Origin of the sequence: Hymenobacter lapidiphilus, assembly GCF_003417065.2 — a bacterium.
In the GTDB taxonomy this organism is placed as follows: Bacteria; Bacteroidota; Bacteroidia; order Cytophagales; family Hymenobacteraceae; genus Hymenobacter.
Map to the genome: position 1 here is coordinate 1 of NZ_QVLT01000009.1, position 112,158 is coordinate 112,158.

General features: G+C 61.3%; 103 protein-coding genes and 1 pseudogene (1 of these 104 only partly in view). 36 read left to right on the top strand and 68 right to left on the bottom strand.

The genetic code is table 11. The annotated features are described in order from the left end of the window. From D0N36_RS20340 to D0N36_RS07090, 5 genes and pseudogenes are all read right to left on the bottom strand, one after another. Window positions 1-159 (bottom strand): annotated as a pseudogene (locus D0N36_RS20340) (hypothetical protein); the annotation flags it as partial. A gap of 91 nt (window positions 160-250) precedes the next feature. Then, window positions 251-853, bottom strand: a complete 603-nt coding sequence (locus tag D0N36_RS07080) for a class I SAM-dependent DNA methyltransferase (RefSeq protein ID WP_116940706.1) — start codon at window positions 851-853, stop codon at window positions 251-253. Between the two features lie 23 nt (window positions 854-876). Further along, window positions 877-1,482 (bottom strand): PIG-L deacetylase family protein, encoded by a 606-nt coding sequence (locus D0N36_RS07085; protein WP_262895306.1) that lies wholly within the window; start codon window positions 1,480-1,482, stop codon window positions 877-879. Beyond that, window positions 1,365-1,646 carry a PIG-L family deacetylase gene (locus tag D0N36_RS19925; protein WP_262895303.1) on the bottom strand — a complete coding sequence of 94 codons (282 nt, stop codon included), beginning with the start codon at window positions 1,644-1,646 and terminating at the stop codon, window positions 1,365-1,367. The genes D0N36_RS07085 and D0N36_RS19925 overlap by 118 nt, the downstream gene beginning before the upstream one ends. Then, the gene (locus tag D0N36_RS07090) at window positions 1,639-2,808 is read right to left on the bottom strand and encodes an acyl-CoA dehydrogenase family protein (RefSeq protein WP_116940707.1); all 1,170 of its coding nucleotides are present in this window, start codon (window positions 2,806-2,808) and stop codon (window positions 1,639-1,641) included. The genes D0N36_RS19925 and D0N36_RS07090 overlap by 8 nt, the downstream gene beginning before the upstream one ends. A gap of 187 nt (window positions 2,809-2,995) precedes the next feature. Between D0N36_RS07090 and purH the strand changes: the two genes are divergently transcribed. The 6 genes from purH (at window position 2,996) to rodA (ending at window position 10,984) form a co-directional block, all read left to right on the top strand. After that, a complete protein-coding gene (purH, locus tag D0N36_RS07095; RefSeq protein ID WP_116940708.1) occupies window positions 2,996-4,528 on the top strand; it encodes a bifunctional phosphoribosylaminoimidazolecarboxamide formyltransferase/IMP cyclohydrolase in 1,533 nt (510 codons plus the stop codon). 171 nt (window positions 4,529-4,699) lie between these two features. Further along, window positions 4,700-5,725, top strand: a complete 1,026-nt coding sequence (locus D0N36_RS07100) for a rod shape-determining protein (protein WP_116940709.1) — start codon at window positions 4,700-4,702, stop codon at window positions 5,723-5,725. 147 nt (window positions 5,726-5,872) lie between these two features. Further along, window positions 5,873-6,796 carry a rod shape-determining protein MreC gene (mreC, locus tag D0N36_RS07105; RefSeq protein ID WP_116940710.1) on the top strand — a complete coding sequence of 308 codons (924 nt, stop codon included), beginning with the start codon at window positions 5,873-5,875 and terminating at the stop codon, window positions 6,794-6,796. Next, window positions 6,793-7,329, top strand: a complete 537-nt coding sequence (locus tag D0N36_RS07110) for a hypothetical protein (protein WP_116940711.1) — start codon at window positions 6,793-6,795, stop codon at window positions 7,327-7,329. The genes mreC and D0N36_RS07110 overlap by 4 nt, the downstream gene beginning before the upstream one ends. Before the next feature lie 304 nt (window positions 7,330-7,633). Continuing rightward, window positions 7,634-9,478 (top strand): penicillin-binding protein 2, encoded by a 1,845-nt coding sequence (mrdA, locus tag D0N36_RS07115; RefSeq protein ID WP_116940712.1) that lies wholly within the window; start codon window positions 7,634-7,636, stop codon window positions 9,476-9,478. Between the two features lie 207 nt (window positions 9,479-9,685). Next, the gene (gene rodA / locus D0N36_RS07120) at window positions 9,686-10,984 is read left to right on the top strand and encodes a rod shape-determining protein RodA (protein WP_116940713.1); all 1,299 of its coding nucleotides are present in this window, start codon (window positions 9,686-9,688) and stop codon (window positions 10,982-10,984) included. A 200-nt stretch (window positions 10,985-11,184) separates the two neighbouring features. Here rodA and D0N36_RS07125 read toward each other — a convergent pair whose 3' ends face one another. Both D0N36_RS07125 and D0N36_RS07130 read right to left on the bottom strand, forming a co-directional pair. Further along, window positions 11,185-12,087 carry a hypothetical protein gene (locus tag D0N36_RS07125; protein WP_116940714.1) on the bottom strand — a complete coding sequence of 301 codons (903 nt, stop codon included), beginning with the start codon at window positions 12,085-12,087 and terminating at the stop codon, window positions 11,185-11,187. A gap of 56 nt (window positions 12,088-12,143) precedes the next feature. After that, a complete protein-coding gene (locus D0N36_RS07130; protein WP_116940715.1) occupies window positions 12,144-13,268 on the bottom strand; it encodes a hypothetical protein in 1,125 nt (374 codons plus the stop codon). Between the two features lie 34 nt (window positions 13,269-13,302). Here D0N36_RS07130 and D0N36_RS07135 point away from each other — a divergent pair, with 34 nt between their 5' ends. The 4 genes from D0N36_RS07135 to recO all read left to right on the top strand — a co-directional run bounded on the left by D0N36_RS07135 (window position 13,303) and on the right by recO (window position 17,550). Then, window positions 13,303-13,632: a 2Fe-2S iron-sulfur cluster-binding protein gene (locus D0N36_RS07135; RefSeq protein ID WP_116940829.1), complete on the top strand. Its 330-nt coding sequence runs from the start codon at window positions 13,303-13,305 to the stop codon at window positions 13,630-13,632. Between the two features lie 105 nt (window positions 13,633-13,737). Then, on the top strand, window positions 13,738-14,340 hold the full coding sequence (locus D0N36_RS07140) for a thymidine kinase (protein WP_116940716.1): 603 nt from the start codon (window positions 13,738-13,740) through the stop codon (window positions 14,338-14,340). A 70-nt stretch (window positions 14,341-14,410) separates the two neighbouring features. Continuing rightward, a complete protein-coding gene (gene porZ / locus D0N36_RS07145) occupies window positions 14,411-16,786 on the top strand; it encodes a type IX secretion system anionic LPS delivery protein PorZ (protein WP_116940717.1) in 2,376 nt (791 codons plus the stop codon). A gap of 47 nt (window positions 16,787-16,833) precedes the next feature. Then, complete coding sequence (gene recO / locus D0N36_RS07150) at window positions 16,834-17,550, top strand: DNA repair protein RecO (protein ID WP_116940718.1); 717 nt, start codon at window positions 16,834-16,836, stop codon at window positions 17,548-17,550. A 183-nt stretch (window positions 17,551-17,733) separates the two neighbouring features. Here the strand turns inward: recO and D0N36_RS07155 are convergent, their stop codons facing one another. From D0N36_RS07155 to D0N36_RS07185, 7 genes are all read right to left on the bottom strand, one after another. Then, window positions 17,734-18,711 (bottom strand): FKBP-type peptidyl-prolyl cis-trans isomerase, encoded by a 978-nt coding sequence (locus tag D0N36_RS07155; protein ID WP_242478827.1) that lies wholly within the window; start codon window positions 18,709-18,711, stop codon window positions 17,734-17,736. 134 nt (window positions 18,712-18,845) lie between these two features. After that, window positions 18,846-19,304, bottom strand: coding sequence for an FKBP-type peptidyl-prolyl cis-trans isomerase (locus D0N36_RS07160; protein WP_116940720.1), 459 nt, complete (start codon window positions 19,302-19,304; stop codon window positions 18,846-18,848). 11 nt (window positions 19,305-19,315) lie between these two features. Next, complete coding sequence (locus D0N36_RS07165; RefSeq protein WP_190242559.1) at window positions 19,316-19,855, bottom strand: FKBP-type peptidyl-prolyl cis-trans isomerase; 540 nt, start codon at window positions 19,853-19,855, stop codon at window positions 19,316-19,318. Between the two features lie 48 nt (window positions 19,856-19,903). Next, window positions 19,904-20,395 carry an FKBP-type peptidyl-prolyl cis-trans isomerase gene (locus D0N36_RS07170; protein ID WP_116940722.1) on the bottom strand — a complete coding sequence of 164 codons (492 nt, stop codon included), beginning with the start codon at window positions 20,393-20,395 and terminating at the stop codon, window positions 19,904-19,906. A 28-nt stretch (window positions 20,396-20,423) separates the two neighbouring features. Next, complete coding sequence (locus D0N36_RS07175; protein ID WP_116940723.1) at window positions 20,424-20,954, bottom strand: FKBP-type peptidyl-prolyl cis-trans isomerase; 531 nt, start codon at window positions 20,952-20,954, stop codon at window positions 20,424-20,426. Window positions 20,955-21,061: 107 nt separating this feature from the next. Beyond that, complete coding sequence (locus tag D0N36_RS07180) at window positions 21,062-22,120, bottom strand: FKBP-type peptidyl-prolyl cis-trans isomerase (RefSeq protein WP_116940724.1); 1,059 nt, start codon at window positions 22,118-22,120, stop codon at window positions 21,062-21,064. Between the two features lie 53 nt (window positions 22,121-22,173). Continuing rightward, the gene (locus tag D0N36_RS07185) at window positions 22,174-23,217 is read right to left on the bottom strand and encodes a DHH family phosphoesterase (protein ID WP_116940725.1); all 1,044 of its coding nucleotides are present in this window, start codon (window positions 23,215-23,217) and stop codon (window positions 22,174-22,176) included. A 346-nt stretch (window positions 23,218-23,563) separates the two neighbouring features. On the opposite strand from D0N36_RS07185, the gene D0N36_RS07190 reads away from it, so the two are divergent. Further along, entirely contained in the window at window positions 23,564-23,968 is a 405-nt protein-coding gene (locus tag D0N36_RS07190; protein WP_116940726.1) for a nucleoside-diphosphate kinase, read from the top strand. 147 nt (window positions 23,969-24,115) lie between these two features. Here the strand turns inward: D0N36_RS07190 and D0N36_RS07195 are convergent, their stop codons facing one another. From D0N36_RS07195 to D0N36_RS07205, 3 genes are all read right to left on the bottom strand, one after another. Then, window positions 24,116-25,405: a nucleoside permease gene (locus D0N36_RS07195; protein WP_116940727.1), complete on the bottom strand. Its 1,290-nt coding sequence runs from the start codon at window positions 25,403-25,405 to the stop codon at window positions 24,116-24,118. A 300-nt stretch (window positions 25,406-25,705) separates the two neighbouring features. Beyond that, window positions 25,706-26,776 (bottom strand): response regulator, encoded by a 1,071-nt coding sequence (locus D0N36_RS07200; protein WP_116940728.1) that lies wholly within the window; start codon window positions 26,774-26,776, stop codon window positions 25,706-25,708. Then, a complete protein-coding gene (locus D0N36_RS07205) occupies window positions 26,754-28,373 on the bottom strand; it encodes a sensor histidine kinase (RefSeq protein ID WP_116940729.1) in 1,620 nt (539 codons plus the stop codon). The genes D0N36_RS07200 and D0N36_RS07205 overlap by 23 nt, the downstream gene beginning before the upstream one ends. Window positions 28,374-28,604: 231 nt before the next feature. Between D0N36_RS07205 and D0N36_RS07210 the strand changes: the two genes are divergently transcribed. Beyond that, window positions 28,605-28,916, top strand: a complete 312-nt coding sequence (locus tag D0N36_RS07210) for a thioredoxin (RefSeq protein WP_190242560.1) — start codon at window positions 28,605-28,607, stop codon at window positions 28,914-28,916. 135 nt (window positions 28,917-29,051) lie between these two features. Here the strand turns inward: D0N36_RS07210 and D0N36_RS07215 are convergent, their stop codons facing one another. The 3 genes from D0N36_RS07215 to D0N36_RS07225 form a co-directional block, all read right to left on the bottom strand. Then, the gene (locus D0N36_RS07215) at window positions 29,052-29,360 is read right to left on the bottom strand and encodes a cupin domain-containing protein (RefSeq protein ID WP_116940730.1); all 309 of its coding nucleotides are present in this window, start codon (window positions 29,358-29,360) and stop codon (window positions 29,052-29,054) included. A 16-nt stretch (window positions 29,361-29,376) separates the two neighbouring features. Next, entirely contained in the window at window positions 29,377-29,772 is a 396-nt protein-coding gene (locus tag D0N36_RS07220; RefSeq protein WP_116940830.1) for a group III truncated hemoglobin, read from the bottom strand. A 64-nt stretch (window positions 29,773-29,836) separates the two neighbouring features. Then, window positions 29,837-30,310 carry a hypothetical protein gene (locus D0N36_RS07225; protein WP_199798317.1) on the bottom strand — a complete coding sequence of 158 codons (474 nt, stop codon included), beginning with the start codon at window positions 30,308-30,310 and terminating at the stop codon, window positions 29,837-29,839. Window positions 30,311-30,670: 360 nt separating this feature from the next. Here D0N36_RS07225 and D0N36_RS07230 point away from each other — a divergent pair, with 360 nt between their 5' ends. The 3 genes from D0N36_RS07230 (at window position 30,671) to ccoS (D0N36_RS07235) (ending at window position 33,377) form a co-directional block, all read left to right on the top strand. Then, a complete protein-coding gene (locus D0N36_RS07230; protein WP_242478828.1) occupies window positions 30,671-32,275 on the top strand; it encodes a heavy metal translocating P-type ATPase in 1,605 nt (534 codons plus the stop codon). A 50-nt stretch (window positions 32,276-32,325) separates the two neighbouring features. Further along, window positions 32,326-33,123: an HAD family hydrolase gene (locus tag D0N36_RS19545; protein ID WP_242478835.1), complete on the top strand. Its 798-nt coding sequence runs from the start codon at window positions 32,326-32,328 to the stop codon at window positions 33,121-33,123. A 98-nt stretch (window positions 33,124-33,221) separates the two neighbouring features. Then, window positions 33,222-33,377, top strand: coding sequence for a cbb3-type cytochrome oxidase assembly protein CcoS (gene ccoS / locus D0N36_RS07235; RefSeq protein ID WP_116940732.1), 156 nt, complete (start codon window positions 33,222-33,224; stop codon window positions 33,375-33,377). 381 nt (window positions 33,378-33,758) lie between these two features. Here the strand turns inward: ccoS (D0N36_RS07235) and D0N36_RS07240 are convergent, their stop codons facing one another. The 4 genes from D0N36_RS07240 to D0N36_RS07255 all read right to left on the bottom strand — a co-directional run bounded on the left by D0N36_RS07240 (window position 33,759) and on the right by D0N36_RS07255 (window position 40,573). Beyond that, window positions 33,759-37,481 (bottom strand): ABC transporter permease/M1 family aminopeptidase, encoded by a 3,723-nt coding sequence (locus D0N36_RS07240; protein ID WP_116940733.1) that lies wholly within the window; start codon window positions 37,479-37,481, stop codon window positions 33,759-33,761. A 68-nt stretch (window positions 37,482-37,549) separates the two neighbouring features. Beyond that, window positions 37,550-38,452, bottom strand: a complete 903-nt coding sequence (locus D0N36_RS07245; protein ID WP_116940734.1) for an ABC transporter ATP-binding protein — start codon at window positions 38,450-38,452, stop codon at window positions 37,550-37,552. A gap of 634 nt (window positions 38,453-39,086) precedes the next feature. Further along, window positions 39,087-40,358, bottom strand: a complete 1,272-nt coding sequence (locus D0N36_RS07250; protein ID WP_190242561.1) for a serine hydrolase — start codon at window positions 40,356-40,358, stop codon at window positions 39,087-39,089. Window positions 40,359-40,363: 5 nt separating this feature from the next. Continuing rightward, window positions 40,364-40,573: a hypothetical protein gene (locus tag D0N36_RS07255; RefSeq protein WP_116940736.1), complete on the bottom strand. Its 210-nt coding sequence runs from the start codon at window positions 40,571-40,573 to the stop codon at window positions 40,364-40,366. Between the two features lie 355 nt (window positions 40,574-40,928). On the opposite strand from D0N36_RS07255, the gene D0N36_RS07260 reads away from it, so the two are divergent. Continuing rightward, entirely contained in the window at window positions 40,929-41,294 is a 366-nt protein-coding gene (locus tag D0N36_RS07260) for a hypothetical protein (RefSeq protein ID WP_190242562.1), read from the top strand. 93 nt (window positions 41,295-41,387) lie between these two features. Here the strand turns inward: D0N36_RS07260 and D0N36_RS07265 are convergent, their stop codons facing one another. Together D0N36_RS07265 and D0N36_RS07270 are read right to left on the bottom strand one after the other, a co-directional pair. Further along, window positions 41,388-41,810 (bottom strand): response regulator, encoded by a 423-nt coding sequence (locus D0N36_RS07265; RefSeq protein ID WP_116940737.1) that lies wholly within the window; start codon window positions 41,808-41,810, stop codon window positions 41,388-41,390. Between the two features lie 249 nt (window positions 41,811-42,059). Beyond that, window positions 42,060-44,570 carry a PAS domain-containing sensor histidine kinase gene (locus tag D0N36_RS07270; protein WP_116940738.1) on the bottom strand — a complete coding sequence of 837 codons (2,511 nt, stop codon included), beginning with the start codon at window positions 44,568-44,570 and terminating at the stop codon, window positions 42,060-42,062. 792 nt (window positions 44,571-45,362) lie between these two features. Here D0N36_RS07270 and D0N36_RS07275 point away from each other — a divergent pair. From D0N36_RS07275 to D0N36_RS07335, 13 genes are all read left to right on the top strand, one after another. Further along, complete coding sequence (locus D0N36_RS07275) at window positions 45,363-46,577, top strand: PAS domain-containing protein (protein ID WP_116940739.1); 1,215 nt, start codon at window positions 45,363-45,365, stop codon at window positions 46,575-46,577. Between the two features lie 50 nt (window positions 46,578-46,627). Continuing rightward, window positions 46,628-46,990, top strand: coding sequence for a hypothetical protein (locus D0N36_RS07280; RefSeq protein ID WP_116940740.1), 363 nt, complete (start codon window positions 46,628-46,630; stop codon window positions 46,988-46,990). A 200-nt stretch (window positions 46,991-47,190) separates the two neighbouring features. Then, entirely contained in the window at window positions 47,191-47,631 is a 441-nt protein-coding gene (locus D0N36_RS07285) for an HAD family hydrolase (protein ID WP_242478829.1), read from the top strand. A gap of 98 nt (window positions 47,632-47,729) precedes the next feature. After that, window positions 47,730-47,900, top strand: coding sequence for a cbb3-type cytochrome oxidase assembly protein CcoS (gene ccoS / locus D0N36_RS07290; protein WP_116940741.1), 171 nt, complete (start codon window positions 47,730-47,732; stop codon window positions 47,898-47,900). Between the two features lie 91 nt (window positions 47,901-47,991). After that, a complete protein-coding gene (gene ccoN, locus D0N36_RS07295; protein WP_242478830.1) occupies window positions 47,992-50,211 on the top strand; it encodes a cytochrome-c oxidase, cbb3-type subunit I in 2,220 nt (739 codons plus the stop codon). Window positions 50,212-50,342: 131 nt separating this feature from the next. Further along, window positions 50,343-50,564 carry a hypothetical protein gene (locus D0N36_RS07300; RefSeq protein WP_116940742.1) on the top strand — a complete coding sequence of 74 codons (222 nt, stop codon included), beginning with the start codon at window positions 50,343-50,345 and terminating at the stop codon, window positions 50,562-50,564. After that, entirely contained in the window at window positions 50,558-51,478 is a 921-nt protein-coding gene (locus tag D0N36_RS07305; protein ID WP_116940743.1) for a cbb3-type cytochrome c oxidase N-terminal domain-containing protein, read from the top strand. The genes D0N36_RS07300 and D0N36_RS07305 overlap by 7 nt, the downstream gene beginning before the upstream one ends. 178 nt (window positions 51,479-51,656) lie before the next feature. After that, the gene (gene ccoG / locus D0N36_RS07310) at window positions 51,657-53,075 is read left to right on the top strand and encodes a cytochrome c oxidase accessory protein CcoG (RefSeq protein WP_116940744.1); all 1,419 of its coding nucleotides are present in this window, start codon (window positions 51,657-51,659) and stop codon (window positions 53,073-53,075) included. Between the two features lie 252 nt (window positions 53,076-53,327). Then, window positions 53,328-53,795, top strand: coding sequence for a FixH family protein (locus tag D0N36_RS07315; RefSeq protein ID WP_116940745.1), 468 nt, complete (start codon window positions 53,328-53,330; stop codon window positions 53,793-53,795). A gap of 167 nt (window positions 53,796-53,962) precedes the next feature. Then, window positions 53,963-54,730: a sulfite exporter TauE/SafE family protein gene (locus tag D0N36_RS07320; RefSeq protein ID WP_242478831.1), complete on the top strand. Its 768-nt coding sequence runs from the start codon at window positions 53,963-53,965 to the stop codon at window positions 54,728-54,730. Between the two features lie 139 nt (window positions 54,731-54,869). Further along, entirely contained in the window at window positions 54,870-55,796 is a 927-nt protein-coding gene (locus D0N36_RS07325) for a universal stress protein (protein WP_116940747.1), read from the top strand. 62 nt (window positions 55,797-55,858) lie between these two features. Further along, window positions 55,859-56,785 (top strand): oxygen-dependent coproporphyrinogen oxidase, encoded by a 927-nt coding sequence (gene hemF / locus D0N36_RS07330; protein ID WP_116940748.1) that lies wholly within the window; start codon window positions 55,859-55,861, stop codon window positions 56,783-56,785. A gap of 115 nt (window positions 56,786-56,900) precedes the next feature. Further along, the gene (locus D0N36_RS07335) at window positions 56,901-57,590 is read left to right on the top strand and encodes a hypothetical protein (RefSeq protein WP_116940749.1); all 690 of its coding nucleotides are present in this window, start codon (window positions 56,901-56,903) and stop codon (window positions 57,588-57,590) included. Window positions 57,591-57,805: 215 nt separating this feature from the next. Here the strand turns inward: D0N36_RS07335 and D0N36_RS07340 are convergent, their stop codons facing one another. The 11 genes from D0N36_RS07340 to D0N36_RS07390 all read right to left on the bottom strand — a co-directional run bounded on the left by D0N36_RS07340 (window position 57,806) and on the right by D0N36_RS07390 (window position 73,320). Then, the gene (locus tag D0N36_RS07340; RefSeq protein WP_116940750.1) at window positions 57,806-60,229 is read right to left on the bottom strand and encodes a TonB-dependent receptor; all 2,424 of its coding nucleotides are present in this window, start codon (window positions 60,227-60,229) and stop codon (window positions 57,806-57,808) included. Window positions 60,230-60,332: 103 nt separating this feature from the next. Continuing rightward, window positions 60,333-61,709, bottom strand: coding sequence for an HTTM domain-containing protein (locus D0N36_RS07345; RefSeq protein WP_116940751.1), 1,377 nt, complete (start codon window positions 61,707-61,709; stop codon window positions 60,333-60,335). Window positions 61,710-61,883: 174 nt separating this feature from the next. After that, complete coding sequence (locus D0N36_RS07350; protein WP_116940752.1) at window positions 61,884-63,002, bottom strand: imelysin family protein; 1,119 nt, start codon at window positions 63,000-63,002, stop codon at window positions 61,884-61,886. Window positions 63,003-63,098: 96 nt separating this feature from the next. Continuing rightward, window positions 63,099-64,208, bottom strand: a complete 1,110-nt coding sequence (locus D0N36_RS07355; RefSeq protein WP_116940753.1) for a DUF4856 domain-containing protein — start codon at window positions 64,206-64,208, stop codon at window positions 63,099-63,101. A 372-nt stretch (window positions 64,209-64,580) separates the two neighbouring features. Beyond that, window positions 64,581-65,690, bottom strand: coding sequence for an alkene reductase (locus D0N36_RS07360; protein WP_116940754.1), 1,110 nt, complete (start codon window positions 65,688-65,690; stop codon window positions 64,581-64,583). A 222-nt stretch (window positions 65,691-65,912) separates the two neighbouring features. Then, window positions 65,913-66,518, bottom strand: a complete 606-nt coding sequence (locus D0N36_RS07365; RefSeq protein WP_116940755.1) for a superoxide dismutase — start codon at window positions 66,516-66,518, stop codon at window positions 65,913-65,915. Between the two features lie 166 nt (window positions 66,519-66,684). Then, on the bottom strand, window positions 66,685-67,131 hold the full coding sequence (locus D0N36_RS07370; protein ID WP_116940756.1) for a nucleoside deaminase: 447 nt from the start codon (window positions 67,129-67,131) through the stop codon (window positions 66,685-66,687). 108 nt (window positions 67,132-67,239) lie between these two features. Then, the gene (locus tag D0N36_RS07375) at window positions 67,240-67,809 is read right to left on the bottom strand and encodes a hypothetical protein (protein WP_116940757.1); all 570 of its coding nucleotides are present in this window, start codon (window positions 67,807-67,809) and stop codon (window positions 67,240-67,242) included. A 123-nt stretch (window positions 67,810-67,932) separates the two neighbouring features. After that, complete coding sequence (locus D0N36_RS07380) at window positions 67,933-68,394, bottom strand: hypothetical protein (protein WP_116940758.1); 462 nt, start codon at window positions 68,392-68,394, stop codon at window positions 67,933-67,935. Between the two features lie 230 nt (window positions 68,395-68,624). Continuing rightward, window positions 68,625-72,251, bottom strand: a complete 3,627-nt coding sequence (locus D0N36_RS07385) for an ABC transporter permease/M1 family aminopeptidase (protein WP_116940759.1) — start codon at window positions 72,249-72,251, stop codon at window positions 68,625-68,627. A gap of 175 nt (window positions 72,252-72,426) precedes the next feature. Then, window positions 72,427-73,320: an ABC transporter ATP-binding protein gene (locus D0N36_RS07390; protein WP_116940760.1), complete on the bottom strand. Its 894-nt coding sequence runs from the start codon at window positions 73,318-73,320 to the stop codon at window positions 72,427-72,429. 219 nt (window positions 73,321-73,539) lie between these two features. On the opposite strand from D0N36_RS07390, the gene aspS reads away from it, so the two are divergent. Further along, a complete protein-coding gene (gene aspS, locus D0N36_RS07395) occupies window positions 73,540-75,303 on the top strand; it encodes an aspartate--tRNA ligase (RefSeq protein ID WP_116940761.1) in 1,764 nt (587 codons plus the stop codon). A gap of 196 nt (window positions 75,304-75,499) precedes the next feature. On the opposite strand, the gene D0N36_RS07400 is transcribed toward aspS, so the two are convergent. The 5 genes from D0N36_RS07400 to nuoK all read right to left on the bottom strand — a co-directional run bounded on the left by D0N36_RS07400 (window position 75,500) and on the right by nuoK (window position 82,590). Next, the gene (locus D0N36_RS07400) at window positions 75,500-76,606 is read right to left on the bottom strand and encodes a S41 family peptidase (protein ID WP_190242563.1); all 1,107 of its coding nucleotides are present in this window, start codon (window positions 76,604-76,606) and stop codon (window positions 75,500-75,502) included. Between the two features lie 140 nt (window positions 76,607-76,746). Then, entirely contained in the window at window positions 76,747-78,159 is a 1,413-nt protein-coding gene (locus D0N36_RS07405; RefSeq protein WP_116940763.1) for an NADH-quinone oxidoreductase subunit N, read from the bottom strand. 147 nt (window positions 78,160-78,306) lie between these two features. Continuing rightward, complete coding sequence (locus D0N36_RS07410) at window positions 78,307-79,794, bottom strand: complex I subunit 4 family protein (RefSeq protein ID WP_116940764.1); 1,488 nt, start codon at window positions 79,792-79,794, stop codon at window positions 78,307-78,309. A 379-nt stretch (window positions 79,795-80,173) separates the two neighbouring features. Next, the gene (gene nuoL, locus D0N36_RS07415; RefSeq protein WP_116940766.1) at window positions 80,174-82,129 is read right to left on the bottom strand and encodes an NADH-quinone oxidoreductase subunit L; all 1,956 of its coding nucleotides are present in this window, start codon (window positions 82,127-82,129) and stop codon (window positions 80,174-80,176) included. A 128-nt stretch (window positions 82,130-82,257) separates the two neighbouring features. Further along, window positions 82,258-82,590, bottom strand: a complete 333-nt coding sequence (gene nuoK / locus D0N36_RS07420; RefSeq protein ID WP_116940767.1) for an NADH-quinone oxidoreductase subunit NuoK — start codon at window positions 82,588-82,590, stop codon at window positions 82,258-82,260. 274 nt (window positions 82,591-82,864) lie between these two features. Here nuoK and D0N36_RS07425 point away from each other — a divergent pair, with 274 nt between their 5' ends. After that, window positions 82,865-83,326 (top strand): MaoC family dehydratase, encoded by a 462-nt coding sequence (locus D0N36_RS07425; protein ID WP_116940768.1) that lies wholly within the window; start codon window positions 82,865-82,867, stop codon window positions 83,324-83,326. 88 nt (window positions 83,327-83,414) lie between these two features. Here D0N36_RS07425 and D0N36_RS07430 read toward each other — a convergent pair whose 3' ends face one another. The 14 genes from D0N36_RS07430 to D0N36_RS07495 form a co-directional block, all read right to left on the bottom strand. Beyond that, window positions 83,415-83,927 (bottom strand): NADH-quinone oxidoreductase subunit J family protein, encoded by a 513-nt coding sequence (locus tag D0N36_RS07430; protein ID WP_116940769.1) that lies wholly within the window; start codon window positions 83,925-83,927, stop codon window positions 83,415-83,417. Between the two features lie 95 nt (window positions 83,928-84,022). Further along, window positions 84,023-84,586 (bottom strand): NuoI/complex I 23 kDa subunit family protein, encoded by a 564-nt coding sequence (locus D0N36_RS07435; protein WP_116940770.1) that lies wholly within the window; start codon window positions 84,584-84,586, stop codon window positions 84,023-84,025. Between the two features lie 60 nt (window positions 84,587-84,646). Continuing rightward, window positions 84,647-85,726 carry an NADH-quinone oxidoreductase subunit NuoH gene (gene nuoH / locus D0N36_RS07440; RefSeq protein WP_116940771.1) on the bottom strand — a complete coding sequence of 360 codons (1,080 nt, stop codon included), beginning with the start codon at window positions 85,724-85,726 and terminating at the stop codon, window positions 84,647-84,649. Window positions 85,727-85,813: 87 nt separating this feature from the next. Beyond that, window positions 85,814-86,815: a 2Fe-2S iron-sulfur cluster-binding protein gene (locus tag D0N36_RS07445; protein WP_116940772.1), complete on the bottom strand. Its 1,002-nt coding sequence runs from the start codon at window positions 86,813-86,815 to the stop codon at window positions 85,814-85,816. A gap of 120 nt (window positions 86,816-86,935) precedes the next feature. After that, complete coding sequence (nuoF, locus tag D0N36_RS07450; RefSeq protein WP_116940773.1) at window positions 86,936-88,276, bottom strand: NADH-quinone oxidoreductase subunit NuoF; 1,341 nt, start codon at window positions 88,274-88,276, stop codon at window positions 86,936-86,938. 13 nt (window positions 88,277-88,289) lie between these two features. Next, window positions 88,290-88,646, bottom strand: coding sequence for a hypothetical protein (locus D0N36_RS07455; RefSeq protein ID WP_116940774.1), 357 nt, complete (start codon window positions 88,644-88,646; stop codon window positions 88,290-88,292). A 12-nt stretch (window positions 88,647-88,658) separates the two neighbouring features. After that, entirely contained in the window at window positions 88,659-89,228 is a 570-nt protein-coding gene (locus D0N36_RS07460) for an NADH-quinone oxidoreductase subunit NuoE family protein (protein ID WP_116940775.1), read from the bottom strand. Window positions 89,229-89,247: 19 nt separating this feature from the next. Beyond that, the gene (locus D0N36_RS07465; RefSeq protein ID WP_116940776.1) at window positions 89,248-90,516 is read right to left on the bottom strand and encodes an NADH dehydrogenase (quinone) subunit D; all 1,269 of its coding nucleotides are present in this window, start codon (window positions 90,514-90,516) and stop codon (window positions 89,248-89,250) included. Between the two features lie 104 nt (window positions 90,517-90,620). Continuing rightward, window positions 90,621-91,184 (bottom strand): NADH-quinone oxidoreductase subunit C, encoded by a 564-nt coding sequence (locus D0N36_RS07470; protein WP_190242564.1) that lies wholly within the window; start codon window positions 91,182-91,184, stop codon window positions 90,621-90,623. A 94-nt stretch (window positions 91,185-91,278) separates the two neighbouring features. Next, complete coding sequence (locus tag D0N36_RS07475; RefSeq protein WP_116940777.1) at window positions 91,279-91,833, bottom strand: NADH-quinone oxidoreductase subunit B; 555 nt, start codon at window positions 91,831-91,833, stop codon at window positions 91,279-91,281. Between the two features lie 76 nt (window positions 91,834-91,909). Continuing rightward, a complete protein-coding gene (locus D0N36_RS07480) occupies window positions 91,910-92,302 on the bottom strand; it encodes an NADH-quinone oxidoreductase subunit A (RefSeq protein ID WP_116940778.1) in 393 nt (130 codons plus the stop codon). A gap of 226 nt (window positions 92,303-92,528) precedes the next feature. After that, entirely contained in the window at window positions 92,529-94,193 is a 1,665-nt protein-coding gene (pruA, locus tag D0N36_RS07485; protein ID WP_116940779.1) for an L-glutamate gamma-semialdehyde dehydrogenase, read from the bottom strand. 175 nt (window positions 94,194-94,368) lie between these two features. Then, entirely contained in the window at window positions 94,369-95,046 is a 678-nt protein-coding gene (locus tag D0N36_RS07490) for an SOS response-associated peptidase (protein ID WP_116940780.1), read from the bottom strand. Window positions 95,047-95,171: 125 nt separating this feature from the next. After that, the gene (locus tag D0N36_RS07495) at window positions 95,172-95,720 is read right to left on the bottom strand and encodes a nucleoside/nucleotide kinase family protein (RefSeq protein ID WP_116940781.1); all 549 of its coding nucleotides are present in this window, start codon (window positions 95,718-95,720) and stop codon (window positions 95,172-95,174) included. Window positions 95,721-95,804: 84 nt separating this feature from the next. Here D0N36_RS07495 and D0N36_RS07500 point away from each other — a divergent pair, with 84 nt between their 5' ends. Next, window positions 95,805-96,515, top strand: a complete 711-nt coding sequence (locus tag D0N36_RS07500) for an SIMPL domain-containing protein (protein WP_116940782.1) — start codon at window positions 95,805-95,807, stop codon at window positions 96,513-96,515. 3 nt (window positions 96,516-96,518) lie between these two features. Here the strand turns inward: D0N36_RS07500 and D0N36_RS07505 are convergent, their stop codons facing one another. The 4 genes from D0N36_RS07505 to D0N36_RS07520 all read right to left on the bottom strand — a co-directional run bounded on the left by D0N36_RS07505 (window position 96,519) and on the right by D0N36_RS07520 (window position 98,728). Then, the gene (locus tag D0N36_RS07505) at window positions 96,519-97,217 is read right to left on the bottom strand and encodes a YjjG family noncanonical pyrimidine nucleotidase (RefSeq protein WP_116940783.1); all 699 of its coding nucleotides are present in this window, start codon (window positions 97,215-97,217) and stop codon (window positions 96,519-96,521) included. 18 nt (window positions 97,218-97,235) lie between these two features. Further along, window positions 97,236-97,913 (bottom strand): hypothetical protein, encoded by a 678-nt coding sequence (locus D0N36_RS07510; RefSeq protein ID WP_116940784.1) that lies wholly within the window; start codon window positions 97,911-97,913, stop codon window positions 97,236-97,238. 1 nt (window position 97,914) lies between these two features. Next, on the bottom strand, window positions 97,915-98,241 hold the full coding sequence (locus D0N36_RS07515) for a (2Fe-2S) ferredoxin domain-containing protein (protein WP_116940785.1): 327 nt from the start codon (window positions 98,239-98,241) through the stop codon (window positions 97,915-97,917). Between the two features lie 100 nt (window positions 98,242-98,341). After that, the gene (locus tag D0N36_RS07520; RefSeq protein ID WP_116940833.1) at window positions 98,342-98,728 is read right to left on the bottom strand and encodes an ArsR/SmtB family transcription factor; all 387 of its coding nucleotides are present in this window, start codon (window positions 98,726-98,728) and stop codon (window positions 98,342-98,344) included. A 127-nt stretch (window positions 98,729-98,855) separates the two neighbouring features. Here D0N36_RS07520 and D0N36_RS07525 point away from each other — a divergent pair, with 127 nt between their 5' ends. Together D0N36_RS07525 and D0N36_RS07530 are read left to right on the top strand one after the other, a co-directional pair. Next, window positions 98,856-99,536: a carboxypeptidase-like regulatory domain-containing protein gene (locus D0N36_RS07525; RefSeq protein WP_190242565.1), complete on the top strand. Its 681-nt coding sequence runs from the start codon at window positions 98,856-98,858 to the stop codon at window positions 99,534-99,536. Window positions 99,537-99,773: 237 nt separating this feature from the next. Next, window positions 99,774-101,156, top strand: a complete 1,383-nt coding sequence (locus tag D0N36_RS07530) for an NAD(P)/FAD-dependent oxidoreductase (protein WP_116940787.1) — start codon at window positions 99,774-99,776, stop codon at window positions 101,154-101,156. A gap of 72 nt (window positions 101,157-101,228) precedes the next feature. On the opposite strand, the gene D0N36_RS07535 is transcribed toward D0N36_RS07530, so the two are convergent. From D0N36_RS07535 to D0N36_RS07570, 8 genes are all read right to left on the bottom strand, one after another. After that, window positions 101,229-101,567 carry a beta/alpha barrel domain-containing protein gene (locus D0N36_RS07535; RefSeq protein ID WP_190242566.1) on the bottom strand — a complete coding sequence of 113 codons (339 nt, stop codon included), beginning with the start codon at window positions 101,565-101,567 and terminating at the stop codon, window positions 101,229-101,231. Continuing rightward, window positions 101,510-101,878 (bottom strand): beta/alpha barrel domain-containing protein, encoded by a 369-nt coding sequence (locus D0N36_RS07540; protein ID WP_147320782.1) that lies wholly within the window; start codon window positions 101,876-101,878, stop codon window positions 101,510-101,512. The genes D0N36_RS07535 and D0N36_RS07540 overlap by 58 nt, the downstream gene beginning before the upstream one ends. A gap of 99 nt (window positions 101,879-101,977) precedes the next feature. Next, a complete protein-coding gene (locus D0N36_RS07545) occupies window positions 101,978-102,352 on the bottom strand; it encodes a PH domain-containing protein (RefSeq protein WP_116940790.1) in 375 nt (124 codons plus the stop codon). An 86-nt stretch (window positions 102,353-102,438) separates the two neighbouring features. Then, a complete protein-coding gene (locus tag D0N36_RS20250; protein WP_116940791.1) occupies window positions 102,439-102,732 on the bottom strand; it encodes a DUF5615 family PIN-like protein in 294 nt (97 codons plus the stop codon). Further along, window positions 102,732-102,968, bottom strand: a complete 237-nt coding sequence (locus tag D0N36_RS07555) for a DUF433 domain-containing protein (protein WP_116940792.1) — start codon at window positions 102,966-102,968, stop codon at window positions 102,732-102,734. Before D0N36_RS07555 ends, D0N36_RS20250 begins: the two co-directional genes overlap by 1 nt. 94 nt (window positions 102,969-103,062) lie before the next feature. After that, a complete protein-coding gene (locus D0N36_RS07560; RefSeq protein ID WP_116940793.1) occupies window positions 103,063-105,426 on the bottom strand; it encodes a M1 family metallopeptidase in 2,364 nt (787 codons plus the stop codon). A gap of 187 nt (window positions 105,427-105,613) precedes the next feature. Beyond that, the gene (locus D0N36_RS07565; protein ID WP_116940834.1) at window positions 105,614-106,222 is read right to left on the bottom strand and encodes a HupE/UreJ family protein; all 609 of its coding nucleotides are present in this window, start codon (window positions 106,220-106,222) and stop codon (window positions 105,614-105,616) included. 126 nt (window positions 106,223-106,348) lie between these two features. Then, window positions 106,349-110,746 carry a T9SS type A sorting domain-containing protein gene (locus D0N36_RS07570; protein ID WP_190242568.1) on the bottom strand — a complete coding sequence of 1,466 codons (4,398 nt, stop codon included), beginning with the start codon at window positions 110,744-110,746 and terminating at the stop codon, window positions 106,349-106,351. 577 nt (window positions 110,747-111,323) lie between these two features. Between D0N36_RS07570 and D0N36_RS07575 the strand changes: the two genes are divergently transcribed. Both D0N36_RS07575 and D0N36_RS07580 read left to right on the top strand, forming a co-directional pair. Then, window positions 111,324-111,866 (top strand): hypothetical protein, encoded by a 543-nt coding sequence (locus tag D0N36_RS07575; protein WP_116940795.1) that lies wholly within the window; start codon window positions 111,324-111,326, stop codon window positions 111,864-111,866. Window positions 111,867-111,869: 3 nt separating this feature from the next. Beyond that, window positions 111,870-112,158, top strand: partial view of a hypothetical protein gene (locus tag D0N36_RS07580; protein ID WP_147320784.1) — the 5' portion only. The gene runs 287 nt beyond the window's last position; the window shows 289 of its 576 coding nt (coding positions 1-289); the start codon lies at window positions 111,870-111,872; the stop codon falls past the right edge of the window.

The window sequence follows — 112,158 nt, forward strand, 5'->3', positions numbered from 1 at the left end:
GCGGTTGAAACCTTGGCGGTCGGCCCGCACGTCGGCGTAGGTGAGCTGCACGTTGGCCTTAAGTTGCGGATAATACACGTTTATCCAGTGCGGCTGGGCCAGATACGACGAGTCGCGCAGAATTTTGAAATCGTTGGGGACTATTTTAACGATTAGCACGCGAGATTCTTCGTCCTTGCTCTAAGCGCAACATGCTCTGAATGACGTTCCTTCCACTAACCACTAACCACTAACCACTAACCACTAACCACTACCGCCGCTCCAGCACGTCGAGGCGGTATTTCTCGTGGCGCTGGCCGTGCAGATGTCGTAGGGGGCCATTGGGAGTAGCTTTTCCGAGGAAGAATTCGTGTACGGCGTCGCCGGTGAGCGGGTAGTCGTGTACGGGGGGCGTCCAGTGTACCAGCACGAGCTGGCCGCTGGCTGGTAGCGCCGCCACTATCTGGTCGGCGGCGCGGGCCAGGTCAGGCGGGCTCCAGTAGTAACCTACTTCTGACACCAGAATCAGGTCGAACTGACCTGCGGGGAATTCGGTGGGTACGCGCAGCTGCCGCAGCTCTACCTGCGGCAGGTCGGCGCAACGCTGGCGGGCCTGCTGCAGGGCGGCCTTGGCCACATCAACGGCCAGCAGGTAGCCGCAACGCGGGGCCAGCCGGGCCGTGAGAATGCCTAATGAGCAGCCGATTTCGAAGGCCCGGGTGTAGTGCTCGCGTGGTAGGGCGGCCAGCGTGGCAGCGTACTTTTCCTGCTCGTAGGGGCTGGTGGCGAAGTCCCAGGGGTCCTGATTGGCTTCGTACACCTTGTCGAAATAGTCGGGCGGCAGCGTGTGGGGTTGGTTGGGGTTCGGCTCCATATAGAAAAGGAATCGGCTGAGGGTTAGGTGAGCGGCGCGGGTTTTCCGGCGTTGGCCTCCAGATACACTTCGGTGGGGCTCGCGAAGTGGGCCAGCATGGTGGGGGCCAGCGTGAAGCCGGTGGGGTCGTCGTCGATGCAGGAGCCGGGCAGCTGCGAGGCGTGGGCGGCAATGGCCCGCTGCTTCTCGGCCAGCACCGAACTGATATCGAGCTGCCAGCTGCTTAACTCGCCGGGCCGGGGCAGGTCGGCGGGGGCGGCCCGCTCCCAGGCCCAGACGAGGTATTCGAGCAGGCGCGGCGGGTGGGGCAGCTGCGCCAGCGCAGGCCGCACCAGCAGGCTGGTGGCGCGGTGGTCGGGGTGGGGGTCGCGGCGCCAGGGGCACAGTACGGTGGCCGGCTGCTTTTCCTGGAAGAACTCCACCAGCCGGGCCACGGCCGCCTGGCCGGCCGGTTCATCGGGGCCGGGCACCTGGCCGTCGGGCAGGCGTAGCGGCCGCAGATGGTCGGGGTTCAGGCCCAGCCGGGCCAAAGCCAGCCGTAGCTCGGTTTCGCGCAGGGCCAGGCGGGCGGCGCCGGAAACTTGGCGGAGTTGGGGTGCGACATCGTGCCGTCGCTCATCAGCACGCACCACACGGGCACGTTGGCGCGGGCCAATAGCGCCAGCAGCCCGCCGCAGCCCAGGCTTTCGTCGTCAGGATGAGGGGCAATTACTACGGTTGGCCCCAGCGTGGCGGCGTAGGCGGCCGGTTGCAATGGCAGGGCGGTCGAGTTGAAGGCGGGCAGCTCAGTCATGCCAGAGGCGGTGGGCCGGGCGGGGGTGGGCCAGGGCGTAGCGGCCGGCGTCGGCCAGGGCGGCATCGGGGGCGGGCTGACGCAGGTAGTGGGTCAGGTCGCGGTGCAGGCGCTCGAAAGGCTCGGGCCGCAGCAGGCCCCGGGCCCCTACGCACCGCTCGGCCAGCGGCAGTACCCGCAGGCAGATGTCCTCGATGGCCGAGCGCACCAGGTTGGCGTGGGCTACCACCGTTTCGGCGTCGGGGCCGGGGCGGGCGGCCAGCTCGGCGGCGGCGTGCAGCCAGTGCTGGCCGCTGGCTATTAGAATACTCAGCTGGCCCAGGCGCTGGCGCTGGTAGGGGTCGTCGGTGCGGCCGAGGGCGCGCAGAAAGCGGCGGGTTTCATCGAAAATGGCCTCGGCCCCGCCCAGCTGCACGGCCGCAAACCGAATGGCGCCGCCGCTGAACCAGGGCTGCTGGTAATAGTCGCCGGGCGCGCCCAGCAGCTGTTCAGGTTCCACTTCGAGCCCCGTAAAATCGACCCGGAAGCTGGCCGAAGCCCGCATACCCAGCGGCCGCCAGAACCGGGCGTCGTATTCGGGTACCTGGGTGTCGGCGGGCAGCACCAGCATCTGCCAGCCGCCGTCGGGCAGGGCGGCCGTGAGCAGCGGGCGGGTGAGGTGCCCGGCGCCCGAGCCGAAGGTCTTGCTGCCGCTGAGCCGGAAGCGGCCGTCAGGCAGCGGCTCCAGCTTCACTCCATCGTGGGCCTCGGTATTCCAGACGCCGAACAGGTGGCCCGCCCGGGCGTCGGCGGCCCAGTGCTGCACCTGCGCCGGCCGCCCGAAGCGCCCGATGAGCTGCAAGGCATTGGTGTGGCCCTCGTACACCCGGCCCACCGCTAGGTTGCCCCGCCCAATGTGGCGCAGGGTGCTGAGCAGCTCGTAGGTGTGGGCCGGTTCGTTGAGGCCGCTGCCGCCCAGCGCGGCGGGCAGCGGGGCCGTCAGCAGCCCGGCTTCGCGCAGCCAGTTGAATTCCTGGGTTGGGAAGCCGCCCTCAACGTCGGAGTGGGCGGCCTGGGCGAACAAGCGCGGAGCAAGGGCAGCGGCCTCAGCGGCGGCCAGGGCCGGAGTAGCCGCGGGCGCAGCAGCCGTGGTGGAGGCGGGTGGGCTAATCAGTTCGGGCATAAAAAACAGGGACCGGATAACAACTATTTCTTCTACGCACGGCGGCCCGCTTCGGCTGCCACGGTTGAGCTGCGGAAGTTAGCTAGGCGCCGCAGCCGGGCTGGTTTAACAATTCGGTAACAAAGGGCCGCGCGCAGGTGCCTACCTTCGCGGAGCATTTCACTAACCCATTCAGCCCCCTTCCGCCATGTCGCAGCCCATTCGTTCCGCCCTCATTTCGGTGTATTACAAAGACCGCCTCGGCCCACTTGTGGAGCTGCTGAGCCAGCACGGCGTAACGATGTACTCGACCGGCGGCACCCAGCAGTTTATTGAGGAGCAGGGCGCGGCGGTAACGGCCGTAGAAACGCTGACCGGCTTTCCGGCCGTGTTTGGCGGGCGCGTGAAAACGCTGCACCCCACCGTGTTCGGCGGCATTCTGCACCGTCGCCACGAGGCCAGCGACCTGGCCGAAGCCGCGCAGCACGGGATTCCGCCCATCGATCTGGTGGTGGTGGACCTGTACCCTTTCGAGGAAACCGTGGCTTCGGGCGCAGCCGAGGCTGATGTGATTGAGAAGATTGACATTGGTGGCATCTCGCTGCTGCGGGCGGCGGCCAAGAACTACCGCGACGTGCTCGTGGTGAGTAGCCGCGACCAGTACGCGGCGGTAACCGAGCTGCTGGTCCAAAAGAACTGCGCCACCGACCTAGAGGACCGCAAGCAGTATGCGGCCGTCGCCTTCGCCACCACCGCCCACTACGACACCGAAATCGGGCGCTATTTCACAGGAAGCGAAAGCCCGGCTTCCGCAGAAAAAACGGATAGCTCAAACCAAACGCCCCTGCGCTACGGTGAGAACCCCCATCAGGCGGGTACTTTCCACGGCGACCTGAGCGCGCTGTTCGATCAGCTCCACGGCAAGCAGCTCAGCTACAACAACCTCGTGGATGTAGATGCGGCCGTGCTGCTCATGCGCGAGTTCGAGGCGGCCGGCCCCGCCGCCTGCGCCATTCTCAAGCACACCAACGCCTGCGGCGTGGCCCAGGCCGATACGCTGCACCAAGCCTACCTCAACGCCCTGAGCTGCGACCCGGTATCGGCTTTCGGCGGCGTAATTATCGTGAACAAGCCGGTGGACGCGGCCACGGCCGAAGAGCTGAACAAGCTGTTTTTCGAGGTGCTGATTGCGCCCGAGTTCGAGGCCGAGTCGCTGCCGCTGTTGCAGAGCAAGAAAAACCGGATTCTGCTGCGCCAGAAGCCCGTGCAGTTTCCCGCCAAGCAAGTCAAGACGCTGCTCAACGGCACCATTGAGCAGGATTTCGACCAAGCCATCGAAGGCGCGGCCGAGTTCAAAACCGTAACCGAATCGGCGCCGACTTCCGACGAAGTGGCGGCCCTGGAATTCGCCCTCAAAATCTGCAAGCACACCAAGAGCAACACCATTGTGCTGGCCCGCGCCGGCCAGCTGCTGGCCTCGGGCGTAGGCCAGACCTCGCGGGTGGATGCCCTGCGCCAGGCCATCGAGAAGGCCGGTTCCTTTGGGTTTGATCTGAACGGGGCCGTCATGGCCTCCGACGCCTTCTTCCCCTTCCCCGACTGCGTGGAAATTGCCGGTGCGGCCGGCATCCGGGCCGTGGTGCAGCCCGGCGGCTCCATTAAAGACCAGGACAGCATTGCCGCCTGCAACCAACTGGGCATGGCCATGGTGCTCACGGGCGTACGCCACTTCAAGCACTAGTAAAGGAGTACGGAATAAAAAAAAGGAAGCAGCGCAGGCTAGGGCATGCCGGATGACGTTTGTCGGGCAGGCCCTGGCCTGTGATGCTTCATCCCCATAAATTACTCCGTACTTTTGCCCCCACTTTTGACGGGCGCAAGCGCCCCGTTCTCATTTACTTGCCGTAACTCAATGGGTTTCTTTAATTTCTTTACCAGCGACATTGCCATCGACCTGGGCACGGCCAATACGCTCATCATTCACAACGATGTTATCGTGGTGGACGAGCCGAGCATCATCGCCAAAGACCGCACGACCAATAAAGTAATTGCCGTGGGCCGGCAGGCGCAGCAGATGCACGAGAAGACCCACGACAACATTAAAACTATCCGGCCCCTGAAAGACGGCGTTATTGCCGACTTCCACGCCGCCGAGGAGATGATTAAGGGGATGATCAAGATGATTGACACCCGCAACCGGCTGTTTCAACCCTCGCACCGCATGGTCATCTGCATCCCGTCGGGCATTACGGAGGTGGAGAAGCGGGCCGTGCGCGACTCGGCCGAGCACGCCGGGGCCAAGGAGGTCTGGATGATTCAGGAGCCCATGGCCGCTGCCATCGGTATCGGCATTGACGTGGAGCAGCCCGTGGGCTCGATGATTATCGACATTGGGGGTGGCAGCACCGAAATTGCGGTTATTGCCCTCTCGGGCATCGTGTGCGACCAGAGCATCAAAACGGCCGGCGACGTGTTCAATCAGGATATTCTCGACTATATGCGCCGCCAGCACAACCTGCTGATTGGCGAGCGGAGTGCCGAGCGCATCAAAATTGAGGTAGGCGCGGCCCTGACGGAGCTAGACGTAACGCCGCCCGATTACGAGGTGCGTGGCCGCGACCTGATGACGGGCATCCCGAAGGTTATCAAGGTAACATCGTCGGAAATTGCTATTGCCCTCGACAAGTCGGTGGCTAAAATTGAGGAAGCCGTGCTCAAGGCCCTCGAAATCAGCCCGCCCGAGCTGTCGGCCGATATCTACGAAAACGGCATTCACCTAACCGGCGGCGGCGCCCTACTGCGCGGCCTCGACAAGCGCCTGGCCGTGAAAACCAAGCTGCCCATTCATATTGCCGAAGACCCGCTGCGCGCCGTGGTGCGCGGCACCGGCAAGGCCATCAAGGATATCCAGGCCTTCCGGGGCGTACTGCTGACCTAGAAGCCAGTAGTGAGAAGCTAGGAGCTAGAATCGAACGTCATTTAGAGCCTGCTGTGCTCTAAATGACGTTCTTTTTAAGTTCTCGGTTACTGGCCTCAAAGGTCTATCTGCTTCTGATTTCTAGCTTCTAACTCCTAGCTTTTCCGAATGAATAACCTGTTCGCCTTTCTGTTTCGCTACCGGGGTTTCCTGGTATTTGCGCTGCTGGAAGTGCTGAGCCTGTTTCTACTGGTGCGCAATAGCACGTACCAGCGCGCGGCGTTTTTCAACTCGGCCAACACCTATGTGGGGCAGGTGCTGGGCTGGCGCAACCAGGTGCAGGATTATTTCCGGCTGGCGGATGTGAACCAGGAGCTGCTGCGCGAAAACGCCCGGCTACGCCAGCAGTTCTACCCGCCCGACCTGGGCGGACGCACCCCCGACTCGCTGCCCGTACGCCAGGATAGCACCACCCGCGCCCGGTTGGCCATCCTGGGCCGCCCCGACTCGCTGCTGCTGGGGCTGCGCGCCCTGGCCACCCGCGACCCCGACTACCCGCTTATTCCGGCCCGGGTAGTGAGCAGCACTCAGCGCCTCGTAGATAACTACCTCACCCTGAACGTGGGCCGCGCCGATGGCGTGCGCGATGGCATGGGCGTCGTATCGGCGCAGGGTATCGTGGGTCGGGTAAAGGTGTTTTCGGAACACTATGCCACCATTACATCGGTGCTGCACTCGCAGAGCCGCACCTCGGCCCGCATCCAGCGCGACGGTACCATTGGCACCGTGCGCTGGCTCGGCGACGACCCCGCGCATGTGCTGCTCGACAACATTCCGCGCCAGAACAAGCTCGTGCGCGGCGACACGGTGGTAACCTCGGGCTACAACGCGGTGTACCCCGAGGGCGTGCTGGTGGGCACCGTCGATTCGTTTGTGAAGGAGCCCGACAAGAACTTCTGGACGGTGCGCGTGCGGCTGGCCACCGATTTCTCGCGCCTCACCTACGTGTATTTAGTTACGAGCCGGCCCCAGGCCGAGCGCGACACGCTGGAGCAGCGCGCCGGCATCAAACCCGAAACCAAGCGGCCATGAGCGGAGGATTTTTCAGCGTTCTGTGGCAGGCAGTGCGGGGCGTGTTCTACCTGGCCCTGTACGTGCTGCTGATCAGCGGCACCGACTTCGTGCTCTTTAACCTGGCCTGGTGCTTTATCTACCTGGGCTTTCTGCTGTTTCTACCGCTGGCCACGCCGCTGGTGGTGCAGCTGGTGCTGGGTTTTGTGGTGGGCCTCTCGCTCGATATGGTGTTCGACACCGGCGGGGTGCACGCCGCCGCCGCCGTGCTACTCATGTACCTGCGGCCCTGGGTGTTGCGCCTGCTCACGCCCCGCGACGGCTACGACGCCCAGGACTCGGTCAACATCCACCAGATGGGCTGGCAGTGGATGGTGGTGTACCTGGTGCTGCTCACGGCCATTCACCACGCGGCTTTCTTTCTGCTGGAGCTGGGCTCGTTCCGTTTTGTGGGCCTCACGCTGGCTAAAATCGCACTCAGCACGCTCTACACGGCGCTGGCGCTGCTCATCATTCAGCTGGTGTTCTACCCCACCAAGCGCCGGAAGCGGTAGGGTAGAGGTAGGTTACGTGGGGTTGATGGAGGGGAAGAAAGAAGTGAGAACGGTGTCATGCTGAGCGAAGGCGCAGCCGCAGTCGAAGCATCTCTACCGCAGTTACTAATCCTGACGACTGCACAACGAAGCGGTAGAGATGCTTCGGCTTCGTTGCACTCCGCTCAGCATGACGTGCTTGTTTCCCGTCCTTCCGCGCGTCAACTCTCCATCTCACCTTGCCCGCACCTTTTCCGCACGGTCAGGGTTATCTTTGTCTTCCGACCGCTCGCTCGGGGCGGAAACCCTTTCAGACTCTTCTGCTTTGCAATACCTCGAAGGCCGCAAATACGTCGTCCAGGCGATTTTCCTGGCCGTCGCGCTGGTTTTTGCGACGCGCCTGTTCTACATCCAGGTCCTGGACGGCAGCTACAAGCTGGCCGCCGACCGCAACACGCTCCAGCGCATCGTGCAGCCCCCTTACCGGGGCCTGATTTACGACCGTAAGGGCCAGATTCTGGTCCAGAATACGCCCGTGTACGATCTGATGGTAGTGCCGCGCGAGCTAAAAGAGCTCGATACGCTACGTTTCAGCCAGCTGCTGCAGCTGCCGCTGGAAGAAGTGCGCGAAGGACTGCAGCAGGCCCGCAAGTTCAGCCGGGTGAAGGCTTCGCCGCTGGTGCAGAACCTGAGCACCCAGGAGCTGGCCGCCATCCAGGACAACCTGATTGACTTTCCCGGTTTCAGTGTGAAGGCCCGCATGGCCCGTTCTTACAACACCCACACGATGGCCCACGCGCTGGGCTACGTGGGCTCGATTACGCCCAAGCTGCTCGAACGGCCCCAGTATGCCAAGTACCAGCCGGGCGAGTTTCTGGGCATCACGGGCTTGGAGTCGTTTTATGAAAAGCAGCTGATGGGCCGGCGCGGCGTGCAGTACCGCATGGTGAACGTGCGCGGCATCGAGAAGGGCGCTTTCCGCGACGGCGAGTACGACACACTTTCGGTAGCCGGCCAGGACCTGCACCTGAGCATGGACTCGGAGCTGCAAGCGTACACCGAAAAGCTGATGGCCGGCAAGCGGGGTTCGGTAGTGGCCCTCGACCCCAAGACGGGCGAGATTCTGGCCTTCGTGTCGGCCCCGATGTTCGACCCCGAAATGTTGTCGGGCAAGGGCATGGGCAACCGCTACATGGAGCTGCTCAACAACCCCGAGCAGCCGCTGTTCAACCGCCCCCTCATGGCCACCTACCCGCCGGGCTCCACCTTTAAGCTGGTGAACGAGCTAGTGGCGTTGCAGGCCGGGGTGGTAACGCCCAATACGCCTTTCGCGTGTAACTTCAAGCTGGTGCGCTGCACCCACCGCCACGAGTACCCCAGCAACGTGGGCATTGCCATCAAGCAGAGCTGCAACCCGTATTTCTACCAGGTAATGCGCGCTACCGTGCTGCGCGGGCGCTCCAGCAACCGTTTCGAAGATGCCCGCCTGGGCCTGGGCGAGTGGCGGCGCAAGGTGATGCAGTTCGGGTTGGGCGAGAAGCTGGGCGTGGATATGGGACAGGAAAAGAAGGGTCTGATTCCGTCGCCCGAGTTCTACGACAAGCGCAACGGCTACCACCGCTGGACTTTTCGCACAGTGTACTCGCTAAGCATTGGGCAGGGCGAAATCGGTATTACGGGCCTGCAGATGGCCAACGTGATGGCCACCATTGCCAACCGCGGCTGGTACTACACGCCCCATTTCGTGCGCGGCATCGGCAGCGGCGGGCCGCTGCCCGAATACCAGGTAAAGCACACGGTGGGGGTTGAGTCGCGGCACTTCGACGCCATTGTGCCGGGTATGGTCAGCGTGGTGGACGGCAATGGCGGTACCGGCAACAACGCCAGTCTGGCCGATGTGGGCATTTCGGTGGCTGGCAAAACCGGTACCGTGCAAAACCCCCACGGCGACGACCACGCCACTTTCGCCGCCTTTGCCCCGGCTCAGGACCCCAAAATTGCCATCGTCGTGTTCATCGAAAATGCCGGTTTTGGTGGCAGCTCGGCTGCGCCGCTGGCCGCCCTCGTCATGGAAAAATACCTGCGCGGCAAAGTAGCCCCCTGGCGCCACCGCTGGGAAGAGTGGCTGCCCGGTCCCGCCGACCGCTTCATCAAGCACCGGAATTACTGATGGAGCTGCTTGAAGGTCAGAAGAACGTCATGCTTTATCTGGCGTCCGCTTGTCGAAGCATCTCTACCGCTTCGTTGAATTACTACTGCAACAAGCGGTAGAGATGCTCCGGCAAGCGGACGCCAGTAAAGCATGACGTTCTTCTGACCTTCAAGCAGCTCTATCAGCTTGGGAAATGATTTCTAACTTTTAACTCTCAATTCTTAATTGAATTCCCTCCCTGCCCGCTACAACCGCAGCATCGACTGGGTCACGGTTCTGCTCTACCTGCTGATGGTGGGCGTAGGCTGGCTGAACGTGTATGCGGCCAGCTACTCGCCCGACGCACCCGACAACGCGCTGGGCTCCATGAGCTTTGCCCAACTCATGGACTTCAACTGGTTCAAGCAGATTGTGTGGATTGGTACAGCCCTGGTGCTGATTGTGGTGCTGCTCGTTATCGACCCCAAGGCCTACGACACGCTGGCCTATGGCCTCTATGGGCTGATGATTCTGCTGCTGATCGTCACGCCATTTATTGCCCGGCCCATTGCCGGCTCGCGTTCGTGGCTGGAACTGGGGCCGGTGCGCCTGCAGCCCGCCGAATTTGCCAAGTTTATCACGGCCCTGGCGGTATCGCGCTACCTGGCCGGCATCAACCTGCGCCAGCAAAGCTTCCGCGACCAGCTGGTGCTGGCCGGCCTCACGCTGCTGCCGCCCGTGCTCATTATCGCGGCCAACGAAACGGGCCAGGCGCTGGTATTTGCGGCCTTCCTGCTCGCTTACTTTCGCGAGGGAATGTCGCCCATTATCCTGCTGATTCTGGCCGCCGGAGCCGTTATCCTGATTCTGGCGCTGCTTGTGCCCAAGCTGTGGCTGATAATCGGTTTCACGGTGCTGCTACTGATAGTGCTGGCGGCCAACTGGCGGGCGCTGCGCCACTACATACCTATTTCGTTAAGCGTATGGGCGGTGGTTATCGGCATGGTGTTCGGGGTCGATTTCTTCTTCAACAACGTGTTGCAGGACCACCAGCGCAAGCGCATCGAAATCCTGATAAACCCCTCGGCCGACCCCTTGGGCGTGGGCTGGAACGTTACGCAGTCGAAAATTGCCATTGGCTCGGGCGGGCTGGCTGGCAAGGGCTTCCTGCAGGGCACCCAAACCAAGTTCGATTTCGTGCCCGAGCAGAGCACCGACTTCATTTTCTGCACCGTGGGCGAGGAGTGGGGCTGGCTGGGCTCGATAGTGACAATCGGGCTGTTTATGGGCCTGCTGGGCCGCATCGGCTACGTGGCCGAGCGGCAGAAATCGGTGTTCGGGCGCACCTACGGCTACTGCGTGGCCAGCATCATCTTCTTCCACTTCTGCATCAACATCGGCATGACCATCGGGCTGGCCCCGGTGGTGGGCATCCCGCTGCCGTTCTTCAGCTACGGCGGCTCCTCGCTGTGGTCGTTCACCACGCTACTGTTTATTCTGCTCGCCATTGATGCCGCCCGCAAGCAGGATTTAGAGCGGTATTAGGGAAGATTGAAGCAGTAAGCTTACCAGTTTGGAGATGCGCTCAGCTCATACACTCGTATGAGCTGCCTGGTTTGGTCTCAACCAATCAAACATGGTCTCCCGGCTAATTATCAGCGAAAATGCCACCGCAAAAACCGGGGCGGCCAGGTAGCCCATGCGGCCCAGGTCGCCGGAAAGCAGCATGTGGGCGGCCACGATAACTAGCAGCCAAGCCCGGCCGGGCCCACGGCGGGCAGCCAGTTTTGACGAGCCGCCCGGCTGCGCAAACCAACTAGCAGCGCGAGGCTGAAGAAGCCGAAGATGCTGAAGATTTCGCCCGCCCCCTTCACTGAAAACAGCCGCTGCAGCGAATACGTGATGTTTTCGAGGTGGCCCAGCGCATTGCTGACGCTGGCTTCCGGCGGCGTGCCGGCCTGCTGGTCGATCCAGAGGCGCAGGGCCAGCCAGGCGGCCCCACCCAAAGCCAGCCACGCCAGCTGCCAGGGCCAGCGCAGCGCGTGGCGGCCGTACCACAGCAGCCAAGGCACTAGCATAAGGCCCGATTCTTTGGCGGGCAGCGCCAACAGTAGTACGGCCACTACTACCCCAGCCGAGTTGGCCCGCACGGCGTAAAACGCCAGCGCAAACACTAACAGGTACAGACTGTCAACGAGGGGTAGGCCGGCCGTGTATACCGTCCAGCGGCTCGTGAAAACGGCCGCCAGGGCCAGCGCGGCCGCCAGCGGTGAGGCCCCACTAAGCTGGCAGGTACGGAACATCACCAGCCCCGCACCCGCCAGCAACAGGCAGTTCACTACGTAAAAAGCCAACCGCAACGGCCAGTCGGAGCCGGGGCGCTCGGGCCAGATGCGGGCATATATCTGCTCGATGGGCCAGGCTAAGGCGGCGGCCACGGCTGGCACCAGTACCCGGTAGCGCCGCGTCAGGCTCACGCCCGCAAACTCGCCCCGGGCCACGCTCAGGTAGCTGCGCGTGTCGAGCGAGTGCGAGAAGTCGTAGTGCCGGTACATGGGGTAAGCCGGCCCCGCCACCAGGCCCAGGCCCAGCAGGTACACCAGCAGCCAGTGGGGCCAGCGCAGAGACGGAACAGCGGGGTGGGGCATGGCAACGAACGGGACGAATGTAACGAGCCCCCGAAGCTGGAGCTGCCTCCGGGAAATCAGGTGCTGAACTTGCGGTCAATCAGGCGCAGCAGCTTGTTCACGTGCTCATCCTTGCGCACCCAATGCAGCTCGGCGGCCAGGTTGTCGGTTACATAGCGCTTGGCCGCGTCGGCATCTGGCAACGCATCGAGGTGCTGAATGGCGGCGTGGTAGCGCATGTTTTCGCCCCCAAACAGCTCGTTGATAAAGCTGAACCGCTGATTAATGGAAATAGCCTCGCGCAACGACTCGACATTCGGCGCCTTGTCGCCCAGCGTGGCGGCGCGGTCGGGCCGCAGGGTTTCGCTCAGCGAGGGCGTGCCCGACCGCTCGGCCTTCAGCTTGGCGTGCAGCGGGACCGTGGCAACCTCCGCTTCGGCTGTGGCCGGCTCTTTGGCCGCCGGCATTGTTGCGGCCGGCGCCGTTGGGGCCGCCGCAACGGCCACCGGCGCGGGAGTTGGGGCAGGAGCGGCAGCTGGCTGAACCGGCACTGCGACGGGCGGCGGGGAAACTTCGCGCAGCTCGTCTTCGGTGAGTGGCAGTAGCTCGTTGAACTGCGCTACCAGCGGCGCAATAGGCTCCAGCTGATCAGGGTTGCTCTCCAGATGCTGGCGAAAGTGGCTGATGAGGTAGTCGCGGGGTTGCTCCTGGCCGGCCGGCAGCGCGTCGATGAAACGCTCGAACAGGGTTTTGTTGATGTTGAGGTAGCGCAGGCCTTCGCGCAGCTGTTCGGGCGTGCGGGGGCCGGCTTCGGCGGGCAGCAGCTTGGTGGCGAGCGTATCGGCCGGGCTGAGGGCACCGGCCAGCGTGTCGGCCACGGCCTGGGCCAGCAGGGGCTCGTAGGTGGGCCGGCTGAGGCGGATGCGCCGCGAAAGCACGTTCATGAACTGAGTGAGGGCCTGGCGCACGTCGGCATCCTCGAAATCGAAATACGCGCTGCGTAGCTGGGCCATTTCGGCCGTCCACTTGCCCAGCAGCTCCTGCACTACAAACAGGTTTACCTGCCGGACAGGAGTGAAACTGAGTACCGCCGGGCCATCGAGCGTGGCCGTGGGGCGGGCCCCGAAATGTTGGTCGCAGAGCCGGGCTGCCAGCAGCCGGCCGTATTGTTCACGCTGAGCGTGGCTATATTTGGTATTCATTGAGAGCCTGGTTCAGCGGGCAATTTACAGAAAGATGCCCACTCTGATTGTTGAAAACCTGGCCGGCGTAGCCATTCCGGTGCCTGCCGGGGCCACGCTGCTGGCCGCCATCCAAGCGGCCGGCCACGACTGGCAGCATGCCTGCGGGGCGCGGGGCCGCTGCGTTACGTGCCGGCTGCGGGTGTGCGCCGGGGCCGAACTGCTTACCGAGCCCACTGCCCCCGAGCTGCGCTACCGCGCTGCCGGCCGCCTCCGGCCCGATGAACGCCTGGCCTGCCAGACCCGCCTGCCCGCCGGCCGGGTAAGTGGCCGCGTGCCCCGCGCCACCCAGCTCCCGCACATCGTGTATTCGCTGCCGGAGTAACCAAGAAAACGCGCAAGCTCCATTATCATTGTAAGCCGGGCGAAGCAACGACAATAGTACCTTTGCCGCTCACCCTTCATTCACCGACTCCCTCATTTGCCGCCTGTGTTTATTGAACCCCGCGTTGGTACGCGTCCTGGTGGCAGCAGCGCCCGCCGGGGCTGGATTGAAGTTGTCTGCGGCTCCATGTTTTCGGGTAAAACCGAGGAGCTTATACGGCGGCTGAAACGGGCCGAAATTGCCCGGCAGCGGGTGGAAATCTTCAAGCCCGCCCTCGATACCCGCTACCACGCCGAAGATGTGGTGTCGCACAACCAGAACAGCATCCGCAGCACGCCCGTGCCGGTGGCCCAGGAAATCCTGCTGCTGGCCACCAGCTGCGACGTGGTGGGCATCGACGAGGCCCAGTTTTTCGACGAGTCGCTGGTAGAGGTGTGCGTGCAGCTGGCCAATGGCGGTACCCGGGTTATTGTGGCCGGCCTCGATATGGACTTCCAGGGCCAGCCCTTCGGCCCCATGCCCGCCCTGATGGCCGTGGCTGAGTTCGTGACCAAGGTGCACGCCATTTGCGTGCGCTGCGGCGAGCTGGCTTCCTACTCGTTTCGCGTAACGGCCGCCGAAGACAAAATTCTGCTCGGCGAAACCGATGCCTACGAAGCCCGCTGCCGCGTTTGCTTCCAGGAAGGGCTGCGGCAAAAGGTGAAATAAGGAACGGCACTAAAGCCCGGCCGGGGGCGTTAACTTGCGTCTGTTCGCCTAGTTCTTTACCGCCCGCTACATGAGCCTACTCTTACGCCTGCGCGCTGCGCTGCTGTTGCTTTTCCTGCTGCTGGCTTTACTGCCGGCCGGTACGGCCCGGGCCCAGTCGGTGGCCGCCGGCTACGGCGAGTGGCAGCTGCACCTGCCCAACAACCGCGCCCTGGCGCTGGCCGAGGCCGACGACCGGGTGTATGTGGCCGCCCAGGATGCTTTCTTCTACCTCGACAAGAAGCTGGGCACCACCCGCCTGCTTTCGCGGCGCGATGGCCTGAGCGACGTGGGCGTGAGCACACTGGCCTACGACTCGGTGGGCCAGCAGCTGCTGGTGGTGTACCAGAACGCCAACCTCGACCTGCTGCGCCTGCAGGACGGGAAAATCAGCAACCTCAACGACATTTTCCGCAAGGACATCAACGGTGGCAAAACCGTTTATCAGGTGCAGATTACCGGGCGGCGGGCCTATCTGTCGGCCAGTTTTGGCATTGTAGTTCTCGACCTCGACAAGCGCGAAATCCGGGATTCGTACACCAACATCGGGCCTGGTGGCACGGTGGTGCAGGTGTACGCCACGGCCGTGGCCAACGGTACGCTGTTCGCCGCTACCTCCAACGGGCTGATGCGCAGCAGCCTGGCCGGCAACCCGCTCGACTACCGCACCTGGACCACCGACCTGCCCGCCCGCCCCGGCGACCCTTACCGCACGTTGGCCGTGCAGCAGGGCCGGGTGGTAGCCGGTATCAATGGCGACCGGCTGTACGCTTACACCGGCCCCGGCAGCTGGCAACCCCTGGCTGGCTCGCCCGTAGGCGTCAGCTTCCGGCAGCTAACGGCCTCGGCGGCCGGGCTGCTGATAACCGAGCAGGCGCAGGTATCGGTGCTGAACGTGGCTACCGGTACCCGGCGCCCAACGTTGCGGCCGGCGCTGTTGCGCAACCCGCAGGCCAGCCTGCGCAGCCGGGACGGGAATTTTTACGTGGCCGATTTTGAGAACGGGCTGCTGCGCATTGCCCCCGATGGCCAGCAGGCCGAGCAGTTTCTGATTAATGCGCCCGCCGGGGCCCAGGCCTTCAGCGTGCTGGCCGATGCCCGCACCAACACCGTGGACATCTTCACGGGCGGCTACACCGACCGGTATGTGCAGCGCGGGTTCTTTCGGGGCTTCTACGAGTTTCAGCAGGGGCAATGGACCAACATTACGCCCGCTACCCTGCCCAACCCGGCGCAGTACCCCAACCCCCAGGACCTGACCCGGGGAACCCGCACCGCCGACGGGACGCTGTATGTAGGCAGCTACGGCAACGGCCTGCTGGAGTGGAAGGGCCCGGGCGAGTTCCGGCTTTTCAACCCCACCACCAACCTGCCCAACCCTTTGCGCAGCGCTGTAGCCAATCCTGCATTCACCCGCGTAACCGACGTTGCGGCTGACGCCGAAAACCGCGTGTGGGTGGTGAACCGCCACCAAATAGCCGGGCAGTCGGGCCTGTTCGTGTTCGACCCGGTGGCCAGCAGCTGGCGCATTATCGACTACTTCGCGGGCAGTGAAAACCTCGACCGCATTGCCCTCGACGACGCCGGCGCGGCGTGGGTTTCGCGCGCCCGGGCCCCCAACAGTGGCCTGGGTATGGTGGTCCACAACCCCGAAACCCGCGAAACCCGCTACTACATCCAGGCCGTGGGCCGGGAAAGCACTGTGCGCGACATTAACGACGTGTACGACGTAGTGAAGGACCGCGTGGGCGACATCTGGGTGGGGACCAACAAGGGCCCGGCCTTCTTTCCCAACCCCGGTGGCGCCTTCGACCCTCAGCAAACCGTTGGTTTTCAGCTGCCTTATGTGGATAAAGGCGGGAAAGATGAGGTGGGCTTTGCGACGCTGGACAACCAAAAGATAAACGGCATTGCCATCGACGGAGCCAACCGCAAGTGGTTTGCCACCGAAAGTGGCCTGTGGCTGTTTACGGCCGATGCCAACGAGGTGCTGCTGCACTTCACCACCGATAACAGCCCCTTGCCTTCCAACAACATCGTGGATGTGGCCGTGAACGACAAAACCGGCGAGGTATTCGTCGTGACGGATGCGGGCGTGGTTAGCTACCGCGGCGACGCTACTATCACCGAAGGCAAGCCCAGCTGCGCCAGCGTGTTTCCGAATCCCGTGCGGCCCGATTACGCCGGGCCAATAGGTATTTCGGGCCTGGCCAACAACGCCAGCGTTAAAATAACCGATGTAGCGGGCCGGCTCGTATTCCAGACCCGCGCCAACGGCGGCACCGTAAGCTGGAACCTGACCGATTACAATGGCCAGCGCGTGCGTTCGGGCGTGTACCTGGTGCTCACCTCCGACGCCGACGGTAAGAACGGCTGCGTAAGCAAGATTGCCGTGGTGAGCAAGTAGGAGCCCGAAGACCCCACTTTTTATAGCTCATCACTCAACACGAAGCAATGCTTATCAAAACCCGCGGTATTGTTCTCAGCCATATTCGCTACCGCGAAACCAGCATTATTGCCCGCGTGTATACCGAGCGGCTGGGCCTGCAGAGCTACCTTGTGAACGGAGTGCGCAAGGCCAAGCCACCCGGCCGCATTGCCCTGTTTCAGCCCCTCACGCTGCTGGAGCTAGTGGCCTACACATCGCGCAACGGTGGCCTCACGCGCCTCTCGGAGTTTCGTTGCGCCGAGCCCTTCCGTACGCTACCCTACGATGTGCGCAAGAGCAGCATTGCCCTGCTGCTGTCGGAGGTGGTGAGCCGGGTGCTGCTGGAGGAGGAGGAGAATGAGCCCATGTTTACGTTCCTGCACGATTCGGTGCTGGCCTTCGACCGGCAGGAAACGGGCTTTGAGAACTTCGCGCTGGTGTTTCTGCTGCAGCTCAGCCACTACTTGGGCTTCGGCGCCGAAACAGGTGAAGAAATTACCACTCAGGTAGCCTTCGCCACCGATGCCGCGGCGGGCACCAACCGTGGCCCCACGGCCCTGCGCCGCGAGTTCGACCAGCACCTTGACGAGCTGATCCGCACCCCGGCTACGGTTAGTATCCCCAACGGCCGCGTCCGGCGCGAGTTGCTGGGCGTGCTCATCCGCTACTACCAGCTCCACGTCGAGCGCCTCGGCGACATCCGTTCCTTGGCCGTGCTATCGGAAGTGCTGGCAGAGTTGTAGAACGGGAGAGGTGAGAAGCGAGAAAAGGAACGTCATTCTGAGCGAAGCCGAAGAATCTCTACCGCTTCGTTGTAGCAATTCAACGAAGCGGTAGAGATTCTTCGGCTCCGCTCAGAATGACGTTCGTATTTTCCCTAATCCCTAATCCCTAATCCCTAATCCCTAATCCCTAATCCCTAATCTCTACTTCACATCCACCAGCTCCACATCAAAGAGCAGGACGCTGTTGGCGGGGATGGACTCGCCGGGGCTGCGGGGGCCGTAGGCCAGAGCCGAGGGGATGAGCAGGGTGGCTTTGGCTCCTTTGGAAAGCTGGGCCAGGCCTTCATCCCAGCCCGGAATAACACGACCGGCGCCCAGCGGAAACTCGATGGGCTTGTTGCCGTGGTTGGCCGAGGCATCGAACTCCTGGCCGCTCAGCAGCTGGCCCCGGTAAAGCACCGAAACCGTTTGGCCGGGCTGGGCTACCGGGCCGCTGCCGGGGCGGGTAACCACGTAGTACACGCCGCGGGGCGTTTTTTTGGGCTGTAGCTGGCGCTCTTTGGCATAGGCCAGAATGAGCGCTTCGTCGCGGCGGGCCTGCTCGGCAGCCTTTACAGTGGCCGTTTCCTGCTGGCGGGTTTCCTCCTGCCGCATCTGCGCCTCCACTTCGGCCGGCGTCTGCACGCTTACGGCCTTGGCGAATACCAGCATAGTGGGGCCGGCCCGGCGGATGAAGCCGGGCACGGGCTGCCGGAACGACTTGCTGAACACCGTGTCGATGTTGAGACGGAACACGCCCGAGTCGCCGGGCTGGAGCAGTGCCAGCGCCTGCTCGACGCTGCCGCCCTGGTTGGGCCTCAGGGTGTCGAGCGGTACCCGCACGGGCTGGCTCTCGTTCTGGCGGCGCGAGTGCATGAGCACCGAATCTTTGGCGGTGCGGAATTGCAGATGCAGGCTCAGGATGCGGCCTACGCGGCCGGCGTAGGTGGGGTCGCCGGTGGTAGGTAGCGCGGGCCGCAGCACGTAACGGCCCTTTTCGAGCCGGTAAATGCGGTACTCCAGGCCCGATTTCAGCCGGTTGAATGGCACCGGCTTCCCCTGAAACGACACCAGCCCCGCCGCTGCCAGCAGCAACGCACTCACCGACCCCAACACGCGCATCCGGACAGAATAAGGCATACAAACAGATGCTTTTAGAAACGTGAACAAAAATAGCACACGTCTGCAAACAAGAAAAAAAACGGTCATTCCGCCCAAGCAGAACGACCGTCGTACCGTTTCTCACTTAACCTTCAGCACTTCCAACTCGAAAATCAGGTCGGCGTTGGGCGGGATGAGGTAGCGGCGGTTGTTATCGTCGTCGGGGTCGGGCAGGCCTTTGGCGCCATAGGCCAACCGGGCGGTATCCAGACGCGCGCCCGGCTACCCGCGGGCAGCAGCAGCAGCGCCTCATCAAACCCTTTGATAACCTCTTTCTCGCCCGCCCGCACCTTCAGCGGGCCGCCCTGCTGCACCGAGGTATCGAAAATGTGCCCGTCGGCGGCCAGAAAACCGGTATAGTGGACGGTAACCCGACTGCCCATTTTTGGCGTTGGGCCGGCCCCCGGTTGCCGAAGAGCGTAACGCAGCCCCGACGACGTGGTTAGGGCCCGGTTCTCCAGGCTGTCGGCGGGGGGTAAGGGCGCGGCAGTGGTGAGGGTCCGCTGGGCGTGGCCAGCCAGGGGCCAGCCACCCAGCAGTAGTAAAATTGCCCACGTCAGCCCTTGCCGCATCGCTCAGTTGGTTATTCTACGCTCAGGATTTCCAGATCGAACAACAGCGGCGTTCTGGCAGGAATAGGCCCCGATGCTTCCAACCCGTACCCCAGATAGGAGGGAATGAGCACTAGTTTCCGGTCGCCCTGGCGCATTTCGAGCGTCGCCTGATCCCAGCCTTTTATCACGCCGCCGGCCCCGTTGCGGAAGCTAAAGCAGCCGCAGTCGGTGCGGTTCGTGCTGGACGCGTCGAATACCTGCGACTCGTTGCGCTTGTTGATAAACCGGCCCACGTAGTTGACCGTCACTTTCTGGCCGGCCTTGATTAGCGGGTTGGCTGCCGGCCCGTCGGTGAGGGGCACCAGATAAATGCCCGAATCGAGCCGGCGGTAGGTGGTGATGGCGTTGCGGGTCAGGTAAGCCTGAATGGTGTCGTCGTCGGCCTTCTTCTGGGCCTCAATTACCTTGGGGTCAATCTGGAAGGGGTTCGTCGGCTGCTTGCAGCCCCCCATGAGCGAGCCTCCCACCAGCAGGGCAAGCAGCGACAGAAACAGGGTCAGTTTTTTCATTATCATACAGCAAAAGAGGAAAAGCCACCGCCTGTAAGGCTGGCCGGCTTACTTGATGTTAACCACCTCCACATCGAAGCGCAGCACCGAGTTGGGCGGAATAGAGCCCGTTGCGGAACCCTTGTAGGCCAGACCCGATGGAATAAGGAGGATAGCCTGGGTGCCCTTGTTGAACTTTTGGAAAGCCCGGTCCCAACCAGGAATTACCTGACCCGCGCCCAGCACAAACGGAAAACCGATAGTGGACTCCTTGGTCTGGTCGAACACGTTGCCATCGAGCGTAGAGCCTTTATACTTGACGATAATCGTTTTGCCCTTAGCGGGTAAACCGCCCGTGCCGGCCTTGGTAATGAACACGAACATGGTGGTGTCGCGCACGAAGCCCGTCAGGTTGTTGGCCTGGATATAGTCGGTAATCAGCTGCTCATCGCGCGCGGCGAAATCGGTGGCAGGCTCAGAGTCTTCTCCCTTTTTGCAGGCCCCAAACGCAAAAAGCAAAGTCAGCAGGAAAAAGGGGAGCAGCGAATGCCGGAAGTTCATAGCAAGCAAAAAGCGTAGTGAGAAAATATTATTGAGCCCGTAGCAGCTCTACATCGAAGCGCAGCACCGCGTGGGCCGGAATCGGGCCCGTAGCGCGGGCGCCGTAGGCCAGGTCGGAGGGAATGAGCAGGATGGCTTTGCTGCCGGGGCGCAGGCCGATGAAGCCCTCGTCCCAGCCCTGAATAACCTGGCCCCGGCCCACCGTAAAGGTAAGCGGCTCGTTGTTGCGGTTGCTCGTCGAGTCGAAAACCCGGCCATCGAGCGTGAGGCCGGTATACAGCGCCGTCAGCTGCTGGCCGGCAACGGCCGGGTTGCCGGTGCCGGGCTGCGTAACGGCCACGTACAGGCCCGAACCCTGCCGCACGAAGCCCGTCAGGTTGTTGGCCTTGATGTAGTCGGTAATCAGCTGCTCGTCGCGCGTGGCGTAATCGGTGTTATCAGTAGGATCGGACTGGCAGCCGGCCAGCAGCAGCGGCAGCAGAATCAGCAGCAGCGCCAGGGAGCGGCGGCTGCGCTGGCCAGTGCGGTGCACGGCAGAACAGAGGGAAGAAAATAACATCAGCAGGAAGAAAAAACGTGAAAACCCCTACGGGCAGGATACAAAAACCCCCGGCCGGGTTGCACCACAGAGCCGGGGGCTTATGCTAAACGAGCAGGTGCCCTGTATTATTTGCCCTGCTGCTGGCGCTGCATGGCTTCAATCTGACGACGGATTTCGGCCTCATCCATCTGCGGACCGGCAGCCGGCTGCGCGGGAGCGTTCTTGATGTCGACCAGCTCTACGTCGAAGCGCAGGATGGCATCGGCCGGAATGTCGGCACCGGCGCCGCGCTGCCCGTAGGCCAGCGACGAAGGCACCAGCAGCACGCCCTTCGACCCCTTCGGAAACTGGGCAATGCCCGCGTCCCAGCCCGGAATCACCTGGCCCTGGCCGATGGCAAAGTCAAACGGCTTGTTGCCTACTTTCTCCGACGAGTCGAATACTTTGCCGTTTTCCAGCAACGAGCCTTTGTAGAGCACCGATACAATCTGGCCGGCTTTCGGCTTGGGGCCCGGGCCAGCCGTGGTGATGGCGTAATACACGCCCGAGGCGTCTTTCTGAACGGTGAGGTTGTTTTTCTTGGCGTAGGCCTGCAGCGCTACATCATCTTTCTTGAGCTGCTCTTCGGCGTGGGCGGCCATTTTGGCCTGCTGCTCTACCTGCATTTTCTGCACGTCGGCCTGGGCTTCGGCCTGGGCCTGCACCTTGTCTACCTTCACGTACATGGTCATGGTTTTGCCGGCCTTGCTCATGAACGGCGGCACCGGCTGGCGGAACGACTTGGCGAAAATGGTGTCCACGTTGAAGCGGAACACGGCCGAGTCGCCGGGCTGAAGCAGGCTGATGGCTTCTTCGAGGCCGCCGCGCTGGGCCGCGCGTACGGTATCGAGCGGTACACGAACCGGGAAGCCCATCTGCTGCTTGCGCGAGTTGAACAGAACCGAGTCCTTGCCCGTGCGGTATTCCACATGCAGGGCCATTATTTTGCCGATGCGCTCCTTGTACGTCGCGTCGCCGTCCTTGCTCACGTCCTTGTCTTCGTACTTGCCGGCCGCGGTACTCTTGAAAATCTTGTACTCAATTCCCGAAGGCGTCTTGCTGAAATCCCCGCTTTTGTTGCAGGAAGCGAGGCTCAGGATGCCGGCCGCCAGGGCCAAGCTCAGAAAGGTGCGTTGAAAAAACATGAAGGGGTTTGAGAGGAGTGAAGATGCAAAAACAGCGGCGAAGTTACGGCGAATTACGCCACCGGGGCCGGGCTGGCAAGCGGCGCGCCCAGCAGCTCCACCTGGTAGTCGGGCAGCAGCTCCAGGAAACGGTCGAGGGTAGCGGGCAGCGGCACGTGGCTGATGCCACCAGCGGCGTTGTGGTGGCCTCCGCCATTGAAGTGGCGGCGCGAAAACTCACTGGCCGAGAAGTCGCCCACCGAGCGGAAGGAGATTTTTACGGCCTGGGTGCGGTCGATGAAAATAGCCGCAAACACGATGCCCTCGATGCTGAGCGCAAAGTTTACCAACCCCTCAGTGTCGCCGGTTTTGGAGTGGTACTGGCGCAGCTCGGCCGCCGTAATGGCAATGTAAGCCGTGTTGAACTCGCGCAGCACCGTGAGCTTGTCCTTCAGCACGAAGCCCAGAAAGCGCAGCCGCTCCTCCGAGTGCGAGTCGTAGATGCGGCGGTGCACCTCAGAGGGATTGATACCGGCGCCGAGCAGCTCGGCAATAATCAGGTGCACGTTGCGCGAGGTGCTGGAATGACGGAACGAGCCCGTATCGGTCATGATGCCCGCGTACAGACACTCGCCAATGCCGGCATCTATCAGGTCCTGGTCGCCCAGGTCGCGGATAATCTCGAACACCAGCTCGGCCGTCGCGGCGGCTTTGGGGTTCGAAAATTCAATCTGGGCGAAGTGCTCGGGCTGCTGGTGGTGGTCGATGAGCACCTTCGTGCCGGGCGCATCGCGCACGTACTCGCCCAGCTCGTTGATGCGGCTCAGGCAGGAAAAATCGAGGCAGAACAGCACCTCGGCCTGGTTAACCAACTCCCGGACCTTGGCGTCGTTGCGGCGCGGGTCGTACACCACTACGTCGTCGTTGCCGGGCATCCAGGCCAGAAAATCAGGATAGTCGGAGGGGGTTACCACCGTAACGTGGTGGCCTTTCTTGCGCAGGTAGCCCGCCAGGCCCAGCGACGAGCCCAGCGCATCGGCGTCGGGCTTGTGGTGGGTGGTAATAAACACCTGCCGGGGCTGGGCCAGCAATTCCTTTAACTCAGCAATTTGCGACATTTCCTACGGGGCAGGTAACTGAAAGTGGGCGGATTAGCCCGAATGCAAAGGCGGCAAAATTCGGAAATATTCCGCTCTTCAACAAAAGCCCTCCTTAAAAGGTGCGCAAAGGTAGTGAGAGGAGAAGTGAGAAGGGAGTATAGAGAAGTGAGATGAACGTCATTCTGAGCGAAGCCGGAGGCGAAGTCGAAGAATCTCTACCGAAATGCTAGTCCTGTCAGTTTCAAGGAAGCGGTAGAGATTCTTCGGCTTCGCTCAGAATGACGTTCATCTCACTTCTAAATCAAAAACTGCTACTTTTGTGCCCGCAAATTTGCATTGTCTTTCAACTAACCAAACCCGCCTTATGGCTACCAACCGCACCTTCACCATGATCAAGCCTGACGCCGTGCAGGACAACCACATTGGTGGTATCCTCGGCATGATTGAGGCGGCCGGCTTCCGCATCGTGGAGCTTCAGAAAGTGCAGCTGACTCCCGAGCGGGCCGGCCAGTTCTACGAAGTACACAAGGAGCGTCCCTTCTACCAGGACCTCGTAAAATACATGTCGTCGGGTCCTATCGTAGCCGCCATCCTCGAAAAGGACAACGCCGTGGCCGATTTCCGCACGCTGATTGGTGCTACCAACCCCGCTAATGCCGAAGACGGTACCATCCGGAAGAAGTACGCCAAGAGCATCGAAGCCAACGCCGTTCATGGCTCCGACTCCGACGAAAACGCTCAGCTAGAGGGCGAGTTCTACTTCGCTTAATCACTAATTTAGTTGATTTCTCACTGATTGCGCCGATGTATTTCGGGTCTGTTTTCAGCCTTAAATCACATAAAAAGCGCGCTGACATGCGCCAGGCGGGCTTTTTATGTGATTGGTTTTCAGTGCGAGGCCAACAGCCCAAAAGCGCTAGGCCTGCTCAATCGTCAGTAGCGGCTCCACGTCCTCTACGTGCTCCTCTACCAGATTGGGGTTGTGCTTGTGCTTGAACAGGAACACGAACAGCACGGCAATAACCAGCGCGTAGGCCGCGAACGACAGCCAGATGTTGTGCCAGTCCTTTACGCCGTTGGCGTCGGTGAAGTAGCGCTCGATCACGATGCCGCTGACGGAGCTGCCCAGCACCGCGCCGAAGCCGTTGGTCATCATCATGAACAGGCCCTGGGCGCTGGCCCGGATGGACGGTGTCGTCTGCGTTTCGACGTACAGCGAGCCGGAGATGTTGAAGAAGTCGAAGGCCATGCCGTACACGATGCACGAGAGGATAATCATCCAGAGGCCCGTACCCGGGTCGCCGTAGGCAAACAGGCCGAAGCGCAGCACCCAGGCAATCATGCTGAAAAACATCACCTGCTTGATGCCGAAGCGCCGTAAAAAGAAGGGAATGGCCAGAATAAAGAGCGTTTCCGAAATCTGGGAAATTGACATGATGATGGCCGGGTACTTCACGGCCAGCGTGTCTTTGAACGCCGGGTTCTGGTCGAAATCGTGCAGGAAAGTATCACCGTAGGCGTTGGTGAGCTGCAGGGCCGCACCCAGCAGCAGCGCGAACATAAAGAAGACGAGCATTTTGGAGTCGCGCAGCAGAGCAAACGACTTGAGACCCAGCGCATCGACTATTGAGCGGCCCGGCATGTTCTTGGAAAGCGGCGGGCACTTGGGCAGCGTGAACGAGTAGAAGCCCAGCAGGAAAGCCGCGCCGGCCGCCACGTAGAACTGGCTGGCCGACTTCTCGAAGCCCAGCAGACTCACCGTCCACATGGCCACAATGAAGCCAATGGTGCCCCACACCCGGATAGGCGGGTAGTCCTTCACCACATCGAGGCCCTCGCGCTTGAGCACCGAGTACGACACGGCAATGGACAGCGCCAGCGTGGGCATATAGAAAATCATGTTCAGCAGAATCACCCAGAAAAACGTGCTGGGGTCGGTTACGAGCGGCACGGTGCACAGCACCACGGCGCCCAGCAGGTGCAGCACGCCGTAGAGCTTTTCGGCGTTGATGTACTTATCGGCCACGATGCCCATGAGCGAGGGCATGAAGATGGACGCAATGCCCATGGTCGAGAAGATGGCCCCGAACTCCGAGCCCGACCACTCCTTGGTCTGGAACCAGTACGCTCCGATGGTAATCAGCCACGAGCCCCAGATAAAAAACTGAAGGAAACTCAGAATAATGAGACGCAGCTTGGTACTCATGCAGAGGGCAGGTTGGTGGGTGGGAGGGGGCGCCGCCGAAGTTGTAAAAAGACGTCGTCCGGCTGCGTGGGCTAGGTTGGCCCGGGTTTAGCCTTCAAATATAAGTAAAGTTGCCAGTGGTTGGCAGGGAATATCGAGTAGTTGGCTAAAAAGAACGTCATTCAGAGCGCAGCGAAGAATCTCGCGTGAACTCGTCAGGATTCCTGCAACGTCAGCGCGCGAGATTCTTCGCTTCGCTCTGAATGACGTTCTTTCCCTAATCCCTAATCCCTAATCCCTAATCCCTAATCCCTAACTACCCTACCAATTGGCCCGGCGCAGCCGCTCGGGCTGCAGCACCCGGATGTCGCGGTTGGTGAGCTCGATGCTGCCATCCTGGCGCAGTTCGCTCAGAATGCGGCTCAGCGACTCGGGGGCGGTGCCGATGAGAGAGGCCATATCCTCGCGGGAGAGCTGAATCAGGGGCTCGGCCTCGGGTTGGGTGGCGGTTTGCTGCTCGTGCAGCCGCAGCAGCGTGTCGGCCACGCGCTTGCGCAGCGAGTTGTAAGCCATAGCGAGCAGCAGTTGCTCCTGCTCGCGCACCCGGCCGGCCAGCAGCCGCACAAACTGCCGGCCCACTTTGGGGTTGCGCAAAAGCAGCTGGGTGAAATCGGTGGCCGGAATGTAGCGCAGCACCGTGTCTTCGAGCGTCAGGGCCGAGTCGTGGTGGGCGGTGTGTTCGAGCAGGGGCTGGTAGCCGAAAAAGTCGCCGGGACCGTAGAGGCCGGTAATCAGCTCCTTGCCGGCGGCGGTGGTTTTGGTGGTTTTCACCCGGCCCGCTTCCACGAAATACAGGCGGCTGGCTTCGTCGCCTTCGGCATAAATAATCTGCTTGCGGGGTAGCTCGTGGGTGCGGCGGTCGGCGGCCAGGCTTTCGAGCGAATCGAGCTGGCCCACAGCCTGGGCGTCGTGCAGAAAGGCATCAAGGCCGGCGGGTGTGGCCTCGTACTCGGGCCGTAGCTGCTTGAAGCGGGCCAGCCGGCCGGCCACGGCATTCAGCAGCTCGTTGCTGTCGAAGGGCTTGGTCAGGTAGTCATCGGCGCCCAGCTCCATACCCTTGCGCAGATCCTGGCGCTCGGTTTTGGCCGTGAGGAAGATGAACGGAATACCGCGCAGCCCGGGGTTCTGGTTGAAGATGTGCAGCACCCCGTAGCCGTCGAGCACAGGCATCATAATGTCGCAGATAACCAGGTCGGGGCGGGTGGCCAGGGCCTGCTCCACGCCCAGCTTGCCGTTGGCCGCCGTGAGTACCGCGTAGCCGGCCAGCTCCAGCAGCTCGGCCGTGTTCTCGCGGATAAAATCGTGGTCTTCAATCAGCAGAATGACTTTCATAGGGGATGATTAGCGTAACGGTGGTGCCCCGCCCGAGCTGGCTCTGCAAGTCGATGGTGCCGCTCATCAGCTCGGCGTAGCGGCCCACAATGTAGAGGCCCAGGCCGGTGCCGGGTAGGTTGCTGACGCTGCGGGCCCGGAAAAACCGCTCGAACAGGTGCTGCTGGTCTTCTTCAGAAATGCCCACGCCCTCGTCTTCGATGCGCAGCGTAAGCCAGCCGTCAACGCAGCCCGCGTGCAGGCGCACCACAGTTTCCTCGCTCGAGTACTTAAGCGCGTTGGAGAGTAGGTTGACCAGGATTTTGCGCAGCAGCGAGGTGTCGAGCCAGATGTCGTGGGGGCAGGCGCTCAGGTCGGGCTCAATGCGCTGGCCGGGCTTGTGCAGGCCCTGCACATCGAGAATGGTGTTTTGCACGAGCGTGGGCAGGTGCAGGCGGGCGGCGCGGGCCACCACCCGGCCCTCCTCAATGCGGCCCACCGACAGGAACTCCTCCAGAATATCGTTGAGGTGATTAACCGACTGGCGGATGCGCTCGATGTGGCGCAAACGCTTGGGCTGCTGCTCGGCCGCCGGATACTGCTCGATAAGCGCGGCCGAAGTAAGCACAGCCGTAAGCGGGGTGCGAAACTCGTGCGAGGCCATGCTCACGAAGCGCGACTTCAGCTCGCCCAATTCCTGCTCGGCAGCCAGGGCCTTAGCCAGCTCGTCTTTGCGCTGCTCCAGCTGCTCCAGCGTGCTCAGCAGGGCGTGGGTGCGGTCGGCTACTTTCTGCTCCAGGTCGGCGTTGAGGCGCTCCACGCTCAGGCGCTCGGCCACCAGGGCCTGCCGGGCCTGGCGCTTTTCGGTGGTGTCGAGGATGTAGGAGACTACGTGCAGCTCGTTTTCCAGGTGAAAATAGCTCAGGCTGACTTCTACCGGAAACACCGAGCCGTCGGCGCGCTGGCCTTCCAGGTCGCCGCGGTGGGCGCTCATCGAGCGCACCTGCGGATTGGCGTTGAAGGATTCGCGCAGCTTCTGGTGGTTGCGGCCGGGCGCCGAGGGCACCAGCGTATCAATACTGGTGCCCAGCAGCCCCTCGGTAGGGTAGCCGAACTGCTGGTGGGCCATGTGGTTGGCCGATATAATGGTGCCGGCCCGGTTGCAGACAATAATGCCAATGGTGGCGTGCGACACCACGGCCTCGAAGCGGCCGTGGATCTGGACCAGGGCCTGCTCGGCGCGTTGCAGGCGCAGGCCGTCGGCCATTGGGCAGCCGCCCGTGGGCAAGGGCTGCAGCCGCAGCAGCAGCGGCGCGGTCGGGTCGTTGGGCGCTAAGGGCAGCAGCGTGAGGCGGGCCATAAAGCCGGCGGCTCCGGCGCGGCCAAGCTGCACCGTAGCCTCGGCAGATCCGTTGCTGCGGGCCTCAGTAAACAGCGCGGGCCACTCGGGCGGCAGGGGCGAGTCGGGCAGGGCCAGCAGCTCGGCTTCGGAGCTGTAGCCCAGCAGCTGCACACCGGCCTGGTTTACGCGCAGCAGCCGGCCGGTAACCGGGTCGGCCAACCCCGCAAAGTCGGGGGTTTGGGTGAGCAGCAGGTCGGCCAGGGCGTTAGAGAACATGGAGCAGGCATATTGAGGCGGGCCGCGCAGTTCCGGCTGTGCCGGAGCGGAGGAGCCGGATGGCCACGGCAGGTGCCTTTGATTACAAAGGGCGGCGGGTGAAGGTCGGCAAAAAAATACGGCGGCGGCGAGCTTTTCTGAGGAAGGTCAAGCGGTGGGCTGACAAACCTCATGGAGTATCAGGGAGGGCATCCGGTACTTTTACAACTCCTACGTTATCCGTTTTGGCTTATGTCAGTTGTTGCTACCCCTACTGCGCTGGTGCCCGAGGCCACCGTGCTGCTGGTGCTGCTGCCCCCGGCAGTGGCGGGCCAGGCGCCGGCGCTGAGCGCGGGGGCGCTGCGGGCCCTGCAGGCGCGCCTGGGGCCGGCCGTGCGGGTGCTGAAGGTAGATGAGGCCAGCCACCCGACCGTGGTGCGCAGCTTCAGCGGGCAGCCGGCTGCCTTGCCGGCCTGCGTGCTGGTGCGCCAGGGCGTGGAGCTGTGGCGCCAGCCCGGCCTGCCCCAGGCCGATGCCATCGAGGCCCGGCTGCGGATTGAATAGTTCGGCTGCCAGTGGTTAGCAGGAACGTCATTCAGAGTGAAGCGAAGAATCTGGCGGGCAATGGTAACCTGGCTGTTGGCTACTTATTGCACGCGAGATTCTTCGCTTCGCTCTGAATGACGTTCCTACTGATGACTACCGATATATCAGGACCTGAGCGGCCTCAGGGCAGTGCAGGCTATGCACGGCCCCGGCCGGAAAGATGACGTAGTCGCCGGCGATGTAGTGACGGGCTTGGTCGAGGACGGTGATGTCGAGTTCCCCGCTGAGTACGACCACGAACACCTCGTGCGGGGCGTGGTGCGGCGCCATGCCCTGGCCGGGGCCGAAGTGCTTGTGAATAATGTTGTGGCCTTCGCGACGCAGCAGTACGTGGGTAGTGGCGTCGGACGGGGAGGGGTGGGCGTGGTGGCCCGCCAGCAGGCTGCCGGTGGTAGCTTCCATGGAGAAAGGGAATGGGTTAAAGAATCGAAAGAGGTTTATTCACGACCCGCATCCGGGTTTCGAAAACGTGAGCGATGCTGCCGGCGCGGAGCTTGGCCTCCTGGGCCACCGGGCCGGCAAACAGCGAATCGACGGTGCGGCAGAATAGGTGCAGCCACTGCTGGAAATGGCCGCTGCCGATGGGCAGCGGAATGTGCTTGGCGAAGGGCTGGCCCTGGTAGCGGCTGGTGTGCAGCAGCAGGCCGCTCCAGAAATCGTACATGCGCGGCAGGTGAGCGGCCCAGTTCACATGGGCCACATCGTTGAAGACGGGCCCGAGCAGCGGGTCGGCATTCACGCGGTCGTAAAAACTATCCACCAGGGCCTTGATGTCGGCTTCGGTCTGGATATCGGGTAGGGCGTTGGAGGACATGAGCAGGGAATAGTTGGGGAGCAGGCGCAACGCAAAATTCGGCGCTGCAGGTTGCGGGAAGGAGCTAGGCGTGCCGGAGGGGCCAGGCCTCAGCCGGCCGGCTTAGCAACACGAAAGCCCGGTTGGCGGTGCCCAGCAGCAACAGCAGCTTGAACACTTCGGCTCCGATATAGACATAGTGCAGGTTGCTGGCGGGCGGCGTTTTACCGGCCAGTATGGCCAGCGCCCGCACATCGAGGGCCGGCAGCAGCCACAGCGTCTGGGCGGCCAGCACGGCCACCAGCAAACCCAGCGGCAGGGCCAGGTTCTGCGGCACCGCCAGCCGAAAGGCGCCCACCACGGCCAGCACCGCCAGCCCGATTTCTACCTTGTTGAGGGCCTGAAACACCAGCCGGCCGATGCCCAGCCCCAGCGGAATGGTAATACCCGGCGCGGTGAACTTCAGCGGCGCCTCCAGAAAGGAAATACCCGCCACCAGTCCCGCCCAAAACAACAGCGCCGCCACCAGCATAAACGACCAGGAATGACGAGAAAACATCTTTTTAGTGGGTTAATGATTAGTGGTTGGTCGCGGGAGACCGTCATGCTGAGCTTGCCGAAGCATCTCTACCAATTCCTTGCAATGGCAATGGGTTGGCTAGCGGTAGAGATGCTTCGACTTTGCTCAGCATGACGTTCTTTCCCCTTGTGTCAACTAAACAAAGGTGCCAGCCGGACGCTGCGGGCGCACTGACGCAAATCAAGCGTTGGCATGAGGTTGATCATCGAACGGGGGGTGGGGGAGGGCGAGCTTTGTGGAAAGCGGATGACGGGTAATTTTACATGCCTGCCGTCGCGTGGTTGGTGTTTCGACCAATAGAAACTAAGCACTACCCACTAAGTACTAAGCTCCAACCAGATGTCTGCCGTTCTCGAAGAAGCTACCGCCACCGAAGCTGCCTGCACCCACTGCGGCGACGCCTGCCCGACCGAGCCATTGGAGCTGGCGGGTCGGCCCTTCTGCTGCGCGGGCTGCCGCACGGTGTACGAGCTGCTGGCGGCCAACAACCTCTGCACCTACTACAACCTCGACGAGCGCCCGGGCCTCAAAATCAAGGAAGTAGAGCTGCCCGGCCGCTTCGATTACCTCGAATCCGAAACCGTGCAGGCCCAGCTGTTAAGCTTCCGCTCGGAGCAGCGCGCCCGTATTACGCTGAGCGTACCCCAGATGCACTGTACCTCCTGTATCTGGCTGCTGGAGCATCTAACCAAGCTGAATCCCGGCATAGCTGAGGCGCGGGTGCAGTTCCTGCGCAAGGAAATCACCATCACCTACCTCACCGCCCAAACCGGGCTCAAGGACGTGGTGGCCCTGCTGGCTTCAGTCGGCTACGAGCCCCAGATTACGCTGGCCGAACTGGGCGCCCAGCCCCACCGCGCCAGCCGCACGCTCTACTACCAGCTCGGGCTGGCGGCCTTCGCCTTCGGAAACGTCATGCTGCTGGCGCTGCCCGACTACTTCTCGTTCGTCGAGGATTTGCAGGCCGGGTTCGGGGGCTTTTTCGGGCTGCTGAGTCTGGCGCTGGCGCTGCCGGTGCTGCTGTATAGTGCCCGCGACTTCTTCCGCTCGGCCTGGCAGGGGCTGCGCCAGCGCTACATCAACCTCGATTTTCCCATTAGTCTGGGCCTTGTGTCCCTATTTGGGGTGAGTGCCTACGAGGCGCTATCGGGCAAGGGGCCGGGCTATTTCGACTCGTTTACCGGGTTGGTGTTCTTCATGCTGATTGGCCGTTGGGTGCAGCAGCACACCTACGACGCGCTGCGCTTCGACCGGGACTTTACCTCCTACTTCCCTGTGGCCGTAACCCGGCTCACCCCCGAGGGCGACAAGTCCATTTCGGTGCGGGAGCTGCAGGTGGGCCACCGGATTCGGGTGCGCCACCAGGAGGTAGTGCCGGCCGACGCGGTGCTGCTGCGCGGCGACGGGCAGATTGACTATTCCTTCGTGTCGGGCGAGAGCACGCCGGTGGCGCGGGCTTCGGGTGAGCTGGTGTACGCCGGCGGCCGGCAGCTGGGCGAGGTCGTGGAGCTGGAAGTGGTGCGTGAAGTCAGCCAGGGCTACCTGACCCAGCTGTGGAACAACCCCGCTTTCGCCAAGGAAAGCAACCACCTGGGCCTGGAAACCTACGCCAACCGGGTGGGCCGCTACTTCGTGGCCGTTACGTTGGCGCTGGCGCTGGGCACGCTGCTCTACTGGGGCCCGCGCGACCAGGCCATGATGTGGCGGGCCTTTACCTCGGTGCTGATTATTGCCTGCCCCTGCGCGCTCTCGCTGGCCACCCCGTTTGCCATGGGCGCGGCCGTGCGGGTGCTGGGCCGTCACAAGTTCTACCTGAAAAACTCGGCCGTAATTGAAACCCTGGCCCGCGCCGACACGCTGGTGTTCGACAAAACCGGCACGCTCACCGACCCCCACCAGGCGGCGGTGCAGTACCACGCCGCTCCCTCACAGCGGCCGAACTGAACCTGCTCACAACCGCCGCCGCCCAATCAACTCATCCGCTGAGCCAACGGCTGGCCCGCGAGGCGGCTGGCCCGGCGCTGCCGTTGCGCCACTGCCACGAAACCCCCGGCCAGGGCCTCGAAGCCACTGCCGAAACGGGCGCTACGGTGCGTCTGGGAGCCGCTGGTTTCACCAACCAACCCACGCCAGCCGCTGAAAAATCCGCCCTCACCGCCACCCTGCCCAACGCCCCTGACGCACCGGAAACCCGGGTTTACGTGGCGTTTGATGGCGAGCCGGCGGGCTACTACACCTTCCCCAACGTGTATCGCCCCGACCTGCCAGCGGTGCTGGCCGGCCTGGGCAGTCATTACCGCCTGGCGGTGTTGTCGGGAGATACGGACGCCGAGCAGGACCGCCTGCGTGCGATGCTGGGCCCCGATGCCGCGCTGCACTTCGGCCAGTCGCCGGCCGATAAGCTGGCCTACATTGCCGCCGAGCGCGCCAAAGGCCATACCGTGGTGATGGTGGGCGACGGGCTGAACGACGCCGGAGCCCTGCGCGCCGCCGATGCGGGCCTGGCCCTCACCGACACGCTCACCAACTTCTCGCCCGCCTGCGACGCCCTCCTCGACGCGGCGGAGTTCGGCCGGCTGGCCACGTTCATGCGCTTTTCGCGGGCCTGCCTGCGGGTGGTGCTGGCCACGTTCGTGCTGTCCTTCTGCTACAACGCCTTCGGGCTGGCGTTGGCGGTGCAGGGCCTGTTCACGCCCATCGTTTCCGCTATCCTCATGCCCATCAGTTCGCTGAGCGTGATGCTTGTGGCCACCGTGCTGGTGCGCCGCTCGGCTAAGAACGTACAGCTCTGAGCTACAAGAACGATGTATGGGGCGGGGCTTGTCCCCACACCCTACACCGTTCTCACAAACCACTTTGCGATTAGCATAGCTCAAAAAAAACCACCACCATGACCATTATCTTCCTGCTTATCGGTATCAGCCTGCTGGTGGCGCTGTTCTTCCTGGCGGCCTTTCTGTGGTCGGTGCGCTCGGGCCAGTATGACGATACCTACACGCCTTCCGTGCGGATGCTGTTTGATGAGGAGGAGCCACCGCTGGGGTAGTTATCCAAGTAGGCCCTGCATTGCGCCTCACCTCCTCATCCTCTCTCCGAAAAAGGCGAAGGGGAACTGGCATTTAGCCTTTTATCTAGCTGTATAGTATCAGCGTGAGATTGGTCGAGTCCTGAGTAAAGTTAGCGGGGTTTTTCCACCATTGGGCACACATAAATTCATGTGGCGTGAGGCCGCGTGAGGTTTTGAGCCTTTTGGCGGGGTTGTAGGCCAGCAAAAAGATCTGCAGGTGCCCGTTGAGGTCTTGCGTCGTCTGATATTAGAAGCGCTGGAGGGTGGCTTCTTTAAGCGTGCGATTTATGCGCTCGACCTGGCCGTTGGTCCCTCGCTTCCACCATTTTTTCCAAGTAATTACCCGTTCGAAAGCACGCGTTAAAACTCCTTGACGTTGTCATCAAGCCGTCGGTCAATAATCATGTTATAGGGGTCGACGGCTACGGAGGCTGGTTTTTTAGTTACCACGAAGCTCAACTTGTTGTCGCCTGGGCGCAGGCGGCGCTTTACCAGCAGCAGCGGGGCCACGGGCTTTTTGTCCTTGCCTAGCTCGGGGAAGATGGCCACTGGCAGCGCGTCGCGCGATTGGTCGGCGGGGCGCTGGTTGCCGAGGCTATCGGCGTAGAACTTGGCCGATTTCACCGTGAAGTCGACCTGGTACCGGCCGTTGGGCAGCTTCTTGCTGGTGGCAGCCGTCACGCGGTTATCAAACAGCGTGATGCGCTCAAACTGGTCGGTGATGTAGGGCTGGAGCGAGTCGGGCGCGGCCCGGCGCAGGTAGCCGATGAATTCGGGCGAGTTGGTGTAGGGCGGCGGCTGATAGGCCACGGCGGCCACGTATTTTTTCAGTGCGGCGTTGAGGACTGACTCGCCCATGTAATCCTGCAGCGCATACATCACCACCGAGCCCTTGCGGTAGTGAATGTACTGCTGGTTTTCGACCAGCGCCAGCGGCACTTCCTTCTTCTGCTCAAAAGCGCGGCCTTGCAGGTAGCGGTTCATATCAAGCTTCAAAAAGCGCTGCATCGCCGAAGGGCCGTTGTGGTGGCGGAGCACCATCAGGGCCGTGTATTCGGCCAGGGCCTCCGACATGAGCGTGCTGCCCTGCACCGCGCCGCCCACTACCTGGTGGCCCCACCACTGGTGGGCTACCTCGTGGGCCGTCACGTAGTAGGGCATGTTCAGGTCTTCCGGGTCGTTGTCGTCCACGTCGGCCACGAAGCCAATGGCCTCGGAGAACGGAATGGTGTTGGCGAAGCTCTGGGCAAAAGAATTGTACTGCGGGAATTCCAGGATGCGTACCTGCCGGTGCTGGTAGGGCGAAAAGTTCTTGGAGCAGTACGCCAGCGCGTCCCTGGCACCCTCAGCCATGCGCTTGAGGTTGTACTCGTGGCCCGGTTGGTAGTAGATTACGATTGGGATACTGCGGCGGCCTGCGGTATCCACCCACTCGGATTTGTACTGCTGGTAGCGGGCCGAGAGGAAGGTGTAGAAGTTTTTCATGGGCCGGTCCATCACGTAGGTGAAGTAGCGGCGGCCGTCCTTCACCCACTCCTTTTGGAGGTAGCCGGGGGCCACGGCGGTCTGGTCGGCTTCGGTGCTGACGGTGGTCTGGAAGCGTATCCAGTCGGCATCGGTGCCGATGTAGGTATTCTGGCGGGCCTTGAGGTCGTCGACCTTGGCCATGCGGGGCTTGGGTTTCAGGCCGTAGTTTTTGCGGTCCTGGTCGCCGCTTATTTCGGCTTCGTCGCGATAGCCCAGGCCGGGCAGGTAGCCGTTGTTGATGAAGGTGCCGTTGTACACGATGTCCGTGTTGGAGCCCGCGTTCGGGAAGCCGCGCTCCTGATAAAACAAGTCCATGCTGAGGGCCAGCGAGTCGCCGGGCGCCAGGGGCCGGATCAGGCGGTAGATGCGGAAGCCAAAGGTGGTATCGTTCAGGGCCAGCGTGGCCTGGCCGGGCGCGCCCAGCGCGAGGCTGCGCACGCGCGGGTTCCGCTCGATGGGCAGGCTCACAATCACCGAATCCAGAGGCTGCTGGCGTTTGTTCACCAGCATAAACTCGCCCCGGAACCGCACGGCGCGGGTGCTGGGGAAAATCTCCGTGTTCAGGTTCACCGCCGTGATGCGGGGCTGGGGCACGTCTTTGTAGCGGCGGTATTGCTGCTCGTAGGCCAGCTGCTGCTTTTCGCCGGCCTTGGGGCTGAGGTACTTGTTCAGCACGTTGGTGTTATAGAAAATATAGGCCCCGGCGCCCAGGCTCACGAGCAGGCCCAGCGCCAGCGTGGCGCTGCTGCCGGTGCTCCAGCGGCGGCGGGCTTCGCGCAGGCGGCCGGTGGTGTCAGTGCCGCGCACCCAGAGCAGCGTGGCGGCCAGCACCAGTAGCAGGGCCACGCCCACCCACAGCAGCTTGGTCCACCAGAAGGCGGGCAAAAAGTGGCCGTAGCCGTTCATGGCCGAGTACGGGCCCGGCGAGATGCCCCCGCCGAAATCGAACAAGCGGTGGCCCAGGCCGATTTGCGGCCGGAACTGGTCGGCCAGGTAGTACACTACGATGACGGCAAAGCCCAGGTACTTGTTGTTCACCACCACCTGCGTCACCATCGCCAGTACGCAGAGCAGCAGCAGGTAAGGCAGCTGGTAGAGAAACAGCGCCTGCACGTACAGGCCGATTTCGTAGTTGAAATAGCCTTTGAAAGTCTGAATAATGAGGCCGCACACCATAACCACGGCCATGAGCACCACCTGCACCAGCCAGAGCGCGGCCAGCTTGCTCAGAAACGGCACCCAGTTGGGGATGGGCACGGCATCGGCAATCTGGGCCACGCCGGCCTGCCGCTCGCGCCAGACAAGCTCGCCGCTGTAGAAGATGATGATGGCGAACAGGAACAGAAAAAATGGCCCGCTGGCGATGGTCAGGTACTGGTTGGTAACCGGAAACGTGGGGGTGTCGAACGTTTTGCCGGCTTGGGAGGCGGTGGCCAGCAGCACGATAACGCCCGCGCCCGCAATGGCCGCGAAGTAGCGGCTGCGTACAATGCCGCGAAACTCCAGCTTCGTCAGGCTCCACCACTGGCTCAGGCTGAGGCCCCGGGAAAACACCTGCGTCACGCGGGGCAGCAGGCGCAGCCCGCCGGCTACTCCCTGGCCGCGTAACCCCACCCCCAGCCCCTCCCCGGCGGGGAGGGGAGCCAGATTAGAATCGTTGAACGCACCCCTCCCCATCGGGGAGGGGCCGGGGGTGGGGTTGCGCACCTTTTTCGACACCTTTTCCGAAGCCAGGGCCGAAAACCTGAACCGCGCGTAGCAAAACGCCAGCAGCGCCAGCCCGAAGCTCAGCCACACCGCGCGGTTGAGCAGCAGGTAACTGGACATGGGCACCAGCAGCGTGTTCTTTTCCGGCGCCGTGAGGTAGCGCGTGGTGAAGTTCAGGGCCGCGATACCAAAGGCATCCAGGGCCGCCACCAGGTGCTCGTTTTTGAGGTCGCGGATGTAGGCATTGGCCACCAGGTAGCCCACCAGCAGGAGTACGGCCCCAATGTAGGTGCTCAGGATGTTGCGCGTGAGCGTGGCCGTGGTGAAGAAAATGGCGCCCGTAAACAGCAGGTTGGGCAGCACCAGCGTGAGGTAGGGCCAGATATAAGTACCCAGCGGCGTGCTGGCCAGAAATCGGTCGTGCTCCATCCAGGGCATGATGCCCGCCAACCCGGCACCCAGGCCCAGTCCGGTGAATACGAGCACCGCAATCAGATACGACCCCAGAAAGCGCCCGCCCAGGTAACCGAACTTGCTAATGGGCGTGGTGTAGAACAACGGGTGAGTGCGGTATTCAAAGTCGCGGTACACGGGGTTGCCCATGAGCGAGGAGGCGATGATGACGCCGAACACGCTCAGCACCGTGATGGTGATGGCCACCGAAAACGGGGAGTTGATTTTTACCGCCTGCCCGTCGCCGCCGATGGTCACATCGGTGCCCGGCCCAAAGCCGCCGCCCGCCGCCGTGACCAGCAGAAACGCGAGGATAAATAAAATGGCAAAGTAAATCCAGGTAGCCGGCCGCTTCAGCCGGTATTTCAGTTCGAAGAGCAGTATAGGAAGGAACATGGTTTCGAGTAAAAATTATGAATTAAAAATTAAAAATGAGGTGGACGCAAGCCGCCCAGCGAAGCTCATTAGGCCATGACGGGGCCATTTTTAATTCTCGATTCATAATTTTTAATCTCCGAAAAATATACGTCCTCCAAATCCGGATTTACGGCCTCAAAGCCACTGTCCGGCGCGGAATCGGCCATGACGTGCACCACGGTTTTGCCCGCGAACAGGCGTGAGCTGATCACCTGCTGCGCGGCTTGCAGGGCCGGCAGCTCGGCCTTTTCAATCAGCTTGCGCCAGATTTTCCCTTTCAGGCTGTTCATCACCGAAAGCGGGTCGCCGGTGAGCAGCACTTCGCCTTTGTTGATGATGGCCATGTGGCGGCACAGGTCCGATACGTCGCTGACAATGTGCGTACTGAGGATGACCACCAGGTTCTCCCCAATCTCCGAAAGCAGGTTGTGGAAGCGGTTGCGTTCCTGCGGGTCGAGGCCGGCGGTGGGCTCGTCCACGATGATGAGTTTGGGGTTGCCGAGCAGGGCCTGAGCGATGCCGAAGCGCTGCTTCATGCCGCCGGAGTAGCCGCCCACGTGCTTTTTGCGCACGTCGTAGAGGTTGGTCTGGTGCAGCAGGGCGGCCACCATCTCCTTGCGCTCCTTGCCGTTGGCAATGCCCTTGAGGGTGGCGAAATGGTCGAGCAGCTCCTCGGCGCTCACGCTGGGGTACACGCCAAATTCCTGGGGCAGGTAGCCCAGCACGCGGCGCACGGCTTCTTTGTTGTGCAGCACGTCGATATCGTCGAGCGTGATGGAGCCAGTGTCGGCGTCCTGCAGCGTGGCGATGGTGCGCATCAGGCTGGATTTGCCCGCCCCGTTGGGCCCGAGCAGGCCAAACATGCCGTTGGGAATTTCCAGGCTCACGTTTTTGAGCGCCTGCGTGCCGTTGGGGTAGGCTTTGGAGAGGTTGGTAATGGAAAGGGCCATGTCAACAGAGAAAAAGGCGTTTAATAAAGACGAGATGTAACTGAATCGGAGAATAGCCGCGGGCATTACAAGCCAGTATCCGGGCCTGTGATGCAAAACCTCAACAGGCAGTTGCTTGGAACCGAAAATCCGCTGGTTATTAGTTCTTTCGGTATTTCGTCCCGGCGGCTTCAAGGGTAATGCCCCAGCCCCGGGCCCACGCTTCACCCGGGCTTTGGTGGCAAAGCATGCCGGCCCGTGCAGCAGATTTTCCCAGACCAGAAGTCGCCGTGCAGGGGTTTTTTGCCGTTTTCTTAAACCGAATGATGGCATCAGCGACAAAGGGTGTCTTCGGCCCGCTACCCCAATAGGTCCGGTAGTGCCCCCTTTTCTACCGAACTCCGTCCATCGTACCGGGTAGTGCGCGTCCACCAACGCTATCCAGGTTTGCCAGTCTGAGCGGCAGGCTTCTAAAACATAGATGTCGCGCAACAACCCATCTATGCAATAGACGCCTTGGCGCCCTGGCTCCATTTCACAGCAGTGACATTGGTTAAAAGTTGGGTCCAGCAGTCAATTGAGCGTTGGGGTGGTTTTTCCGTCAGACCACCAGCCCCAGCGCCTCCAGTGCCTCCAGTGCCTCCAGTGCTCCGGCTCACGGCTGCTGGAGGTACTCCGTTGCCGTGCGGTTCTGGGGGTTCAGCTGCAGGGCACGTGTGTAGTGCCGGGAGGCCAGCTTCCGGTTACCCAGCGCGGCGTAAGTTTCGGCCAGGCTGTCGTAGGTATTGGCGCTGGTAGGGTAGAGGCGCACATTGAGCTGAAATACGGACAGCGCGTCGGTCAGCTGGCCCTGCTCGATCAGCGAGTAGCCCCAGGCATTGATGGCATCTTCGGGTAGGGCATAGACCGGGTCGCGGCGGCGAGCCTTCTTCACTTCCTCCTCCAAGTGCGAAAAGCCCCGCTGGCGCACGGTGCGGTGCAGCGCGCGCAGGGTGGGCGGCAAGCCGAAGCCGTCAGCCACCCGCATGTCAGGCAGGTAACAGGCGGCCAGCGCGTCCACGAACCGCTCCGGGTTGGCGCCCTGCAAGTTGGTCAGCACTACGATGGCCAGCTCGTCCTGGGGGTAAAGAAATACGGCAGAGCGGCCGCCGCCCACAGGCGCCACGGCCGGGTGTTCGGGCCGCGAAACGGTGGGCCAGCCCAAGGCATAGCCGGTAAGCTTGCCGCCGAAGCCGCGCTGCGAGCCGTCGGTGAGAAGTCCGGGCGTCCAGAGCGTCAGAAGACTCTGAGGCTGCAGCAGCTTGCCTTGCTGCAGGGCAACCAACCAGTTGGCTATTTCCTTCGCCGTGGAACTCATGCCTGCAGCCGGGCGCAGGGAGGGCGGAAACACTTCGAACAGGTTGCGCAGCTGCGGGCTCCGGTGCCGCTGCCCGTCCACGTACTGGGTGTAGGTGTAGCCGCGGGCGCCGCGGGTCAGCACGTCGTGGGCGTCACCGATGCTGGTACGGGACATGCCCACCACCTCAAGCTGCCGCTGCTGGATAAACTGGGCAAAGGGCTGGCTGCTGAGCTTGTCGATGAGGCGACCCAGTAGCAGGTAGTTGGTTTGGTTGTAAGCGAATTGCTGACCGGCCGGGAAGTCCAGCGGTTGGGTTTGCACCTGGGTCCAGGCGGCTTTTTCATTATTTTCTGTTACCAGAGCGTCCTCGGGCAGGATGTCAGGCAGGCCGGAGGTGTGGGTGAGCAGCTGCCGAACGGTGACCGGGTGCCAGGTAGCGGGCAGTTCGGGCAGGTAGCGCCCAACTGGCGCAGTCAGGTCGAGCTGGCCGGCTTCTACCAATTGCATTGCGGCCACGCCCACGAAAGCCTTGGTAATGGAGTTAAGAAAAAAGGGGGTTTGCGTGGTTACCGGCACCGAATCCTGCACGTTGGCTAAGCCATAGTTGCCCAGCTTAATAAGCTGCCATGGCGCACTACGGCTAGCTGCACCCCCGGAATGCGCAGCTGCCGCATAGCCCGTTGCACCAGTAGATCGACGCTATCGGGAGCGGATTGGGCCTGAGTAGCCGAGCTGATGCCGAGTAGGAGCAGCAGCGCTGCGCCCGTAGTGCGCAGCCGGAAGAGATATCGGGACTTTTTCATAGGGAGTAAAGAGAGCAAACAAGGAAGAATACAGGGCCCCGCCTAAACTCGCAGCAGCTAAGCATAGCGAATAGCAAATTGGGATGCCCAAATTTACATATAGATCCTTGTTATGCAAGGTAGTGTTAAAAAACAATTTCCTTCCTGTATAATACATTCCATTCGGGGCTCACGTGCCCTTTTTTAGGTAAACTTTTAACCCAGCCCTACTGAGGTGGTCTCGCTGTATTGTCCCACAGAGTGCTGGAGTATTTGCCGGGCTGTAATCGCGCTGCTGGCCGCCGAGCTCGACCTTCTCCTTATCAAACCAACCATCGCCAAGCAGGGCGGGGCCCTCGGCCGGGCATCATAGGCAATGGCCGGCGCACGTCCTTTACCTGCCCCCGATTGCCACGGCGCCTTTACCCAGCTCATCGAGGGCAAGCTGATTCGCTACCGCTGCCATACCGGCCATGCCTACACCATCAGCGCGCTGCTGAGCGAAGTTACCGGGTCGGTCGAAAGCATGCTCTACCAGCTCATGCGGGGGCTGGAAGAAATCAAAAGGCGACTCCACAACCTGGGGATGCACTTTATGGCCCAGCAGCAGCTCGAAGTGACCGAGCTGTTTTTCCAAAAAACCGACCAGACTGGCCAGCAGGCCCGCGTAGTCCACGAATCTATCCTGCAGCAGGAAGCCCTCAGCGGCAACCCGCAATTTGAGCACAAGAAACTGAGCTAAATTGCTGATTTATATAACATTAATTGGCGTAACCAGAGCAGTCAAGTTCATCTGGCGCCCACGTTGCCGAACCATGACGCTTCCTGCACGCGCTTAGCCTACTAAAAACTGGCGCTGATAATGCAGCTTAAGAATGAGGTCAACCTTGTCTCTGGTGAGGGGCTTGCTCACGAGCCCGGCAATGGGTAGCGCTTCGATGCGGCCCAGGTCGTGCGAGCTCATCGACGCGGTGTGCATTACGATGACCACGGCCTGCTTTTGGGCCAGGGGCAGCTGCTGGTAGGCTTCCACGAACGCCATGCCGTCCATGCCGGGCATCTTCACGTCGAGCAGCACCAGTACGGGGCTGCTGGGGTTAGCGTTGGCGCTCAACTCCTTGAGGGCCGCAAAAGCCTGTTCGCCGTCATTGGCCGACAGGTACTGGTCGGCCACACCGAGTTCTTTCAGCAGGCGTTCGTTGAGGTGGTTGGTAGCCGGATCGTCGTCGACTAGCAAAACGCTGGATAGTTTTATCATGTTACAGAGGAGCTTTCAATCAGCAACAAAACCAGGGCTCCGAAAGATTTCGGGCTGCCCGTTGGCTCACAAAAATACGATGTAAGCAGCAGAAACCGGCTGCTAAAACGCGGTAGGCAACGTTATGCTAAGCAGGCCAGCTGCTGTTATTCGTAAAAGTCCGGGGCTAGCGGGGTGTTTTTGGTGAAGGCTAGGCCAACGGCTTTGCGTCGGAAAGCACGATAGGACATAAGCAGAACTAAGAAAGGGTTACGGCTGAATCGGGTCGGAGCCGGGCAGCGTGATGGTAAAGGTGGTGCCTACGCCGGGCTGACTCTGCACGGCAATGGTGCCGCCGGCATTTTCCACGATTTTCTTGACGGTGTACAAGCCGAGGCCCGACCCCTCGACGTGGGTGTGCATGCGCTCGAAGAGCCCAAACAGCCGGCCTTGCTGCGATGCACTCAGGCCCAGGCCGTTATCGGCCACTTCGAGCACGATAATGGCCCCCAGAGTGCGGCAGCGTACGTTTACTTCCGGCTCACGGGCCGGGTCGCGGTACTTGAGGGCGTTGCTGAGCAGGTTATAGACGATGCTGCGCAGATTGCGCGGGGCAAACGTGAGGCGGGGGCAGCCGGCCACATCTACCAGCAGTTGCGGGGTGCCAGTGCTCAGCAAGGGGCCCAGGTCCAGCCGCACGTCCTCCACCAGGGCGGCCAGGTCCACTACTTCGGCGGGCTGCTCGGGCGCGGCCTGCTCCCGAATCACATCGGTGAGCTGGTCCAGGGTCCGGCTGAAACGGGCCAGCGCCCCCTGTATAAGGTCGAGCAGGGGCCGCACGTCCGGATTGGTGCGCACGGCGGGGGGTAATTGTTCTTGCAGGGCCACGAGCAGGCCGTCGAGGTTGTCCACGGGGCCGCGCAAATCGTGCGCGGCGGTGTAGGCGAAGGCGTCGAGGTCGGCATTGGCGCGGCTCAGCTGCTGGTTGGCGGCCGTCAGCTCCTGGGCCAGCTCCTGGGCCTGCCGGGCGTTGGCCAGGGCCAGTTGCCGGGCCCGTACCGGCTCGGTTACCTCGTTGGCAAACACGCGCACCCCGTCCACGGCCCCATGCTCGTCGCGGCGGGCCTGGTAGGAGAACGTCCAGTAGATTTCTTCCAGCGGGCCGTTTTCGTGGCGGGCCATCATCAATGGCATTTCCTGGGCTACATAAGGCTCCCCGGTGTCATAAACCTGCGCGAACAGGTCAGGAATGACCGTGCCCACCAGCTCGGGCAGGGCCTCGAGCAAGGGCTTGCCCACCAGCTCGCGGCCGGGGAAGATTTGCTGGTAGGCCGGGTTCACCAGCTGGAACACCAGGTCGGGCCCGTCGAGGATAACGATGGGGGCCGGGGCCTGCATAAACAGGTCCTCCAGCTGCTGCTGCTGCTGCTCGCGGGCCTGGCGGGCCAGTACCTGCGCGGTTACGTCGTAGGCAAACACGGAAACGCCTGCCGTGCGCCCGCTTTCCTTGTAAGCCTGGTAGGTGAAGGTGAAATAGGCTGTTTGCGGGGCCCCATTGCCGGGGGCGGCCCCCACGAACGGCACGGCGTAGTCCACGCCGGTACTGCCCTGGCTGTACACGTGGTCGAGCCGGCCAATAAAACCCGAGGCCACCAGCTCCGGGGCCACCTCGTTGAGGAGGCGGCCCACCAAATCGGGACCGGGAAACAGCCGCTCGAAGGCCGGGTTGCAGTACTCGATGCGGTGGTTGGGCTCGCGCAACAGCGCAATCAGGGCCGGGGTTTGCTCGAATACCTGGTAGAATGCCTCGCGGGCCTGCACCTGGCGGCGGGCGGCGGCCAGCACTTCGGCCTGGGCGGCCACCGCGGTGCGGGTACGCTCGGCCACGCGGGTTTCCAGCTCCTGGTTGAGCTGCTCCAGCTGCTGGCGGGCGCGCACCTGCTCGCTCACATCATAGGCAAACACCAGCACCCCGGCCACGGCCCCTGCCGCGTCGCGGGTGGCCTGGTAGGTAAAATTGTAGTAAGAGGGTTCGAGCTGGCCCGTATTGGTGCGGTCCAGCTCGGCCCGCACTTCCTGGCCATGGTAGGTTTCGCCGGTGCGGTATACCGTGTCGAGCCAGTCGAAAAAGGACTGGTCGGCCAGCTCGGGAGCGGCCTCGCGGTAGGGCCGGCCCACCAGTTCGCGCCCGCCGAAGGCCTGGCGAAAAGCGTCGTTGGCCAGCTCGATGACGTGGTCGGGGCCCGAGAGCCGGGCAATGAGGCCGGGCGCTTCTTCGAACACGGCCAGCAGCCGTAGCCGCTGGCGCAGCGCCTCGGCCAGGGCATCGGCCTCGCCGGCCTGACTGGCCCGCAGGGCCTCCTGTGTAGCGCGGTGGCCCTCGGCTTCCGCATCGGGCAGGCTCACCACCAGCTGGGCCCCGCTACGGCGGGCCGCCAAGGGGCCGTATGTTTCGGAGCCTTCGGCCGCGGTGTTGGCCTGGGCCTGGCCAGCCATGCCGGCTTCAAACACCCGCTGGCAAAACGCTACCATACCGGCCGCCTGGGCCTCGGGCAAGTGGGTGCGCACGGTGCCACCGGGCCGCGCCGGTAGCGCCAGCTGGCGCTGGGCCGCGGCGTTCAGGTAGTCGAGGGCGAAATCAAGGAGCTGGTCGTTTGGCCCGAAAACGGGGCGGCAGAGCAGCAGGGGCTTGGGCGAAAGGTCGAGCCCGGCGCACACCATTTCGGCGTCGGCCAATAGTACGAGTGGGTTCCCCGCGACGGGGAGAGAAGGAAAATCCATAGGGCGCGCCAAAAGCGCGAAAGAAAACGGGGCCGGGAAAGCAGCGGCCGCATCTGCGGGCGGGATAAAAATCCGACGGCCGCGCGGGGGCGGTGGAAGGGCCTCCAGAGTAGGAAGCAGGCCGGGCGGACGTCCACGCGGAACCCGGTGCCAGGCTATACGGCGCAGCTTGCGCAACAACCGGAATCGGGTAAACTGGCGCGCCACCGACCCCGCGGCTGGGCCACCGGGAGCTACCCGGCCGGGCTGCTTCCGACCCCGGCACTCCCCGGACCATTAGGCAGCAGGTCTTCCGCGCAGGTTCATTCCGGCTTGTCGGGTCCTCTCAGAGAATGGAAAACATAGCACACCAAGGAATTGAACCGAAAAATCGTCGCTCAAGCCGACTACGCAACGCGAGTGAGGAGAAAGTAACGCCAACCGGCTTTAGCTGGTACTCGTCGACCCGGTTGTGGGGAAGCGGCTGGTTCCTGAATAAGAAAACGCTCAGCAGAAAACGTCAAGCAGACGAGTGCGGAGTATATTTACCCCAATACTGCGTAATCATCCGCGCAGTACAGCAGCTTTTGCACCCCCCGGCCTGGCGTTTCGGTTGTTTACTGATTCCGGAAGTCTTTTACCTACCCGGACTTTACCACGGCTTCATTCCTGCCCGCCAGTTTTACGTCCACAATTCCCCCCCATGGCTAATTCCCCTGCTTCCATCGACTACCAGGCCCTGTTTCACGCCCTGCCCGGCGCGCACCTGCTGCTGACCCCCGATGGTACCATCTTGATAACTCCGACCAGCATGTGGCCATCTCGCTGCTGCCTCGCGAGCAGGCAGTGGGGCGCTACATTTTTGACGCCTACCCCGGCGACCCCCAAAGCCAAGCCGGTCTGCTGGCCTCGCACGAGGCGGTGCGGCGCACCCTGCGGGCCCACGTAATGCCGCTGCTACGCTACGACATTGCGCGGCCCATCGCGCTGGGCGGGGGCACCGAGGAGCGGTACTGGCAGATTACCCACCACCCCCAGCTCGACGCCCGCGGCGAGTTGCGCTATATCCTGCAAACGTCGGAAGACGTGACCGAAGCCACGCTGGCCGCCCGGCACGCCACCGACGTGCAGCGCACCCTCGATGAGGCGACTGAGCGCAACCGCTTTATACTCGAAAGCCTGCCCGTGCTGGTCTGGACTACCCGGCCCGATGGCGAAGCCGAATTCTTTAACGCCCGCTGGACCGACCTCACCGGCCGCTCCCTAGCCGACACCCTGGGCTGGGGCTGGGTGGAAGACCTGCACCCCGACGACGTGGCCCCCACCACCGCCCGCTGGGAGGCCGCCCGCCAACAGGGCACCTCCTACCAGGCCGAGTACCGCATGCGGCGGCGTGATGGCAGCTACCGCTGGCACCTAGCCACGGGCGTACCGCGCCTCGGCCCCGACGGCCAGATTCAGATGTGGGTGGGCTGCAACACCGACATTCACGAGCAACGCCAGATGGTGCAGGAACTGCTGGAAGCCAATGAGCAGCAGGCCTTGCTTTCGGACCAGGCCTACGAGCAGTACCAGCGGGCCCAGCAGCAGCGCCAGCTCCTGCTGGACCTGTTTGCCGGTGCCCCGGCCATGATTAGCGTGGTGCGCGGCCCCGAACACCGCTACGAGTTTGCCAATACCCGCTTCCGGGAGCTGGTGGGCCAGCACGAGATTGTAGGTAAAACCGTGGCCGAGGTGTTTCCCGAAGTCGTAAGCCAAGGCATTGTGGCCCTGCTCGACGGCGTGTTTCGCACCGGTGAGCCCGTGGTGGGCGAGGAGCTGCTGGTGCAGCTGGCCGGTCCCGAAGGCCAGGAGCTGCACGACCGCTACTTTAATTTCTATTATCAGCGCTTCGAAGAAAACGGCCAGCCAGCCGGCATCACGGCCTACGCCTACGACGTGAGCGAGCTGGTGCGCACCCGCCAAGCCCTGGAGCAACTCCGCAGCCGGACGCCGGACGCTCCCGCCGATAGTGGCTTGGCTTCTTAAGCAAGGCCTGTCTTTGCTTCCCTATCTACCCGCCTTTTGTAGTTTCCGGCATGCCTCTCTCTTCTTTCGACTTTCAACAGGCCCGCGTCAGGCAGGTGCTCTTTAAGTCGCGGCTACGCTCGGTGCTCTACGGGGTGCGCGAAGCCGATCCGGCCCTGTTTGCCTACGCCGAAAACCCGCTGGGTCAGTGGATTCAGACGGTTTTAAAGCCCGAACTGGGTAATCAGCCCGCCGTGTATGAGCTGGAAAACACCCTGCAGCAAATGCTGGGTACCAGCTTCGAGCTGGCCAACCGCTACCAGCGCGGCCTCATCGAGGAGGCCCGCGCCGGCCTCGACCAAATTAACATCTTCGCCGACCAGATTGAAAACCAGTTGCTTTCGCTGGAAAGCGGCCTGAAGCCCAAACTGTAGCGGCTGTTTAAACGAAGGCACCACGCAAACTCAATAGGACCTTATGCGCTCGGGTTGTTTTTGAGCCCCGCAGGGGCGGCATGTGTATGTAGTGCTTACGCAGAACAACCGTAGCGCAAAGCGCCAGCTTCGCGGCCCATTGAACGATGCGGCGCTAACTGCGCATAACGGCCGCGAAGCCGGCGCTTCGCCTGCGGGCGATGCTGGGCCCCGATGCCGCGCTGCACTTCGGCCAGTCGCCGGCCGATAAGCTGGCCTACATTGCCGCCGAGCGCGCCAAAGGCCACACCGTGGTGATGGTGGGCGACGGGCTGAACGACGCCGGCGCCCTGCGCGCCGCCGATGCGGGCCTGGCCCTCACCGACACGCTCACCAACTTCTCGCCCGCCTGCGACGCCCTCCTCGACGCGGCGGAGTTCGGCCGGCTGGCCACGTTCATGCGCTTTTCGCGGGCCTGCCTGCGGGTGGTGCTGGTCACGTTCGCGCTGTCCTTCTGCTACAACGCCTTCGGGCTGGCGTTGGCGGTGCAGGGCCTGTTTACGCCCATCGTCTCCGCCATCCTCATGCCCATCAGTTCGCTGAGCGTGATGCTCGTGGCCACCGTGCTGGTGCGCCGCGCGGCTAAGAACGTGCAGCTCTGAGCTACAAGAACGATGTAGGGGGCGGGGCTTGTCCCCGCACCCTACATCGTTCTCACAAACCACTCTGCGATTAGCATAGCTCAAAAAACCCTTCTGCCATGACCATTATCTTCCTGCTTATCGGTATCAGCCTGCTGGTGGCGCTGTTCTTCCTGGCGGCCTTTCTGTGGTCGGTGCGCTCGGGCCAGTACGACGATACCTACACGCCTTCCGTGCGGATGCTGTTCGATGAGGATGAGGTGCAACGCAGGGCCGGCAGCCCTACCTGACGCAAATCAAGCGGGCGGCTAACCGGCGTCATGCTACGCGGGGGGGCACTGGGGGACCTTTGGGACATTCTCCAATTAGTCACATCCCCACATGCAAGCCGCAACTCCGCTACCGCCGGCCGCGCCCGACTCCGTCTTGGTTCATCCCGAACCGGTGCGGGCCGTGGACACCTTCTTTTACGATAACCGGATTGTCCGCGACTTTGGCGTGGCCACGGTATTCTGGGGCGTCGCCGGCATGATAGTCGGCATTCTGGCCGCGTTTCAGCTGGCCCTGCCCGAAGCCAACCTGGGCAACGCTTACACCACCTTCGGGCGCATCCGGCCGCTGCACACCAACGCCGTGATTTTCGCCTTCGTGGGCAACGGTATTTTCATGGGCGTTTACTACTCGCTGCAACGTCTGTGCAAGACGCCGATGTACTCGAAGGCGCTCAGTAAAATCCACTTCTGGGGCTGGCAGCTCGTCATCCTGAGCGCGCTCATCTCGCTGCCGATGGGCTTCACTACCAGCAAGGAATACGCCGAGTTGGAGTGGCCCATCGACATCCTGATTACCATCATCTGGGTGGTGTTCGGCTGGAACATGTTCGGCACGATTGCCAAGCGGCGCGAGCGGCACCTGTACGTGGGCATCTGGTTCTACATCGCCACGTTTATAACGGTCGCGGTGCTGCACTTGGTCAACTCGGCGGCTTTGCCCGTGAGCTTCATGAAGAGCTACTCGGCCTACGCCGGGGTGCAGGATGCGCTGGTGCAGTGGTGGTACGGCCACAACGCCGTGGCCTTCTTCCTGACCACGCCCTACCTGGGCCTGATGTACTACTTCCTGCCCAAGGCCGCCGGCCGGCCGGTGTACTCGTACCGGCTGTCGATTATTCACTTTTGGTCGCTGATTTTCATTTACATCTGGGCTGGACCGCACCACTTGCTCTACACCTCGCTGCCCGACTGGGCCCAAAGCCTGGGCGTGGCCTTCTCCATCATGCTGATTGCGCCCAGCTGGGGCGGTATGATTAACGGTTTGCTGACGCTGCGCGGCGCCTGGGACAAAGTGCGCGAGGAGCCGGTGCTCAAGTTTTTGGTGGTGGCTATTACGGCCTACGGTATGGCCACTTTCGAGGGCCCGATGCTGAGCCTCAAGAACGTAAACGCTATTGCCCACTTTACCGACTGGATTGTAGCGCACGTGCACGTGGGGGCTTTGGGCTGGAACGGCTTCCTTACGTTTGCCATGCTTTACTGGCTGTGGCCGCGCCTCTACCGCACGCCGCTCTACTCGAAGAAGCTGGCCAACGCCCACTTCCTGATTGGCACGCTGGGCATCCTGTTCTATGCCATTCCGATGTACTGGGCCGGCTTTACCCAGGGCCTGATGTGGAAGCAGTTCAACGCCGAGGGGATGCTGCAGTACCCCAACTTCCTCGAAACGGTACTGCAGATTGTGCCCATGTACTACCTGCGCGGTATTGGCGGCATCATGTACCTGAGCGGCGTTTTCCTAATGGTGTATAACCTGTGGAAAACCGCCAAAGCCGGCAAGCTGCTGGCCGAGGAGAAGGCCACGGCCGCCCCACTGCTACCCGCCAGCGAAGACCCCCACGCCAACGAAGGCCACTGGCACCGCTGGATTGAACGTCGCCCCTTCCAGCTGGCCATCTGGGCCACCGTGGCTATTGCCATCGGCGGTGCCGTGGAGATGGTTCCGACCTTCCTCATCAAGAGCAACGTGCCCACTATTGCGGCCGTGCAGCCGTACTCGGCGCTGGAGTTGCAGGGCCGCGACCTCTACATCAAGGAAGGCTGCTCGAACTGCCACACCCAGATGGTGCGCCCGCTCCGCTCTGAAACCGAGCGCTACGGCGAGTACAGCAAGGCGGGCGAATTCGTGTACGACCGGCCCTTCCTGTGGGGCAGCAAGCGCACCGGGCCCGACCTGCACCGCCTCGGCGGCAAGTACCCGCACTCGTGGCACTACAACCACATGCTCGACCCCACCAGCATGTCGCCCGGCTCCATTATGCCGCCCTACCCGTGGCTGTTCGACAACGAAATCGACTACTCGACGCTGGCCACCAAAATCCGGGTGTTGCAGCAGCTGGGCACGCCTTACCGCGCCGGCTACGACAAGGATGCCGAAGCTGATGCCCGCCGCCAGGCCGATGGCATTGCGGCCGACCTGAAGAAGGAAGACATCGACGTGAAATCGGACCGGGAGATTGTGGCCCTGATTGCCTACCTGCAGCGCCTCGGCACCGATATCAAGGTGAAGCCGGCTGCCGAAACTGCCGCCGCCACCGCCGCCCAGTAGGCCGGCCAAGTGAACAGCCGGGGTCTTCAATCCCCCGGGCCTAACGCCCTTTGGACGCCCGGACCCCGGCCTACCGCTTGCCTTTTGCTACTGCTTTTTCTTCGTCCTCCAGACTTTAATACCCCTTCGTTATGCACAAAGAAGTGTTGCGTTCGATTGCCGGCATCGAGATATATCCGCTCATCTCGTTCGGCATATTCTTCCTGTTTTTCCTTGGCTTGCTAGTGTACGTATTCGTGGCCAACCGCCAGCACCTGCACGATATGAGCGCGCTACCCCTGCTCCCCGACGCGGCCGAGGCAGCCTCCGAGGACGCTGATTCTGACCCTCTTTTCGACTCCAAGCCATGGTAGCCCGCCCGCTTGCCGCCGCTATTCGGGCTCGCCGTGCCCTGCTGCTGGCTGCCGGACTCCTCGCCCCGGTCCTGGCAGCCGTTGCCCAGGACGCCGCCGCGCTGGAAGCCGCCGCCGCTACGGCCGCCGCCCCCGATATGGGTGCCCAGCTGTTTATGTTCTGGTTTCTCACAGCCACGCTGGGGCTGGTATTACTGGTGTTCGGCCTGCTCTTCGTGCTGCTGGTTGTCAAGATGAAGCCCCAGCTGCGGGCCCTCTACCACCTGCCCACGGTGCACGACACCTGGAGCGGTAAGGTGCTGGGCCTGCTCGTGGGGGATGCCACGCTGGTAACCGGCCGCAACAAGGACGAGCTGATGGGCCACGACTACGACGGCATCACCGAGTTCGACAACGACCTGCCGCCGTGGTGGAAGTATGGCTTCTACTTCACCATCGTGTTTGCCGTGGGCTACATGGTGTTCTACCACGTCACCTACACCGGCGACCTGCAGGCGGCCGAGTACGAAACCGAAATGCAGCAAGCCGCCCTGCTGGTGTCGGCCGATGACGATGACCCCAACAAGGCGACCACCTACGCGGTCCTCACTGCGGGCCCCGATCTGGATGCTGGTAAAGCCCTGTTTGCCACCAACTGCGCGGCCTGCCACGGCAACGAAGGCGAGGGCAAAGTCGGCCCCAACCTCACCGACGACTACTGGCTGCACGGCGGCGAAATCAACCAGGTGTACAAAACCATCAAGTTTGGCATCACCAGCAAAGGCATGGTGGCCTGGAAAGGCAAGCTCTCGGCCAAGCAGATGCTCCAGGTTTCCTCCTACGTCGAGTCGATACGCGGTACCAACCCGGCCAACCCCAAAGAGCCCCAGGGCGAGAAGGAAGCTCCATCGGGCCAACCTATTGCCGCTAAATAGAAACCAGAAGAACTGTCATGCTGAGCGTAGTCGAAGCATCTCTACCGCAAGGCTAAACCTGATGCAAGAGGTAGTTTGACAACGAAGCAGTAGAGATGCTTCGACTACGCTCCGCTGCGCTCAGCATGACAGTCGGTTTGCTTACGAGCCTCCGCTTGCCCCTTATCCACAAACACCCATGTCCACTGCCCCCTACCAGCCCGACGACTCGTTCCGCGACACCATCTCGACGGTGGATGCCGAGGGCAAGCGCGTGTGGCTGTATCCCAAGAAACCCAGCGGCCGCCTTTATGAGGCCCGTAAGTGGATTAGCTACGGGCTGCTGGTGCTGCTGTTTGCCGGCCCCTGGCTGCGCATCAAGGGTTTACCGGTACTGATGATGAATTTCCCGGACCGGAAGTTCATCATCTTCGGCCAAATTTTCTGGCCCCAGGATTTCTTCATTCTCCTGATTGCGGCCCTCGCCTTCACCCTGTTTATCTACCTGTTCACCATCGTGTACGGCAGGGTATTCTGCGGCTGGGTGTGCCCCCAGACCATCTTTATGGAGATGGTGTTCCGGCGCATCGAGTACTGGATTGAAGGCGACGCGCCCCAGCAAAAGGCGTTGGACCGGCGCGAGCTGGACTGGGACAAGCTCTGGCGCAAAACGGCCAAGCACACCATCTTCCTGCTGCTGTCTTTCCTGATTGCCAACACCTTTCTGGCCTACATCATCGGCACCGAGGCGCTCATCAAAATTGTAACCGACCCGCTGACGGCCCACCTGGGCGGCCTATCGTCAATGGTGCTGTTCACCGGCGTTTTCTATGCGGTGTTTGCCCGCTTCCGCGAGCAGGTGTGCACCATTGCCTGCCCCTACGGCCGTCTGCAGGGCGTATTGCTCGATAAGGATAGCCTCGTGGTGGCTTACGACTACCAGCGCGGCGAGCCCCGCGAGAAGCTGCGCAAAAACCAGGACCGCACCGCCGGCGACTGTATCGACTGCCACCAGTGCGTGCAGGTTTGCCCCACCGGCATCGACATCCGCAATGGCGCCCAGCAGCTCGAGTGCACCAACTGCACGGCCTGCATCGACGCCTGCAACAACATCATGGAGCTGGTGAACCTGCCACCCAACCTCATCCGGCACGCCTCGGAAAACGACATTGCCCGCGGCACCAAGTTCCGCCTCACGGGCCGCATGAAGGCGCTTTCGGGCGCGCTGGGCGTGCTGATACTTGCGCTGGTCCTGCTGCTGACGTCGCGCTCCAACGTGGCGGCCACGGTGCTGCGCACGCCGGGTCAGCTCTACCAGAAAACGGAGCAGGGCACCATCCGCAACCTCTACAACATCTCCGTCATCAACAAAACCAACCAGCCCTACCCAATTTCGCTGCGGGTGCTGGAGCCGGCCGGCGGCACGCTCACGGTAGTGGGCGCCCCCGAAAGCGGCCTGCGCCTGCCCGCCCAGGGCCTCACCGAAAGCGTGTTCTTCGTCGAGCTGCCCCGCACGGCCCTACACGAAACCAACCAGACCCTGCGCATCGGCATCTACAGCGGCAACGAGCTCATCGCCGAAACCAGCACCAAGTTCCTGGGCCCGGTGATGCGTTGATAGGGGAGAGGGTGCTGAGGTGAGAAGGCAAAAGAACGTGTCATGCTGAGCGAAGCGGAGCGTAGTCGAAGCATCTCTACCGCAACACTGACCCTGCCGCCTAATTGCCATGGCAACGAAGCGGTAGAGATGCTTCGACTCCGCCTCCGGCTTCGCTCAGCATGACACGGTTCTTTTTCCACTACATATTCCTTCTTCCACTTCCTCTATCTCACTATCCCCGTGTCCCGCAACCCCACTTCCCCCGGTCTCATGTCTCAGCAGAAATCCTCCCGCTGGCCTTACTATATCATTGCCACCTATGTGCTGTTTGCCAGTTACATCGGCTACATGGTGCAGCAAGCCATGCGCACCAGCGTGGATTTGGTGAGTGCCGACTACTACCAGCAGGAGCTGCGCCACGGCCAGCGCATGGTAGCGGTAGCCCGCACCAACGCCCTGCCCACGCCGATACAGGTGGAGCTGAATCCGGCCACCCGCCGCCTTACGCTGGAACTGCCCGCCGCCCTACGCGGCCAAACCGTGAAGGGGACGTTGCACTTCTTCCGCCCCTCCAACCAGGAACTCGATTTTACGCTGCCCTTTCAGCCCACCGGCGAGCCGGCCACCCAGCAGCTCAACACCAGCCGCTTGGCGCCCGGTCTCTGGCGCCTCCGCGTCGACTTCACCGCCAACAACCAGACCTATTTCCTGGAGGAAGAGCTGTCGATTGAGCAGTAGGGCTATTTGGCCGAAAGGACTGTCATGCCTCATCTGGCGTCCGCGAAGCCGGAGGCGGAGTCGAAGCATCTCTACCGCTCCGTTGTGATAGTGAGCAGACGACGGGGTTAGCACTGCAGTAAAAATGCTTCGACTGCGGCTACGCCTTCGCGGACGCCAGATGAGGCATGACACGTTCCTTCTATTTCCTTGCCCCTAACCTTATCACTCACTACATGCTCTGGGCCGGTTTTTTATTCGGGTTGATTGGTAGCTTCCATTGCGTAGGCATGTGCGGAGCCATTGCGCTGGCGCTGCCCGGCGCGGGGCAGCCGCGCGGACGTTACGTGCTGGGACGGGTGCTCTACAACCTGGGCCGGGTGACTACTTACGCCACACTCGGGGCGGTGGCCGGCGGGCTGGGGCAGGGGCTGCAGCTGGCCGGCTGGCAGCAAAGCCTGTCGCTACTGTCGGGTCTGCTGATTCTGGTGCTGGTAGTAACGCCCGAGCGGTACCTGGGTCGCGCCGCCGGGGCCTTGGGCCTGGCACCGGTTCTGGCGAAGGTGAAAAACCAGCTGGCCTATTTCTACCAGCGGCCCACGCTCGGCGCGCTCTACACTACCGGCCTGCTCAACGGTCTGCTGCCCTGCGGCCTGGTGTATCTGGCGCTGGCCGGGGCCCTGAGCGCGCCCGGCATGGCGGGCGGGGCGGCTTACATGGCCCTGTTCGGGCTGGGCACGCTGCCGCTGATGGTGGCCCTCTCGCTCACCGGCCAACTCGTGCCGCTGGTGTGGCGCGGACGGCTGCGGCGGGCCGTGCCGGTGCTGGCGCTGGGCCTAGCCGCACTGTTCATCGTGCGCGGCCTGGGGCTGGGCATCCCGTACCTGAGCCCACAACTGCCCGCCGCCACCGCCACCGCCGAACGGCCCGCCACCACCGTCACACTCTGCCACTGAGCAGCTGCAGCGGCTTCAAGCAGCATTCGGCGCATCGAACGTCTATTCAAAAGCAGACGCATACAAGCCAAGCTGCAAGGCTTCGTCAATCAGAACAAAGGCTAATAGCTAACAGCTCAAACCCAACTTCCTCCCGCCCATGAAAACCCTGCTCGTTTCCCTTGACCATACTGCCGCCACCGAGCACACCCTCGCTTACGCCAATAAGCTGGCCATCCGCTGGCCGGCCGAAATCGTGCTGCTCTACTGCCACCCCGCGCCCGCCGAGCCGCTGACTGCCGCCGCCACGGCTGCTGTGCTGGCTACCGAGGAGCAGCGCCTGCGCAGCCTGGTCGAGCGCCTGCGCTACCAGCAGCTCACCCGTCAAAGCGGCCGCCGCATCCGCTACGCCTACCGCGTGCTCAGCGGCTGCCTCCACGACCACGTGCGCGCCGAAGCCGACCGCTGCGGGGCCGATATGCTGGTTGTGGGCCTCGAACACGTGGATTGCGGCCGCGAAGAAGCGCCCGGCAACCACGCCGCCGCCATCCGCGAGCTGGTCGATTGCCCGATGCTGATTGTGCCGCCGGGCCGCCGCTCGTTGCCTAAGCGGCTGGTGTTCTCCGCTGATTTTAGCACGCTGCCGTTGGCCGTGCTGCCCCGCGCTTCGGCCCTGGCCGAGGCCTTCCCGGCCCCGCTGGAGTTGGTGCAGTTCTACGCCCCCCAGGACCGCAGCCGCCGCCGCGCCCTGCAGCTGGCGATGGGCCGCGCTGCCGCCCAACTGACCTGGCCCGTAGTAGTTCGCCACCTGCTCGAAGACGATGCCCCGCTGGAAGGCACTGGCGACTTCTGCGCCCGCACTCAAGCCCAGTTGCTGCTCATCGCGCCCACCAGTCAGGCTAAGCTCCTGCGCTATTTTGATGCCTGCTACGTGGCCACCCGGGCCTACCACACCTGCATCCCGGTGCTGGTGCTGCCCGCTGCCGCCCCGGCCACGGCCGTCACCTGCTGCGACAAGTGTACCGAGCGCCTCGCCCAAACGCCCCGCACCCTGGCCTCGGACGCTAAACTGGTTGCTGGGCTGTAGAGAGGCAAAGAATTGCGTTTCTACGCCGGTCAAAATACCTTATCACCCAAACCGAGTACGCTATGGCAACCGTCACCACTTCCGCCCAAGACCTGATTCCGGCCCGCACTACGGTGGAAAGCTGGATGCGCGAATTCCAGAACTGGCTTTGTCGGCAGCTGGAAACGGCCGATGGCGGTGCCACTTTCCGGCAGGATGCCTGGGAGCACGAAGGTGGTGGGGGCGGCCTGACCCGCGTTATCGGCCACGGCGACGTGCTGGAGAAGGGCGGAGTGAACTTCTCGGCCGTGTCGGGCCGCATGAGCGAGGCGGCCGCCCGGCAGCTGCTTATGCCCGACTCCGCCTACTTCGCCACCGGCGTGAGCGTGGTGCAGCACCCGCGCAGCCCGCTGGTGCCCATCTCGCACATGAACGTGCGCTACTTCGAGGCCGGTAACGGCGAAGCCTGGTTCGGCGGTGGGCTCGATTTGACCCCGATTTATGTGGATGAAGCCCAGGCCCGCTGGTTTCACGAGCAAATCAAAAGCAGCTGCGACCGGCACGACGCCAGCTACTACCCGCGCTTCAAGCAGTGGGCCGACGAGTACTTCTACCTGCCCCACCGCCAGGAAACCCGCGGCGTGGGCGGCATCTTCTTCGACCGCCTCACCGTAGGCCGCGACGGCTCATTTGAGGAGCTATTCGCTTTCGTGCAGGACGTGGGCGAGGTGTACGGCCGCACCTACGCCGAGTTGATGCGCCGCAACCGCGACCAGCCCCACACCGAAGCTCAGGAACAGTGGCAGCTGGTGCGCCGCGGCCGCTACGCCGAGTTCAACCTGGCCATCGACCGGGGCACCAGGTTTGGCCTCGAAACCGGCGGCCGCACCGAAAGCATCCTCATGAGCCTGCCGCCCCAGTGCGAGTGGTACTACGATTTTCACCCCGAGCCTGGTTCGCCCGAAGCCGCTACCCAACAGTGGTTGCGCAAGGATGTGGAGTGGGTGTGAATTAGTTTTTAGTGCTTCGTTGATAGTGCTTAGCGCTGTTGAAAAAAAACGTGTCATGCTCAGCATGATGCGTTTCCCCTTCGCAATTCCTTCCCTGATTTCTTAATCTCTACCTATGCGCTTTCCTCTGCTACTCCCGGCCCTGGCCGCCCTTGTGCTGGCCGCTTGCGGCGACGTGAAAAACCCCAACGGCATGCCCGATGAGCCCCGCGCCTCGGGCCAGCCACAAGTGCTGACGTCCGACGTGCCCGACCCCGACCCGGCTACCGTGGGGACCGAAAAAGCGGTGATGCCCGCCGACACCAGCGTGGCCGGGGCCTGGGTGATTCTGGAAGGCAGCCTGCGCGGCCACGATGCGGAAACCTTCAACCAGCTCATCGACCCCGAATATGGCCTCTGGCTGCTGGAGCAAGTCGATGGTAAGCCTCAGATTACCCGCGTGGCCGACGTGAAGAACCTGCTCACCCAAAAGGAGCAGCCGCTGTTCAGCCTCGATAAAAAGCTGATGGACTGCCCCACGCCCCAGGTAGTGGAGCGCCTGCCCGAGCCAAGTTGCCCGGCCGGTACCTTCGCCCAAAAAGGCTGCTTCAATGGCCCGTCCACTCAGTTTCGGGCCCAAGATTTCTGGCAGACCGCCACTCTTCGCCAAGCCACCCGCAACCAAGCCCAGGCCGCGGTGGGCCGTTGCGTCCGCGGCGTACTCCAAACCACCACTGGCTACCAGTTCCACTTCTCTAAGTCAGCTGGGGCCGGCGGCCGCTGGCGCATCGTCTTCATCGACCTGCGCGGCCCCTGCCCGAAGTAAGGCGGTTAAAAGCCTGTCATCTTGAACGAAGCGAAGGACTTTGCCCCGCTAAAACGAGTCGTTGTTACGGCCGTTCTTGCGGGACGAGGCCCTTCGCTTTTTGCAAACGGTGTAGGGTGCGGGGCTTGCCCCCGCCCGCTGTTGCACGATTCAGACCCGGACCGTCCAACGGCGGGCGGGGGCAAGCCCCGCACCCTACACTGTTCTGCTGATCCCTAGAACTGCGCCTGTAGCGTCACGTAAAAGCTGCGGGCGTCGGCGGGGATGATGCCGGGGCCGGGGTAGGCGGTGGCGCGGCGGGTGAAGTAGCGGTTGTCGGTGAGGTTGTTGAGGCCGGCTTCGAGCTTGAGGAATTTGTACTCGTAGCTGCCCGAGAGGTCCATAATCCAGTAGGCCGGGATTTCGCCGAACACGGCCGAGGGCTCGCGCAGGCTGTTGGTGGCATCGGTGAACTGGCGGCTGGTGTAGGCGTACTGGTAAGCCAGTTTCAGCGGGCCCCGGCGGAATGCAATGCCGGTTTTGGCGATGAGCGAGGGGGCCAGCTCCACTTTTTTGTCGCGGAACAGGGCGTTATCAATGTTGTAGCGGGCATCCACCAGCGTCAGGTTGGAAAATACGCTCAGGCCGGTGCGGGCGTTTTCACCCTGGAGCAGGCGCAGAATGTCGGCTTCCACGAAGGTTTCGAGGCCAAGGTTGCGCGAGGGGCCGATGTTGGTGCGCAGCAGGTAGTTCTGAAAGCGCACTGTGTCCTTCTCGGGCTGCAGGCCGATGCGGTTGTTGTAGGCCAGGTAAAACAGGCTGGCATCGTAGGTGAACACGCCTGGCCGGCCGCCGCGCAAACCCAGGTCGGCGCTGTAGCCCCGCTCGTCGCGCAGGTTCTGATCCACCCGAATGCCGGGGTTCACCACCCGCATATCGTTGAAGTTGATGGCCCGGTAGTTCTGCGAGAAGTTGGCGTACACCTCCACTTGCTCGGTGGGCTTGAAGCTGGCCCCCAGACCGCCCAGCAGCAGGCCGCGGGTGGTCTGGCGCCGCTCGGCAAACTTCTCTTCCGAGAGGAAATTACCGGCCTGGTCGTACTCTTCCTTGGCAAACGTGCCCCGGGCACGGGTCTGAATCCACTCGTAGCGCAGGCCGGGTGTGAGGCTGAGGCGGGGCGTAAGGTTGAAGATGTTCTCGACGAACACCGCCGCGTTGCGGCTCGGGTATTTGTAGGCGGCCTGGGTGATGCTGGCGTTCTGCTCGGCCGGATAAAACGTGAAATCGGCATTGGCGGCGCGGGAGCCGGGGCCCTGGCGCTGGTCGGTGAAGCCATGGTAGTACCGGCCGCCCACCAGCAGCGTCGAGAAGGAGCCGGCCAGCGCGTAGCGGTGCAGCAGCCGCAGCTCGGAGCCTACGTTGCGGAATTCGTCGCGGATGAGCAGCCGGGGCGAGTTCAGGTCGTCGGGCCGGTCGATGCGGCTGAGGTTACCCAGGGCCGTGCGGTCGGCCAGCAGCCCGAAGGTGCGCCAGTTAAGGCGGGTGGCGTCGGAGAAACGGTAGTCGGCGGTGGCAGCCATCAGGTTCCAATTGACGCGGAACCAGTTGCGGGAGCGGCTGCTCTGGCGGGCATCCTGGTCAAACTGGGTGTCGGTGAGGCCACCGGGCTGCTGGGCCAGGTAGTACATGCGGGTATAGTCGAGGCCGATTTTAAGCCGCTCGGTGGCCGCATGTTGCACGCTGGCGTAGGCCGTGTGCACATCGAAGCCCGAGTTGGGCCGCCATCCGTCGCCGCGCTTGTACTGGTAGTAGGCGTAGTAGTTGGTGCGCCCCAACTGGCCGCCTACGCTATTAAACGAATCAAAAAAGCCGAATGATCCGCCGGTCTGCCGGGTCGTGAACTGGATTTTCTTATCGGTGGGCCCGCGGCGAAGCACAAAGTTGAGCATGCCACCGAACTGGGTACCGTACTGCAGCGAGGCCGCCCCACGTACCACCTCAATGCGGTCCAGCGCCTCAATCGGGGGCGTGTAGTAGCTTTCGGGGTAGCCCAGCGCGTCGGCCGAAATATCGTAGCCGTTCTGGCGGGTGTTGAAGTTGGCGGTGCGGTTGGGGCTCAGCCCGCGCCCGCCAATACCGAGCTGAATGCCCGCCCCGTCGCTTTCCCAGATGTTGAGCCCGGCCACCTTGGCAAACACCTGCCGGGCGTTGTTGGTGGCCAGGTTGGCCGTCACGTTCTTCAGCTCAATTACCTCCGTTTTTTTGGCCTCATAAATAGCGGTGCCCTCCACCGCGTTCAGCCGCCGGATACCGAAGCCCTGTTCGCGTTGACCCTCCACGTTCACCTCGCTCAGCTTCACATCCGAAGGCGCAAGGGAGAAATCCAGCGTGGCGTCGGCCGTCAGCTCCACGGGTTTGGTGAGGGAGGTGAACTGCTCGGCAAAGGCCGTGAGGGCGTACGTGCCGGCTGGCAGGTCTGCAAATCGGTAGCGCCCCTGCGCGTCGGTGCGCGTGAGCTGGCCCGAGTTGGTAAGCAGCACTTCCGCCTGCGCCACCGGCCGGCCCGTGCGCGCGTCCGTTACCCGGCCGCCCAGCGTCAGGTTCTGGCTGAGGGCGGGCAGGGTGAAAAGCAGCAGAATCAGAAGCAGCAAGCGGGACATTGGGCGGAGGTGAGGTGAATCGGGGTGCAAAAGTACGCTTATACTGAGCGAGATACTACGGTAGGGGCGGGGCTAAGTCCCGCCCCTACAAGCGCAGCCGGCCTCACTCATTCACCGCCTCAATCGGTTCCAGTGGTAAAATCCACGGCTTCGCTCCGAAGCCTTCCTGTTGTTGGGCCAGGTTCAGTTTTGGGTTGATGAGCAGACGGGAGCTGCGGCCGTTGAGCGTTACGTACGCCTCGGCCCGTACCTGCGGGTTGGGGATGCCGCGGCGGCGGTAATCGTCGCGCAGGATGTGGGCGAACTGCAGGAGCATATCGGGTTGGGTAGAAACCTGCTTTTCCTGCGTTACGGTGAGGTAGTCGCGGTTGCGGATTTCGGTTTCGTGGCCCGTGCGCGGGTCAAGCACGTAGAAAAACGCCGTGCCGCTTTTCTCCATCAGCATCACCCGCCACGAGAAGCGGTAGCCCTGCTCGCTCCAGAACAAGTCGCCCGGATACAGCACGAACCGCCACGGCAGCAGCGCCTGCACCAGCAGCCACAGCCCCAGCGCCACCACCAGCCCCCGCGGCGCGGCCGAAGCCGCAAAATGTGCCGGAGCCGGTTCCGGCGTTGCGGCCGGCCGGCCCAGCAGGCGGCGGGCCCAGCCCAGCAGCTTCTCGTGGAAGGAAGCCGGAAAAAACAGCAGCGTGCTCACCATCATAATGTAGGGGAACATGCCAATCTGGAAGAGCACCGCCGTGAGCACATGGAAGACCACCACCGTGGCGTAGGCCCAGTAACGGGTGCGCCGCGCGCTCAGAAAGAACGGAATCGTGAGGTCGTAAAATGCCCCGAACCAGCTGAACGCGTAGGCTACCCAAAGCTGGTCGAACAGCCCGCCGATGAGTGGCAAATCGGTGTGGGCGGGCAGCCACAGGCGCAGCGGCATGGCCTCAAAAAGCCAGTCGGGGTTCAGCTTAGCCACGCCGGCAAAAAAGTACACCATGCCCAGCTGGGTGCGCAGCAGCAGCCCCGCCCACTGCGGCACCGTGGCCCGCCACCGGCCCGGCTGCCAGCGCGCATCGAGCGAAAACTGCGCGTTGGCCGGCACCCAAATCAGCAAAAAAGCCACTACCGACACGAAGTAGTAGTGGTTCAGGTAGTTGCTTTTATCCAGCAGCTCGACGTAGGTAAACGTCAGGAAAAACAGCACGGCCGACCAGCGGTACCACGCGCCCAGCATAATGCCCAGCGCCCCCAGCGCCATCAGCCCAAACACCACGTGCATGCCCACGGCCCCGGCCGGCTGCACCCACTCAAACCCGTAATACGGGAAGAAAACCTTGGGCGCAACGTACAGCTCGTTTATCCAGCCCTTAACCGCAAACCGCACAATACTGGCCAGCATCATGCCCCCAAACAGCACCCGAAACACCACCAGCGGCGCCGCCGAAACCGGCCGCATCAACCAGGAAGTGGAGAATTTTTGGGTGGGCATGGGGAACGATGAGAGGTAAAGCGGCTTAAAGAACGTGTCATGCTGAGCGAAGCAGAGCGTAGTCGAAGCATCTTTACCGCAGTGGTAAACCCAATAGCAGGAATAGCACTGCGGTAGAGATGCTTCGACTACGCTCTGCTTCGCTCAGCATGACGCGTCATTGGGGCGCCTCAATTAGTCGCCGTCGTTGTCGGTGTAGGTGATGGATACGCCCAGGGCCGATGGCATGTCGGTTTTGGTGAGCACGATGAGCTTCTGGAACTCGTCGTAGACCTTGTTGACGCTGGCCGGCTGGGTGGCTACGGCCTGGGTGAGCGGGCCGGGTACCGCGTCGATGGCGGCCAGCACGGCATCAAACTGCTGGCTGATGGCGTCGGCCAGCGGCTTGCCGTTGTATTGGGCCTTCACGTGGGTGAGGTAATCGTCGAGGCCGGGGCCATTGGTGGTGCCGGTCTGGCCCAAGAACAGCGCCTTCTGGGCCTGCACGTTGCGCTTGAGCAGCTCCAGCGAAAGGTTGCCGTAGGGCGACTCGGCCTTGGTTGGCTGGGCCGTGCCGGCCGTGAAGCGGCCCGACGGAACGCCTACCTTGAAGCGCTTGGTTACATCGATATCGGCGTTGAGCTGGTTGACCAGGTTGGCCACCGCGCTGCCCACGGCCGTGCCGGTCGACTGCTGGAAGGTTTTGGTGTAGCCGCCGGCCAGCCACTTGTTGTAAGCCGTTTCGGTGCGCTGCTTGATTTCGGCCGCCACGGCTTTGGCATAAGTCCCACGAGCTGTCGAAGCCGTGAATTTCGCCACTACCGCTGCGGGCGTCGCGCCTTCATACAGTAAGTAGTCGAGGGCCGGGAAGCCCTTGGCCGGCAGGTTGGCCGTCGTGCCCAAATCGTAGGAGCCGGCCCCGATGTTGGCTTCAATCTGGGTGGTCGAAGTGGGGTAGATATTGAGGTTGGAACGCAGCATCTGCTCTTCGGCCGGGCCGAACTCGTAGGAGCTCATGGCCTGCCAGGCCAGATTGGCCTCGCGCAACTCGGCGCGGGCCGTTTGCAGGGTAGCCGCCGACGGGCTGGCGGCAAAGGCCGAAACGGCCGCGCTCAACTGGCCTGATTCAGTGCTCAATTCCCGCAAGCCGGGCACAATCAGCTGGTCGGAGTAGTTGGCGAGCATAGCGGCCCGGTCGAACGAGTCGGCGGGGGCGGCATTTTCCGACTTGCTGTCGGAGCCGCAGGAAGCCAGCAGGGCCAAGCTAAGGGTAGCGGCCGTCAGGCGCAGCGTTTTCAGGTTAGGTAGCAGCATCGAAGAAAAGAGAAAAAGCAAGGGGCAGCCCCGCTCCGGGTAAGGAAAAAGGGCTGCCGGATGCAGGTAACAGGACCGGCGGGTGCCGGGTTCAACTTATATGCTGCCTTTGATGGCATCGAGGCCGTAGGCGGAGCTGAGCAGGTTGAGGGCGTCGTTGATGTCGGTGCCGGTGGTGGCGTAGAAGTTGTCGCCGAGCTTGGCCATTACCTGGGTGTAGGTGGCGTCGCTGATTTTGCGGTCCTTCTTGTAGCGCAGCCCCATCACGAAGCCCCGGGCCTCGGAGAGGTAGTGGCTCTTGAGGGCCTGGTCGGCCACTACGCCCTTGGCGGCGTTCAGCTCATGAATGGCAGACGAGGCGACCAGCGTTTCCCAGCTGGTGCGTAGCGTAGCGGCAGCTTCGGTTTTGCCGGCCATGTCGTTGTTCGAAATGGCGGCCCGGCCTTTCAGCAAAGCATCCATCATGGTCTTATTTGATTTCAGCGCCGGGTTAACCTGGTTGCTGTAGTTCGCCCAATACTTGAGGCCCGTCACGTTGGTCGGGAAATCAACCGGGGCACCAAAGTAGCCGAAGGCCTCGTCCCAGTGGTGCTCCATGGCCGTGCCCTCGCCGGGCTTCACAGTTTTGTTGTCCACGGCGTTGCCAATCTTTTCCTCCGATAGGTAGATATCCACGGTCTGGTAGTAGAACACGGCACCCATCAGGCCTTTCTGAATCAGCTGGCCCAGCTCCACGCCCTTGGCATTCACGAGGTACTTCTTGGTGCCATCGGTGGAGGTGAGGATGCCGGCGGTGCCGTTGATAGCGGGCAGTTTGCCGCTGAGGCTGGCCGTGGCTACATCCTTCAGGTAGCCGTCGTACTCGGCCTGCACGGTGCTCAGCGTCTTGTCGCGCAGCTGCTTGCCAGCTGTGTTTAGCTCGGTCGCCGCGAAGGGGTTGTTGGTGTTAGCGTACATGTTCTGCAGCTTCTGCGCGTCCAGCACCGCACCGGTATTAGCGGTTTTAATGTAGGTGTCCAGCTCGCCGAGCATGGCCAGGCGGGCCTGCTGGCCGCTGTAGTTCACGTTGGCGAAGTTGTAAGTAACGGGCACTTCGTACTTAGGCACGGCCGGAGTTACAATGTCTTTATCGTCGGAGCAAGCAGTGAAAGCGGCGGAAGCCAGGGCCAGAGAAGCAAACGTGAACAGGCGGGCAGAGAAACGCATGGGGAGCAGTAGTTGGTAGTTGTTTAGAATCGTTTCGATTATGGAACAAAAGTAGGGGCCATTTGTCAGGCTCGCAAGCTTATCTTTAATTATTTTAAATAAGGATAAGCCGATTGCACGTTGCCCAGTCTATGCGCAGCTAGCTGAAATACGCCTCGCAGAACGCAGAATCGGGCTTTTGCAAAGCGGGCAGCTTAACTACCAGCCGAGGTGTACCTAGCCGAGCTGTTTTGCACACGGGTGCATGCGCTGGCCCGAGGCAACATCCTTCGGCCCTCGCACCGTGCGTTTTCAGTCCTACATAAAAGAGAAAAGCCCTGCCCGGAGTTACCGGCGGGGCTTTTCTCTTTTCAATCAGGCTGCCTGGGCTGGTTATGCCGATTGATGCGTTTCGGCCAGAGCCGGGTAGTCGGTGTAGCCAACGTGGAAACCTTCGGGGGCGGGGGCATAGTAAGTAGCCTGGTCGCCCTCGGCCAGCTCGGCCCCGGCCTCCATGCGCTCCAGCAGGTCGGGGTTGCTGATGAAGGGACGGCCAAACGCTACTAGATCGGCGCGGCCTTTCTGCAGCTCGGCTTCGGCCTTGGCGGCGTCGTACTCGCTGCTCAGAATAAACGTGTTGGTGAAGGCGCGGCGCATAATTCCCACGGTGTCGGCCGACGCGGCCGGGGCCTTAATCGTTTCGGGGTTGATGAGGTGCAGGTACACCAGGTTGCGGCTTTGCAGCTCGGTAGCCAGGTACTCGTAGAAGTCGTTGACACCTTCGTAGGCGCCCATATCGTTGAACGTGCCCCAGGGCGAAAGGCGGATGCCGGTGCGCTCGGCCCCAATGGCGGCCACCGTGGCATCGGCCACTTCCAGCACGAAACGGGCGCGGTTCTCGACCGAGCCGCCGTACTCGTCGGTGCGCAGGTTGGTGTTGGGGTTGAGGAACTGCTCCAATAGGTAGCCGTTGGCCGCATGCAGCTCCACGCCATCAAAACCAGCTTCCACCGCCAGTTTAGCGGCCTGGGCGAAGTCCTGGATTACTTGCTTTACCTCAGCCGTCGTCATGGCGCGGGGCTCGGGGTGGGGCTGCATCTGCTGCTGGTCGGTCCACATTTCGCCGCCCGCCTTTACGGCCGAAGGAGCCACGATTTCCGCGCCCTCGGGCAGGTTGAGGGGGTGGCCAATGCGGCCACAGTGCATGAACTGCACGAAAATACGGCCCTCGCGGGCATGTACCGCGTCGGTAACCAGCTTCCAGCCCGCCACCTGCTCGGCATTGAACAGGCCCGGAATGCGGGCATAGCCCAACCCGTCGGCGTTCGGGGCCGTGCCCTCGACAATGATAAGGCCGGCCGAAGCGCGCTGCGCGTAATACTCGGCCACCAGCGGGCCGGGCACGTTGCCCAGCGAGCGGGCGCGCGTCATGGGGGCCATTACTACTTTGTTGCGGAGAGTAATTGGGCCGAGTTGGGTCGAAGAAAAGAGCTTGTCAGACATTGGATTCAAAATGATGTAGATACATTGGTTGACTGTTAATCGGATTTGATGGTAAAAGGTTTCAGACCGGATGATATACGGCCGGCCATAAACGAAAAAACCTCCGCTTCCAGAGGGAGCGAAGGTTTTTCGGGCTGCATCAATCGTTATTTCCGGTTCAATTCAGTTCGGCCCACAAAATCAGCAAGGCCAAAGAGAGAACAACGAGCAGCGAAAACGAAATTAAGCGGCCTGGAAGCGCTTGTTCACTTCATCCCAGTTGATGAGGTTATAGAAAGCGGCCACGTAATCGGGGCGCTTGTTCTGGTACTTAAGGTAGTAGGCGTGCTCCCAAACGTCGAGGCCCAGTACGGGGGTGCCTTTGCAGCCGGCGTCGGGCATGAGCGGGTTATCCTGGTTGGGTGTCGAGCAGATGGTCAATGAACCGTCGGACTGCTTGCAGAGCCAGGCCCAGCCCGAGCCGAAGCGCGTACCAGCAGCCTTGGTGAATTCCTCCTTGAACTTCTCGTAGCCGCCAAACGACTTGGTAATGGCCTCGGCCACGGCGCCGGTAGGCTCGCCGCCTCCCTTAGGGCTCAGCACCTGCCAGAACATAGAGTGGTTCCAGTGGCCACCGCCGTTGTTGCGCACGGCCGTTGGGGCGGCGGCAATGTTTTGCATCAGCTCGTCGAGGCTCTTACCTTCCATATCAGTGCCGGCAATGGCATTGTTGAGGTTGGTAACGTAGGCCTGGTGGTGCTTGTCGTGGTGAATCTGCATGGTTTGCGCATCAATGTGCGGCTCCAGTGCGTCGAAGGCGTAGGGTAGGGCGGGCAGTTCGAAAGCCATAGTAGAAAGGGTTGAAAGTGTGAGTTTCGTATGGAGTAGTTTGGTAGTGGGGGGTAAGAGGATTGTCATTCTGAGCAGCGCAAAAGAATGACAATCCTCTTACCCCCCACTACCATATACAACCCCGGCGCGGGGGCCAGGGTTACGGTAGAGGTCTAAAAGTAGCCTATTTCCGCTTCTGGGCGAAAAACTCCCGCATCAGCTCCTCGCTCTCGGCGGCCAGGATGCCGCTTACCACTTCGGCCTTGGGGTGCAGCAGCCGGCCGTGGCGGCGGTAGCCAAACTTGGGCTCGGGGGCCCCGAACACCACCCGCCGTACCTGGGCCCAGGCGCTGGCTCCGGCGCACATCACGCAGGGCTCCACGGTCACGTAGAGCGTGCATTCCTGCAGGTATTTGTTGCCTAAATGATTGGCCGCGGCCGTGATGGCCAGCATCTCGGCGTGGGCCGTTACATCCTGCAGCCGCTCGGTCTGGTTGTAAGCGCGGGCAATAATGCGCTTGTCGAGCACCACCACAGCCCCAATCGGAATTTCGTCCTCGGCCAGTGCATAGCGCGCCTGCTTCAGCGCCTCCCGCATATACTGCTCGTCGGAATACAGGGAAAGAGTCATTCTTAGGGGTTAGGACTTAGGTTCTTAGGGATTAGGGTTTAGATGATGTTGGGGGCTAACGATATGGGAATGAACGTCACCTAATCCCTAATCCCTAAGTCCTAAAACTTACTTCATCACCACACTCTCCATGGCGGCCTGGGCAATGGGTTGCCACTTGGCCTGCTCCTGGGCGGGGGCGTCGAAGGTGAAAACGTAGAGCTGCTCGCCCTCGATGGCATATTGCACCAACTGGTACTTGCGGATGGGGGCCAGGTTGCCACCACCACGGCGGTTGTCGGCCACGGTTGAAACAAACTCCAGCACCACGAAATCGCGCTTGTTGATGGTGTGGATGTCTTCGCGCAGAAACTGCACCTTGCCGTACATATTCTGGATGCTGGCCTTGTAAATCTTGAGCAGCATGCCGTAGTCGCGGTTGCTGAAGTTGGTGGGCTTCTGGCTGACGCTGAGGCCCACCTGACCGTTGGGGCTGGCAAAAACGGCCAGCGGCCGGCGCTGGGCCGGGTATTTCATGGCAATGCCCTCGTCGGGCAGGGGTGCGAAACCGTCGGGCACGCCCATTGTCAGGTTTTTGGCGATGGTGGTTTTTTTGAGGCCGGGACCGGCAAAGGCCAGCAGCCCGAGCAATAACCCAAGCAGCGGTACTAGGCGGAAAAAACGCGAAACAGAGTTCATAGCAGAAGAAAGAAGGAAGCCAGCCCAACAGGACCCGCCGAAACGCAAAGCTCCGAAGCCCAAACGACTTCGGAGCCAAAAACAGTTGCCCGGCCCGGCGAAAAGGCCGGGCCACTCAGGCCATTAGCGCCGCTTTTTGCGGGCTGCGGGCGCGGCGGGGTACTTTACCATCACCTTTTTCCAGTACACGTAGTTGCCGGTTTTGGCCTCCACCAGGTAGCTGCCGGCCGGAATCCGCCCCAAATCCACCGGCGCGCCGGTGTTGCTTTGCGGATCGAGCGGGGTCGAGTAGATGGCCTGCTTCTTATAGTTGGTCACCGTGAGCATACCGGGCTGGGTGAACTGCTGGGTGAAGCTTAGCATGATGCTCTTGCCCCCCGAGCCCGGGAAAATATCAATGCCCGACAGCGTTTCCACACGCCTGATGGGCCCATCAAGCACGAGCGGCTCCACGTCGGTTTTGGTCTTTACCTCGGTGCCGTTGGCGGCCTTGGTTTTGGTCTTGATTTTGGTCGCCGTCTGGGCCTGCACGGTGGAGAAGGTGAGCAGCGAGGCGGCGAAAGCGAGTAAGAGTGGGCGTTGCATGGCAGGGAAAAATCGGGAGCAGAAGTTGAACTACCGGGACTAATACAGAAGTCAGGCCAAGTTTCTGGTGAGGGCGGCGGTCGGTTGATAACTGTTGGTGCCTTCACTAACAAGAGCGTCATTCAGAGCGCAGCGAAGAATCCCGCGTGCTGGCATTGCAGTAGTAGCTTAATGTCAGCACGCGAGATTCTTCGCTGCGCTCTGAATGACGTTTCCTCACTAACCACTACCTACTTCTTCACCACTACCGCCTTCACGTTATCGTCCGGGGTGCGGTCGATGAGCAGGTTGTAGGGGTCGATGCCGGCTTTTTCGGGCTTTGAAGGGACGATGACGCTTAGGCGGGTGATGCCGGGGCGGAAGCGGCGCTTCTGGCGGTAGAGCGACACATCCTGCCACTGGCCGTTTACTTTCGTGCGGGCCTGCACGCCCACGTCAATCAGGTCGTTCATGCGTTTAGCGGGCGTTTCGTTGCCAGCGCTGTCGGCGTACACCTTCTTGGCCGAAAGCACCATATCTACCCGGTAGCGGCCGTCGGGCAGCTTAGTGGCGCTTACCGAGTCGGCCTTGTTCTCATACAGCGCAATCCGCTCGAACATGTCGGTGAGCAGGTACTGCAGCGAGTCGGGCGTGGCCTGACGTAGTTCACTCAGCAAATCCAGCGAGGTGGTGTAGGGCGGCTGCTGGAACTTCACGGCCTTCAGGTAGCGGCTCAACGCCTCGTTCACCTTGTCTTCGCCGATGTAGTTGGCCAGCGCGTACATCACTACTGAACCTTTGCGGTAGTGGATGTACTGCTGGTTCTCGACGCGGTAGAGCGGCTGCTCGGCTACCCGCTCGGTGGCCCGGCCGCGCAGGTAGGAGTCGAGCTCGTACTTGAGGAACTTGCGCATCCGTTCGGGGCCGTACTTCTGCTTCATCACCATCAGAGCCGAGTACTGCGAGAGGGTTTCCGACATGAGCGTGCCGCCCTGGGTCGCCGCCCCGATTACCTGGTGGGCCCACCACTGGTGCGCCACCTCATGGGCCGTCACGTAGTAGGGATAGTCCACGTCCTTGGGGTCGGTGGTGTCGACTTTGGCAATGAAACCGATGTTTTCGGAGAACGGAATGGTGTTCGGAAACGCCTGAGCGAAGGCCGAATAGCCCGGAAACTCGATGATGCGCAGCTGCCGGTGCTGGTAGGGGCCGAAGTTTTTGGTGTAGTAGCTCAGCGCGTCCTGTACGCCGCGCACCATGCGGCCCAGGTTGTACTCGTGGCCCGGCTGGTAGTAAATCGTGATGTCGACGCCCTCCCACTTGGCGTGGCGCTCGGCGTAGCGGGCCGACTGGAACGAGTAGAAGTTAAGAATCGGGGCGTCCATGGCGTAGCGGAAGTAGCGGCGGCCGTTTTCGGTCCACTCCTTCTGCAGGTAGCCGGGAGCCAGGGCAATCTGGTCGGGCACGGTGCTCACGGTGGCGGCAAAGCGCACCCAGTCGGCGTCGGCGGCAATGTAGGTGTTGGCGCGGGCGGTGGTGTCTTCGAGGCGGGCCATGCGCAGCTTGGGCTTGAGGCCGAACTTCTTGCGGGCGCTGGGCTCGCTTAGCTCCGCATCTTCGCTGTAGCCGATGTGGGGCAGGTTGCCGTTGTTGACGAACGTGCCGTTGGCCACGATGCCGGTGCGGCCGGTGCGCTGCTCGAAGCCGGGCGCATCAAAATACAGGTCGAAATCCAGGGCCAGCGAGTCGCCGGGAGCCAGGGGCTGGGGCAGGCGCTGCACGTAGAAACCCATGACCGAGTCGGCCAGCACGGTGGTGGCGCCGGCGCCGAGCTGCAGCTTCCGAATCTTCACTTGTTCGTTCGAGGGCATGTTCAGCACCACCGTATCGAGAAGCTGGGCCGTTTTATTGCGCAGCCAGTACTGGCCTCGCACCCGCGACTCCTGCCGGTTCGGGAACAAATCCACGTTCACATCCACGGCCACGATGCGGGGCTGGGGCGTGCGCCGGAAGCGGCCGTAGTTCTTTTCGTAATCAACGGTAAGCTGCTGCCGGGCCTTGCTGCCACGGAAGGTGTTGAGCACGTTGGTGTTGTAGAAAATCCAGGCACCCACGGCCACGAAGCCCAGTAGGGCCACGGCCAGCGCCGCCCGGGCCGGACCCGAAAAGCGGCGGCCGGCCAGGTGCTGGCGGGTGCGCCAGTCGGTTTCGGTGCCACGCACCCACAGCAGGTTGGCCCCCACGGCCAGCGCCACGGCCAGCAGCCCCCAGTACAGCTTAAACCACAGGTAAGGCCCCACGAAATGGCCGAATCCGTTCATGTCGGAGTAGCTGATGCCGGGGTCGGAGCCGTAGAGCAGCAGGTTGTGCTCGAGGCCCAGCTGCCCGGCGAAGATGCTGAACACGTAGTAGAGCACCATCACGAAGTGACCCAGGTACTTGTTGTTGACTACCACCTGCACCACCACGGCCAGCACCGTCAGCAGCCAGTAGTCCAGCAGCTTGAGCCCAAACAGCCAGCGCAGGTACAGCCCGATTTCGAGGTGAGTGTAGCCGCTGGAAAGCTGGGTAATGATGCCGAACACCATCACGATGAGTAGCAGCACCACCGGCACCAGCAGCAGGGCCGTGAGCTTGCTGGCAAACGGCACCCAGTTGGGAATCGGCAGCGCGTCGTGCAGCTGGTTGAGGCGGGCGTCGCGCTCCTTCCACACCAGCTCGCCGGCGTAAAACGTAACGATGGCCAGCACGAACAGCGAGAACGAGCCCGACAGAATTTCAATTACCTGGGCCGTAATCGGGAAGGTCGTGGTGTCGTAAAGCTTGCCGATTTGCAGCGCCGCCGCCAGCAGAAACGCCAGTCCGGCGACCACAATAGCAATAAAGTAGGGGCTGCGCAGCACGTCGCGCAAACTCAGCCAGGTGAGGCGCAGAAACTGGCGGAAATACTGGGCAAAGCCGAAATGCTGGTCGACGGCCGGCAGAGCCACGGCCAACGGGGCCGGAGCCACTACGCCCAGCGCCATCGGGGCCGCCCGGCGCGGGGCCGCGCTGCCGGTAGCGCCCTGCTCGAAGCGGAAACGCAGGTAGCAGAAGCCCACCAGCAGCAGGCCCACGCCCAGCCACAGCAGCCGGTTGAGACCCAGCAATCCGGTGGGCCAGATGAGGCGCACATTCTTCTCTACCGGCGTCCAGTATTTGGTTAGCAGCTGGGTGGCGCCACTGCCCAGCGGGTCGAGCAGCGAGGCCAGCGTCTGGTTGTCGAGGTCGGAAAGCTGCGCCTGGGCGGCAATGTAGAGCACCAGAAACACGATACTGCCCACGTAGGTGCTCAGGGCTTGGCGCGTGAGGGTGGCCAGCGCGAAGAAAATGGCACCCGTCAGCAGCACGTTGGGCAGCACGAACGTCAGGTAGGGAACCAGGTAGTAGCTGAGGTGAAACTCCCCCAGCCGGTCGGCCGGAATGCCCGGAAACAGCGCCCCGATTATCTGGCCCAGCGCCAGGCCGCTCATCATGAGCAGCGTAATCACCAGCGTACCGAAAAACCGTCCGCCCAGGTAGCCCCATTTGCTGATGGGCGCGGTATAGAGCAGCGGGTGCATCTGCGAGTCGAAGTCGCGCAGCACCGCCGGCCCGAACATGGCCGATACCAGCAGGATGCCGGGCAGCAGCGTCAGGGCGTTGGTAAGGCCGTTGATGGTGAAGGGCGAGTTCAGATTCACCTTGCCGCTGCCCACTACCGCCGTCAGACTCTCGAAAAAGCCCCCGGTTACCAGCGTGAACAGCAGCGCCAGCCCCAGCAGAATGCCGAAGTAAATATAAGTAGCCGGCCGCCGCAGCCGGTACCAGATTTCAAACTTGAATATCTGTAGAAACATCTTTTGAGAAGCTAGGAGCTGAGGAAGCCAGGAGTTAGAAGGGAGAGGAACGATGTATGGGCGGGGCTTGTCCCCGCCCGCCATTACCACGGTATCGATTGAACGAATGCATTGGAAGATTCTGGCGCGCTCCGTTCAAAGGCGGGCGGGGGCAAGCCCCGCCCCTACATCGTTCTTATGCATCCACTACTGCCGTCTGCTCCGCCTGGGCAATCCTGGCGAAATACACGTCCTCCAGGCTCGGCTCCACGGCGTCGTAGTCGGAGCCGGGTTGGGTGGGCGCTACCACATGCACGATGGTGCGACCGGCGAACAGGCGGGTCGAAATAACCTGTTGCTCCAGCAGCAGCGCGGGCAGCTGCTCCTTGTCGACTTCGCGGCGCCACACCTGGCCGCGCAGCTCCTGCATCACTACAAGCGGGTCGCCGGTCAGCAGTACCTGGCCCTTGTTGATGATGGCCATGTTGCGGCACAAATCACTCACGTCGCTCACGATGTGGGTACTCAGAATCACGATGATGTTCTCGCCAATTTCGGCCAGCAGGTTGTGGAAGCGGTTGCGCTCGGCCGGGTCGAGGCCGGCGGTGGGCTCGTCCACGATAATCAGGCGCGGGTTGCCCAGCAGCGCCTGGGCAATGCCGAAACGCTGCTTCATGCCGCCCGAGTAGCCGCCGAGGTTCTTTTTGCGCACTTCGTAGAGGTTGGTGCGCTGCAGCAGCCCGGCCACCACGTCGCGCCGCTGCTTGCTGTCGGAGATGCCCTTGAGCACCGCGAAATGATCGAGCAGCTGCTCGGCCGAAATCTTGGGGTACACGCCGAATTCCTGGGGCAGGTAGCCCAGCACCCGCCGCACGCCGTCCTTATCGCGCAGCACATCCAAGTCGCCCAGCATAACGCTGCCGCTGTCGGCCTCCTGCAGCGTGGCAATGGTGCGCATCAAACTCGATTTGCCCGCGCCATTGGGGCCCAGCAGCCCAAACATGCCGGTTGGAATAGTGAGGTTGACGTCGCGCAGGGCCTGGGTGCCGTTGGCGTAGGTTTTGGAAAGGTGCTCGATGCGAAGTTCCATAGGAAGGGAAGGAAGGAGGAAACAGGCAGATGATTAGCTGCTTTAAGCGGTTGCCGGAAGGGGGGCTCAACAAACATAGAAAAACCTGCATAAGCAACCGGCGCTTTTCAACGAACCGGCCCTGGCAGGGGGCCAACGGGCCGACGCAGGGTGTATCGTTGGTTTATCAATAGCATTACACGGAAAACCAATCTAGTATCTTCGCCAAAAATTAGATTTATGCTCCGGACCCACACCTGCGGCGAACTGCGCCCCGAACACATTGGCCAAACTGTTACGCTTTGCGGCTGGGTACAGCGCACCCGCGACAAAGGCGGCATTCTGTGGGTTGATTTGCGCGACCGGTACGGCATCACGCAGCTGGCCCTCGAAGAAGGCGTGGAAACCGCCGAAGTGCGCGAGCAGGCCCGCCAGCTGGGCCGCGAGTTCGTCATCTGCGTGATTGGTACCGTGGCCGAACGCCACTCCAAAAACGACAAAATGCCCACCGGCGGCATCGAAATCCGGGTCGAAAGCATCAAGGTGCTGAATCCTGCCAAGCTGCCGCCCTTCCTGATTGAGGACGACACCGACGGCGGCGACGACCTGCGCATGAAGTACCGCTACCTCGACCTGCGCCGCAACCCCGTCCGCCAGAACCTGATGCTGCGCCACCGCGTCGCCCAGGCCACCCGCCGCTTCCTCGACGGCCAGGAGTTCATCGAAGTCGAAACGCCGGTCCTCATTAAGAGCACGCCCGAAGGCGCCCGCGACTTCGTGGTGCCCTCCCGCATGAACCCCGGCGAATTCTACGCCCTGCCCCAGAGCCCCCAGACGTTCAAGCAGCTGCTGATGGTGTCGGGTTTTGATAGGTATTTCCAGATTGTCAAGTGCTTCCGAGACGAGGACCTGCGCGCCGACCGCCAGCCCGAATTCACCCAAATCGACTGCGAAATGTCGTTCGTGGAGCAGGAGGACATCCTCAACACCTTCGAGGGGTTGGTCCAGTACCTGTTTAAGGAGGTGAAGAACCTGGAAATCGGGACGCTGCCCCGCATGACCTACGCCGACGCCATGCGCTTCTACGGCAACGACAAGCCCGATACGCGCTTCGAAATGAAGTTCGTGGAGCTCAACGACACCGCCAAGGGCTACAACTTCCCGGTATTTGAGGCGGCCGAGCTGGTGGCGGGCATCTGCGCCACCGGTGCCGCCAGCTACACCCGCAAGCAGCTCGACGAGCTGACCGAGTACGTGAAGCGCCCCCAGATTGGGGCCACCGGTCTCGTGTACGCCCGCGTGGAAGCCGATGGCAACGTGAAGTCCTCCGTCGATAAGTTCTACGACCAGGAGGCCCTGCAACAGTGGAAAGCCGCGTTCAATGCCCAGCCCGGCGACCTGCTGCTGGTGCTGGCCGGCCCGGCCGATAAAACCCGCAAGGCCCTCTCGGAGCTGCGCCTCGAAATGGGCCAGCGCCTCGGCCTGCGCGACAAGGACACCTTCTCGGCGCTGTGGGTGGTCGATTTCCCGCTGCTCGAATACAGTGAGGAGGAGAACCGTTACTTCGCCATGCACCACCCCTTCACCTCGCCCAAACCCGAGGATATGGCCCTGCTGGACAACCCTGATACCATCGGCCAGGTCCGCGCCAACGCCTATGATATGGTCATCAACGGCGTGGAAGTCGGCGGCGGCTCCATCCGCATCCACGACCGCACGGTGCAGGCCCGCATGTTCAGCCTGCTCGGTTTCTCGGATGCCGAGTCCCAGGCCCAGTTCGGCTTCCTGCTCGACGCCTTCGAGTACGGCGCCCCGCCCCACGGCGGCATCGCCTTCGGTTTCGACCGCCTCTGCAGCCTCTTCGGCGGCGCCGACTCCATCCGCGACTTCATCGCCTTCCCCAAAAACAACTCCGGCCGCGACGTGATGATTGACTCGCCCTCGGAAATTTCGGGTGCGCAGTTGAAGGAGCTGAGCATCAAAACGGACGTGGCGGCGAAGTAAGCCGCGTTTCTTTTCGGGAATGAAAACGGCGCCTCTGAGGAATCAGGGGCCGCCGTGATGGTTTAGGATGGAAGGTATTAGCCGCTGATGCAGTACCCTCACCTGCTGCAGCTTAGGCGGGAAAATGCGCTGTGGTATACTCTGAAGCCAGAACGGCACTAGACTTGTGTCGCATTGATACCTCAGGTATACTCGATTAACGACTTACCTTCTGGCGAGCCGCTTCCAGTGCCTTTTGTAATACTGGGTCGTATCCTTGGGCCAGGGCGGCAGTGGTATTTTCTGCCAGTATATCTGGCCTCACACCCACGTCTTCCAGCAGTTGGCCGGTGGGGGTGGCGTAGCGTTGGTTGGAAAGCGTGATGTCGAGGCCGTTGGGCAGGTGTACGCTGTGCATATCGGAGAGCATGCCTTTGGTAGCGGTGCCCACCAGCGTTACGTTGGGGCGTTGGGCCAGAGAAATCGTCAGGTCCTCGGCGGCGCTGGCGGTCTGGTCGGAGGTGAGCACCACCAGCGGACCAAGGAAGCGCGGGCCGCGAGTGGGCGTTACGTAGTAAGGCAGAGGCTCCGAGAACTGGTCGTAGCCGCCGGGCTGGCGCAGGGCCTTATAGTTGGCCAGGTAGCGCTCCGGGGCGAAATGGCCCGCCAACTCGTAGCCGCTGTGGCCGCCGCCGTTGTCGCGCAGGTCCAGCAGCAGCACCTGGCAGCCGATCAGCGGCTTCAATGCCTGCGCAAACAGCTTCTCCAGCTTCCGCTGGTCCTTCAGCTCCTGCGCCTCGGTACCGATGGCGCCGGTAATGTCGGCGAAGTTTCTGCTGAGGTGCAGGTAACCAACGGCGCTGTTGCGGCTGGCGTACAGCACCTGCTTGCCCTTGAAATCAGGCCCTGCGCCCTTTACCGGCCCGAAGCCCGCCTGCTGCAGGTCTGCGTAGGCCACGCGCCAGAACTCCGGCTGCACGGTTTTAAACGCCTGTTTGAACGCATTGCGCGAGCTTTCTCCCTTGTAGAGAATGGTTTCACCCCGCGAAATAGTGATGTGCCCATCGTGCAGCGGCTCCACCATTTGCCGAAATACCTGCACCAGCGTGTCGGTAGGGGTGGAGGCTGTAACGCGTGGCCGGAAGGTGCGGTACGATGCCTCCCAGTCTACTTTTTTCAGCGGGAAAAAAGCGTAATTATCGCGAAAGGCCTTCCAGAATACCTCAAAGCTTTGTTCAGGCGAGCTTAGCGGGGGCTGCGCTTGAGCAAAACCCGGAAGGTGCAACAGCAGTAGCAGAACTGCCAGCGGCAAAGAAAATTTCATGGTGGCAAGTATAACCCGAATCAGGTAAAACCCCGGGTAGGCCGTTTTACAACGAGGCAATTGAGGACGCTTATGCAAAAGAAAACGCCCCCACCAGCTGGCAGGGGCGTTTCGCATTTAGGCGAAGGCGGTGCTTTAGGCTACAGCACGCCGGCCAACAGGCCCGGTAGTACGCCCAGTAGCACCGTCAGTAAAGCCAGCACCAGCAGCGCGCCCGACTGGAAGGTGGTAACCGGTACGGGCACGGCGGCCGTTTCGTCATCCGCATCGCGCATGTACATGGCAATGATGGGGCGCAGGTAATAGTAGATGCTCACCATCGACATGATGACGGCGAAGATGACGAGGCCAATGTAGCCGTTTTCGACGGCGGCTATGAAGATGAAGAACTTGCCGAAGAAGCCGCCGGTGAGCGGAATGCCGGCCAGGCTCAGCATGGAAATCGTGAGGGAGAAAGCCAGCAGCGGGTTGGTTTTGGCCAGGCCGTTGAAGCCGGCGTAATCCTCGCGGTGGCGGGCGTCGGCTACCAGTTTCAGCACCCCGAAAGCGGATACCGTGGCTATTGAGTAGGCCAGCGAGTAGAACATGATGCCGTTGGCCGAAGCGCCTTCGAGCGCGCCGTTGAAGGCCACCAACGCAATGAACAGGTAGCCAGCGTGCGAGATGCTGGAGTAGGCCAGCATGCGCTTGACGCTGGTTTGAGCCACCGCACCCACGTTGCCGACGAGTAGCGTGAGTACGCACATGGCCGTGAGGGTAGGTAGCCACACGCCCTGGGCCGTGGCGGCCGGAAACACCTGTACCAGCAGTTTCAGGAAAGCGGCGAAACCGGCGGTTTTCACCACCGTGCTCATAAAGGCCGTGAAGAAGGTGGGCGTGCCCTCGTACACGTCGGGCGTCCAGAAGTGGAAAGGCGCGGCGCCTACCTTGAAACCGATGCCGAGCAGCATCAGCAGCATGCCGATGTAGAGCATGGGCCGCAGCGACTCGTTCACCGGATTCTGCACCGCGAAGCTGATGCTGCTGAGCTCGAACGTGCCCGTAGCGCCGTACACCAGCGCCATGCCGAATAGCAGGATGCCAGTGAAGAACGCGCCCATCAGGAAGTACTTCAGAGCCGCTTCGTTCGAGCGCAGGTTACGCTTATCCGAACCGGCCAGCACGTACATGGCTACGCTCAGGATTTCGATGCCCAGAAACAGCATCAGCAAGTGGTTGTAGCTCGCCAGCATGATGGCGCCCACCAGCGAAAACAGCAGCAGCGAGTAGTACTCGGCTAGGTTGGCTTCTTCGTCGAGCACGTAGCGCTGCGAGAAGGGCACGAGCACCAGCGCCGTCAGCAACACGATGCCGGTAAAGGCCACCGAGAAGTTGTCGACGATGAGCATGCCGCTGAAGAACGACTGCGGCCCCTGGTTCCAGTCGAGGAAGTTCACCGTCAGCACCAGGCCCAGGATGAGCATCATCACGGGCAGTAGCAGCCGGTTGGAGCGACGGAAACCCAGAAACAGGTTGCCCAGGCCCAGCGCAGAAAGCAGAATGATTGAATTCATATCGTCGGGACCCCACCCCCCGGCCCCCTCCCCGGTGGGGAGGGGGAGCCAGACGAAGGCAAACGGGGCTCTTTTTTGGACTACAGACTAGAAGCCAGAAAACTAAAAACTAGAGCCCCTCCCCATCGGGGAGGGGTTGGGGCGGGGTTATCGTTTTACGACCTGCCCCAGAATGCTCATCACGCTGCCTTCCGACAGGTGCAGGAAGGTGTTGGGGAACATGCCAATCCAGAACACGAGCACGATGAGCGGTACCAGCACGGCCAGCTCGGAGCCGGTCAGGTCGGTGAAGGTGGCCGAGTGGGTGGAGTCGGGGCCGAGCATCACGCGCTGGAACATGCGGAGCAAGTACACGGCACTCAGGATAATGGTGAGGCCCGCCACGGCACCCAGCCAGGCATTGTACTCGTACACGCCGGCCAGCAGCAGGAACTCGCCCACGAAACCGTTGGTGAGCGGCAGCGCCACCGTGCCGAGTAGCAACACCAGGAAGCAGACCGTGAGTACCGGGGCCTGACGGGTGAGGCCGCCCAAATCGGCAATGTTGCGGGTGCCGGTGCGGCGCTCAATGGCGTCGACGATGAAGAACAGCCCCACTACGTTGATGCCGTGGGCCAGCATCTGGATGCTGGCGCCCTGCATGCCGAGCTGGGTGAGCGAGAACACGCCGGCAATCATCAGGCCCACGTGCGAGAGCGAGGAGTAGGCGATGAGCCGCTTCATGTCCTGCTGGCGAATGGCGATGATGGCCCCGTAGATGATGCCGATGATGGCGAGGATGAGAATCAGGTTCTGCCAGTAATCAACGCCCAGGGGCACGACGGGCAGCAGCCAGCGCATACAGCCGTAGATGCCCATTTTCAGCATGATGCCAGCCAGCAGCATGGTAGCCGGGGCAGGGGCGTCGGTGTAGGTATCGGGCTGCCAGGTGTGGAAGGGGAAGATGGGCATCTTCACGGCGAAGGCCGCGAAAATCAGCCAGAACACCCACATTTGGGTGGCAGCGGGCAGGTTTAGGTTGTAGAACGCGCTGAGCGAGGCGTTGTGGGCCGAGAGGCCGTCGATGGTAGGGCCGGTCTGGAAGTAGAGGTACACGAAGCCGGCCAGCATAAACAGCGAGCCGATAATGGTGTAGAGGAAGAACTTGAACGTGATGCGTACCCGCTCGACGCCGCCCCACACGCCGGCCAGGAAGTAAATCGGAATCAGAGCCACCTCCCACATAAAGTAGAACAGGAAGGCATCCTGGGCCGTGAACACGCCAATCAGGCCGGTTTGCATGAACAGCACCAGCGCGTAGAACACCGACTCGTTCTCGAAGTTGCGGCGGAAGGCGCTGAGCAGGATAACGGGCACGAGCAGCGTGGTGAGCAGCACCAGCAGCAGGCTGAGCCCATCCATGCCCACGTGGAAGTTGATGCCGGCCGAGGCAATCCAGGCGTAGTTGAACTCGAACTTGGGGCCCGCATCACCCCCTGGGGCCAGACTGACCCCGGAGAGGACTGCCGCGTACAGCGCCAGCGCAAATTCGAGAAGGGCCGCGCCAAGCGCTGCCACCCGCGCCGCCTTCCCCTTGAAGAAGTGCAGTAGCAGGGCGGCCGTCACGGGCCAGAGTAGAAGAAGGACAGTCAGCATGCTTTACTGTGAGGGTGCGGTGTTGTAAAGGCTAAAAACTATTGCCTAAGCTTAAGATGACTATATCTAAAACCTATTATTGCCAAAGTTGTGAATGTCACAGGCATCCACATGTAGTGAAACGAGGTAAAGAAATCCAGGAAAACAGCATTCCTGATGCTCTCTTCTGTCAAACAGAAATAGATGACTAGGACTTGTGCACAAATACAAAATAAATAAGTGCTTAAAATCTTTTGTAAAAAGCCAATGGACTTGTTGAATATATTATTTGCGTAACAGATAAATAAAACTGGGAATAAAACGCATACTGCTACGGTAATTAATTGAGCATCAATATCCCGAATTAATAAGTCCAGTAGCAGCATAGTAAATTAGGCTATTAAAACTTCCCAAAGTTCAGCGCCATAATCAGCACGATGCTGACGACCATGAGGATGAGGTAGGTTTCGACGGAGCCGGTTTGCACGGCGCGAACCAGCTGGCCGCCTCCCAGCGTCACGCGGCCGAAACCGTTGACAATGGGGTCGATGATGCCGTTTTCGACGTAGCGGTAGAGGCCGCGCGAGAGCCACATGATGGGGCGCACCAGCAGGGCGTTGTACAACTCGTCGATGTAGTACTTGTGGTACACCAGGTTGTCGAGGAAGCCGCGGGGCGTGTCTTCCTCGGCCGGGCGCACGCCGCGGCTCACGTACATGATGTAGGCGAAAATGATGCCCAGCACGCCCGCACCCACTGAGAGGCCGATGAGCATCAGCTCCGTGCCGTGGTCAACCGCGAGGTTGAAGGCGGCGGGGTTGATTTTCTGCGAGTAGGTGAACAGCGGCGCGAGGTAGTTGGAGAGGTAGGCGTTGTCCTCGCCCAGAAAGAAGGGCGCGTTCATGAAACCACCCACGGCCGCCAGAATGGCCAGCACGATGAGCGGCAGCGTCATGGAGGCGGGCGACTCATGCAGGTGCTGGCGCTGCTGCTCGGTGCCCCGGAACTCGCCGAAGAACGTCAGGAACAGCAGGCGGAACATGTAGAACGCCGTCAGGAAAGCCGTAACCAGGCCCACGCCGTAGAGCAGCTTGCTGTGCTGGAAGGTGTGGAGCAGGATTTCATCTTTGGAGAAGAAGCCCGAGAAGGGCGGGATGCCGGAAATGGCCAGGCAGCCCACCAAAAAGGTAATGAACGTAATCGGCAGCGCCTTGCGCAAACCACCCATGCGGCGCATGTCCTGCTCGTTGCTCATGGCATGAATCACGGAGCCCGCGCCCAGGAACATCAGGGCCTTAAAGAACGCGTGGGTGAGCACGTGGAACAGCGAAGTGCTGTAGCCCATCACGCCCAGCGCCAGGAACATATAGCCCAGCTGCGAAACGGTGGAGTAAGCCAGTACCTTTTTGATGTCGTTCTGCGCTAAACCAATGGTGGCCGCGAACAGGGCCGTAGCCGCACCGATGATGGCAATGACCTCCAGCGTGTCGGGGGCCAGGGTGAAGAGCACGTTGGCCCGCAGAATCATGTAGATGCCCGCCGTTACCATCGTTGCGGCGTGGATGAGGGCCGAAACGGGCGTGGGGCCGGCCATGGCGTCGGGCAGCCAGGTGTAGAGCGGCAGCTGCGCCGATTTACCCGTCGCGCCCACGAACAGCAACAGCGTAATGACGGTAACTACTTCCGGGCCGTAGCTGCCGAACTGGCCGAGCGAAGCCTTCTGGAACACCTCGGCAAACTGCACCGACTCAAACGTGAGGTAAATCAGGAAGATGCCGAGCAGGAAGCCCAGGTCGCCGATGCGGTTGATGATGAAGGCCTTCTTGGCGGCGTTGTTGTAGGTCGTGTTCTTGTTCCAGAAACCAATGAGCAGGTAGGAGCAGAGCCCCACGCCTTCCCAGCCGATGAACAGAATCAGGAAGTTGGAGCCGAGCACCAGCACCAGCATCGAGAACACGAACAGGTTCAGGAAGCTGAAAAACTTGCCCACGTTCTCGTCGTGGGCCATGTAGCCGATGCTGTACACGTGAATCAGGAAGCCCACGCCGGTTACCAGCAGCAGCATAATCAGGCTTAGCTGGTCAATCTGGTAGGAAAACGGAATCTGCATCGAGCCCACCGAAATCCAGTCGAACAGCGGCACGGTGTACTGGTACTGAAAGTTCAGGAACAAAAACACCGAAATGGCGAACGAGCCCAGCACGGCGGCCGAGCTAATCAGGCCGGCAACGGTGGCCGACAGCTTGCGGTTGAGCAGGCCATTAATCAGGAATCCCAGAAACGGCAGCAGCGGAATCAGCACGTACAGCAAGGTTGGGTACGGCGCGCCGGCGGCAGGAATAACGGTTTCTTGCATGGTATGGAGGCAGAAGCACAGCTGTCATTCTGAGCGGAGCGAAGGACCTTATCAGGTTGGAACGAAATCGTTCTATAAGTATCCCGACGTGGTAAGGTCCTTCGCTGTGCTCAGGATGACAGGGCAAATCAGAACTTAAGTCGGTTCAACAGATTAACGTCGGTGCTCTGGATGTTGCGATAAATCATCACGATGATGGCCAGGCCCACAGCCACTTCGGCAGCGGCCACGGCCATGATGAAGAACACGAATACCTGCCCGTTGGGGTCGGAGCGGAAGGCCGAAAAGGCCACCAGCAACACGTTCACGGCGTTGAGCATCAGCTCGACACTCATGAAGATGATGATGGCGTTGCGCCGGGTAAGTACGCCGAGCACGCCAATGCTGAAAAGGGCGGTGGCGAAGAAGACGTAGTACTGAAGGGGAACCGTTTGGATAACCTGCGGTATGTTCTGGTCCATGCGGGGGGGCTAACGGCAAGCAAAGGCCCCGGCGGCGAGCCGACCGGGGCAATGGAGGGCAAAGGTATCCTGAAAATCGGAAAAGGCCACTGTTTAGGCGGGTTCTTTGGACTGTTGCACTCTTTGTTATGCGAAGCGGCCCAGAGGAACTGTCCAGGAGTGCAGGTGTATCGGCCGGGCCCCGGTAGTGCGGTTGGCCAGGAAGCCGCCGGCGTACTAGTGCTTATGGCGCGAAACTGTATCTTCGGGCCTCTCTTTCCCGTTTCATTTCCTTATGAGCATCACTATTGGCAGCTTAGCCGAACTCCAGCAGCACGAAGGCCAGGAACTGGGTATCACGCCCTGGCACACCATCACCCAGGAGCAAATCAACCAGTTCGCCGCCGCCACTCTCGACTTCCAGTGGATTCATACCGACCCCACTCGGGCCGCGGCCGAGTCGCCCTTCGGCGGCACCATTGCCCACGGCTACCTCACGCTGTCGTTGCTGCCCTACTTCTGGAACCAGCTGGTGCAGGTAGAAAACCTGAAGATGCAGGTGAACTACGAAATCAGTGAGTTCCGCTTCAACCAGGCCGTGCTCGTGAACACGCCCGTACGCCTGCACGCCACTCTGCTGGCCGTGAAGGATTTGCGCGGTATCGCCAAAGCTAACATCGGCGTGAAAATGGAAATCGAAGGCATCAAGAAGCCCGCCTACACCGGCGTCATCACTTTCCTTTACCACTTCGAGTAGGGCTGGTAGATTGTCAGTATATCCCTAAAAAGCCAGCGCGGCGACTGAATCTTCAGTCGCGCGCTGGCTTTTCTATGAGTCAGAGAGCTTAAAAATTCCGCTCGCCGGTTTCGCGCTTGCCGAGCATTACGGCGCCTACCATGGCTATCAGAAACAGCACCGAGGCCAGTTCGAAGGGCAGCAGGTAATCAGTGTAGAGCTTGAGGCCGAGCTGGTCGACCATGCCGATTTGCGAGTTGAAGGGTGTGCCGGCCGCAACGCCAGTGGGCACGATATCCTTGAGGGCCGCCACCAGAATGAGCAGCAGCGAGCCACCAGCAACAGCGGCGGCCATTTTGGCCAGCGCCGGCTTATGTGGTTCCGTATCTACGTTCAGGTTCAAGAACATAATCACGAACAGGAACAGCACCATGATGGCCCCCGCATACACGATAATGTTCACGGCCGCCACAAACTGCGCGTTCAGCAGCAGGTAATGGCCCGAGAGCGTGAAGAACGTCAGAATCAGGAACAGCACACTGTGCACCGGGTTCTTGGCGAATACCACGCCCAGCGCGCTCAGCAGCGCCACGAACGAAAGAAAGAGGAAGAGAGGATGCATCGGTAGTTGTCAGTTTTTAGTTGTCGGTTGTTAGTGGTGGCTTAGCGGTCAGTAATGGCCCGGACGAGCCAACACGGGCAGCTAATAGCTAACAACTACACAATTCGCGCGCGCAGCGTATCGGCCTGCTCGGGCGTGAGCTGGATGCCACGTACGCTCCGCTCGTCGGGCGAAACGGGCTCCACGAGGCGGTCTTTGCCATACACGAACTCGTCACGCTCATAGCGTGGCGGGGCCATCTTGTCGGCCTGCAGGTAGATGGCGGCTTTGGGGCAGGCTTCCTCGCAGAGGCCGCAGAAGATGCACCGCAACATGTTAATTTCGTAGCTGATGGCGTACTTCTCCTCACGGTAGAGGCCTTCCTCGCCCTTCTTCCGCTCGCCGGCCACCATCGTAATGGCTTCGGCGGGGCAGGATACGGCGCACAGGCCGCAGGCGGTGCACCGCTCCCGGCCCTGCTCGTCGCGCTTGAGCACGTGCAGCCCCCGGAAGAAGGCCGAGAACGGCCGCACCTCCTCGGGGTAGCGCACGGTGGCCTTCTTCATGAAGAAGTGGCGCATCGTGATGCTCAGACCCTGAAAGATGGCCGGCAGGTAGGCCCGCTCAGCCAGCGTCATGGGCTTCTTTTCTAATACCTTGGCTCGGTTGGTGAGTTGCATACTATGGGTCCTTCTGCTGATATGAGCGGGCTCAAGCCAGCAAAGTGAGGGAGTTATTACTTAAATCACCCCAAATAGGATGAGGGCGCCGGTGAGCACGATGTTGAACACGGCCAGCGGGATGAGGATAGTCCAGCCCAAGCGCATAAGCTGGTCGTAGCGGAAGCGCGGCAGGGTCCAGCGAATCCACATGAAGAAGAAGATGAAGGCGAAAATCTTCAGGAACAGGCCCACGGTGCCCAGCAGCGTAATCAGGTTCTGGGCCGAATTCAGCTCCCAGCCCTGGCTGTTGATAAACCAGTCGCGCAGCTCGTACTGGAAGGGGAAGTTGAAGCCGCCGAAGTACAGCACGCTCATCACGGCCGATACCACGAAAATGTTCACGTACTCCGAAAACAGGTACAAACCCAGCTTCATCGACGAGTACTCGGTGTGGTAGCCGCCCACCAGCTCGGTTTCGCACTCGGGCAGGTCGAAGGGCGTGCGGTTGGTTTCGGCAAAGGCGCAGACCAAGAAAATGATAAAGCCCAGCGGCTGTTTCACGATGTTCCACACCTGCCACTCGCCGGCTACCGACTGCTGCAGCGTGATTTCGCGCAGGCTCAGCGTGCCCGAAATCATGAGCACCGCAATCAGCGACATGCCCATAGCCAGCTCGTAGCTGATGTTCTGGGAAGCAGCCCGAACGGCGCCGAGCAGCGAGAACTTGTTGTTGGAGGCCCAGCCACCAATCATCACCCCATACACGCCCAACGACACTACGCCGAAAATCCAGAGCATGCCGATGTTCACCTCAATTCCCTGCAGGAAAAACAGGTTATTACCGAAGCTCATGGTGTTGCCGAATGGAATAACCGCCGACGACATCAGGGCCGTAATCATGGCCAAGCAGGGACCCACCACGAATAGCACCTTGTTGGCGCCGCCGGGGAAGAATTCTTCCTTCGTGAACATCTTCACGGCGTCGGCCAGCGGCTGCAGCAGGCCGTAGGGCCCGGCGCGGTCGGGACCCACACGGTCCTGCAGAAAGGCCGCAATTACGCGCTCCGCGTAGGTGCAGTAGGTCGCAATCAGCAGCGAAAGCGCGAAGACGACGAAGATGACGATGGATTGCCAGCCGAGAGCGGGTAGTTCAATCATTGGTGCTTAGTGCTTAGTTGTAGTGCTTAGGATACTTAATTGTTGATGTTCAGAACGACCTAAGCACTAACAACTAAGCACTAAGCTCTATCCAAGTTTCAGAGGCGGATTCAGTTCCAGTTCGCGCTGGGTGCTGGCGGGTAGGTCGGCAATAACCGACTGGTTGAGCACGGGCAGTTCGTAGTGGTTGGCCGAAATTACGGAAGAACGGTCGATGTGCGCCGGTCCTTCGATGGTCCAGTCAGCCGTTTCCTTCTTCTCGAAGCGGCACTCGTTGCAAATCCACTCCTTCACCTCGCCATATTGGTCCTTGCGGCCCGTGGTGCGTAGCACCTCGTTGCCCTTGTACCAGAGCACCACGTTGCCCGCGCATTTTGGGCAGTCGCGGTGGGCGTTTACGGGCTTCGTGAACCACACACGCTGCTTGAAGCGCCAGGTTTTGTCAGTCAGCGCACCCACTGGGCACACGTCAATCACGTTGCCCGAGAAGTCGTTGTCGATGATATTCTCGATGTAGGTGCCGATTTCGGAGGCGTCGCCGCGGCCCAGCACACCGTGCACCCGGTCGCCCTCGGCAATCTGGTTGGCAACGTACACACAGCGGTAGCACAGGATGCAGCGCGTCATGTGCAGCTGAATCAGCGGGCCAATGTCGATTTTCTCAAACGTGCGGCGCTCTTCCTGGTAGCGCGTGGTGCTCAGGCCGTGCTCGAAGGTGAAGTTCTGCAGGTCGCACTCGCCGGCCTGGTCGCAGACGGGGCAGTCGAGCGGGTGGTTGATGAGCAGCATCTCCACGATGCCCTTGCGGACGTCAAGCACGCTGTCGTTGGTCGTGTTTTCCACCACCATGCCATCCTGCACGGGCGTGATGCACGAGGCCACCAGCTTGGGCATGGGCCGCGGGTCTTTGGCCGAGCCGGCCGCCACCTTTACTAGGCAGGCGCGGCACTTGCCGCCCGAGCCTTTCAGAGGCGTGTAGTAGCACATGGCCGGGGGCACGATGGCCCCGCCAATCTGGCGGGCCGCATTCATAATAGTCGTCCCGTCCGGAACTTCTATCTCGATGCCGTCGAAGGTTATTTTAGCCATTGGTTATTTTGTCATCCTGAGCGGAGCGAAGGACCTTATCACATCCGCACTCCGGTATGTACTAATTCTGAAGAACGCAAAGGTGATAAGATGCTTCGTCCCTCAGCATGACAAGTAAAGTTACGCCGTTACCAGTTTGCCCGGAAATATTGCGCCGGGCTTGGTGGCTTCCTGCGGGTGCGTTACGTGCCATTCGAACTCGTCGCGGAAGTGGCGCACGGCAGCAGCCACGGGCCACGCGGCGGCTTCGCCGAGCGGACAGATGGTGTTGCCCTCAATCTGCTTGGCTACGCTTACCAGCAGGTCGATGTCCTGCATCTGGCCGTGGCCATGTACGAGGCGGTGCAGCACCTTTTCGAGCCAGCCCGTACCCTCGCGGCAGGGGGAGCATTGCCCGCACGACTCATGATGGTAGAAGCGGCTGAAATTCCAGGTGTTGCGCACGATGTTGGTCGTCTCGTCCATGGCAATAAAGCCGCCCGAACCGAGCATAGTGCCCGTAACGAAGCCCCCGTCGCTAAGCGACTCGTAGGTCATCAGGCGGTCTTCGCCAGTCGCGGTTTTGAGGATGAGCTCTTTGGGCAGAATCGGCACCGAAGAGCCACCTGCTACTACCGCCTTCAGGTCGCGACCTTTCCAGATGCCGCCGCAATATTCGTCGGAGTAGATGAACTCCTCGACGGGCAGACCCAGCTCAATTTCGTAGATGCCGGGCTTGTTGAGGTGGCCGCAGGCGGAGAACAGCTTGGTGCCAGTGCTCTTGCCCACGCCGATTTTGGCGTATTCGTCGCCACCCTCGTTCACAATCACCGGCACCGCGGCAATCGACTCAACGTTGTTGACTACCGTAGGACGAGCGTAAAGGCCCTGCACTGCCGGGAATGGCGGTTTGTTACGCGGATTACCACGCTTGCCCTCCAGGCTTTCGAGCAAAGCAGTTTCCTCGCCGCAGATATAAGCGCCGCCACCCGGATGCACATACAGGTCGAGGTCGTAGCCTGAGCCCAGAATGTTCTTGCCCAGGAAACCGGCCGCGTAGGCCTCCGCAATGGCTTTTTCGAGGATGCGCAGCACGTAAAGTAACTCGCCGCGGATGTAGATGTATGAGGTGTTCGCGCCCAGCGCGTACGAGCCCGTAATCATGCCCTCAATCAGCAGATGGGGCAGTTTCGACATCAGCTGGCGGTCCTTGAAGGTGCCCGGCTCCGACTCGTCGGCGTTGCAGACGAGGTAGCGCGGCACACCTTCCGGCTTGGCCAGAAAGCTCCACTTCAGGCCGGTAGGGAAGCCCGCACCGCCGCGCCCTCGCAGGCCCGACTTCTTGACTTCCTCCACTACCTCATCGGGGGTCATGGTCTTGAGGGCCTTCTCCACCGAGCGGTAGCCGCCGTGTTTGCGGTACACGTCGAGCGTGTGAATGCCTTCAACGTTAATATGTTCGGTGAGCAGTTTGCGTCCCATGATGTTCGTGCGATTAGCCGTTGTACTTAGCTTCCAATTGCGTCAAGCGCTGCTCAAAGGTTGCGTTTACCTGCTGCTGCTGTCCTAGTGCTTTGTTAATGGAGTACGTCATGAACTGACGACCTTCTTCACCTTCGCGTCTAACCTCGTTGATAAGCGAAACATTTTCTTGACGGACATCAGTCATCATCGAAGTCATGAACGCCGTATTCTTTTTGTTCTCATCGAGGAGCACATTGAATATAGAGTTCATGTGCTCCTGCTGCTTGGTTACGACAGTCGCAACGCGGTTGAGCGTCTCCTTCATCTCGTGCATCTCAATGAGAATTTCCGAGACAATCAGGGGTAGGTCTTTATTCCGGTCGTCCATGGCAGCATTCTGTTAGTTGTTGGCCAGCGCGTTCGGGAGGCCGTTTTCCTCCCAGGGCAGGGCGGGGCGATGCACCTGGTTGCGCAGCTCGGCGAGCATCGCATCCACGGCTTCGGGCGTGTCAAGCTGCTCGTAGTACTGCTCGCGCACCTGCACGATGGGGGCGAAGCCGCAGGCGGCCAGGCACTCCACTTCCTTGAGCGTAAACAGACCGTCTTCGGAAGCCGGACCGCCTACTTTGGCACCCGTGATACGCTCCAAGTGGGCCGTCAGCTCGTCGGAGCCGCGCAGCATGCAGGGGCCCGTACGGCAGATTTCCAGCACGTGCTTGCCCACCGGCTTGAGGTTGAACATGGTGTAGAATGACGACACCTCGTACACTTCAATCGGTTTGATGCCCAGCACGTCAGCTACCAAGTCCTGCACTTCGGGACTTACCCAGCCACCAAATTCGGCCTGGGCAATGTGCAGCACCGGCAGCATGGCCGACTTGCGGCGGTCGTCGGGGTATTGCTTACAGATGCGCTCAATCTCGGCCTTCGCGGCTTCGGAAAATTGCGGCTTGAGGGCAGTCGATTCCATAACAGTCAATTCAGAAAAACTACGCGTCGAGCTCCCCGGCAATTACGTTCATCGAGCTCAGCGTCACGATGGCGTCGGAGAGGGTCTGGCCGACTACCATTTCGGTGTAGGCCTGGTAGTAGATGAAGCAGGGGCGGCGGAAGTGCAGGCGGTAAGGCGTGCGACCCCCATCGGAAACTAGGTAGAAGCCCAGCTCGCCGTTGCCGCCTTCCACCGAGTGGTAGACTTCGCCCACGGGCGCATCAATCTCGCCCATCACAATCTTGAAGTGATAGATGAGAGCCTCCATGTTCTGGTACACGGCCTGCTTAGGGGGCAGGTAGAAATGGGGCGCATCGGCGTGGTAGGGGCCGGCGGGCAGGTTCTCCAGGGCCTGCTCGATAATGCGCAGACTCTGCCAGATTTCCTCATTGCGCACCATGAACCGGTCGTAGGTGTCGCCCTTAGTGCCCACCGGAATCTCGAAATCGAAATCCTGGTAGCTGGAGTAGGGGTTCATCACCCGCACGTCGTAGTCGACGCCGGCAGCCCGCAGGTTGGGGCCGGTGAAACCGTAATTGAGGGCGCGCTCGGCCGAAATGGCTCCTACGTCCACAATCCGATCCATGAAGATGCGGTTGCGGTTGAACATCGCTTCGAACTCGCGCATCACGGTCGGGAAGGACTTCAGCCAGGCGCGGAGCTTGGTAATGGCAATGTCGGAGAAGTCGCGCTCCATGCCGCCCACGCGGCCCATGTTGGTGGTGAGGCGGGCGCCGCTTACTTCCTCATAAATCTCGTACACCTTCTCCCGCTCGTCCATCAAATACAGGAAGCCGGTGAAAGCACCCGTATCCACGCCCAGAATGCCGTTGCAAATGAGGTGGTCAGTGATGCGGGCCAGCTCCATCAGAATCACCCGGATGTACTGGGCGCGCTTGGGAACTTCCACGCCGAGCAGCTTCTCCACCGTCATGTGCCAGCCCATGTTGTTGATGGGTGACGAACAATAGTTCATCCGGTCGGTGAGGGTCGTAATCTGGTAGAAGGGCCGGCGCTCGGCAATTTTCTCGAAGGCGCGGTGGATATAGCCGATGGTGGGCACACCGGAAATAATCCGCTCGCCATCCATTTGCAGGATATTCTGGAAAATACCGTGCGTGGCCGGGTGCGTCGGGCCCAGGTTAAGGGTCGTCAGCTCCTGGTTGAAGTCGTTGACGGTCGGGGCCAGCGGGTTCAGGTGGGGTTGCTGCTCCCGCGCCGACTCGATTATCTTATGGGTGCCTTCCAGCGTGTCGTTTACTGCCATGTTGATAGTGCTTAGTTGGTAGTGCTTTGTGCTTAGTTATTGAATTCGTTTGATTGAGAGTGTCATTTTCTAAGCACTATCAACCAAGCACTAGGCACTAAAGCCTACCGGCCAAAGAACAGGTCGGTTTTGTCTTCGCGGGTACCGTCTTCGAGAGCGTACTCCTTGCGCATCGGATGGTAGTCCATGTCCTCCACGTTGAGGATGCGCATCAGATTGGGGTGGCCGGGGAAGATGATGCCATAGAAATCGAAGGCCTCGCGCTCCATCCAGTTGGCACACGAGTACAGGTCGGTCAGGGTAGGGGCCACCGGGTCGGCGATGGGGAAGAAGATTTTCAGCCGCAGCCGAATGTTGCGCGTGAGGCTGTGCAGGTGATACACGATGCCCAGTTCGCGGCCTTCCTGCTCGGGCCAGTGGATGCCGCACATGGTGGTCAGGAAGTTGAGCTGCAACTCCTGGTCCTTCTGCAGGCCCGCAATAATGCCGTGAATCTGCTCCCGGGTCGTGGTCGCCGTCAGCAGGCCGTAGGACTCCTCCACATCGGTGAAGGCTGCCTCGCCGAACAAGCGGTGCAGCAGGTCCAGCAGTTGCGCGTTCTGTTGCGCGGCCGGGTCCTTGGCGGCGGCCTGTTCCTGCGCCGGGATAGATTCGTTCTGGTCAGCCATTGGTAGAGCTTAGAGCTTAGATATTAGAGCTTAGATATCGAGAAACCAGAACAATCTAAGTCCTATGCTCTAACATCTAAGCTCTAAAAACAGCTTACTTAATGTTGTACGATGCCAGCAGGGCCTGATATTCGGGCGAGTTGCGGCGGCGGATAGATTCGTTGCGGGCCAAGTCCTGGACGCGCATCAGGCCGTCGATTACCTGCTCGGGGCGGGGCGGACAGCCGGGCACGTACACGTCGACCGGAATAATACGGTCGATACCTTGGAGCACCGAGTAGGTGTCGAAAATGCCGCCCGAGGAGGCGCAGGCGCCCATGGCCAGCACCCAGCGAGGTTCGGCCATCTGCTCGTACACCTGCTTGACGATAGGAGCCATTTTCTTGGCAATCGTGCCCATCACCATCAGCAAATCGGCCTGCCGGGGCGAGAAGGAAGGCCGCTCGGAGCCAAAGCGCGAGATATCGTAGCGGGAACCCATGGTCGCCATGAATTCGATGCCGCAGCAGGAAGTAGCGAAGGGCAGGGGCCAGAGCGAGTTGGCACGGGCCATGCCCACCACTTTTTCCAGCGAGGTGGCGAAGAAGCCCGCGCCTTCTAGGCCGTCGGGCGCATCCACGGTTTTTATTTCGGGAACTCGGGTATCCATGAGCAAGAAAGTCAGAGTAGAAAAAGTGGACTAATTCCACTTAGGGCCAACACCTGGCGGTGGGCAAAAGTTTGGCCTAACGGCTTTCGTTCCAGTCCAGAACGCCCTTTTTAATAACGTACACGAAGCCAGCCATCAGCAGCGTCAGGAACACCAGCATCTGCAAAAAGCCCGTAGTGCCCAACTCCCGGAAGTTCACGGCCCAAGGGTACATGAAGATAACCTCGACGTCGAAAAGCACGAACAGGATGGCCGTGAGGAAGTATTTCACCGAAATCGGGGTGCGGGCGTTACCCACCGATTCGATGCCGCACTCGAAGGCCTCATCCTTCACCACGCTCTTGCGGCGCGGCCCCACCAAGTGCGAGACAATCATGGCGAAGGCCACGAAGGCTATAGCCAGCACGAACTGGACGATGATGGGCAGAAAATCCTGGGGCTGGTATTGAACGGGAACAGCGAGCAGCATGGCAGCAACGGGTAAAAAGGCCGGTTTTCAACGGCATGGGAGGCAAAGGTAGGCCCTTCGCAGTTGGGAACAAAGATGAAAGCGGGCAGGGCTGCCGATGGCCGGTATTTATACCAATCCAAGCATACTGCTGACAACAGGTGATAGCGCTGGAATGACGCCAAAACGGCCGCCCTGGAAGTCCAGGGCGGCGTTTTCAATTCATACTGAGAAGCAACGCTTCGTGCTAGATGCCTTTGTCACGGTTCAGATCTTCGGCCGGGGCGGCTCCCAAAAACGGGTAGCGGTAGTCCACCACGGGTACGAAGGTTTCCTTGATGGTGCGCGGCGACACCCAACGGAGCAGGTTGAGGATGGAGCCGGCCTTGTCGTTGGTGCCGGAAGCGCGGGCGCCTCCGAAAGGCTGCTGGCCCACCACGGCACCAGTGGGCTTGTCGTTGATGTAGAAGTTGCCGGCGGCCTGCACCAGCTTGCGCGTGGCCAGGTCGATGGCGTAGCGGTCCTGCGCGAAAATGGCGCCGGTGAGGGCGTAGGGCGAAGTCTGGTCGACTACCTCCAGGGTTTCCTCGAACTTATCGGCCTCGTATACATACACCGTTACCACCGGCCCGAACAGCTCCTCGCACATCGTTACGTACTTGGGGTCCTTGGTTACGATGACGGTGGGCTCGATGAAGTAACCCTTCGACTTGTCGTAGCCGCCGCCGGCTATGATTTCCACGCTGCTGTCGGCTTTGGCGGTGTCGAGGTACTTGGCCAGCTTATCAAACGACTTCTCGTCGATAACGGCGTTGATGAAGTTGGAGAGGTCCTCCACGTCGCCCATTTTGAACGAGGCGAGGTCTTCCTTCACGTAACCCAGGATTTCGTCGGCCAGGTTCGAAGGCAGGTACACCCGCGAAGCGGCCGAGCACTTCTGGCCCTGATACTCAAATGCACCACGCGAAATACCCACGGCCACCGCCTTCGCTTTGGCCGATTTGTGGGCCACGATGAAGTCTTTGCCGCCGGTTTCGCCCACAATGCGCGGGTAGGTTTTGTACTTGCTGATGTTCTCGCCAATCGTTTTCCAGATGTGCTGGAACACGCCGGTGGAGCCCGTGAAGTGGATGCCCGCGAAGTCGGGGTGCTGGAAAATAACGTTGCCGGCCGTCGGGCCGTCCACGTACACCAGGTTGATGACGCCGTCGGGCACGCCGGCTTCCTTGAACAGCTCCATCAGCACCTGGGCCGAGTAAATCTGGGTGTCGGCGGGCTTCCAGACGATGACGTTGCCGAGCATGGCCGCCGAGGTGGGCAGGTTGCCGGCAATGGCCGTGAAGTTGAAGGGCGTGAGGGCGAAAATGAAGCCTTCGAGCGGGCGGTGCTCCAGGCGGTTCCACATGCCGGGCGACGAGGCGGGCTGCTGCTTGTACAGCTCGCTCATGTAATGCACGTTGAAGCGCAGGAAGTCGATAAACTCGCAGGCGGCGTCAATTTCGGCCTGGAAGGCGTTTTTGCTCTGGCCCAGCATGGTGGCCGCGTTGAGACGGGCGCGGTAGGGACCGGCAAGCAGGTCGGCGGCCTTCAGGAAGATGGCGGCCCGCTGCTCCCAAGGCAATTCAGCCCACTCGGTGCGGGCGGCCAGCGCGGCATCAATGGCCTGCTGTACGTGCGAGGCGTCGCCGCGGTGGAAATGGCCGAGGGTGTGCTTATGGTCATGGGGCGGGCTCATGCGCACAAGCTTGCCCGTGCGTACCTCCTGCCCGCCAATGTGCATGGCAATATCGCGCTCCTGCTGCTTGAACTCCTTGAGCGTCTTGAGCAACTCAATCCGCTCGGGCGAATCGGGCGCGTAGCCCTTTACAGGCTCGTTAATCGGCAGCGGAACGTTAAAAAAGGCGTTGGCCATAGAACGGAGGAGTTTTAAGTGAATGGGTGAATAGAGTGTAAAGGTAAGGCTCTGGGGTTAGTGCGTAAACCGCTTGTCATCCTGAGCGGAGCAAAGGACCTAGGCAGAGGCTGACTCTTGATAGCAGCTTCTCCATAGGTCCTTCGCAAGCTCAGGATGACAGGCGGTTTCAGACTCAACCTGCCGGCTCCAGCACGGCCGGCTCGTTATGGACCGGGGAGTTCACCAGCTTGCTGATGACGTACTCGCGCATCAACTCGGTTGGGTAAGGCTGCAGTAGCGCTTGGTGGTCGACTGCCGAAACATCATCGCTCAGCCAAGCCTGCTCCGCCTCAGGGCCCTGCAAAATCACCGGCATCCGGTGGTGCAAAGGCTGCATCAGGGCGTTGGGCTCGGTGGTGACGATGGTGAACGTGGGCAGGATTTCGCCGGTGGCGCGGTCGAGCCACTCGTCCCAGAGGCCGGCAAAGGCGTAGGGCTGGCCCGATGTGAGCAGGATGCGGTGGGGCGTTTTGGGCGGCAGGCCGTGGGCTTCCTTCTGCTGCCACTCATAGAAGCTGTCGGCCAGCACCAAGCAGCGCCGGCGCTGGAGCGGCTGCCGGAACGAAGGCTTTTCGGCCAGCGTCTCGGCGCGGGCATTGATGGGCTGGGGGCCGCTGGTGCGGTCTTTCACCCAGGCCGGCACCAGTCCCCACTGCATTAGCCGCACCTGCTCGGGCGCAGCATTGGTAATCACGGGCAGATGCTGGGAAGGCGCAGCGTTGTAAGTCGGGGCGAAGTCGTCGGCTATATCAGCGCCAAACCGCTCCTTCATCAAGCCGGCAGGAGAAATCAGGGAGTAGCGTCCGCACATAATCGAAGGGAAGGTAAAACGTGAGGCTCCGTTTTACGCGCCGGGACGGAATGGTGTTATCAACTGCTGAGTTGAGTTGCTAGTTGCCACTCACCTACTGAATAGCCTAGCAACTGGCAACTGACTCACACCCGCGCCAGCAGCTCCCGAACCTGCCGTTCCAGGTCAGTTTTGGAGCCGGTGTTGTGCAGCACGGCATCGAAGTGGGGGTAGTCGTCGAGGGCGGTTTCGCTGGGGTGAGCGTCGTCGCGGGTACCGTCGCCGCGCTGGTGCAGCGGGTCGCCTTCCACGCGCAGCATCAGGCCGCCGCGGCGGCGGATAAGGTCGGCCTCGTTGGGAAAGCGCACGTCGGGAATGAGCGTAAACTGGTCGGTAGGCAGCTTCGAGAAGAACGCCTGAACCCAGATATCGGGCTCCCAGAGGCGCAGCGCCAGGCCCACCTGCTGGAGCATCTCGCCCCGGGTGCGCCCGAAAGAGGGCAGCATTTCGGCCTTGCCAGGTTGCGAAAAGTAGGGCGCCGTGCCCTCGCCGGCCAGCGCCGCGCACACGGCCTTTATGGGTTCGCCCACCGAGCGGATATGCCACTTGCGCTCCGGCTGCAGCTGCTGCATGAGCCGCGCAATAGTATCTTTGCCGCTACCTCGGCGGCCCGAAAAACCGATGAGTTTAATCATGTGGTAAAGGTATACTATCGGCTTATTTGAGTACGTTAGACGCTGCTGCCGGGCTTCTCCGCAGTTAACTCTACTTACTATCCTATGCGGTTATTTCTTCCACTAAGTGCCTTGCTATTGGCCGGTTGCGCGGCTCCTTCGCCGGTGCCCAATGACCAGCGGCCGCACCTTGAAGTAGCGGGCGTGGGCGAGGTTAAGTCCTACCCCGACCAAGCCGAAATAACGGTGGAGGTATCCTTCACTAAGCCCCGCCTGAAAGAATCGGTAGCCGAAGTACAAGCGGTTATCAACGACGTGATGGCCACCATCCAGCCGTTTGTGCGCACCAAGCAGGATATTCGCACCAGCTTCGTTTCGACCAACAAAGAATATACCTACCGCAACGATAAGCAGGTTTTTGACGGCTTCCAGGCTACCCAGTCGCTCACGGTACAGCTCCAGGATCTTACGCGGCTCGAAGCATTTATGGAGAAGCTGCTGGCCACCCGCATCAGCCGAATCAAGCGTCTCTCGTACTCGCATACCCAAGCCGATAGCCTCCAGCAGCAGGCTAACCTGATTGCCCTCCGCAACTCGCTGAAAGCAGCCGATAAGCTCTGCGTGGAGTTGGGCCAGAAGCGCGGCCCGGTACTGCAGGTTGCCGAAATGGGCAGCAGTAGCAGGTCGGAATCCGGTTGGAGCGGCCCGGTAGACATGGAGCTCTATGGCAAAAGCATGGGTGGCCGTAGCTTCAGCTTAACCCCCGAACTGATGACTTTTAGCGGCCAGGTACAGACCAAGGTAGCATTGGAATAGCGCCTACAAAAAGCCCTTCAACTCACTCAGGCAACTGATTTCGTAGGTCACCTGGTTGAAGTGGCGGCGCTTGTCGGGGTTGAAATACACTTGGTCGAGGCCGGCGTTGTAGGCCCCCAGCACGTCGCACTCCAGGTTGTCGCCCACCATCAGGCTTTCGGCGGCAATGGCGCCGGAGCGCTCCAGGGCGTGCTCAAAAATGCGCGTATCGGGCTTGAGGTGGCCGCAGCACTCCGAGGTTACTATCTCCTGGAAATAGTCGGTCAGGTTGGAAGACTGCAGCTTCACGTGCTGCACGTCGCGGAAGCCGTTGGTGATGAGGTGCAGCACGTAGCCCTTGTCGCGCAGGTAGTCCAGTACCTCGTGGGTATGCGGGAACACCGCCGATTTGAGGGGTAGAATATCAGTGAACTGCTCCGACATATCGGCTGGCGAATCGGCCTCCGTGAGCCCCAACTTGCTAAATGTGCGCGGGAACCGGGTAGCCCGCAACTGCTGCTGCCCGATTTTACCGTTCTGGTACAGCCGCCATAGCCCGTGGTTGATATCCGAATACACCCGGATAAATTCCTCGACCGTGAAGGTGCCGTAACGGCTCAGCTCGTGCTCCTCATACAGATGGCGCAGGGTTTGGTCGGCGTTGGTTTCAAAGTCCCACAGCGTGTGGTCGAGGTCAAAGAAAAGGTGGCGGTAGGTTTTCATTTTTCTATTATCAGTAAATCAGACGAACAGCTTCACTTTAAAAGGAAGCCAAACAGCCGGTTCGTCGGCAGCTTCATCAGTGTGAGGTGTTGCTAATTGGCAGTCTTTCTCATTATTGAATAAGCCGTACTCATTTAGCTTAATGCCAAATAAATCGTGGTACTCTTCTTCCAAAATATGATAGGAGGAAGGCTCATAACCACCAAAATCGAAAAGTCCCAACAAGTCAAACCCAATTGTCTGGCCAGCTTCAGGTTCCGGTACTCGTTGCTGCAGGAGCATCGCCAAGTTTGGCCAAGCAGGACCAGTGTGAGTTATAACCTGAGATATAGCCGCTGGGTAGTGAGATTCGTTTAGAAAAATACCCAGAAGCTGCACCTGAGGTAACTCAGATATAAAGCGCTGCTGAAATGCTAAGGCATCTTTCCGGTCAAAGAAAAATCCGGGTGCACCATATTTATTCTGCTCAAACAGCTCTTCTACCCAAGTATGTAACTCGTCTAGTTCTGATTCGGAAATTGACAAGTTTTTGGGAACCTGCCTTTTGCTGTACTCCCAACTGAATCCCCAAATACCAGGATACACATAACTAATGTATGTGCTTACCGACCATACCCGGCTAATGAAAGTATGCCCATTGACCGTGCTACGCTCGTGCTTGGGAATAACTAGGTAATATCCAGCGGTATAGTACATGTTATCCGAGCTGTAACCGTTTCACAACCCGGCCTTCACCCAGATGTTCGCGCACGATTTCGGCGGCGTCGCGAGGGCGCACGTCGCCGTAAGCTACGCCTTCGGGATAGATGATGAGGGCCGCGCCGGGACCCTTTTTGCAGTGTTTGCACAAATCGAGGCAGTTGCAGGTCTGCACCCGCACCTTATGTTTCTCGCCGTCTAGCAGCCGGGTTTTCAAGCCCTGGCTTTTCAGTTCCTGCTTGAGGGCCTTGGCCACGTCGCGGCCTATTTCGTCCTTCTGGGCCACGCATACAAACAGCCGGGCCACTTTGTCAACTGATTTCACGCTTGTTCCTATTGAGAAGTTGATATTGAGTAGTTGGTATTCCAGGGAGACATTAGTGAATAGGACTTCCAGCTCACTACTCAATTCCAACTACTCAGCACTACGAGCCTTGCCAGCGGCGGTTCTGGAGCTTGTACGCGGCCAGCTCGCGGTTCGACCACAGCGTTTGATAGATTTTCTGGTCCTGCGTCAGTTGGGCGTCGCGCTCCATGTAACCGAGCAGCTGGCGCAATAAATCCAGGGCTTCGTCTTTGATGAAGTAGAACACCCAGTTGTCGAGGCGGCGGGAGCTGACGAGGCCGGCGCTGCGCAGGTGGGCCAGCTGGCGCGAGGTTTTGGTCTGGGAGAAGTCGAGCACCTGTTCCAGGTCGGAGATGCACATCTCCTGGTTGCGCCACAGCAAATGCAGGATGCGCACCCGGCTCTCATCGGCCAACGCTCGGAATACTTGCTGGCCAAATGCAACGGTAAAGTGTTTGAGGCGCATCTTTAGGCGAAAGCGGGAGACAAGGGCGGCAACCGAACCCCGGCGCCGGCCCGAATTTAAGCCAAACCCGCCAGCAGCCCCCGAAAGTGCCGTATCTTTGGTATTCCTAATGACTTATCTGCCCGTTGTGATTTCGGTTCGAGTTTCTTTTTTGCTAACGGTGCTGCTGCTGGCCCTGGGCCTGCTGTTGGCGCCCGGCGCGGTGCAAGCCCAGGGCCAGCGGCCGGTAGTGCAGTTCACTGGCATTGTGGCCTCCGGCGACTCGCTGCTGGGTGTGCCCGGCGCGGCCATCTTCGTGCCCAAAGCGGGCCGCGGCACCACCAGCAACGAGTACGGCTACTTCTCGCTGCCCGTACTGGCCGGCGACAGCATCGTGATTCGTAGCCTGGGCTACCGCAACCAATACGTCATCGTGCCCGAAACCTACCCGCGCCTGAGCTACTCGGTGATTGTGCAGCTGCAGGAAGATGCCACAATTCTGCCCGAGGTCCGCATTTTCCCCTACGCCACCGAACGGGCCTTCAAGGAAGCTTTTCTGGCAATGAAGACGCCCTCGGAAAACGACCGCTCGGCTGCCGAAAAGCTTAATGAGCAAACCATGCGCCGCATGTTCAACACGCTGCCCGTTACCAGTATGGGCAATTACCGCCAAACCATGCAGGCCCAGCAGCAGGACCAGCAGCGCCGCATGGGCTTCGGTGCCACGCCGGCTACCAACAACCCGCTGCTCAACCCTTTCAGCTGGCTGCAGCTCATCAAACAGGTGAAAGCCGGCGAGTTCAAGAAGAAGGAAGGCGTGGATTATTAAGGTGGGATGGTGGGAAAAAGACGGGTCATGCGGAGCATGTGGCGAATTGAGCCAGTGTGCGCAGCCGGAGTCGCAGCATCTCTACCGCCATAGTAATCCTGTCGTCGGTACTACTACTACTGCGGTAGAGATGCTGCGACTCCGCTCAGCATGACACGGCCTCATCACCTCCCAACTATAACCCTGCGGGGCATTTCCGGGTAAAGGAAGTGTTTGACCTCACGCATTTTCCTGTTTATGGATACCAACCTGCCGCAAACCACCCAGCCCCGCATCGTTATTATTGGGTGCGGCTTTGCCGGGCTTCGGTTGGCCAAAGATCTGGCAGATCTGCCGGTGCAGGTGGTTGTCATCGACCGTAATAACTATCATAACTTCCAGCCCCTGCTCTATCAGGTGGCTACCGGCGCCCTCGAAGCCGACAGCATCGCCTACCCGATTCGGAAGATTTTTGCCGGCCAGCCCAACTTTTTCTTCCGCATGGCCGATGTAGAGCGGGTAGATCCGGCGCGCAATGTGGTGGAAACCAATATCGGAGAAATCAGCTTCGACCATCTGGTGTTGGCTACCGGCTCGCTTACCAACTTCTTCGGGCTCGACAGCATCGAGCAGAATGCTATGCAGATCAAGAGTGTGCCCAACGCCCTGAACCTGCGTAGCTACCTGTTCCAGAACTTCGAGCAGGCCATCCTGACCGAAGATCCGGCCCAGCGCCAGGCCTTGATGAACGTGGTAGTAGTGGGCGGTGGCCCCACAGGCGTCGAAATATGCGGCTCGCTGGCCGAGATGCGCAAAGACGTGCTGCCCAAAGACTACCCCGAGCTCGACCTCAAGCAGATGGAAATCTACCTCATTGAGGCGGGCGCCGAAGTGCTGGGACCGATGAGCAAGGAGTCGCAGGTGCAGGCCAAGCACTACCTCGAAGATATGGGGATTCACTTGCGCCTCAACACCCACGCCCAGCGCTACGAAAACGGCCGGGTTTATTACTCCGACACCGAATTCATTCGTACCCAGAACCTGATCTGGGCGGCCGGCGTGAACGGGGCGGCCCTCGACGGCCTCCCCGAAAACGTAGTGGCCCGCAACAAGCGCGTGGGCGTGGATACCCAGAACCGGGTGTTGGGCCTGCGCAACGTGTACGCCATCGGCGACGTGGCCAACATGGAAACCACCGAAATGCCCCGCGGCTACCCCATGCTGGCGCCGGTGGCCATTCAGCAGGCCGAGCAGCTGGCCACCAACCTCGGGCGGCTGCTCCAGGGCGAAACTCTGCAACCATTCAAGTACACCAATAAGGGCAGCATGGCCATTGTGGGCCGTAACCGGGCCGTAGTCGATTTGCCTGGCGACCTGCATTTCAGCGGCTTCATGGGCTGGCTAACCTGGCTGTTTGTGCATTTGATGACGCTGGTGGGCTTCCGCAACAAGGCCGTCACGCTCATCAGCTGGGCCATCAGCTACTTCAGCTCCGACAAGGCCCTGCGCCTCATCATCCGCCCCTTCAAACGCCACGATTTCGATGAAGTGACAGGCGTGAGAGCGGCCGAACACAAGGCTGCCACCGCTACTTACATTCCGCCCGTCCCGTCGCCCGAGGCCCCGGTGGTGGGCGGCTAATAGCTACTAGTTGCCTCCATAACAAAGGCCTCTATCCAGTTGGATAGAGCTTTGTTATGGAGGCAAATTCGACTATTGCGCCGGCCGTAGCGCCGCCAGCAGCTCCTGTAGTTGCGCCGTAAGCTTGGCGGGTTCGGTGGTGTCGAGCAGGCGGGCATCGAGGCCCACGCAGGTAGCCCCGGCCGTCTGCCACTCGGCCATGGTTTCCACCGTTGGCTGGATGCCGCCGGTGGCCATAAGGGGGACGTGGGGTAACGGACCGCGCAGAATGGCCAGGTAGGCGGGCGTGAGGTAGGCCGAAGGGTAGAGCTTGACCAGCGTGGCGCCCAGTTGGTGGGCCGCGTACACCTCGTTCAGGGTTTGGGCGCCGGGCAGCCAGGCCAGGTCGTGGCTGCGGCAGATGGCGGCCACTTCGGGGCTGGTGATGGGCTGGATGATGAAGTCGGCGCGGCCTCAATGAAGCGGCCGGCATGTTCGGGGGTGTAGATGGTGCCGGCCCCCAGCAGTAGATCGGGGTATTCGGCCTCGACGAAGCGCTGGAGCCGGGCAAAAATGGCGGGCGCGTCCTCTCCACGGTTGGTAAACTCGAACAGCCGAACCCCGGCCGCGTAGCCGGCCGCCAGCACCGTGCGGGCATACTCCTCGGAAGCGTGGTAGAAAACCGGAATCAGTGGGTGCTGCCGGGCCTGGGCCAACATGTGGGCCGAAGAAAACGAAGCCATAAGCGGTGAGATAGTGATCAGGTGAGATGGGAGGTTTACGTTCCGGCGGCGCGAACGGCGCAATCAAGCCCCCAAAACATCAAACTTGCCACTTCACTGCTAGAGCGCATACTCGCTCAGGGTGCGGCTCACGTCGTAGATAATCTGGTCGCCGCGGAAGCTCTTGGTGATGGGCTCGGCCATGCCACGCACCCAGATTTTCAGGTCCGCATCGAGTTCGAAATGGCCGGTAGTTTCAGTGCTGTACCGCTCGATGCTGCGGTAGGGCACGCTTAGGTATTCGCGTTTCTTGCCCGTTACGCCCTGCTTGTCAATCAGCACCAAGCGTTTGGTGGTGAACACCAGCAGGTCGCGGATAACAATGTAGGATTTGCATACCTGCTCGCCTGGGGCCAGCAGTTGGCTCAGCTCCAGCTGAATGGCATGCGTGTCGGTTTCGGAAGCATTGCCCAGCAGGCCGTCGAGAAGTCCCATGAGTAGTGGTTGAGGAAAAGAATGTTAATACGTGCTGCTGCGTAGCTGATTGTTAGGCATAACTACGAGAAACGTGTTGCGCAATGTTAGGTCCGGGGTTTGCAGCAGATGGAGAATAAACCGGCCCGGGTCTTCGGGGTGGTAGGTCTCCCATCGGAAGTAGATGACACCGCCGGCGGACGATGGTTGAAACGGTAGATTAACTCGCCATAGTCCCGGTCGAAAGTGAGGATGGTCCGATTCAATTGACCAGCCAAGGCCATTACCTCCGTATCTGCTACGCTGGCCGCTGACTCCTGAATGGAATACACATCCAGTCCGGCAGCTCGCAAAAACCGAACACTCGGGTAGGGAAAGTTATCATCGGCCAAAAACCCCATCAGGCAGATTGAGGGACGGCCAGATAGCGGGCATGCTCCTGCACCTCGTAGACATAGGCGAATACGGCCTGTAAATCCTGGCTGGTAATATTGGGGTAGCTTTCCAAGATAGTTGCCTCCGACCAGCCATCAGCCAGCCGGCTCAGTAGTAATTCCACGGCAATGCGGGTGCCTTTGATAACGGGTTTGCCCAGCAACACGGCCGGGTCGGAGTGGATTCGTTCGCGCCAGTTCATAATCGGATGGGGGGCGGGCTGGTGAATAGGGAAGTTACGAAAAGAGCCGGACTACTAAGTAGCCCGGCTCTTCTGCCTTCATCTGGCTAAACGATTAATCCGTGCCGCCGCCCGTCGATGCCGGGGTGGTCAGCGGCTTCTGCTCCTTCTGCTGCAGTGCCGACTGCTGCATGGGGTTCGGGGCCGCGCGCTGCTGGTACTCGTACAGCTCGAAGCGCGAAGGCGCGGCCTGCTGGGGCCAGGCGTTGTTGCTCAGGTCGGTGTCGGCGGTCTGCTGGTAGGGGTCGATTACGAAGCTGGCTACCGGCTTCTCGGTCACGAATACCTTGCTGACCTCGGCGTTGTTCTTGCGCCAGATTTCGGCCGGAATCTGCTGAATTTCCTTCTGGCCGTCGGCGTAAGTGAGCTGCATGATGACGGGCATCGTGAGGCCGCCCAGGTTTTTGAGGCTCACCTCGTACACGTTCAGGCCGCTGCCCAGGCGCTGCTGCTGCTCGGGGCTGAGGGTTTTAAGCAGCTGCTGGTAGCGCTGCTGGTCGGCGGGTGTGGCGGCCAGCGGGTCGTACTGGTTGTAAAAGTCCTTAAGCTCCGGCTTCTCGTCAACCAGCGTTTTGGTAATGGCCGTCTGGTTGCGCTGCTGCGAGATGGTGCGGGGCGCTTTGTCCTTCAGCTCACGCTGGCGGGCGTTTTCAACGTCCGGGTTCTGCGAGTTGATGTTGTACTGCTTCACGCCGGCAATGGCCAGGTCGGTGCGGTCGGTGGTGTAGAACCAACCGCGCCAGAACCAGTCGAGGTCCACGGCCGAGGCGTCTTCCATCGTGCGGAAGAAGTCGGCGGGCGTGGGGTGCTTGTAGGCCCAGCGGCGCGCGTATTCCTTGAAGGCGTAGTCGAACAGCTCGCGGCCCATAATCGTCTCGCGCAGGATGTTGAGGCCGATGGCGGGCTTGCCGTAGGCATTGTTGCCGAACTGCAGTACCGACTCCGAGTTGGTCATAATCGGGGTTTGCAGGCTCTTATCGGTCCGCATGTAGGGTACAATCTGGGCTGCGTCGCCGCGGCGCGAGGGATAGTCCCGCTCCCACTCCTGCTCGGCCAGATACTGCACGAACGAGTTCAGGCCCTCATCCATCCAGGTCCACTGCCGCTCATCCGAGTTCACAATCATCGGAAAGAAGTTATGACCCACCTCGTGGATAATCACCGAAATCATCCCGTATTTCCGGTCGGCCGAGTAGGTGCCGTCCTTCTCGGGGCGGCCGCCATTGAAGCTCAGCATCGGGTACTCCATGCCACCCACCGGCCCGTGCACCGAAATGGCCACCGGGTACTCGTAGGGGATGGTGTACTTGGAATATACCTTGATGGTGTGGGCTATTACTTCGGTCGAATACTTGCCCCAGAGCGGGTTGCCCTCCTTGGGGTAGTAGCTCATGCACATGACGTTTTTGCCGCCCTGCTTGATGCCCATGGCATCCCAGATAAACTTGCGCGACGAGGCCCAGGCGAAGTCGCGAACGTCCTTAGCGGCGTAGGTCCAGGTTTTGGTGCCTTTGGCGCGGGTCTGCTCGGCCTTCTCCGCCTCCTGCGGCGACACAATCAGGACCGGGCTTTTGGCCCCCTGGGCCTGCACCAGCCGCTGGCGCTGGGCGCTGGTCAGCACGTCGTTGGGATTCTGCAGCACGCCGGTCGAGCCTACTACATGGTCAGCGGGAGCCGTGATGCTCACCCGGTAGTCGCCAAAGGGCAGGGCGAACTCGCCGTTGCCCAGAAACTGCTTGTGCTGCCAGCCCTGGTTGTCGGAGTACACCGCCATGCGGGGGTAGAACTGCGCAATTTCGTAGAGGTAGTTCTTATCCTCGGGGAAAAACTCGTAGCCGCTGCGCTGATTGATTTTGAGCTGGTCGTTGATGTTGTAGCGCCAGCTGATGCTGAACGTAACAGCCTGCTTGGGCCGCAGCGGCGTGGGCAAATCCACCCGCATCATGGTGTGGTTGATGACGTAGGGCAGGGCTTTACCGCCCTTCAACTTCACCTCACCAATCTTGAAACCGCCGTCAAACCCGTCGCGCTGCAGGTAGTCCATCGCCTGGAAGGGCATCCGGGGCTGGATTTCGCCGACTTGGGTAGACGTAGTGATGGAGTTTTTGTCGAGGATGTTCTGGTCGAGCTGCACCCAGAGGTAGGTGAGCACGTCGGGCGAGAGGTTGGTGTAGGTGATGTCCTCGTCGCCGGTAATGGACTGCTTCTCGTCGTCGAGCCGCACGCGGATGTTGTAGTCGGCGCGCTGCTGCCAGTAGTCGGTGCCGGGCGCGCCCGAGGCTGTGCGGTAGGCATTGGGCGTGGGCAGCAGCGTTTCGAGCTGGGCAAATTTATCGGTCCCGGAGTTGGTGTTCTGCGCGGCCGAGGGCAGGGCCAGCAGCACCGCCAGCCCGGCGGCCAGTAGCGTAGGTTTCAGCATAAAAAGCAGGTGGGGGTTTGAGGGAGAAAGTTAGGGAGTTTTTGGGTTAGATGAATGGTAAAGGGTTTTTACAACGCTGTAGGGGCAGGGCTTGCCCCCGCCCGCCGTTGAACGAAACCTATTTGCACCGTTCAATGGCGCTGTAGGGGCGGGGGCAAGCCCCGCCCCTACAGCGCCATTGACTTTTTCACCCAATCAACAGCACCAGCGCAATGCCCAGCGCCGCGCCGCTGCTCACCAGCAGCCAGTCGCGCCGGGCCACGCCCAGCCCCCGGATAAGGCCGTAGCCCAGCGCCAGAATCAGCCCCACAATCAGCAGTTGGCCCAACTCGACGCCCACATTGAAGCTGAACAGCTCCAGCACCGGCCGGCGCTGCTGACCCAGCAGTTCGCGTAGGTAGCTCGAAAAGCCCAGCCCATGAATCAGGCCGAAGCCCACGGCCAGCAGGTTGGGCACCGCCAGCAGCAGCGGCCCGTTGGCAGTAGCAGCGGCCGCATCGTCGCGGCGTAGTGCGGCGCGGCCGGCGCGGGCCAGGTTCAGTAGGCTGGTGAGGATAATGGTGACCGGAATCAGCCGCTCAATCAGCTGGGGCGAGTAGCCTACCACGTCGAGTGTGGCCAGGGCCAGCGTGAGCGAGTGACCCACCGTGAAGCTCGTGACCAGCACCACCACCCGCCGCCAGTCGCGCAGCACGTAGGGCGCGCATAGGGCCAGCAGGAAAACCAGGTGGTCGTAGGCCCGCAGGTTGAAGATGTGGAAGAAGCCGAGCTGGAGGTAGGTAGTAAAAACGGACATGCGGGCACCGGGAGCAATGAGCGGGCAAATATGCGAAACCCAGCCCGACATAGCTTGGCGCTAAAAAAAAGGAGCCTGCCGACAGATGTCGGCAGGCTCCTTACTCTAGCTGGAAAACGGTTCCGGCTATTGCTTCACAATACGACGTACATCGAGGCCGCCTTCGGTGCGGGCTTTCAGTACATACACGCCATTGGGCAGCTGGCTCAAATCGAGCGGCTGCTCCAGGCGGCCGGCGGGCACCGAAAGGGTGCGCACCAGCTGGCCCACGGCGTTGTACACGCTCAGCTCAACAGCTTTGCTGTAGCCACCCAATTTCACCGTCAGCAGGCCGTCGGTGGTAGGGTTGGGGTAGAGCTGCAGCGAAGAGCCGGCCAGCGGCTGGCTGCTCGACGTGATGACGAGCGGGGCCGAAGGCAGCGAGGTGCAGCCGGTCGCGTTGGTCGTCGTTACGGTGTAAGAGCCCAGCTGAGCCGCCGAGTTCACCACGTAGGTTGGGTTGGTAGCGCCGGCAATGGCAGTACCGTTCAGCAACCACTGGTTGCCGGTGGCCGCGCTGCTGGTGAGCGTGGTAACGGGGCCGTTGTACTGCACCGTAACCGTCGGCTGGGCCGGGCGAGCGTTGATGGTGACGCTGAACGTAGCCGTAACCGCCGCACAGGCCCCCATAGCGGCAACAGTGTTGGTTACCACGTAGGTACCGGCCGTGCTGGTCGTCAGGTTGATAACGCCGGTAGCGCTGATAACCAGACCCGTCGTGCTGCTGAACGTGCCGGCCGAAGCGCCGGTAGCCAGCACCGGGCTAGGGTTGGTGGCGCCCACGCAGTAGCTGGCGCTGGCGTAGCTGAAGCCGGCGGTGGCCGGAGCAGTAATGGTTACGCTGAACGTGGCCGTAACCGTGGCGCAGCTACCCGAGGCGGCTATGGTGTTGGTTACCACATACGTGCCGGGCGTGCTCGTGCCGGGCGTGATGGCGCCGGCAGCGTCAATTGTCAGACCCGTGGTGCTGCTGAACGTGCCAGCTGAAGCGCCCGAAGCCAGAGTAGGCGTTACGGTGCCGGTAGCCGAGGTGCAGAAGCTGGTAGCCGCGTAGCTGAAGCCGGCGGTAGCCGGGGCCGTGATGGTTACGCTGAACGTGGCCGTGGCCGCTGCGCAGCCGCCGGAAGCCGCTACGGTATTCGTTACCACATACGTACCAGCGGTGCTGGTGCCGGGCGTAATAGCGCCGGTGGTAGCGTCAATGCTCAGGCCCGTGGTGCTGCTGAACGTGCCAGCCGTGGCGCCAGCCATCAGAACCGGGGTTACCGTGCCAGTGGCCGAAGTGCAGAGCGAAGCACTGGCGTAGCTGAAGCCAGCCGTAGCCGGAGCAGTAATGGTTACGCTAAACGTAGCCGTAACGGCGGCGCAGGCGCCGCTGGCGGCTACCGTGTTCGTTACCACATACGTACCAGCGGTGCTGGTGCCGGGCGTAATGGCGCCGGTGGTAGCGTCAATGCTCAGACCTGCGGTGCTTGAGAAGGTGCCGGCCGTAGCGCCCGTCGCCAGAGTAGGCATTACGGTGCCGGTGGTCGAGCTGCAGTAAGTGGCGCTGGCGTAGCTGAAGCCAGCCGTGGCCGGAGCAGTAATGGTTACGCTAAACGTAGCCGACGAGGGGCAGGGGCCGCCTACGCTGTAGGTTACCACGTAAGTGCCGGTCGTGCTGGCCGTCAGGTTGATGGCGCCGGTGGCGGCATCAATTGCCAGGCCCGTAGTGCTGCTGAACGTACCGCCGGCCGTACCCGTGATAGTGGGCGTAGGGTTGGTGCCGCTCTGGCAGAATGTGGCGGCGGCGTACGTGAACGTGGCCGTGGTGGCCGGGTTCACGGTTACCGTTACCGGAGCCGAGTACACCGTGCGGCCATCAGCCGTCGTGAGTACCGCCCGGAAGGTGGTCGTAACGGTCAGGTTGGTGAAGGTGTACGTCGAGCCGGTGTTGGTGCCGGCTACGGCTGCAAAGCCGCTGCCGGTGTTAGCCTCGTAACCCGTTACGGTGCCGGTATTGCCGGTCAGCGTGAGCGTGCCGGTGTTCGAGTCGGCGCACACAACGGCTACCGACGAGGCCAGTGTACCGCCCTCAGTGTTGGCCAGCGCGAAGAAATCGTTGCCAGGTGTGAGGTCCTGGGTCGAAACGATACCGGTAGTTGGAGTGGCAATGGCCGCGCCGCCAAGGCTGGCGTAGCTGCCGCTGGCCGTAGCCGCCTGGGCCACAACGGCCGTGGCGGGGTCACCGAGCACGTCATCTGCGCCGTAGCTGAGCTGCACGCGTGCCGTGGCCGGCAGGGCGGCCGAGTTTTCGAGGCGCACGTAGCGCGTGGGGTTCAGGCCCGAAAGTCCGCCCGAAAGCATACCGCCCGTGGTAGCCTTTACAACCGTAGCCGTAAACAGCTGGTCGGTAGCAGTCGTAATACCAGTTACCACTACCGGCCGCCAGCCGGCAGCGTCGCCCACGGCAAAAACACGTCTTGCGGGCGTGGCACTGTTCACGATGATGCCCAACGGACCGTTCACGTAGCTCGTGGCCGACCCGGTTGGAATAACCGGTGCGAATGGTCCGATAATCACCCGGTTAGCTGCCGAAGTTGTTAGAACGCCATTGGTAAGAAGCAGGGAAGCATTGGAAACGCCTGGAATCAACAGGTTGCCCCCGGACAGGGTTACACCTGCCGGGTTGGCAATGTTTACCACATCTACCAAACGGTTGGCTGGAATCTCAAAGCCCGTAGTACGGTTAGTCGTTTCCGGTGCGTAAGTCAACTGCAGGGCCCCATTGCCAATGTTGAACGTAGGAGCTGAGGTGAAGGAACCGCTGGGGCCTGGATTGCTACCTACCCCTATCTGAATCACAAAGAAGATCGGTGATGCGTCTCCTACTGTCAGGTTGGTTGTGCCATTGAGGTTACCAGTGAACATGTTCACGCGGTAAGCCACGACGGGTACGTTCAGCGTAACGCCGCCCCCATTGTTATCCACCGTCAGGGTGCGGAGGGGCGTGAATGTACCCGTACCAGTCAGGGTCTGCGGGGCACTGCCCGCAAAGTAGAGGTTGCTGTTAGTAGCCGAGGCCGTTAGGGTGCCGTTGTTGGTCAGGGAAGAGCCGTAAGCCAGTAACGTCTGACCATTGAGGTTCAGGCCGGCCTCACTGCTGATGAGGATTGAACCGAGTACATCTGCACGAGACTGCAACACTGCCGATTTTGGATTGGTCGTGTTGTCAATCGTCAGGTTAGGGAAAACACCCCGGATGCGGAAATCGAAGTTGGTCGCCGTTGCCGCCGTGCCCACATTCACCGTGCCGCCCGAGAAATTATAAGAACCCGCTACGTTGTAGTCGAGCGGTGTAGTTGCCGTGCTGCGCTGCACCAGGTTGATGGTGCCGCCCGACACAACGCTGCTACCGTTGATGCCGAAGGAAGGAGCACCACCCGCATTGCCCACATTGGCCACGTTGATAGTACCGCCGCTGAGCGTGAAAGTAGTGGCAAAGAAAACAGTGCTCGAAGTATAGGACGTAACTCGGCCGGCCGAAGTCAGCGTGCCGCCCTCAACCGTCAGGACCGAGCCAGTGCTCAGCAACAGCGAGTTGCCGGCCGCCGTGCCCACATTGTAGGTGCCAGCAGAGAGGCGAACCAGACCGTTGGTGGTAGCCGTACCGTTTTGGGCAACTACTGTGAAGTTCGGGTTGTTCAGCCAGAAACCTCCCGTAGCCGGAATAGCATAAGATGCCGCGTTGCCAAATACCTTATTGCTGATGGTGGCCGAGCCCGAAATCTTCAGCGTGCCGGTCATGTCATCAGCGGGCGTGGCACCCGTAGTGCGCGTGAGCAGGAAACCGTCGTTGCTGCTTGCGCTGCCCTTCACCGACAGCGTCGGCAGGTTCATCTCCACCACATCGGCCTGCGCTGCTTTGGCTAGGGTAAGAGTCTGCAGGTCGGTCGTGCCGCTGCCGCCGAGCGTGGCATTGCCCGCCCCAACAAAGCGCAGGTCGGAACCGATAACGGGCGTGGCGCTCAAGTCGAGGGTGCCGTTGTTGGTTACGCTGCCGCCCACTGCCAGGCTGTAGCCTGTGGTGGCGGAGTTAAGCAGCGAGCCACCGGCTGCCACCGTGAGCGAGGCCGCACTGGCCGCCACGTCGAGCGTTACAGTAGCACCACCCACAATGGTTACGTCATCGGTTGCCGTTGGCACCGCGCCGCCGACCCAAGAGGCGGGGTCGCTCCAATTACCGCCCGTGGCGGTAGAGGAAACGGCGGCTAGCACGCCACGCCGGGTAGCGCGTGGCGTGGTGGGAGGCGTTGCTGGCTGGGGCGTAGCTGCGGCCAGCCGCGTGGCGCGGGTAGCCAACTCAACTGTTTTCAGCAGCGGCCGCTGCTGGGCCGTGGTAGTCAGGGCCGGTAGCAGGCCCAGCGTCAGTAGCAGCGCCGGCCGCCAGCCCGTCAGGAGCCGGCTGGTTGTGGTCGCCACCGTGGTAAGTAAGGTTTCTGTCATGTGGATAAATAAGAAAGTGGAAAAGAAAAACAGCCGGCGGCCAACTGGCAGCCGGTAAGCTATGGCCGACCCACGCAGCGCCGCCCGGCAGATGACGGGCATCTGTGGTGGAGCCGTTTGTGGCCAGGTTGATTTGTGGGGAGAGACGGAGTAGTGGGTAGCTATTGAATTACACCGAGTTAACTAGGCATAAGTTGTATTAATAGTAGCGTAAGATTGCCCAATATCCGGATTATAATGTGTTCGACAAGCGTAGATTCTGGATTGATCAGGTATTTTTTTTGACCCTACTGAAATTACTCCGGTCAGCTTCGTCGCCAAACTATTGAAACCAGCTGTAAAGGCCAGTTAACCGCTGTAACCCGTTGTCCTGCCGGCGCCCGTTGCTGCCGGCCACGTGGGCGTTATGCCGCGTTACCGCCCCGGTCGGTACCCCAATCACCCCCAACCGAAGGGGCCGCCAGCCATGGCGCGGAAGAGATGCGCCGTGGCTGGTCCTGCGCACAGCACAGCTACTCTGATACACCAGCCATAATAGAACATTTAGAAGGCCCGGGCTATGAGGATAAGTCCTATATTGCGCCGGTTTTTTACTATCCTTCTTAACTCTGCGCTGTTTCGCTTACTCAGTTTAGGACTCCTGCTAAGTCTCGGTTGCCTGACTGCCACGGCCCAGGATTTCCACAGCCCAGACGATGCGAATTTCAAACAGAAGCTGCGCAGTCGGTATCTGCACAACGATACGGCCCAGGCCATCATCAACCTCTTCTACGGCAAGCGGCAGGCCGGCGGGGCCAGCTGGATCCTCAGTAGTGCGCTGGCCGCCACCCGGATTGCCACTGCCAGCGGGCACACGCTGGGCCGCGGCCCCTACGCCGTGCAGCAGGAAGGCCCGGGCCCGGGCCCGGGCCTGGGCGGGGCGTTGCTGGCCGCGGCCCCATTCGTGGGTTACGGGGCTACCAAGCTGGCCGTGTTCAGCAACCGCAAGCTCGAACAGGTATTGGCCGGCTACGCGGCCGGCCAATACCTGCCGGCCCCGCTGCGCCGCAAGCTGAAACACCGCTTTTTCAACCAATCCATTATGCCCTACGTGCCCGTTCAGGCCGTTCCAACCCGCTAAATCATGCGTTTTTTTCTGTTGCTGCTGGTACTGGCGGGCTGGAGCCACTTTAGCTCCGCCCAAAGTATTCCTGCCCGAAACATGCCCGCCCCCGAGCCGGCTCCGGCCGCGTTGGCTGCCGCCGCCCCCGACTCGGGCGCCGTGCTGGTTTTCAACGGCTGGTATTTGCCCCGCTACGCGCTCCGCGCCGGTGTGGCCGATTCTACCGGGGCGCTACTGAGCCTGTTTCGGAAGCGCCGTTATGCCGGCTGGCTCTACGCTGTGCCATTGATTGCGGGCCTGTCGCTCGCCC

What these genes read in the sequence shown, in the direction of transcription:
- D0N36_RS07365 (WP_116940755.1), bottom strand. Translation starts at nt 66,518, where the DNA reads ATGGCTTTCGAACTGCCCGCCCTACCCTACGCCTTCGACGCACTGGAG.
- D0N36_RS07370 (WP_116940756.1), bottom strand. Translation starts at nt 67,131, where the DNA reads ATGACTCTTTCCCTGTATTCCGACGAGCAGTATATGCGGGAGGCGCTG.
- D0N36_RS07480 (WP_116940778.1), bottom strand. Translation starts at nt 92,302, where the DNA reads ATGCTGCTCGCTGTTCCCGTTCAATACCAGCCCCAGGATTTTCTGCCC.
- D0N36_RS07460 (WP_116940775.1), bottom strand. Translation starts at nt 89,228, where the DNA reads ATGGAATCGACTGCCCTCAAGCCGCAATTTTCCGAAGCCGCGAAGGCC.
- D0N36_RS07455 (WP_116940774.1), bottom strand. Translation starts at nt 88,646, where the DNA reads ATGGACGACCGGAATAAAGACCTACCCCTGATTGTCTCGGAAATTCTC.
- ccoG (WP_116940744.1), top strand. Translation starts at nt 51,657, where the DNA reads ATGTCCACTGCCCCCTACCAGCCCGACGACTCGTTCCGCGACACCATC.
- pruA (WP_116940779.1), bottom strand. Translation starts at nt 94,193, where the DNA reads ATGGCCAACGCCTTTTTTAACGTTCCGCTGCCGATTAACGAGCCTGTA.
- D0N36_RS07280 (WP_116940740.1), top strand. Translation starts at nt 46,628, where the DNA reads ATGCCTCTCTCTTCTTTCGACTTTCAACAGGCCCGCGTCAGGCAGGTG.
- ccoS (WP_116940741.1), top strand. Translation starts at nt 47,730, where the DNA reads ATGACCATTATCTTCCTGCTTATCGGTATCAGCCTGCTGGTGGCGCTG.
- D0N36_RS07555 (WP_116940792.1), bottom strand. Translation starts at nt 102,968, where the DNA reads ATGAACTGGCGCGAACGAATCCACTCCGACCCGGCCGTGTTGCTGGGC.
- D0N36_RS07340 (WP_116940750.1), bottom strand. Translation starts at nt 60,229, where the DNA reads ATGTCCCGCTTGCTGCTTCTGATTCTGCTGCTTTTCACCCTGCCCGCC.
- D0N36_RS07090 (WP_116940707.1), bottom strand. Translation starts at nt 2,808, where the DNA reads ATGCCCGAACTGATTAGCCCACCCGCCTCCACCACGGCTGCTGCGCCC.
- D0N36_RS07355 (WP_116940753.1), bottom strand. Translation starts at nt 64,208, where the DNA reads ATGCGTTTCTCTGCCCGCCTGTTCACGTTTGCTTCTCTGGCCCTGGCT.
- D0N36_RS07230 (WP_242478828.1), top strand. Translation starts at nt 30,671, where the DNA reads ATGTCTGCCGTTCTCGAAGAAGCTACCGCCACCGAAGCTGCCTGCACC.
- mreC (WP_116940710.1), top strand. Translation starts at nt 5,873, where the DNA reads ATGAATAACCTGTTCGCCTTTCTGTTTCGCTACCGGGGTTTCCTGGTA.
- D0N36_RS07430 (WP_116940769.1), bottom strand. Translation starts at nt 83,927, where the DNA reads ATGCATCCTCTCTTCCTCTTTCTTTCGTTCGTGGCGCTGCTGAGCGCG.
- D0N36_RS07100 (WP_116940709.1), top strand. Translation starts at nt 4,700, where the DNA reads ATGGGTTTCTTTAATTTCTTTACCAGCGACATTGCCATCGACCTGGGC.
- D0N36_RS07435 (WP_116940770.1), bottom strand. Translation starts at nt 84,586, where the DNA reads ATGCAACTCACCAACCGAGCCAAGGTATTAGAAAAGAAGCCCATGACG.
- D0N36_RS07465 (WP_116940776.1), bottom strand. Translation starts at nt 90,516, where the DNA reads ATGGCAGTAAACGACACGCTGGAAGGCACCCATAAGATAATCGAGTCG.
- D0N36_RS07470 (WP_190242564.1), bottom strand. Translation starts at nt 91,184, where the DNA reads ATGGCTGACCAGAACGAATCTATCCCGGCGCAGGAACAGGCCGCCGCC.
- D0N36_RS07315 (WP_116940745.1), top strand. Translation starts at nt 53,328, where the DNA reads ATGTCTCAGCAGAAATCCTCCCGCTGGCCTTACTATATCATTGCCACC.
- D0N36_RS07505 (WP_116940783.1), bottom strand. Translation starts at nt 97,217, where the DNA reads ATGAAAACCTACCGCCACCTTTTCTTTGACCTCGACCACACGCTGTGG.
- ccoS (WP_116940732.1), top strand. Translation starts at nt 33,222, where the DNA reads ATGACCATTATCTTCCTGCTTATCGGTATCAGCCTGCTGGTGGCGCTG.
- D0N36_RS07225 (WP_199798317.1), bottom strand. Translation starts at nt 30,310, where the DNA reads ATGTTTTCTCGTCATTCCTGGTCGTTTATGCTGGTGGCGGCGCTGTTG.
- D0N36_RS07520 (WP_116940833.1), bottom strand. Translation starts at nt 98,728, where the DNA reads ATGCGCCTCAAACACTTTACCGTTGCATTTGGCCAGCAAGTATTCCGA.
- nuoK (WP_116940767.1), bottom strand. Translation starts at nt 82,590, where the DNA reads ATGGACCAGAACATACCGCAGGTTATCCAAACGGTTCCCCTTCAGTAC.
- D0N36_RS07360 (WP_116940754.1), bottom strand. Translation starts at nt 65,690, where the DNA reads ATGTCTGACAAGCTCTTTTCTTCGACCCAACTCGGCCCAATTACTCTC.
- D0N36_RS07400 (WP_190242563.1), bottom strand. Translation starts at nt 76,606, where the DNA reads ATGAAATTTTCTTTGCCGCTGGCAGTTCTGCTACTGCTGTTGCACCTT.
- D0N36_RS07125 (WP_116940714.1), bottom strand. Translation starts at nt 12,087, where the DNA reads ATGCCCCACCCCGCTGTTCCGTCTCTGCGCTGGCCCCACTGGCTGCTG.
- D0N36_RS07475 (WP_116940777.1), bottom strand. Translation starts at nt 91,833, where the DNA reads ATGGATACCCGAGTTCCCGAAATAAAAACCGTGGATGCGCCCGACGGC.
- D0N36_RS07445 (WP_116940772.1), bottom strand. Translation starts at nt 86,815, where the DNA reads ATGGCTAAAATAACCTTCGACGGCATCGAGATAGAAGTTCCGGACGGG.
- nuoH (WP_116940771.1), bottom strand. Translation starts at nt 85,726, where the DNA reads ATGATTGAACTACCCGCTCTCGGCTGGCAATCCATCGTCATCTTCGTC.
- D0N36_RS07560 (WP_116940793.1), bottom strand. Translation starts at nt 105,426, where the DNA reads ATGCTGAAACCTACGCTACTGGCCGCCGGGCTGGCGGTGCTGCTGGCC.
- D0N36_RS07495 (WP_116940781.1), bottom strand. Translation starts at nt 95,720, where the DNA reads ATGATTAAACTCATCGGTTTTTCGGGCCGCCGAGGTAGCGGCAAAGAT.
- D0N36_RS07320 (WP_242478831.1), top strand. Translation starts at nt 53,963, where the DNA reads ATGACACGTTCCTTCTATTTCCTTGCCCCTAACCTTATCACTCACTAC.
- D0N36_RS07170 (WP_116940722.1), bottom strand. Translation starts at nt 20,395, where the DNA reads ATGAACTTCCGGCATTCGCTGCTCCCCTTTTTCCTGCTGACTTTGCTT.
- D0N36_RS07335 (WP_116940749.1), top strand. Translation starts at nt 56,901, where the DNA reads ATGCGCTTTCCTCTGCTACTCCCGGCCCTGGCCGCCCTTGTGCTGGCC.
- D0N36_RS07390 (WP_116940760.1), bottom strand. Translation starts at nt 73,320, where the DNA reads ATGGAACTTCGCATCGAGCACCTTTCCAAAACCTACGCCAACGGCACC.
- D0N36_RS07375 (WP_116940757.1), bottom strand. Translation starts at nt 67,809, where the DNA reads ATGAACTCTGTTTCGCGTTTTTTCCGCCTAGTACCGCTGCTTGGGTTA.
- recO (WP_116940718.1), top strand. Translation starts at nt 16,834, where the DNA reads ATGCTTATCAAAACCCGCGGTATTGTTCTCAGCCATATTCGCTACCGC.
- D0N36_RS07570 (WP_190242568.1), bottom strand. Translation starts at nt 110,746, where the DNA reads ATGACAGAAACCTTACTTACCACGGTGGCGACCACAACCAGCCGGCTC.
- D0N36_RS07240 (WP_116940733.1), bottom strand. Translation starts at nt 37,481, where the DNA reads ATGTTCCTTCCTATACTGCTCTTCGAACTGAAATACCGGCTGAAGCGG.
- D0N36_RS07405 (WP_116940763.1), bottom strand. Translation starts at nt 78,159, where the DNA reads ATGAATTCAATCATTCTGCTTTCTGCGCTGGGCCTGGGCAACCTGTTT.
- D0N36_RS07080 (WP_116940706.1), bottom strand. Translation starts at nt 853, where the DNA reads ATGGAGCCGAACCCCAACCAACCCCACACGCTGCCGCCCGACTATTTC.
- D0N36_RS07210 (WP_190242560.1), top strand. Translation starts at nt 28,605, where the DNA reads ATGTCAGTTGTTGCTACCCCTACTGCGCTGGTGCCCGAGGCCACCGTG.
- D0N36_RS07190 (WP_116940726.1), top strand. Translation starts at nt 23,564, where the DNA reads ATGGCTACCAACCGCACCTTCACCATGATCAAGCCTGACGCCGTGCAG.
- D0N36_RS07215 (WP_116940730.1), bottom strand. Translation starts at nt 29,360, where the DNA reads ATGGAAGCTACCACCGGCAGCCTGCTGGCGGGCCACCACGCCCACCCC.
- D0N36_RS07195 (WP_116940727.1), bottom strand. Translation starts at nt 25,405, where the DNA reads ATGAGTACCAAGCTGCGTCTCATTATTCTGAGTTTCCTTCAGTTTTTT.
- D0N36_RS07345 (WP_116940751.1), bottom strand. Translation starts at nt 61,709, where the DNA reads ATGCCCACCCAAAAATTCTCCACTTCCTGGTTGATGCGGCCGGTTTCG.
- D0N36_RS07260 (WP_190242562.1), top strand. Translation starts at nt 40,929, where the DNA reads ATGGCCGGCGCACGTCCTTTACCTGCCCCCGATTGCCACGGCGCCTTT.
- D0N36_RS07410 (WP_116940764.1), bottom strand. Translation starts at nt 79,794, where the DNA reads ATGCTGACTGTCCTTCTTCTACTCTGGCCCGTGACGGCCGCCCTGCTA.
- D0N36_RS07175 (WP_116940723.1), bottom strand. Translation starts at nt 20,954, where the DNA reads ATGTTATTTTCTTCCCTCTGTTCTGCCGTGCACCGCACTGGCCAGCGC.
- purH (WP_116940708.1), top strand. Translation starts at nt 2,996, where the DNA reads ATGTCGCAGCCCATTCGTTCCGCCCTCATTTCGGTGTATTACAAAGAC.
- D0N36_RS07285 (WP_242478829.1), top strand. Translation starts at nt 47,191, where the DNA reads ATGCTGGGCCCCGATGCCGCGCTGCACTTCGGCCAGTCGCCGGCCGAT.
- D0N36_RS07270 (WP_116940738.1), bottom strand. Translation starts at nt 44,570, where the DNA reads ATGGATTTTCCTTCTCTCCCCGTCGCGGGGAACCCACTCGTACTATTG.
- D0N36_RS07110 (WP_116940711.1), top strand. Translation starts at nt 6,793, where the DNA reads ATGAGCGGAGGATTTTTCAGCGTTCTGTGGCAGGCAGTGCGGGGCGTG.
- D0N36_RS07255 (WP_116940736.1), bottom strand. Translation starts at nt 40,573, where the DNA reads ATGAAAAAGTCCCGATATCTCTTCCGGCTGCGCACTACGGGCGCAGCG.
- aspS (WP_116940761.1), top strand. Translation starts at nt 73,540, where the DNA reads ATGCTCCGGACCCACACCTGCGGCGAACTGCGCCCCGAACACATTGGC.
- D0N36_RS07220 (WP_116940830.1), bottom strand. Translation starts at nt 29,772, where the DNA reads ATGTCCTCCAACGCCCTACCCGATATCCAGACCGAAGCCGACATCAAG.
- D0N36_RS07385 (WP_116940759.1), bottom strand. Translation starts at nt 72,251, where the DNA reads ATGTTTCTACAGATATTCAAGTTTGAAATCTGGTACCGGCTGCGGCGG.
- D0N36_RS07325 (WP_116940747.1), top strand. Translation starts at nt 54,870, where the DNA reads ATGAAAACCCTGCTCGTTTCCCTTGACCATACTGCCGCCACCGAGCAC.
- D0N36_RS07510 (WP_116940784.1), bottom strand. Translation starts at nt 97,913, where the DNA reads ATGTACTATACCGCTGGATATTACCTAGTTATTCCCAAGCACGAGCGT.
- nuoL (WP_116940766.1), bottom strand. Translation starts at nt 82,129, where the DNA reads ATGCAAGAAACCGTTATTCCTGCCGCCGGCGCGCCGTACCCAACCTTG.
- D0N36_RS07135 (WP_116940829.1), top strand. Translation starts at nt 13,303, where the DNA reads ATGCCCACTCTGATTGTTGAAAACCTGGCCGGCGTAGCCATTCCGGTG.
- D0N36_RS07425 (WP_116940768.1), top strand. Translation starts at nt 82,865, where the DNA reads ATGAGCATCACTATTGGCAGCTTAGCCGAACTCCAGCAGCACGAAGGC.
- D0N36_RS07180 (WP_116940724.1), bottom strand. Translation starts at nt 22,120, where the DNA reads ATGTTTTTTCAACGCACCTTTCTGAGCTTGGCCCTGGCGGCCGGCATC.
- D0N36_RS07490 (WP_116940780.1), bottom strand. Translation starts at nt 95,046, where the DNA reads ATGTGCGGACGCTACTCCCTGATTTCTCCTGCCGGCTTGATGAAGGAG.
- porZ (WP_116940717.1), top strand. Translation starts at nt 14,411, where the DNA reads ATGAGCCTACTCTTACGCCTGCGCGCTGCGCTGCTGTTGCTTTTCCTG.
- D0N36_RS07160 (WP_116940720.1), bottom strand. Translation starts at nt 19,304, where the DNA reads ATGCGGCAAGGGCTGACGTGGGCAATTTTACTACTGCTGGGTGGCTGG.
- D0N36_RS07165 (WP_190242559.1), bottom strand. Translation starts at nt 19,855, where the DNA reads ATGAAAAAACTGACCCTGTTTCTGTCGCTGCTTGCCCTGCTGGTGGGA.
- D0N36_RS07185 (WP_116940725.1), bottom strand. Translation starts at nt 23,217, where the DNA reads ATGTCGCAAATTGCTGAGTTAAAGGAATTGCTGGCCCAGCCCCGGCAG.
- D0N36_RS07540 (WP_147320782.1), bottom strand. Translation starts at nt 101,878, where the DNA reads ATGGCTTCGTTTTCTTCGGCCCACATGTTGGCCCAGGCCCGGCAGCAC.
- D0N36_RS07200 (WP_116940728.1), bottom strand. Translation starts at nt 26,776, where the DNA reads ATGAAAGTCATTCTGCTGATTGAAGACCACGATTTTATCCGCGAGAAC.
- D0N36_RS07305 (WP_116940743.1), top strand. Translation starts at nt 50,558, where the DNA reads ATGGTAGCCCGCCCGCTTGCCGCCGCTATTCGGGCTCGCCGTGCCCTG.
- nuoF (WP_116940773.1), bottom strand. Translation starts at nt 88,276, where the DNA reads ATGGGACGCAAACTGCTCACCGAACATATTAACGTTGAAGGCATTCAC.
- D0N36_RS07545 (WP_116940790.1), bottom strand. Translation starts at nt 102,352, where the DNA reads ATGGGACTTCTCGACGGCCTGCTGGGCAATGCTTCCGAAACCGACACG.
- D0N36_RS07500 (WP_116940782.1), top strand. Translation starts at nt 95,805, where the DNA reads ATGCGGTTATTTCTTCCACTAAGTGCCTTGCTATTGGCCGGTTGCGCG.
- D0N36_RS07155 (WP_242478827.1), bottom strand. Translation starts at nt 18,711, where the DNA reads ATGCCTTATTCTGTCCGGATGCGCGTGTTGGGGTCGGTGAGTGCGTTG.
- D0N36_RS07265 (WP_116940737.1), bottom strand. Translation starts at nt 41,810, where the DNA reads ATGATAAAACTATCCAGCGTTTTGCTAGTCGACGACGATCCGGCTACC.
- ccoN (WP_242478830.1), top strand. Translation starts at nt 47,992, where the DNA reads ATGCAAGCCGCAACTCCGCTACCGCCGGCCGCGCCCGACTCCGTCTTG.
- hemF (WP_116940748.1), top strand. Translation starts at nt 55,859, where the DNA reads ATGGCAACCGTCACCACTTCCGCCCAAGACCTGATTCCGGCCCGCACT.
- D0N36_RS07205 (WP_116940729.1), bottom strand. Translation starts at nt 28,373, where the DNA reads ATGTTCTCTAACGCCCTGGCCGACCTGCTGCTCACCCAAACCCCCGAC.
- D0N36_RS07380 (WP_116940758.1), bottom strand. Translation starts at nt 68,394, where the DNA reads ATGCAACGCCCACTCTTACTCGCTTTCGCCGCCTCGCTGCTCACCTTC.
- D0N36_RS07565 (WP_116940834.1), bottom strand. Translation starts at nt 106,222, where the DNA reads ATGTCCGTTTTTACTACCTACCTCCAGCTCGGCTTCTTCCACATCTTC.
- D0N36_RS07530 (WP_116940787.1), top strand. Translation starts at nt 99,774, where the DNA reads ATGGATACCAACCTGCCGCAAACCACCCAGCCCCGCATCGTTATTATT.
- D0N36_RS07245 (WP_116940734.1), bottom strand. Translation starts at nt 38,452, where the DNA reads ATGGCCCTTTCCATTACCAACCTCTCCAAAGCCTACCCCAACGGCACG.
- D0N36_RS07130 (WP_116940715.1), bottom strand. Translation starts at nt 13,268, where the DNA reads ATGAATACCAAATATAGCCACGCTCAGCGTGAACAATACGGCCGGCTG.
- D0N36_RS19925 (WP_262895303.1), bottom strand. Translation starts at nt 1,646, where the DNA reads ATGACTGAGCTGCCCGCCTTCAACTCGACCGCCCTGCCATTGCAACCG.
- D0N36_RS07300 (WP_116940742.1), top strand. Translation starts at nt 50,343, where the DNA reads ATGCACAAAGAAGTGTTGCGTTCGATTGCCGGCATCGAGATATATCCG.
- D0N36_RS07350 (WP_116940752.1), bottom strand. Translation starts at nt 63,002, where the DNA reads ATGCTGCTACCTAACCTGAAAACGCTGCGCCTGACGGCCGCTACCCTT.
- D0N36_RS20250 (WP_116940791.1), bottom strand. Translation starts at nt 102,732, where the DNA reads ATGGGGTTTTTGGCCGATGATAACTTTCCCTACCCGAGTGTTCGGTTT.